Source organism: Arthrobacter echini, from assembly GCF_004803505.1.
GTDB classification, from domain to species: Bacteria; Actinomycetota; Actinomycetes; order Actinomycetales; family Micrococcaceae; genus Arthrobacter_D; species Arthrobacter_D echini.
Genome location: NZ_SSWH01000004.1, coordinates 114437 through 229779 on the forward strand (window position 1 = coordinate 114437; position 115343 = coordinate 229779).

A 115343-nucleotide genomic window follows, 5' to 3' on the forward strand; every position below is an offset into this window, starting at 1 on the left:
CGCGATCCTTCAGACCCTCGAGGGTGCGGCCGAACTCGATCAGGGTGGTGGGCCCGAGCGTGGTCGGCCTGCTCTGGTCCAGATCGTTGTCCAGGGTGATCAGGGCGAGCACGCCGGCGTCGTCGGGCAGATCGATGTCCTGGACGTAGGAGTGGGTGACGATCTCCGCGGGGAAGAGTGCGGCCAGTTCGTCGTAACGTTCGAAGCTCATGCTGCATCCTGTCCGTAGCGTTCGTGGTGCGGGTTCTCCCAGATGACCGTGCCGCCCATGCCGAGTCCGATGCACATGGTGGTCATGCCGTAGCGCACGTCAGGGTCCTCCTCGAACTGGCGCGCGAGCTGGTTCATCAGCCGGACACCGGAGGACGCCAGCGGGTGGCCCACCGCGATCGCCCCGCCGTAGCGATTGACGCGCGGGTCCTCGTCGTCGATGCCGAAGTGGTCGAGGAAGCTCAGGACCTGGACGGCGAAGGCCTCGTTGATCTCGAAGAGGCCGATGTCGTCGATCTCCAGCCCGGCCTGCCGGAGCGCCTTCTCCGTGGCTGGAACGGGGCCGATGCCCATGACCTCCGGTTCCACGCCCGCGAAGGCATAGGCGACCAGGCGCATGCGGACCGGCAGACCGAGTTCGGCAGCAGCATCCGCCGAGGCGAGCAGGGCCGCCGTGGCGCCGTCGTTCAAGCCCGCCGCGTTGCCCGCCGTCACCCTGCCGTGGGCTCGGAACGGAGTGCGGAGGCTTGCGAGGTCCTCCATCGTGGTACCGGGGCGAGGTGGCTCGTCGGCGGTGTTGAGCGTCCAACCGGAACCGGCCTTCTTGCCCGCGACCGGTACGAGATCGGGCTGGATCTGTCCGGCGTCGTAGGCCCCGGCGAGTTTCTGCTGGCTACGGACGGCGTAGGCATCCGTGCGTTCCCTGGTGATGCCGGGGAAGCGATCGTGCAGATTCTCCGCCGTGTTGCCCATGTTCAGCGCCGCAGGATCCACGATCCGCTCCGCCACGAAGCGCGGGTTCGGGTCGGCGCCGGAGCCCATCGGGTGGTTGCCCATGTGCTCCACGCCGCCTGCGATCACGACGTCGTAGGCACCGAACGCGATGCCGGACGCCGTCGTGGTGACAGCTGTCATGGCGCCGGCGCACATCCGGTCGATCGCGAAGCCGGGAACCGTGCGCGGCAGTCCCGCCAGGAGGGCGGCCGTGCGGCCGATCGTCAGGCCCTGGTCGCCCGTCTGCGTGGTGGCCGCGATGGCCACGTCGTCGATGCGCTCCGCCGGCAGGGACGGATTGCGGCGCAGCAGCTCCCTGATGCTCTTGACCACGAGGTCGTCGGCACGCATTCCGGCATAGATGCCCTTCTCGCCTGCTCGTCCGAAGGGGGTTCGTACTCCGTCGACGAAGACGACGTCGCGCACCGTTCTCGACGTGCTCCGCGTGGACGTGGTGCCGGTTTCTGCGCTCACCTGTGCTCCTCCTTGAGATCTCGATCCGCGACTATGTTACTGATCAGTAACATAGCGTGCAAGCAGGCACGCCGGTCGAGCCCCGCTCAGACCACGGGAGCCTCGGAGCTGCCCTCCTGCGGCTTGTCCGAGTGCGTCCTGTCGGCCGACGTCTTGTCCGTCAACGGTTCGGGATCGAGAAAGGCCACGGTGATGATCGCGGCGACCTGCTGGATCTGCCACGGGCGGGCACCGAGCTCGGCCAGTGCCGCGGAGACGGAATCGAGCGTTATCTCAGCGGGGGGACGCCAGGCGATCCGGCGCAGGTGGTCCGGGGTCAACAGATTCTCCAGCGGCATACCGAGCGTCCGGGCGCGCTCGGCCACACGCGGGCGGGCGGTCTGGAGCCTGGCTGCGGCCTCCGGGTCCCTCTCGGGCCACATGCGTGGCGGCGGTGGCGCATTCGTCGGGACGTGGAGCGGCGGCAGCTCGGTCAGCTTCCTCGCCTCGTTGATGGACCGGAGCCACCGCGGGGCTTCCCGCTGGGCGGCCCGGCCGTGGAACCCTCTGGTGGCGAGCAGCTGCGGCACGGTGCCGGGCATCGCCTTCGCCGCGGCGATGATCGCGGCATCCGGGATGAGGCGCCCGGGGGCGACGTCCCGGCGTTGGGCCAGGTCCTCGCGTTCGCACCACATCAGGCGCACGGCAGCGAGTTGGCGTCTGTCCCTCAGCTTGTGCAGACCCGAGGTCCGACGCCAGGGATCGACCCGCGGTTCTGCCGGGGGAGTCGACCGGATGTGCTCGAACTCTTCCTCCGCGATGGCGAGCTTGCCGTCCCGGAAGAGCAGTTCGGCCAGCTTGTCGCGCAGTTCCACCAGGACCTCGACGTCGAGCGCTGCGTAGCGGAGCCAGGGTTCGGGCAAGGGCCGCGTGGACCAGTCGGCGGCGGAGTGCTCCTTCGCCAGGGTGAAGCCGAGCTGGGATTCGACGACCGCGGCGAGACCAACGCGTGGCAGGCCGGCGAGTCGGGCCGCGAGTTCGGTGTCGAACAGTCTGCTCGGATGCATCCCGAGTTCCGCCAGGCCGGGAAGGTCCTGGTTGGCGGCGTGCAGAACCCATTCGACACCGTCGAGTGCCTCGCCGATGATGCGCAGGTCCTCGAAGGGTTCGGGATCGATCAGCCAGGTGCCGGCGCCCTCACGCCGGATCTGGACGAGGAAGGCGCGCTGGCCGTAGCGGAAGCCCGAGGCTCGTTCCGCGTCGACGCCGGCTGCGCCCGTGCCTGCGGCGAGGGCAACTGCCGCCCGTTCCAGACCGGCCCGGGTGTCGATCACGAACGGCACGCCATCCCGGGGTTCGGCCAGCAGGGGAAGAGCGGGGGTGATGTCGGAATCGACGGCGGCGCCAGTGGGATCGGCGTTGTCCGACTGTTCGGAGGTGTGGGCACTCATGGTCGTTGCAGTCTATCCCCGTCGCTCCGGAGCCGGTCCGGCGGCGCAGGACGCTCGCACCGGCCCCCCGGGTACTACTGCCGCGTGGATCCCGAAGCGACCGGTGGGGGTGGATTCACCTCGGACGTGGCGCCCAGGGCGGGGTGTGCCTCTCCGGCGTTCGTGGGTACGACGGGTGCATCGGGCGCCGGCTCCGTGGGAGCAGTCACGGCTGAACGGCGCTTCTTCCGGCCGCGCCTGCTTCCGCGCCCGTAGACGAGGTACATGGTCAGGCCCATCACGATCATGAGCAGCACGGTGTACACGAAGGTGTTGGCGACGGCATTGACGTCCGCGCCGCCCTCGGTGTTGGCCTTGATCTGCAGGCCGAGGGGTTGGTAGAGCGGGTGGGCGAGGAAGACCGCGGTGTCGTAGTCGTCGAGCTGGCTGTTGAAGTTCAGCGCGGCGATCGCCGCAGCCGTCGGCAGGACCGCCGGCAGCAGGATCCGGCGGAACGTGTACAGGGCTCCCGCTCCCATGATCGTCGCCGCCTCCTCCATGGACTCGTTGACCGAGGAGAACGCGGCCTTGAGCATGCGCAGGGTGAACGGGATCTTCACGACGACGAAGGCGACGAGGAGGATCACCGTCGTCCCGCTGAGCACGGCTCCCCCAAGGAGCGGACTGGGTTCGTCGTACGTCATGACGAGTCCCAGGGCGATCATGGCGGCGGGAAGGATCCAGGGGATGTGCAGCAGGTACTCGAACGTGGTCGTGAGCCCCGTGCGGTACTTCTGGATGATCCGGGTGACGAACAGGAGACCGCCGACCGTGATGATCGCGGACAGGCCGCTGTAGACGATGCTCACGATGAACGGTCGCAGGACCGATCCCTGCGAGAGGACGCGCGTGTAGTTCTCGAGGGTGAAGCGGTCCGGGGAGAGCACGCCGGCACTGATCGACGCACTGTCCATGAAGGAGTACAGGAAGATCAAGACCAGGGGCGAGATGTAGATGACGAAGAGGACGTAGGCCACCACGTGGACGACGACGTTCACCACCGGGTTGGAGATGCGCTGCTTCTGCAGGGGGGCTGCGACCCTGGCGACTGTGTGGTAGGTTCCGCCGCGCTCGAGCCTGGACATGATGGCGAGCATGATGATGGTCGCCGCGCCGAGGACGAGAGCCAGCAGGGCAGCGATGTCGCGTGAGGACGAGCTGTTGGCGAAGGTCAGGATGATGGGCGTGATGGTCTGGAAGTCCTCTCCGCCCAGCACCTGCGGCGCACTCAGGGCACCGAGCCCGACGAGGAAGGAAAGGATGGTGACCGCGAACAGGGTCGGTTTGAGGACGGGGAGCACCACTCTGCGCAGGATCGTCCAGTCCGACGCGCCCATGTTCCGCGCGGCCTCGATGGTCTGGAAGTCCACGTCGCGGATCGCGTTCCCGAGGAAGAGGAGGTGGTTGGTGGTCGAGGCCAGGGTCATGACGAAGAGGACCGCGAAGAAACCGCTGAACCAGTCCCTGTCCAGACCGGGGAAGTAGGGCGCGATCAGCTCCGTGACGATGCCGTCCGACCCGTAGATGAACTTGTAGCCCGCGGCCAGGACGATCCCGCCGAACAGGAAAGTGGTCGCGTAGCCGAGCCAGAGGATCCGCGAGCCCCGGATCCGGAAGTACTGGGTCACCAGGACGACGAAGATCCCCACGACGTTCACGGTGATCGAGAGCACCACTGCGAGGAGGAAGCTGTTGGCCAGCGACCTCATGGCCCGGTCCGAGGACAGGAGGCGCTCCACGGCGCGCCCGGTGAACTCCCCGCCGGGGAAGAAGGTCTCGGCGAGCAGATTCAGATTCGGCCAGAGCAGGAATGCGGCACTGAACCAGGTGAGGATGATCAGGGTGACCACCACGAGCGGAGACCTCAACATCCGCGAGGCTGAGCGGGTCCTCATGCGGTGGCCTGATACTGCAGGACATGCGCGGGATCGACGCGCAGGTGCACCGGGTGGCCGATGTCCAGTGTGGACGCCCCGATCTCCTTCACCAGGACCTTCACGTCGGAGTCGTGGCTCCGCACGGTGTACCGGCTGTGCTGCCCGTGGTAGCTCCGCGCGACGATCCGGCCCTCGAGCGAGACCGTGCTTCCGGCCGGATCCCGCTGCTGGGCACCTGTCGGTGCGCCGGCGCGGTCCTCGAGGAGAACTTTCTCCACCCGCAGATACGAGAGCCGGGATGGGTCCAGCCGCGAAGGGGAGTGGTCCGTGAGACGGGAGACGAGCTCGGGACCGAGTTTGGTGCTGTCCCCGATGAACGTGCAGACGAACTCGGTGGCGGACTTCTCGTAGATCTCCTGCGGCGTGCCGATCTGTTCCACCCGGCCCCTGTTGAAGACCGCGATGCGGTCGCTCATGGTCAGCGCCTCGTCCTGATCGTGTGTGACGTAGACTGTGGTGATCCCCGACTGCACCTGGAGGTCCTTGAGTTCCACGCGGAGCTGCTGCCTGAGCTTCGCGTCCAGGTTGGACAGCGGCTCGTCCAGCAGGAGGATCTTGGGCTTGAGGACCAGCGCCCGCGCGATGGCGACCCTCTGCTGCTGCCCGCCCGAGAGGTCGGCGACGTTCTTGTCCAGCTGGTCGTCGGAAAGGTCCACGCGCCGGGCGATGTCGGTCACGAGCGTGCGCCGCTCGTCCGCGCTCGTCCTGCGCACTTTCAGCCCGAAGGCGATGTTCTCCCTGACGCTCATCGAGGGGAAGAGCGCATAGTTCTGGAAGACCATGCCCACACCGCGCTTGTCGCTCGGCAATGTCGTGACGGCCCTGCCGTCGATGTAGATATCGCCCGAGGTCGGGCTCACCAGGCCCGAGAGGGTTCGCAGGGCTGTCGTCTTGCCACAGCCCGACGGACCGAGCAGCGTGAAGAACTCGCCCTCCGACACGTCCAGATCCAGCTCGCTGATGGCGGTGACGTCGTCGAAGACGACCTTGATGTTGTCGAAGCGGATCATGGTGCGGTCCTTCCGAAGCAGCGTGTGACGGGCCGCTACGGCATGTACTCGAGTTCGATCTTCTCGACCCATGAGTCGAGATTCTCCTGGACGAAGCCGTAGTCGATGTCCTGCCGGGTGAACTGCTCGTTGAACTCGATCACCTCCGGTGGCGCCTGCTCGAGGGCCACCTCGTTGACCGGAAGAGCATCGAACTCCGCAGCCCAGCGGCCCTGGACGTCGCCGCTGCCGAACCAGTCGATGAACTCCTTCGCGGTGTCCTGGTTGTCGGATCCCCTCACCACGGCCACCTGCTCGACGGCGTAGGGGACGCCGACCTCGGGACTGACCACTCCTGCTGTCACATCGTAGGCCTCCTCCCGTCCGGGAATGGAGGAGGAGGGCATCTGGCCGAGGTCCACGTCACCCTCGGCGAACCGCGCGAAGAGATCCACGTCCTTCTCGGCCGGAACACCGTTCTGGAAGTACTGCTCGATCTGCTGCCAGCCCTCGTCGCTCACACCGAGATCGCCGTTCTCGTCCTGATAGCGGCTGAGGATGCCGGCCATCACGAGCTGCGTCGTCGCACCGGCCATGCTGCTGGCCCGCTCGTACCGGTCGCTGTACCGATCGTCGGTCCACAGATCGGGCCAGTCCTCGGGGGCCTCGGAGACCGCGTCCTCGTTGTACGTCAGGACGATGGCCTGCTGGACCAATGGCCAGTACGCCTTGTCGTCGTCCGGATCGGCGAGGGTCTCGTCCACCTCACCGGACCATGCGGGTGTGTAGGGCTCGAGCACGTCCTCGCTCTTGAGCTGTTCGTAGTACACGTTGTTCAATCCGAAGACCACGTCCGCGATCGGATTGTTCCGCTCCGCGATCAGCTTGTTCGTCGCATCCGCACCACCGGCGCCGACGATCTCGATGTCGAAGCCCTCCGCCTCCGCTTCGGCCTGGAGCCATTCGCCCCGGCCCTCGGAATCCGAGTTCGTGTAGACGATGAGCGGTTCACCGGCTTCGTCGTTGGCACCGGCCCCGTCGGAGGATCCGCCGCAGGCGGTGAAGAGGAAGGCTGCGGATGTCGCGAGCGCGATACTCATGAATTTTCTGGACAACGCGGGGCTCGATTCCCTAGTAGCAACACTGCTTGCACCAACATCGCACACAATCGGCTTCTGCGCCCGCTTTTTCTGCCATGAATCCGCGTCGGTCCTGTCGCCCGGCAGCAGCGCCGCCTGCCCGCCCGAGGACGCGGGCAGGTGTCAGGCCGCGGCTTCCCTGCGGATCGCCTCGACGAACCTGTCGACGTCGTCCTCCGTGGTGTCGAACGAGCACATCCAGCGCACCTCTCCCGCGGCCTGGTCCCAGTCGTAGAACCGGAAACTCTCGCGGATGCGCTCTGCCGCGCCCGGTGGGAGGATCGCGAAGACGGCGTTCGCCGTCGTCTCCTGGGTCAGCGTCACACCCTTGATCCCGCGGACCCCCTCGGTCAACCGGGCGGCCATGGCATTGGCGTGCGACGCCGAGCGCAGCCACAGATCGCCCTCGAGGAGGGCGATCAGCTGGGCGGAGAGGAAACGCATCTTCGAGGCGAGCTGCATGTTGAGCTTGCGCAGGTAGTCCAGCCCGGTCGAAGCCTCCGGGTTGAGCACGACGACGCACTCGCCGAACATGAGGCCGTTCTTCGTACCGCCGAAGGAGAGGATGTCCACCCCGGCGTCCCGGGTGAAGGCCCGCAGCGGCTCACCGAGGGCGGCAGCGGCATTGGCGAGGCGTGCGCCGTCCATGTGGACTGTCATGCCCCTGGCATGGCAGTGGTCGGCGATGGCTTTGATCTCGGCCACCGAGTACAGCGTGCCGAGCTCGGTGGTCTGGGTGATGGACACCGCCAAGGGCTGGGCGCGGTGTTGATCTCCCCAGCCCCACGCTTCCCGGTCGATGAGTGCCGGGGTCAGCTTCCCGTCCGGCGTCGGGACGGTGAGCAGTTTGATACCGCCCACGCGCTCGGGTGCGGCGTTCTCGTCCACATTGATGTGGGCGGACTGCGGGCAGATGACAGCACCCCAGCGCGGCAGGAGCGACTGCAGGGAGAGCACGTTGGCGCCGGTGCCGTTGAAGACGGGGAAGATGGAGATGCCCTCGCCGAAGTGGTGCTCCATCACCTCCAGCAGCCGGGCCGTGTACTGGTCCTCGCCGTAGGCCACCTGGTGCCCCTCGTTCGCAGCAGCCAGCGCCGTGAGTATCTCGGGATGCACACCCGAGTAGTTGTCGGATGCGAAGCTGCGCAGGGTGCGGTCATGCAGGGCAGCAGGGGCCTGGTTCGCAGCGGAAGCATCCGCAGCGGATAGATCTAGAGTGTCGGTCACGGGATCATTATCCCCGATCTAACCCTGCGCGGCGTCGATGCGGGCGCCGTTGACCTCGTCGGCCGGAGAATCCAGAAGGGAGGTGAGAGTCTCCGCGAGGTCATCGACGTGCGTGAACCCGGGGAAGGACCGCTCCGGATGCTCGGCCCGCATGGCGTCGTCCACCAGCGCCTTCACCACGATCGCGGTGGACGCTGCGTCGACGCCGTCCTTCGTGAAGCCCTGCGCCACGGCCTGCAGCCACGCGTCGACCGATGCCTTGACCGCCGCGTAGGAGGCGGCCGCCGCCGTCGGCGCAGCGACCGCCGTCGCGGAGACCGCGGCGAGCCTGCCGCCTCGTTCTGCAAGCTGGTCGTAGAACGCCCGGCTGGTGTTGAACAGGGTGACGAACACCGAGCTGTGGAGGAACCCGTAGTCCTCCGCGGTCTGGGTGGTGATGCCCTTGCTGCCGCGCCATCCGCCCACGAGGTGGAAGAGCCCGTCGGCACCCCCGTGCTCCTCGCGCACCTGGTCGGCGAGTGCGATGACGGCGGCCTCGTCCGTCAGATCGCACACGCGGCGGTGCACGTCATCGAGCCCCGCGTAGGCCGCAGCCAGACGACCGGCGTCCGAGCCGATGGCGACCACCGTCACGCCGTCGCGTAGCAGGCGGCGGCTGAGTGCGGTCCCCGAGGCGCTCGTGGCCCCGGCGACGACCACCGTCCGGCCTTCCTCCGAGGCACTCATGCGGACTCCGCCGTGATGCCCGCGGTGGACTCGATGACCGGCTTCATCTTGCGATCCAGCGCCTCGAAGAACATGGAGAGCGGGAACTCGTCGTCGAGCACGGCGTCCGTGAGTGCCCGCGGCGGGCCGGTGAGATCGAGTGCGTCCGCGCCCTTCGCCCAGACCGAGGCCGGGTGTGGCGTGACGGTGGCCGAGACGAGATCGTACGCCGCGAGCCAGTGGGCGATTTTCGGCCGGTCGATGGAGCGCCAGTACAGCTGCTCGATCTGCTCGCCGAGGGCGACGACGACGTCGGCCGCCTCGTCCCAGTCGATGGTCAGTTTGGTGTCGGTCCAGTGCAGTACGCGGTGCTGGTGCATCCAGGCGAACAGGAGCTGACCTCCCAGACCGTCGTAGTTGCGGACGCGGCTGCCCGTGATGCTGAAGCGGAAGATGCGGTCGAAGATGACCGCGTACTGCACGAGCTTCGCGTGCCGGCGCGCCTCGGGGGAGGCGTCGTCGTCCTTCTCGATCTTCACCGATTCGCGGAACGCCGTGAGATCGCAGCGCAGTTCCTCGAGGGAGTAGAGGAAGAACGGCATGCGCTGCTTGATCATGAAGGGGTCGAAGGGCAGGTCTCCGCGCATGTGGGTGCGGTCGTGGATGAGGTCCCACATCACGAAGGTCTCCTCGGTGAGCTGCTGGTCCGCGAGGAGTTCCAGGGCGTCGGCGGGCAGGTCCAGCCGGGTGATGTCGGCCGCAGCCCTGACCACGCGGCGGAACCGTGCGGCTTCGCGGTCGGCGAAGATGGCGCCCCAAGTGAACGTCGGCGTGGAGCTGACGGCGACGGTCTCGGGGAACAGGACCGCCGAGTTGGTGTCGTAGCCCTCGGTGAAGTCGAGGAAGCGGATGGGGACGAACAGGGCATTGGAGTAGTCGCCGGCCTCGAGCTCGGCGATGAACTCCGGCCACAGCACCTCGATGAGCACGGCTTCGACGAATCTGTCGGTGCTGCCGTTCTGCGTGTACATGGGGAAGATGACGAGGTGCTGGAGTCCGTCGGTGCGGTGCTGCTGTGGTTGGAAGGCCAGCAGCGGCTCCAGGAAGTCTGGCACCGCGAACGCGCTGGTACGCCAAGCCTCGAAAGCGGTCACGGTGCGCTCGAGGTATTCGGCATCGTGGGGGAAGAGGGGTGCCAGATCCTGTACTGCCGCGGTGATGGCGCTTGTCAGCTCAGCCGCCCTGGCGTGGTGTTCCGGTTCGGGGATGGAGCCGTCCTTGACCTGCAGCTGACGCAGTTCGTGCACTGTCGTCTTCAGCGTCAGCCAGGCCTGCGTGGTCTGGGGGTCGTTCTGAACCTGGTCCAGCGTGGTGACAGTCATGGGTTCTGCTTCCTCCGGGATGCCGTCGTCGATCGTTGAACCGAGCGTAGCAACCCAGTAGATCTACTTATACTCGGATGCTCCTCCTTAAAGCATTGCTTATCCTCGATGAGCCAGACCAGCGTCAGTGGATCAGCGTCTCTGGCGCAGCACAGGAAAGGGCCGACCTGCAGGCCGGCCCTTTCCTTCGGTCCTCTCGAGGCTCCTGGCGCTACTTCGCCTCGACGAGCTTCATCGAGATGGAGTTGATGCAGAAACGCTGGTCCGTCGGGGTGTCGAAGCCCTCGCCCTTGAAGAGGTGCCCGAGGTGGGAGTCGCAGCGTGCGCAGCGCACCTCGATACGCTCCATGCCGAGCGAACGGTCGTGGAGGTAGCGGACCTTGTCCTCCGCCAGCGGGGCCCAGAAGGAAGGCCAGCCGCAGTGCGAGTCGAACTTCTCGTTGCTGGTGAACAGCTCAGCACCGCACGCGCGGCACTCGTAGGTCCCGGCGGTCTTCTCGTCGTAGTACTCGCCCGTGTAGGGGCGTTCTGTCCCGGCCTTGCGCAGCACCTGGAACTCCTGCGGCGATAGCTCCTCACGCCACTCGTCGTCGGACTTCTGGATCTGCGGCCGGTAGGTTTCTGATTCTGTAGTCATACCTTCTACAACGCCTACGAGTCCCCGATAAATCCCGTTCCCGAGTAGACGTGGAGCACTGCTATGCCGAGCTTGTCCTGGGCCTGGTTCGCCCAGTCCGTGTGGAACGTGTCGGCGAGGGCATGGGGGCGGGTGATGACCATGGCCTGCACCGGCGACCTGCCGTTCGCCTCGTCGACGAGGGCATCGACAGGGTCACCGGTCGTCGTGCGGCCTGTCGCCGAGAAGCCCTCGGTGGAGAGCAGGTGCAGGGATTCCTCGAGGGCCGTGCGTGCATCCACTCTGTCCTGACGGCGATCGTCCGCTGAGAACGACCGGAACGCCTCACCGACCTCGAGCAGGCCGAGGTGGCGGAAGAACTGCCCGAGGACCGACTCGTCGCGCTCCTCGGGGATCAGGACCATCACCTCGGCAGGGTCGTCTCCCTGCAGGGTCTGCAGGTTGAGGAGATCGGGGTGTGTCAAGGCTTCCTCGGTGAGTACAAGGATCGTTTGGGTCATGGCGCCACTGTACTGCGGGAATGTTGCGTGAATCGACGGCGCTGGGCGGGCAGGGTAGAAAGGGAGCTATGGCATCGAAGACGTCCGCGGCGGTAACGCCGAGCGGCACCGCTCCCTGGCTGAAGTGGACTGCGGTGGGGGTGGGCGCCGGGGCTGCACTCGCGTCGTCCATGGCCGGGGTCGTCTCCGGCATGGCCCTGTATTTCGCGCGTCAGATCGTCACTCCCGCGCGGAACCGCGACGAGAACCTCGACATCCTCGCCGTCGTCGGCTCCGCCGGTCAGCAGAGCGTGATCCTGCCCGCCACCGAGGACACGACGGTCGAGGGCACCTACAGTCTGTACTTCCAGCGTGGAGCGGGACACGCTCGCATCGGCGACATCCGCTCCTATGTTCCGCGCGAGGGAACCGTCGAACGCGACGTCGAGAAGATCTATGCAGGGAACCTGGGTGCCGCGACGCGCGGCTGGTGGGGAGGTGCCGTGTACCCGTCGCCGGGCGCCATGGGCCTGGCGGAGGAGGAGGTACGTATTCCCGTCGAGGGAGGGACTGCTCCGGCCTGGCTGGTGCGCGCCGATGCTCCCGCGCAGACCTGGGCGATCATGGTGCACGGCCGCGGGGCGACCCGGGCGGAGGCTCTGCGTGCGCTCTGGCCGGCGCGCCGGCTCGGACTGACGAGCCTGGTCATCTCCTACCGCAATGACGGTGAGGCGCCGTCCGCGCCGGACGGCCGGTACGGGCTGGGGATGACCGAGTGGCACGACGTCGACGCCGCCATCGATTTCGCGGTCTCCCACGGAGCGCGCGACGTCGTGCTCTTCGGCTGGTCCATGGGCGGTGCCATCGCCCTGCAGACAGCTGACCTCTCACGCCACCGGCGTCGGATCAGTGCCCTGGTGCTCGATGGACCGGTGATCAACTGGATCGAGGTCCTTGCGCATCACGCAGCGCTGAACCGGATCCCGGCGCCCGTCGGCCGGTTGGGACAGTACCTGCTCGCGAGCCGACGGGCGCGGAAGATCACCGGGCTCGCCGCACCGCTGGATCTGCGCAGCATGGACTGGATCGCCCGGGCGGAGCAGCTCACTCTGCCCACGCTCATCCTGCACAGCGAGGACGACGAGTTCGTGCCCATCGGTCCCTCGGCTGCGCTCGCCGCGAAGAACCCGGCCTTCGTCACGCTCGAACGCTTCCACCGGGCACGCCATACCAAGGAGTGGAACGTCGATCCGCAGCACTGGGAGTCCGTCGTCGAGCGGTGGCTCCACGCCCACCTGTACGGACGGGCGCTGCCGGGCGGCAAGGTGCCCGGGCAGAGCAGCGCTACCGGGCGTCCCTGATCTTCCGCTTGATCCGGCCGAGCATCGCGCTCATGCCACGCATGCGCAGGGGAGTTATGGCCCGGGTCAGGCCGAGCCGGTCGGGCACGTCGTCGGGTACCGCGAGGAGATCTGCAGCCGGAAGACCGTCCAGTCCTTCGAGCAGGACGCCGGCGAAACCACGCGTGGTGGGAGCCTCCGGCGGGGCGGAGAAGAACAGGTGCACGAGGCGTTCGGGCGCCTCTCCGATCTCCATGGTCAGGAAGAGCGGACTCTGGCATTCCACGACCCGCTCCAGCAGTTCGGGATGATCGTTGTAGCGCTCCGGCAGATCGGGGAGTTCCCGCGAGAAGTCCAACAGTAGCTGGAGCCGGTCCTGCTCCGTCAGTTCCTGGAACTCGTCGATGATCTCGGCGAGCTTGGACGGGATGGCCTCGGTGGTCATCGGGTGGTCCTGGGGGGCAGTGCCGGTGCTTCGCCGGGTTCGGTACCCTTCACGATCGGTACGCGGACGGCGTTGCCCCATTCGGTCCAGGATCCGTCGTAGTTACGGACATTCTCGAAGCCGAGCAGATAGGTGAGGACGAACCAGGTATGGCTGGAACGCTCGCCGATACGGCAGTAGGCGACGACGTCGTCCCCGTCCTTCAGGCCGGCCTCGTCGCGGTAGATCGCATCGAGTTCGGCGCGACTACGGAAGGTGCCGTCCTCGGCCGCGGCGCGGGCCCAGGGGACGGACTGCGCTGTGGGGATGTGGCCGCCGCGCAGCGCGCCCTCCTCCGGGTACGCGGGCATGGTGGTGCGCGCACCGGTGTACTCGTCACCGGAGCGGACATCGATCAGCGGCTTGCCGAAGTGCTCTAGCACGTCGTCGAGATAGGCGCGGATGGGAGCGTCCTGGCGCTCCACGACCGGGTACTCGCTGGCCGCGATCTCCGGACGGTCCGTGGTGATCGGCCTGCCCTCGGCGATCCACTTGTCGCGTCCGCCGTCGAGCAGCCGGACGTCCTCGTGACCGAAGAGTGTGAAGACCCAGAGCGCGTAGGCTGCCCACCAGTTGCTCTTGTCGCCGTAGATGACCACGGTGGAGTCGCGGGAGATGCCCTTGGACGCCATGAGGCGGGAGAAGCCCTCGCCGTCGATGTAGTCGCGGGTCACCTCGTCGTTGAGTTCGGTGTGCCAGTCGATCTTGACGGCCCCGGGGACATGTCCCGTTTCGTACAGCAGGACGTCCTCATCGGATTCGACGACGACGAGGCCGTCCGCCCCGAGATTGGCGGCGAGCCACTCGGTGGAGACGAGCCGTTCCGGATGGGCGTACTCGACGAACTTGTCCTGCGTGTCTGGAGCCAGGGTCATGGGGGCCTCTCGCGTAGCTGTCGGTATGGTGCTGCCTTCTCTGTCCAGCGTAACGACGCGGTAGCGCGATTGCTTCCGTGGACGTCTCGTTCGTGGCGGCACTGCAGGCTGCCCGAGCCGCCGAGATCAGGGAACAGCCGGCTCCGTTCGGTCGGACGAGACAGAGATGCACGAGCGGATTCTCAGGGCGCGCAGTCGACAGCGATCGCAAGAGCCGCGCCGATCTCGCGCATCCGGACGTCGGCCACGCGACCCAGGCGTTCGACGAGGACTGCAACCGAAACGCTCTCGATCGAGTCGAGATTCACGACCGACCGCAGCGGTATCGGGTCGGCGCCGGGCTCGAGAAGAACTTCGCTCGGTAGGTTCCGAATGGTGGTGGTGCACGGAGCGACGAGCGCGCGGCGATGGCGGGGGATGACGGCGTCGCGGGACAGGATGACGACCGGCCGGCGCCCGATTTCCGCCATCTCGCACCACCACACCTCCCCCCGAGCGGGGAGGTCGGTCACGAGCGCGCAACTGCTCGTCCGAACGAGGCCAGGTCCCCCCACTCGTCGGGTTCGTCGAGTGGATGCGTGTCGTACGCGCCGTAACTGGCGTCCACTTCGGCGGCACGATGGCGAGCCAGCAACGCACCCAAGGCCTCGTCCATGAGGGCGGAATCCGGCTTTTTCGATGCTTTACGTGCGTCATCGAGGAGACGAGCGTCGACGGTGGTACTCAGACGTGTGCGATTCATGCCACGATCATGCCATGCATCGGAGGCCAGGAAGGGCTGAGATCGATACCAAGCGTGTGCGCGATCCTGCGGATGCAGAGCCAGGATTACGCTCCCGAGTCCTGATTCGAACGATTCTGCCCGTGCCCGAACCGCGGTACTGAAGCGATCGACCCCACATCGAGCGCGTCTGCGACGCCGGCGGATTCGTCGCGGATCATGAAGCGCCGGTTCGTCGGACAACCTCAGAAGGTATACAGTTTCGGCACCTGTAGGCCGACTCACGGCAGCAGGTGTCGGAGGGGTGAGAACCCCCACTATTCGAGGAACGAGGACAGAGCCATGGCAGGAACAATACTGATCACCGGAGCCGGTACAGGCTTCGGCAAAGAGGCGGCATTGCGGCTGGCGGCACAGGGGGAGCAGGTCATCGCAGGGGTCGAGATCATCGCCCAGGTGACCGAACTACGCAACGAAGCACGGCAGCGAGGTGTGGACCTCCGGGTCGAGAAGCTGGACGTGACCGATGCCGCCGATAGGACCAAGGCCTGGGCCTGGGACGTGGAGGTGCTGCTCAACAACGCCGCGGTCGCCGAGGGGGGAGCGGTCGTCGATCTTCCCGAGGAGCAGTTGCGCCGGCAGTTCGAGGTCAACGTGTTCGGGACCATGCTGCTCACGCAGGGTTTCGCTCGAGCGATGGCCGCCAAGCGCAGCGGCAAGATCGTGTTCCTCTCGTCGACCGCAGGGCTGATCACCGACGCGTTCACCGGTGCGTACTCGGCGTCCAAGCATGCGCTCGAGGCCTTCGCCGACGCCCTGCACCAGGAACTCGCCGAATTCGGCGTTGCCGTCGCCACCATCAACCCGGGCCCGTACCTGACCGGGTTCAACGACACGGCGATGGAGCGGTGGAAGGAATGGCGTGATGATCCGTCGCGGCGCCTGTTCGACTATTCCAAGCTGGCCTTCCCGCGCGAGCAGTTCGACCCCGAACCGGTGTTCGAGGTCACGGTCGCCGTGCTGAACGGGGAGAACACCCGCTACCGGAACGTGGTTCCCGACGACATGGTGAGTGCGATCCGCGAGCAGCTGGATTCGAAGTGGGAGCGTGAGCAGAACGACGGCTCGACAGGCTCGCGCAGCGAACTGGTCGAGAAGGCGTACGACATCGCCCCAGCGACGCCGGCCGACTGATTCCTCCTTCATCTCTCGACCGACGAACACCTTTCCAGGAGGGGTGGCATGTTCAGCGGTCGAGAGACAAGGACTTCTGCAAGAATATTCTGCTGCGCCGCGCTGAGATGTTCCAGAAGCTCTCGTTCTGAATTCACATGGGCGGGAAGAACACGATCCACGGTTTCGCGGCCCTTCTCGGTGAGGTGGACCGGTTCCCACCGTCCGTCGACGCGGCTGGGTCTGCGTTCGATCAATCCATCGGCCTTGAGCTTGTTCAAGCGCTGCGCGATCGTCGCTCGTGGCTGAGTGAGAAGGCGCACGAGCGGCCAGGAAGATGCCCCGATTCCCCGCAGCGCCCGCCGGCTCGCCGCCTGATGGAGAACCCCATGGGCCGCCCTCCGTCGACCCAGTGATCTCACTGCACGGATGAGTCACCGTATCCCGTGGCGATGCTGAACGGATGGGCGGCGCGTAGTGTGAGTAGATGACTACCTATTCATTGACCAATCCTGCCACCGGCGAGACCGAGCAGGAATTCGCTCAGATCTCCGACGCCGAGGTTGCCGGAGTCATCGATCGCTCGGACCGTGCCGCGTCCGAATGGCGCAATGTTCCGGTGGAAGAACGCGCTCGACTGCTGTCGCGGGTCGCGGACGCCTACGACTCCCGCAAGGAGGAACTGGGTGAGCTGATCTCACGCGAGATGGGCAAGCCTCTTGCGGAAGCGGTTGGCGAAGCCGAACTGGCCGGCGCGATCTACCGCTGGTACGCCGAGAACGGGCCGAAGCTGCTCGAGCCGGAAGTGCTCGATCCCCAGGGCTCGGACGAATCCGTGACCCAGACCGAGGCGGTCGGCCCGCTGATCGGGGTGATGCCGTGGAATTTCCCCTACTACCAGGTGGCGCGATTCGCGGGACCCAATCTGATGGCGGGGAACACCATCATGCTGAAGCACGCTCCCATCTGCGCTGCGTCCTCAGAAGTGATGGCCGAGATCATGCACACCGCTGGCATTCCGGAGGATGTCTACATCAATATCTTCGCCGGCAACGACCAGATCGCCGACATGATCGCCGACCCCCGGGTCCACGGCATTTCCCTCACCGGCAGTGAGCGGGCCGGCGCTGCGGTTGCCGAGACGGCGGGAAAGAACCTCAAGAAGGTCGTGCTGGAACTGGGCGGATCCGATGCGCTGATCGTCCTCGACGACGGAGAAGTGCAGAAGACCGCAGAGATCGCAGCGCAGGCGCGGCTGTCCAACGCCGGACAGGCCTGCAACTCGCCCAAGCGGATGATCGTGCCCAACTCGGAGTTCGACGCGTTCCTCTCCACCGTCGTCTCGGTGTTCGAGAACGCCCGGGTCGGGGATCCAACGGAATCGGGCACGCAGGTCGGCCCGCTGTCGTCGGTGGAGGCCCGCGACAAGGTCGTGGCCCAGGTGCAGCGTGCCGTCGAACAGGGTGCCACCCTCCACGTCGGCGGCCAGGCCGGCGAGGGTGACGGAGCCTTCATGCAGCCTGCTGTACTCAGCGGTGTCACCAAGGACATGGACGCGTACTCGGAGGAGATCTTCGGCCCCGTCGCCGTCGTCTACGGCGTCGATTCGACGGACGAGGCCGTGAGCCTTGCCAATGACGTCGATTTCGGCCTGAGCGGTTCGGTGTGGAGCACCGATATCGCCCGGGCACAGGAGGTCGCCGATCAGCTCGACGTCGGCATGGCCTACGTCAACGAGCACGGCACCACGCTTCCCGGGCTGCCCTTCGGCGGTGTGAAGAGGTCCGGCTTCGGTCGGGAACTCGGTCGCTGGGGCATGGGCGAATTCGTCAACACCCGGCTGCGCCGGACCTCACACACCAAGAAGTAGAGGAACGGACCTCGGTCGGTCCAGGTACGCGACGACGCACCGACCTCGAGCGCCTCGGCACGCCGGTTCAACCGAATCGGTAGGCCGAGGCGCTCGCCGTGTCGGCCCGTGCGCCGGACGCCGTGTCATGGCTGGCTCCGGTCCAGGATCCCCTGGCGCTTCACAGGTCCCGCTTCAGGCGACTTTCCGGGCACGCGCATGCAGGTCCCGCATCACCTGCTCGTACTCCGGGAACGGGCCGTACGTCCGGACTCCGGGGGCGACGGCGGTGACCGGTAGCGGAGTGAAGGCCGGGAGCTCCTGCTTCCATTCCCGCAACCAGGTGAAAAGCTGATCGGTGCTGGACGCGAAGACGATCGGCCCGAGGCCCACGAGGGCGTGCGCTGCACTGCACATGGGACAGTGTTCACCGGAAGTGTAGACACTCGCGCTGGCCCGTTCCTCTGCGCTCAACGAGGCGACGGCCCACTGCGTGATGTCGAACTCGGGATGACGAGTCGAATTTCCTCCACCGACCCGGTTGCGGGACTCGTGGAGAATCTCCCCGGCGGAATTCACGATCACCGACCCGAACGGTTCGTCGCCGGCGTCGAGCGCCTCCGCAGCAAGCTCCACACAGCGTCGAAGAATCGGGGGATGGATCTGCACGGTGAGCTCCTGACGTCGAGGACCTCAATCTAGTGCACTGCACGGCAGGTGAAGAGGACGCCCTGTGGACGCGGGTGGGGTTGACTGGAGTCATGCCTACAGTCACCGGAATCAATCACCTCGCCCTGACCGTCAGCAATCTGGAGCTCAGCACCGACTTCTATCAGCGTGTCCTGGGCTTTCCGCCGTCGGGCGAACTGTCCGGAGAGAATCTCGAGCGGCGCCTGTTCACCCTGCCGGACGGAACGAATCTCGGCCTCACTCAGCACACGCGTCCCAGCGGGGCGTCCTTCTCGCCGTTCACGCCAGGACTGGATCATCTGGGCCTGGGCGTGGACACGCGGCAGGACCTCCAATCGTGGGCCGAGCACCTCAGCACGCTCGGCGTCGAGCACAGCGGTCTCGTGGACGCATCCTATGGAACAGCGCTGAGTTTCAAGGATCCCGACGGAACGGCCCTGGAGTTCTTCACGAGCAACTCCTCACCGCGAGCGTGACGCGCTTCACATAAGACCGTCGCAGCCGATTTCGCAGCTTTCGAACGGCTTTGGTGCCGTAGTCTTGCCTAGCGATGCGGCCGCCCCGGGCGCACACCGAACCCCTGCAGGCGAGAGAAAGCAGCAAGATCCGTGCCATCCATCGAACACCTGACAGAGCGCGCACCGAAGGTTTCCGTGGACGAACTGCTGAGGGGGTTCTACCCGTCACCGCGCTTCGGGGATGTCTCCTTCGACAGCTACCGCCCTGATCCTCAGCAGCCCTCACAGTCGGCGGCCGTGGTGAAGCTGCGAGAGTTCGCCACGTCCGTCGACGAGCCCAGGCCGTCGGGTCTGCGCAAGCTGTTCGGCGGCGGCAAACAGGATCCGACGAGGGCCGGCATCTACCTCGATGGTGGGTTCGGCGTGGGCAAGACCCACCTGCTCGCCTCCCTCTGGCACGCATCCTCGGGGCAGAAGGCCTTCGGAACCTTCGTCGAGTACACCAATCTGGTGGGCGCCCTCACCTTCCGCAAGACCGTCGATGCCCTGAGCACGTACAGCCTGGTCTGCATCGACGAGTTCGAGCTCGACGATCCCGGCGACACGGTGCTCATGTCACGTCTGATGCGTGAACTCGCCGACGCCGGTGTCAAACTCGCCGCCACCTCGAACACCCTGCCGGGCTCGCTCGGCGACGGCAGGTTCGCCGCCGAGGACTTCCAGCGCGAGATCCAGGTGCTCGCGGACCAGTTCGAGGTCGTCAGGATCGACGGCGAGGACTACCGTCATCGCGGACTGCCCGAGGCCCCCGAGCCGCTCGATGAAGCCTCCCTCCGGGAGCGCATCGCAACCTACCCGGCGGGTGTGGTCGCGGAGGACGACTTCGCCGAACTGGTGCAGCACCTTGCGAGCGTGCATCCGAGTCGGTACCGCCAGTTGCTCGACGGCGTCGACGCGGTCGCGTGGCACGACGTGAAGACCATCACGGAGCAGTCCGTCGCCCTGCGCTTCGTGGTTCTCGCCGATCGCCTCTACGATCGCGACGTGCCGATCATGGCCAGTGGTACCACCTTCGATCATCTGTTCACGGACGAGATGATGAGTGGGGGATATCTGAAGAAGTACTACAGGGCGGTGTCCCGCCTGACCGCGCTCGCACGCCAGGGGAGCGACGTCGCTCGCTAGTTCTCGCGGCGGTTTCTCGGTACCGATGGGGGAGCCGAACATAAGAAGAGCCGGTGCCGCCTCTCGGCGGGACCGGCGCTTCCTTATTGCCAGGCTGGGAATCACACGGCCGGCGGAGGAGGGCTTACGTCGCCCTTGCCGTTCTTCTTGTCGATCCTGTCGACCATCTCCGAAGCCTTGTTCTGTGCTCCGTCGATTCGGTGCGAGTACTTGCCGTCGGTCTTGCTGTCGACGAAGTCGCCAGCCTTACCGAGGCCGTCCTTCACCTTGTCGGAATTCTCGCCAACGAGATCGGTCGCCTTACCCGCGAGGGTGCCGGCCTTGTCCTTGAGCCCGTCCAATAAACCCACGGACACCTCCTTTCGGTGATGGAGACGCACATCCGTCTCCGTTGCCGCCATCCTAGGCCAGGAAGCGGAAAATGTCCTGTGAGCCGCAGTCGTGCCCTGATCCCGGCCAACGAAAAAGCGCCCCCGAAGGGGCGCCGTGGTGGGCGATACTGGGATCGAACCAGTGACCTCTTCCGTGTCAGGGAAGCGCGCTACCGCTGCGCCAATCGCCCATCTGCATGGTGCTCGTACCGTGCGAGGTGGGGACGGGATTCGAACCCGCGTATACGGCTTTGCAGGCCGCTGCCTCGCCTCTCGGCCACCCCACCATGACCGAATCGCTTCGGTGACCGGATACTTCCGACCCAACGGTGACTTGCGAGCGGACGACGGGATTCGAACCCGCGACATCCACCTTGGCAAGGTGGTGCTCTAGCCAGCTGAGCTACGTCCGCAGAAGGAAATCAGTACTCAAAGAGCCGCTCGACGCTGCGCATTCTGCGGTCTTTCTTCGCTTTCCAACGAGAGGAAACACTATAGGACGCCAGGAGGTTCGTCCAATCCTCCAGTGACGCCTGCAGCGGCTGGTCGAGCGCGAGCGCGGGTCCGGGCGAGGCACCTGTCAGAGGGATCTGGGACAGTGGAACCATGACAGCTCCCCTCCTCGCGCACGCGACGCCGCACGGCAGGATGTACGCCCGATCAACCTCGGCGCAGCCGTCGGTGCCTTCGATCACCACCGTGATATCGCAGCTGCCCAGCTCACTGGGCGGGTGGTTCGGCCACATGGCCGCCAGCGCGCTGTCGCGTGACCCACGCCTTCCCGGGGCGCTCGGCAAGCCGTCGGAACTGAGGGTGGCCGTGCGGGAGGCAGCAACAGCGGCCGAGCGCTATCGCGACGACGCTGCGCTGCGCGGCACCCGCGTGCACCACTACTGCGAGCAGGTGGCGCTGCGCGCCCTCGGGCGGCCGAACGAGCTCGACGCCGCCCGCCTCGCCCTCGAGGAGCACGACGAGGCGGGCTTCGCCCAGCGGTTCGACGAATGGTGGGAGCTCTACGACGTGAGGCCCGTGGAGGCCGAACTGACGGTCTGGAACACGGAGCTGGGTTACGCGGGCACACTCGATCTCGTGGCGACCATCGGCGGACGTACCTGTCTGATCGACTACAAGACCAAGAAGACGGATCGCGACGGTTTCGTGAAGGCGCTCGATGACAAGGTGGTCATGCAGCTCGTTGCCGGCATGAAGGCCGAGGAGTCCCTGGTGGACCCGGAGCAGGGCCAGTGGCGTCCGTGGGCTCACGGCGAGCAGCCCCTTCTCCTCGGTGTCGCCGTCGGCCAGACCGAGGTACGCGCCATGCGGGCCAACCCGGCAGTGCTGAAGCAGCACTGGATACGTTTCTGCGCACTGCGCCGTGCCTGGGAGGCAGGACTCCAGGCCGAGGAAGCCGGCCGTGCACTCCTGCCGATCGGCCCTCCGCCGCGAACCTCCCCCGGCGGGGACTCCGCGCCCTCGACGCTGTCCGCATAGGGGCCAGTCCACCGGTACGGCGAGGGCCGGGAGCACCGCCGCACTAGGATTGACGGGAACCTCGTAGCCCGAGCCTGCCGTGACCACATCCACCGTGCTGCGCTGCACATCCAGCAGCCAGCGTGACCGACGTGAGGAATGAAGAACCGATGTCCGTCCTGAGTATTCGCATGATCGGCGATCCGATCCTCCGCACACCGGCGGCCACGGTCACGGACTTCGGCCCGGAGCTGGCTCGGCTGGTCGAGGACATGACCGAGACGATGATCGATGTCCAGGGTGCTGGTCTTGCCGCGCCCCAGATCGGGGTGGGCCTGCAGGTCTTCACCTACCGGGTCGACGGCGCCGAAGGTCACGTGGTGAACCCCGTGCTGGAGACCGGGGGAGCATCGCAGGGCGAGTCCGACGTCGAAGGCTGTCTGTCCGTCCCGGGTGTCGGCAGCTATATCGACAGGACGGACTGGGCACGGGTGTCGGGGCTCGACATCTCGGGCAGCGAGATCGTGGTCGAGGGGACGGGCATGCTGGCACGTGCCCTGCAGCACGAGACCGATCACCTACGCGGGACGCTCTACATCGACCGGCTCGTGGGCGAGGACCGGAGGAACGCGATGCGCGCCATCCGGCGTTCCGACTACAACACGGTGACCTCCCGCACGGCGGCCGAACGCTCCCGCACACTCGGCTCGAGCTTCGTCCAGGGCGCGCCGCCGGTGCCGCCGGCACAGCGCGAGGAAACGACGAGATCCAGGGCGAGCCGATGAGGGTCCTTTTCGCGGGAACGCCGGAGGTCGCCGTGCCGTCCCTCCGCGCGCTCGTCGATGCGGGACTCGACGTCGCCGCCGTCCTGACGCGCGTCGATGCGCCGGTCGGGCGGCGCAGGGTCCTGACGCCGAGTGCCGTCGCCACGGCCGCCGACGAACTCGGGCTGCCCGTGCTGAAGGCGAATCGCTTTACGCCGGAACTCATCGCGGAGCTGGAGACCCTCGAACTCGACGCCGCGGCCATCGTCGCCTACGGCGGGATCGTCCCGCCGGCTGCGCTCGCCCTGCCCCGGCACGGCTGGGTGAACCTGCATTTCTCGCTGCTTCCCGCCTGGCGCGGCGCGGCGCCCGTACAGCACGCGGTGCTGGCAGGCGACGACGTGGTCGGCGCGACGACGTTCCTGCTCGAGAAGGGACTCGACACGGGGCCGGTCTTCGGCATGATGACCGAGCCCCTCGAGCCGTCCGCCACGAGCGGCGAGGTGCTCGAGAGCCTCTCGCGCAGCGGAGCCGTCCTGCTCGTGCAGACGCTGTCCGGGATCGAGGCAGGGCAACTCACACCCACGCCGCAGACGGGTGAGCCGACCGCGGCACCGAAGCTCACCATCGACGACGCCCGGATCGACTGGTCCCAACCTGCCGTCGGAGTGCGGCGGCGCATCAATGCCGTCACCCCCGAACCCGGTGCGTGGACGACCCTCGACGGTCAGCGCGTGAAGCTCGAGCCGGTGACGAGTGCCGGGACTGCGCAGGACGACGACGCCGTGCCTGCAGCGACGACCGACCAGGGCGGCGCACGCCGGGATGCACTGGCGCCGGGCACCGTGCGGGTCGACGGGACGCATGTGCTGGTGGGCACGGGCTCGGACCCGGTCGTCCTGGGACGCCTCCAGCCCGCGGGCAGGACGATGATGAACGCCCTGGACTGGGCACGAGGCGCAGCACTGCGCGGGGAGCTGGTGTTCGAATGACGGAAGGATCCGCCCGCGGATCGCGCGGCGACGGAGGACCGCGCGGGTCGGGGGAGCCGGGCAGGTCCACGGGCTCCGGAGGTCAGGGAGGTCAGGGAGGTCACCGACGTCGGGACGACCAGGGCCGCGAGCGCAATCGCGGCGGGCAGCGGAAGTTCTCCGGTGCCGCGCCGTCGCAGCGCACGCGCCGGGCGGACCCGGCGCGCCTCGTGGCCTTCGAGGTGCTGCGGGCGGTCGCGGCGGACGATGCCTACGCCAATCTCGTGCTGCCGGCCAGTATCCGCAAGCACCGCCTCGACCGCCGGGATGCGGCCTTCGCGACCGAACTGACCTACGGCGCACTGCGGGGGCAGGGAACGTACGACGCCGTTCTGGCCCGATGCGTCGACAGACCGCTCGACCAGCTGGACCCCGCAGTGCTGGACGCGCTGCGGATCGGGGTGCACCAGCTGCTCGGGATGCGCGTACCCGCGCACGCCGCTCTCGATCAGACCGTCGCTCTGGTGCGGGCCGTCATCGGCGCCGGTCCCTCGTCCCTCGTGAACGCCGTCCTCCGCAAGGTCAGCGCCCGCGACCTCCAGGGCTGGATCGACGTGCTCGTCGGGGGACTGACGGACCCGGTGCGGATCGCATCCCTGACCCACAGCCACCCCGAATGGATCGTCCGGGCTTTCCGCCAGGCCCTCGTGGCCCACGGACGCGACGTCTCCGAGCTCGAGGCCCTGCTGGCCGCCGACAACGCCGCGCCCATGGTGCACCTGGTGGCGCTTCCCGGTCTCGGGACGCTGGAGCAGGTGCTCGACGACGGCGCCGAGCCCGGGCGCGTTGCTCCTGATTCCGCCTACTACTCCGGCGGGGACATCAGCCGACTGCCCGGCATCGGCACGGGCACCATCCGTGTGCAGGACTCGGGCTCGCAACTGGTGGCGCGAGCCCTCGCCGCCGTCGAGCTGGGAACCGACGGACGGGACAGCGCTGACCGCCCGGAGCGCTGGCTCGATCTGTGCGCGGGACCGGGAGGGAAGAGCGCGCTGCTCTCGGCGCTCGGGCAGGATGCCGGGGTCCATCTCGTGGCGAACGAACCGGTTCCGCACCGCGCCCAGCTGGTGCGCCAGGCGCTTCGGCCCCTGCCGGAGGCTTCCTGGACGGTGCGGGTCGGTGACGGCCGAGAGGCGGGACGGAATGAACCGGAAGAATACGACCGCGTCCTCGTGGACGCACCGTGTACGGGTCTCGGTGCGCTGCGCCGTCGACCGGAAGCCCGCTGGCGCCGGCGGCCCGCGGATCTCGTGGAACTGGCACCCCTGCAGCGGGACCTGCTCACCGCAGCCCTCGACGCCGTTGCTCCGGGCGGCGTCGTCGCCTACGTCACGTGTTCCCCGCACCACGCCGAGACGGACGTGGTCGTGGACGACTGCCTGCGCGGGCGTCCGGAGTTCGAGCGCCTGGACGCGGGAGCGGCGCTCGACGCCGTGAGTATCGGCGGCGCACTGGACGCCGGCCATGGGGCCAGCGCACAGCTCTGGCCGCACATCCACGGCACCGACGCGATGTACCTCGCCCTGCTCCGGAAGACCGCCTGATGGTGCCGGGGAGACTGCCGGAGGATTTCGCGGCCCAACGGAAGGAACGATCATGACCCAGATCAACCCGAGCATCCTCTCGGCCGATTTCGCCAACCTGGAGGCGGAACTGCAGCGCATCGGCTCAGCAGACGCCGTGCACGTGGACGTCATGGACAATCACTTCGTACCGAATCTGACCCTCGGGCTTCCCGTGGTCCAGCGGATCCGCGAGGTCACCCCTCTGCCACTGGACATCCACCTCATGATCGAGGACCCGGACCGCTGGGCGCCGCAGTACGCCGAGGCCGGGGCGGCATCCGTGACCTTCCACGCGGAAGCGGCCACCGCACCGGTGAAGCTGGCCCGCGAACTGCGTGACGCCGGTGCCCGGGCCGCCATGGCACTGCGGCCCGCCACACCCGTGGAGCCCTATCTCGACATGCTGGCCGAGCTCGACATGCTGCTCGTGATGACCGTGGAACCCGGTTTCGGCGGACAGAGCTTCCTGGACCTCACCCTGCCGAAGATCCGCAGGGCTGCGGACGCCATCCGGGGAGGAGGTCTTCCCCTGGTCATCCAGGTGGACGGCGGCATCACCGCCGAGACCATCGAGCGTGCCGCGGATGCAGGCGCCACGGTGTTCGTCGCAGGCTCCTCCGTGTATGGGGCCGACGACGCCGCAGCCGCCATCGCGGCACTGCGCACGGCCGCCTCACGCTGATGCTTCCGCTGGAGGTTGTTCGGTCCGCCGCCTGGACGGCGAGGATCAGCTCTCGCCGGCGCAGAGATGCCGGCACAAGCAGAGATGCCGGAACACTCAGTCGGTGCGAGCTCGCCGGCGTGGATCAGCCGGCCTCTGGAGGGTCCGTCACGGTGATCCGGATCGAGAGCGCTGCTTTGGCGGCTTCCTCGAGCACGGCGAAGCGGGGATCGGGAACCGTCAGGAACGGTGTCTGCGGCAGGCCCGCCCACGGCTTCAGCACCGGTTCCGCCAGCGCCAGGGTGGTCAGCGTCCTGTCCCCGCCGAGCTGAAGGCAGGACGGCGGTTCCGCGACGAAGAGGGCGGCTGCACGGACCGCGGTCTCCTCCACCAGAGAAGCGGCCTGGTTGGCACGCCGACGGGCGAACCGCTGTTGGGACCATCCCCCGGCGGCGGTTCTGCCCTGGACGTAGCGCGTGCCGGTCTTGGAGGACACGACCCGTCCGTCCCGTGCGACGCCGACGGAGTAGCCACCGCGGCGGAGCAGGAGCAGGCCGACGGGGATTCTCGTGTCGACAGCACCGAGCATCGCCGCGATCGGCCCGGACCCGGCGTCGCCTGCGGCCGGCTGCCGGTCGGCACCAGGCGGTCCGGGAGGCGGTGTGGGTGCTGTGCAGGGACCACCTGAAGGTGGTTCGGGCGCTGCGTCCCGGCCGTCCGGAAGCGGGTCCGCGGGAACGACGTCGAGCCCGCGTGGAAGCGGCGGAGTCAGGACGGCCGTACACCCGTTCGACGCGACGATCCGCAGCGAGTCCGCGGACCCCCCGGTGTCCGGGCCCACCGTGTACATGCCGTTGCGGGCCCGGAACCGGCTGAGCCAGCCCTCGAGGCGGTGGGCTTCGACGAGGACCGATCTGGTCGGGGACATGGCGTGTCCTTCATGGTCGGGAATGGGGCGCGACGTGCAGTCGGTAAGGAAACCTAGCCCGCGACGGTGAGCCCGGACAGCTCGCGGACCCGCGCGAACCACGGCCACGCGCCTGCAGGACGCCGAGGGGTCAGGTGCCCACAGTAACGTGGAGTGCGTGGATGACCTGTTCAGCGCAGCAGCGGAGGACGACGCGCCCGCCCCTGGTGGAAGTTCCTCGGGGAGCGGCCCGCGCAGCCCCCTTGCCGTGCGGATGCGACCGCGCAGCCTGGACGAGGTGGTGGGGCAGCAGCACCTGCTCGGCCGGGGCTCACCTCTGCGTACTCTCGCCGGTGAGCAGGATCCCGGTGCACATGCTGCCCCCTCGTCGGTGATCCTCTGGGGTCCACCGGGGACCGGTAAGACGACGCTCGCCCACGTGATCGCACGCGGCCGGGGCCGCACGTTCGTGGAACTCTCGGCCGTCACGGCCGGGGTGAAGGACGTGCGGCGGGTGATGGACGAGGCACTGACCGCGCGCGATCTGTACCGACGGACCACGATCCTGTTCCTCGACGAGATCCACCGCTTCAACAAGGCCCAGCAGGACGCACTCCTGCCCGGCGTCGAGAACGGCTGGGTGGTGCTGATCGCCGCTACCACCGAGAACCCGTCCTTCTCCGTGGTCTCGCCCCTGCTGTCCCGCTCGCTGCTGCAGACACTGCGCCCACTCGACGAGGCCGACATCCGGGGCCTGCTCCAGCGCGCGGTCGAGGACGAGCGCGGTCTGGCCGGATCCGTCGAGGTCTCCCAGGAGGCGCTCGATCACCTCGTCCGCCTGGCGGCGGGCGACGCCCGGCGCGGGCTCACCGCTCTCGAGGCCGCGGCCGGCGTCGCCCGCTCCGAGCAGGCGACGCCGGTGGAGGGCTCAGCGGAGGGCTCGGTAGAGGGCTCAGTTGAGGGCGAGGAAGCCGAGGACGCGGACACGGAGGTGCTTCCTGCGCTCGTGACACTGGAGCACGCGGAGAAAGCCGTGGATGTAGCCGCCCTGCGGTACGACCGCGCGGGGGACCAGCACTACGACGTCGCAAGTGCCTTCATCAAGTCCCTCCGCGGATCCGACGTCGACGCCGCACTGCACTACCTCGCCAGGATGCTCGAGGCAGGGGAGGATCCGAGATTCGTCGCCCGGCGGCTGATGATCTCCGCAGCGGAGGATGTGGGGATGGCCGACCCCACTGCACTGCAGACCGCTGTCGCGGCAGCACAGGCGGTGCAGCTCGTCGGGATGCCCGAGGCCCGCCTCATCCTCGCCGAAGCCGTGGTGCACATCGCCACCGCGCCCAAGTCCAACGCCGCGTACAACGGCATCAATGCCGCCGTCGCCGACGTCAGGGCCGGCCGGGGCCAGGGCATTCCCGCGCACCTGCGGGACGCCCACTATCCGGGCGCCGCGCAGCTCGGCCACGGCAAGGGCTATACGTACTCGCACAACGAGCCACACGGGATCGCAGCCCAGCAGTACGCACCGGACGACCTCGCCGAACGCAATTACTACGAGCCGACCGACCGTGGCATGGAGCGGGACATCGCCTCGCGGCTGTCCCGGCTACGCCGCATCATCCGCGGGAAGTAGGGGCACAGGGGGTGGGTTGCGCCAGTAGCCGTCAGGGGCGCACCGGCCACATCCGTGCCGGCCGAATTCGGTTGCTCCCCACCGTGACTGCTAGCATTGGACGCTGACTGGCAAGTCGTCGTGTACCAGCCGTCTCCCCGTGGTCCGCAGCAGGATATCTGCTGTGTGCAGCGGTGGCGGCCGGGGTGGCGGACTGTAGTACCGGGAAGCGGCCAATCCCGGCTCTCCGCAAGTGGAGGCCAGCGACACCAGGAAGTGCGGATGCCCTCGCGGTCGAGTCCGTTTCTTCGCCGCAAAAACATCGAAAGGTAGACGTGGCCAACAACACACGTGCCCGTCGGAAGGTTCGCATCTCGCGGGCCCTCGGCATCGCTTTGACCCCGAAGGCAGAGAAGTACCTCGAGCGCCGGCCCTATGCGCCGGGCCAGCACGGACGTGCGCGTCGCAAGCAGGACAGCGACTACGCCGTACGGTTGCGCGAGAAGCAGCGTCTGCGCGCCCAGTACAACATCCGCGAGGCCCAGATGGCCCGTGTCTTCGAAGAGGCCCGCCGCACCGCAGGTCTGACCGGTGAGAATCTGATCGAGCTGCTCGAGATGCGCCTCGACGCCCTCGTGCTGCGTGCCGGATTCGCCCGCACCAGCGCCCAGGCCCGCCAGCTGATCGTCCACCGCCACATCATGGTCGACGGCGCCCGGGTCGATCGTCCGTCCTTCCGCGTGGCCGAGGGGCAGCTCATCCACGTCCACAGCCGCAGTGAGACCATGGTTCCGCTGCAGGTTGCCGCCGCAGGTGCGCACCGTGACGTCCTTCCCGCGGTTCCCGGCTATCTCGACGTGCAGCTCGACAAGCTCCAGGCTCGCCTCGTGCGCCGACCGAAGCGCTCCGAGGTCCCCGTGACCTGCGAAGAGCAGCTCGTCGTCGAGTACTACGCTCGCTGATCCACCGCATCCCGGTCGGCGCCTGATCAGGATCGGGGCGCCGACGACGGCATGCCGAGGAAGAGCCCGTGGCGATGCCACGGGCTCTTCCTTCTGTAAGGTACTAAGAGCAAGAATCCCCATGCCCGGCCTCGATACGAGGCCACCCCTGCGTAAAGGAGACCGCCCATGTCAGGTGGAGACATTGCGGGCCTGATAGCTGCTGGCGTGTTCGCCGTCCTGGTGCTGCTGCTCGCCGTGCCGATCTGGAAGCTCGGCCGAGTGTTCGACGAGCTGCGCAAGACCATCCGCACGGTCACGGATGAGACGACCCCGCTGATCGAGGAGGTCACGAGCACCGTGAGCACCACGCACCAGCAGCTCAAGACGGTCGACGGCATCACCACGAACGTCTCGGACGCCTCGGCCAACATCTCCGCGCTGTCATCGCTGGTCGCGGCGACGATCGGTGCGCCGCTCATCAAGGTGTCGGCGTTCTCCTACGCGGTGCGCTCCGCGTTCGCCGCCAGGACTGTTCCCACGCGTCGGCGCCGCAGCCGTTAGCCCCACTGAAACGGAGAGAACGATGATCAGAAGAGCTTTCTGGCTGGCTGCCGGGATCACCATCGGTGTCGTCGCCGTACGGAAGGTTTCCCAGGCCAAGGCCACTCTCGGTCCCCAGGGAGTGAATCGCGCCGTCGGGCAGATCAGCGACAGCATCGCCGACTTCGCCGACGCACTGCGTACAGCCATGACGCAGCGGGAGAACGACCTGCGCTCGGCCCTCGGCGTCGAGGTGCCTACCCCTGAAGCCCCTGATACCGCGGTGGTCGCAGCCGAGGCGACTGCTCCTCACCCCACCCGGCGGTCCCTGCGCTGATCACCCGCATCAACGATCGCGGTACGTCCGTCACCTCCTGCCGGAGCCTCACGGACGCGGCGCGGCAGGAGGCGCGGTCACCGCTGCCGGAACGGTCCGTCGGAAGGCCCCGGCTCGTGTGGTCCGGACCGCCGCGCCACTGTGCACCGCCCACCTCACCGAAGGATCTGCCCCATGAAGTCCCATGAGATCGCCAGTCGCTGGCTGAGCTACTTCGAGAAGAACGGGCACACCGTGGTGCCCTCCGCGTCGCTGGTGTCCTCCGACCCTTCCCTCCTGTTCACGGTCGCCGGGATGGTGCCCTTCATCCCGTATCTGACGGCGCGCGAGGAAGCTCCGTACGACAGGGCGACGAGCGTCCAGAAGTGCATCCGCACGGGAGATATCGAGGAAGTCGGCAAGACGGCACGGCACGGTACCTTCTTCCAGATGTGCGGCAATTTCTCCTTCGGCGACTACTTCAAGGCCGACGCGATCCGCATGGCCTGGGAACTGCTCACCAGCAGTCCGGCCGAGGGTGGCTTCGGTCTGCCCGCCGAGCGGCTCTGGATCACGGTCTACCACGAGGACGAGGAAGCGCTGGCCATCTGGCGTGACGGCGTCGGCGTTCCGGCGGAGCGCATCCAGAAGATGGGCAAGAAGGACAACTACTGGTCCACCGGCCAGCCAGGCCCCGCCGGACCCTGCTCCGAGATCTTCTACGACCGCGGACCCGCCTACGGAGTCGACGGTGGCCCCGAGGCCGACGACGCGCGCTACGTGGAGATCTGGAATCTCGTCTTCATGCAGTACCAGCGCGGCGAGGGCATCGGCAAGGACGACTTCGAGATCCTCGGCGAACTGCCGAAGAAGAACATCGACACGGGCCTGGGCCTGGAGCGCCTCGCGATGGTCCTGCAGGGCGTGGAGAACATGTACGAGACGGACCAGGTCCGCCCCGTGCTCGATCGCGCCGCCGCCCTCAGTGGGAAGACCTACACGAGCGCCGAGTCGGCGGAGGATCCCCACCACGCCGACGACGTACGCCTGCGGGTGGTCGCCGATCACATCAGATCCTCCCTGATGCTCATCTCCGACGGGGTGAGCCCCTCCAACGAGGGCCGCGGCTACGTGCTGCGCCGCCTCATCCGGCGGGCAGTGCGCGCGATGCGGTTGCTCGGGGTGGAGAAGGCATGCCTGCCCGAGCTGCTCCCGGCCTCGCGGGACGCGATGAAGGGGTCCTATCCGGAGGTCGAGGCGGATTTCGAGCGCATCAGCCGGATCGCCTACGCAGAGGAGAAGGCGTTCCTGCGGACCATCGCCTCCGGCACCGCACGGCTCGAGGAGGCCGTCCGCGAGTCGCTCGCCGAGAAACGCCCGCTGTCCGGTGAGGATGCGTTCAGCCTCCACGACACCTACGGTTTCCCGATCGACCTGACGCTCGAGATGGCAGAGGAAGCCGGACTCGACGTGGACGCCGAGGGTTTCCGCTCGCTGATGCTCGAACAGCGCCAGCGGGCCCAGGCCGACGCGCGCGGGAAGAAGGCCGGTCACGCCGATCTGTCCGTGTTCACCGAGCTGCTCGGACGCGGCCGGACGATCTTCACCGGATATGACGAGCTCACCTCGGAGGCGGTCGTCGTCGCCCTCCTGGACAAGGGACAGTCCATCCCGAGTGCGCTGCAGGGCGACGAGATCGAGGTGGTCCTGGACCAGACACCGTTCTACGCCGAGGCCGGTGGCCAGGCGGCCGACGTCGGACTCATCTCCGGCGACGGTTTCGTCCTCGAGGTGCTCGATGTCCAGAGTCCCCTCAAGGGGCTGAGCGTCCACCGCGCGGTCGTCCGTGAGGGCGAAGCGGTTGCCGGCGCCCGCGTCACTGCTGCCGTGGACCGTCAGCGGCGGCACGCGGGGGAGCAGGCGCACTCGGGGACGCATATCGTCCACGCCGCCCTGCACGAGATCCTCGGGCCGGAGGCGCTGCAGCGCGGCTCGTTCAACAAGGCCGGGTACCTGCGCTTCGACTTCTCCTGGGGAGAGGGCATCAGCGCCGCTGCGCGCTCGGAGATCGAGGAGGTCTCCAATATCGCCATCCGCAACAACTACGAGGTGGAGACGAAGATCATGTCGCTCGCCGAGGCAAAGGAGCTCGGCGCGACGGCGCTGTTCGGGGAGGCCTACGGCGACACCGTGCGCGTCGTCGAGATGAACGCGGACTTCTCCCGGGAGCTGTGCGGTGGCACGCATGTGGCCTCGACGTCGCTCATCGGCAGCCTGACGCTGCTCGGCGAGCAATCGGTCGGGTCGGGCAACCGGCGCGTGGAAGCCCTGGTGGGTCTCGACGCGTTCCGTCACCTGGCGGCCGAGCGTGCCCTGGTCTCGGAGCTCTCGGACATGCTCAAGGTGCCGTCCGTCCAGCTGCCCGAGCGTCTGAGCGCAACTCTGAGCAGACTCAAGAATGCCGAGAAGGAACTCGACCGGCTGCGCAAGGAACAGCTCGTCGCCGCTGCCGGGGCCCTCGTGGACACCGCGATCGACGTCGACGGGGTGCGCGTGATCGCCCACGACGCCGGCGAGATCGCAGGTGCCGACGAGCTGCGGACGCTGGTGCTGGATCTGCGCGGGCGCCTGGGGTCCGAACCCGCCGTGGTGGCAGCCACCGGCGTCTCGCAGGACCGCCCACTGGTCCTCGTGGCGACCAACGAGGGTGCCCGCAGTACCGGCATCAGGGCCGGTGCGCTGGTGCGGACGGCCGCGACGATCCTCGGCGGTGGTGGTGGCGGGAAGGACGACGTCGCCCAGGGCGGCGGCGCCGACGCCTCGCGCATCCCCGACGCCCTGGCGGCAATCCGCACGGCGGTTGCGGAACGCTGAGGTCTGCGATGACGGGACGGCCACCGACGACGGGCGACGAGAGTGCGGCTGCCTACCCCTACGGTCCGAAGCTCGGTGTCGACGTGGGGCAGGCCAGAGTGGGTGTGGCAGCCAGCGACAGGGATGCTCTGCTCGCGACTCCGGTCCGCACGCTGAAACGCGATCAGCGGCGGAACCACGACGTGCGACTGCTGGTGCGGGAGGCCGTCGAGCGTGATGCGGTGCAGATCGTCATCGGGCTGCCGAAGAATCTCAGCGGTCGCGAAGGAGCGTCCGCCGACATGGCGAGGACGTACGCCGGACTCGTCGCCGAGGAGCTCGCACGCCAGTCCCGGTCCATCCCGGTTCGCCTGGTCGACGAGCGCCTGAGCACGGTCTCGGCCCATCGCTCCCTTCACGCGGCTGGCCTCAGCAGCCGTGAGCATCGTAAGGTGGTCGATCAGGTGGCGGCCGTCGAAATACTCCAGCACGCCATCGACATGCAACGATCACGTGGTCGTGACGTGGGGGATCCGGTCCATGCACCCGAGGTCGCGGGCGTCGAGCGCCCACCGCAGAACCCGACGGAGGAGCCAGCCATGAAGAACATGTCATCGAGCAGAGAGGAAGCGGGATCGTGAGTCGCGAGACCGACGCCGCTTCCTCCACCGAGGGCGCCGACGAGGCCGGTGGCGCCACCGTGTACAGCGGCACCGACGACCAGGACGGCTGGAACGACCACCCCGAGCCGGTCGAGGAGTTCTTCACGGAGCAGGACGAGGACGGGTCCTACACGGAGGCACCGAAGGTGAAGGCCCGGCAGCGGCGCCGCCGTCGTCGCACCGTGATCGTCCTCGTGGTGTTGCTGGTCTTCGCCGGGACCGTCTACGGCGCCGCTCTGCTTCTCCGCGACCTGATCGGCTTCAACGAGGTCACCGACTACGCCGGTCCCGGCGGGGAGGAGACGGTGTTCACCGTCGAGCAGGGCGCGGGAGCGCTGGCCATCGGCAACGCGCTGGAGAGTGAGGACATCGTCGCCGACTCGGGTGTCTTCGTGACAGCCCTCAGCGAGATCTCCGAGGGCCGGGAGGTACAGCCCGGCGAGTACGAGCTGCGGGAGCAGATGTCGTCCGCGGAGGCAGCCGAGGCACTGCTCGGCGATGATCCCACGCTCGTCTCCTATGCCGCCATCGCCCGCGACCTGCGCCAGAACGAGGTCCTCGACATCCTCGCCGAGGCCACGGCCATACCGGTCGAGGAGTTCACGGCCCTGGCCGACGATCCGGCGCAGTTCGGGCTTCCCCCACAGGCCCTGTCGCTCGAGGGCTATCTCCATCCGGGGGAGTACCGCTTCGACATCGACGCGACCGCCACGGACATCCTCACCGAGATGATCACCGCCACCACCGATCGTCTGGTCGAGGACGGGGTGACGGACCCGGACGAGCAGTACCGGATCCTGACCATCGCCAGCATCGTGCAGGCCGAGGCGCAGGAGGGCGACTACGCCACCGTCGCCGGGTCGATCACCAACCGGCTGACCCCGGGGAACACCGAGACCAACGGCTACCTGCAGTCCGACGCGACGGTCGCCTATGGACTGGGTGAGCGGACCTATCAGCTCACCCCGGAGGAGAAGGCGGACAAATCCAATCCGTACAACACCTTCGCCAACCCCGGTCTCCCCGAGGGACCCATCGGCTCACCGAGTGACGAGGCCATCGACGCCGCCGTGAACCCGGCGGATGTGCCGTTCTACTTCTGGGTCACGGTGAATCTCGAGACCGGTGAGACGAAGTTCTCCGAGACGTACGCCGAGCATCTCGGGTACGTCCAGGAATACGAACAGTGGTGCTCGGAGAACGAAGGGCAGTGCGAGTAGCCCGTGCCGCCTGAGCTCGGCGCCGGGCGGTTCCGGGCCACCGTGATCGGGTCACCGATCGGGCACTCGAAATCCCCGAGACTCCACGCGGCTGCGTACCAGGCCCTTGGCATCGACTGCGCCTACAGCGCCCTCGACGTCGACGAACATCGTCTGCCCGGTTTCGTCGACGAGGTGCGTCGCAGCCCCGGATGGCGCGGGGTCTCCGTGACCATGCCGGTGAAGGCGGCCATGGCGCGGCTCGTCGACGACATCACCGATCCCGCACGCGTCCTCGAGGTGGTCAACACCGTCGTCGTCACCGGCACCGGTTCGGACCGGGTCCTCACGGGGCACAACACCGACGTCTCCGGGGTGGCCGGCGCGCTCGTCGCTGCCGGCGTACAGCGCGTGGAGCAGGCCACCGTCCTCGGCGGCGGGGCGACGGCGGCGGCAGCGATCGCGGCCCTCGCGCGGCTCGGAGCAGCGGAGTGCAGTGTGCTCGTCCGCCGCCCGGCCGCCGTGGCCGGGGAGTTGCACCGCCTCGGCGGTGAGCTCGGTGTGGAGATCGGAATCGTCCCCTGGGACGAGGGCGTCCGGTCGGTGCGTGCGGCCGACGTCCTCGTCTCGACCCTCCCGCCACGCGGGGCCGACGGACTCGCCGACCGGCTCCGGGCCGATGCGCACTTCGCCACGACCGGGAGACTGCTCGACGTCGCCTATGATCCCTGGCCCAGTGCCCTGGCCTCCCTCTGGCAGCAGCGCGGCGGCACGATGATCCCCGGACTCGACATGCTGATCCAGCAGGCGGCGGAACAGGTCCGTCTCTTCTTCCCCGAGGTCCGGCAGGATCGCGCCCAGGTCCTGGACGCGATGTATGACGCAGTGGGCGCTGCCCGGCACTGATCCGTCCGGCGCCGCATGGCAGTATGGAAGCCATGGTGCGTTGGCTGACAGCAGGAGAATCCCACGGTCCGGCCGTGGTCGGGATCATCGAGGGGATACCCGCAGGGATCGGTGTCACCAGCTCCGACATCCAGGATGCCCTGGCGCGACGCCGGCTCGGCTACGGCCGCGGCGCCCGCATGAAGTTCGAACGCGACGAGGTCCGGATCACCGGTGGTGTGCGGCACGGACTCACGCAGGGCGGCCCCGTGGCCATCGAGGTCGCGAACACCGAGTGGCCGAAATGGGACAGGATCATGTCCGCGGATCCGCTGGGGGAGGAGGACGCCGCGGACCTCGCCGCGTCCGCGCGCAATGCACCGCTGACCCGGCCGAGGCCGGGCCATGCAGATTTCACCGGGATGCAGAAGTACGGCTTCGACGAGGCGCGTCCGGTCCTGGAGCGCGCCAGTGCCCGTGAGACCGCCACCCGGGTTGCCCTCGGTACCGTCGCCGCACAGTTCCTGGCGGGACTGGGCATCCGGCTGGTCAGTCACACCGTGTCCATCGCGACCGTCTCCGTCCCCGATGACGCGACACTGCCCGGACCGGAGAATCTCATCGCGCTCGACGCCGATCCCCTGCGCTGTTTCCACCGCGACACCTCGGACGCCATGGTCGCGGAGGTCGACGCCGCGCGGAAGGACGGCGAGACACTCGGCGGCGTCGTCGAGGTCCTTGCCTACGGTCTGCCACCCGGGCTCGGCAGCTATGTCCACTGGGACAGGCGCCTGGACTCGCGTCTCGCAGCTGCCCTCATGGGAATCCAGGCCATCAAGGGCGTGGAGATCGGTGACGGCTTCGTCACAGCCGCGCGGCGGGGCACGGCGGCCCACGACGAGATCGTGCGCGACGACGACGGCAGGATCGCACGAGCCAGCAATCGGGCCGGGGGGATCGAGGGCGGCATGAGCATCGGGGAGGTCCTGCGCGTGCGCGCCGCGATGAAGCCGATCGCCACCGTCCCGAGGGCCTTGCGCACGGTGGACGTCAGGACCGGGGAAGCAGCACGGGCACACCACCAGCGGTCGGACGTCTGTGCGGTTCCGGCGGCCGGCGTGGTGGCCGAGGCGATGGTCGCCCTCGTCCTCGCGGACGCCGTCACCGAGAAGTTCGGCGGGGACAGTCTTCAGGAGACCGCCCGCAACCTGCGCACGTACCTCGAGAGCATCCCGGAGTTCCTGGGCTCCGCCGGATCCTGACGATACCGATGACCCCGTCCGACACACTCGTGCTCGTGGGACCGATGGCGGTGGGCAAGACCGCGGTCGGCAGGATGATCGCGCGGCGCACGGGCCTGGCCTTCGTCGACACCGATCGTATGATCGTCGGCCGGTACGGACCCATCGCGGGCATCTTCGAGCGGCACGGGGAGAACCACTTCCGGGAGGTGGAGTCCGACGTCGTCGAGGAGGCCGTGGCCGGAACGGGCGTCGTCTCCCTGGGCGGAGGCGCCGTCCTGCACCCGAGGACACAGGAGTTGCTGGCGCGCACCAGTGTGGTCTTCCTCGACACCGACGCGGCCACGGTGCGCCCGCGCATCAGCAGGGATACCGGCCGCCCCCTCCTGGCCGGAGACCCTGTGGCTCGGTGGCAGGAACTCTACGATCAGCGGCGGCCCCTGTATGCGCAGCTTGCCACCGTCGTCGTCGATTCCCGCGGCCTGAGCGTGCGCGGAACGGCCGATGCCGTCCTCAGGTCGTTCCCGGATCTCCCGCGCGTCCCGACACCCGAGCGGTCGCAGGCGCAGCACAGGCGTCCGCGCCCCACCCACAAGAGCAGGAAGACCTCTCATGCCGACTGATTCAGCGACGACCATCCCCGTCACGGGCGCGACCGCCGGGACCACGTACGACGTCGTGATCGGGCACGGCCTCCTCGATCGGCTCCCGGGGATTCTCGGTGAGCGGGTGCGCCGCGTCCTCGTGATCCACCCGCGCGCCCTCAGGGCCACCGGGGATGCCGTCCGCGACGAGCTCGCCGACGCCGGTTTCACGGCCGTGACGGCGGAGATCCCCGACGCCGAGGAGGCCAAACACCTCCAGGTGGCGGGCTTCTGCTGGCAGGTCCTGGGGCAGAACGACTTCACCCGGTCCGATGCCGTGGTGACGGTGGGCGGTGGCGCGGTCACCGATCTCGGCGGGTTCGTCGCCGCGACCTGGTTGCGCGGCGTGCGCGTGGTGCACCTGCCCACGAGCCTGCTCGGCATGGTCGACGCCGCGGTGGGCGGCAAGACCGGGATCAACACCGCCGAGGGCAAGAATCTCGTGGGGGCTTTCCACCCGCCGGCTGCGGTACTCGTGGATCTCGATGCGCTGGCGACGCTGCCGCAGAACGAGCTGGTGACCGGGCTGGCGGAGGTGGTCAAGTGCGGCTTCATCGCCGATCCGGTCATCCTCGATTTGATCGAGCAGGACACCGAGGCTGCGACCGACGCGACCTCACCGGTGCTGCGGGAGCTCGTGGAACGCTCCATCGCCGTGAAGGCCGACATCGTGTCCGAGGACCTGCGCGAAGCAGGGCGCCGCGAGTACCTGAACTACGGCCACACCCTGGCGCATGCCATCGAGCTGGCCGAACGGTACTCCTGGCGGCACGGCGCGGCCGTCTCCGTGGGGCTCGTCTTCGCCGCCGAGCTCTCCCGCATGGTCGGACGGCTCGGCGATGCCGAGGCGGACCGCCATCGGGGCATCCTCGACTCGCTCGGACTGCCCGTGACGTACCGGCGGGACCGCTGGGCCGCGCTGCTGGACGGCATGCGGCGCGACAAGAAGTCCCGCGGCGATCTGCTCCGGTTCGTGGTCCTGGACGGCATCGGCAGACCCGGAATGCTCGAGGTGCCCGATACCTCGCTGCTGTTCGCGGCGTATCAGGAGATCGCCTCCTGACCGTACGTCGCTCCCGTAGCGGAGTGAGCCGACGGCGCGCAGTGATTCGCGCAGGGTAGACTGATCTACGGACTTCTGGCGCGACTCCGCGTGCCCGCCGCGCCTCGGCCGGCCCATCTCCCCTGACACCGAACTCCGATGACACCGACTCTCCCCTGACACCGACGAAAGCGAAGTTGTGGCGACCACGAACGACATCAAGAACGGCACCGTGCTCAAACTCGAGGGCAACCTCTGGAACGTCCTGGAATTCCAGCACGTCAAGCCGGGCAAGGGCGGAGCCTTCGTGCGTACCAAGCTGCGCAACATCCGCTCGGGCAAGGTGGTCGACAAGACCTTCAACGCGGGGCTGAAGATCGAGACCGCCACCGTGGACCGCAGGGACTACCAGTACCTGTACAAGGACGGCGAGGACTTCGTCTTCATGGACACGACGGACTACGACCAGATCACCGTCCCGGGGACGATCGTGGGCAACGCCGAGAACTTCATGCTCGAGGGCCAGATGGCCACCGTCGCCATGCACGAGGGGTCGGCGCTCTACGTGGAGCTGCCGGCATCGGTGGTCCTGGAGATCACCTACACCGAGCCGGGGCTCCAGGGTGACCGCTCCACGGGCGGTACCAAGCCCGCCACGGTGGAGACCGGTCACGACATCCAGGTTCCGCTGTTCCTGGGCACGGGCACCAAGGTCAAGATCGACACCCGGACCGGTGAGTACCTGGGACGCGTCAACGAGTGAGTGCACGGAGCAAGGCACGACGTCGGGCCCTGGACATCCTCTTCGAGTCCACGCAGCGCGGCGCCCCGGTCTTCGAGGTCATTCGAGCCCGCCGTGAGAAGACCGACATGATCATCGCCGACTACACAGTCGACGTCGTCGAGGGTGTCCTGGAGCGCCAGGAGGAGATCGACGAGTTCCTCAGCACGTACTCCCAGGGCTGGACCCTGGACCGGATGCCGGTGGTGGATCTGATGATCCTGCGGATCGGGAGCTGGGAACTGCTCTACAACGACGACGTGCCCGACGGCGTCGCGGTGAGCGAGGCGGTGGAACTCGCGAAACTGCTCTCCACCGACGAGTCGCCGAAGTTCGTCAACGGACTCCTCGGCAGATTGCAGCAGCTCAAGCCGACGCTGCTCGCCTAGGGAGTGTCAGGCTTGATGCGGCTGTAACTTGCGGCTGCCTTTAGGTCATTGTGCTCCACGGGGTCAGAACGTCTCTTCCCACCGGGCGAGGAACAGTCCTCAAGTGTCACCTTCCGAGTAGTACTGCGGTAGCATTGCGGTATGAAGCTTAGTGTCAGTCTGCCGGACGAGGATGTTGCCCTACTCGACGAGTTCGTCCGCACCACTGGCCTCCCTTCGAGGTCCTCCGGAGTGCAGCACGCTGTGCGGATGTTGCGACTGCGCGATCTGGAGCGGGATTACGAAACCGCTTGGCAAGAATGGGAGAGTTCGGGGGATCAGGCGGCGTGGAGTATTACGGACGCCGATGGGATCGCCGATGCTGCGCGGTGAGATCCGGCTTGTCGATCTGGATCCCGTGCGAGGAAGCGAAGCCAGAAAGCGGCGTCCTGCAGTCATCGTCAGCAACGACCGAGCGAACTCGATCGCGCAGCGGCTCGGTCGCGGTGTCGTCACCGTCGTCCCCGTGACCAACAACGTCGATCGGGTCTTCCTGTTCCAGGCACTGCTACCCGCGGCCGAGACAGGCCTTCGGCAGGATTCGAAAGCGCAGGCCGAGCAGGTTCGCTCCGTCGCGGTCGAACGGCTCGGAGCGCTTGTTGGTCGCGCTTCTGCCGTCGTCATGGGTCACATCGACGACGCCCTGCGCCTTCATCTGCAGCTGTAGCGATACGCCGCGCTGACACCGCACATCCGCGGCGACCCACTGACACGGTCAGCGGTCCGCAAGAGCGAGAGCCACCACCTGGTCGGCGACGCCGAAGAACCATCGTGCATCCGGGGCTGCGCCCTGCCGGGAGGCCACCTGCATCACGAGGACGTACCGGGTGCCGTCGGAGGTCCCGATGTGCCATGATCCGGCGATCTCGCCGGTGGCGCTGCCGCCCTTGAAGGCGACCTGCTCGATCCCCTCCGAGGTGCTCAGACCAGGGTTCATGCCCAGGATGTCCGTGACCGGGGCTCCGGCGTCCGTGTCGGCGATTCGCTGCAGGTACAGGTGGGCGGCGCACAGATCCTGGGTCGTCGCGAACCAGTCGAGCCCGGCGGTCCACGACACACTCGCGGCACGCTCCGGGTCGATGCCGAGGTCCCATTCCGGGAGGCTCTCGACGAGCTCACGCTGAGCTGCGCTCACCTCCGGATCAGCATTGACCGGGTCCTCTCCGGTGACGGACTGCCACTCCTCGAACAGGTCAGGGTCGTAGGACAGCTGGAACATCTCCCGGGTGGTCAGGAAGGGCATGGTGACCTCCGGCGCGCCGTGCCCCATCGCCTCGACAGCACGTTCCACAGCAGCACGTCCCACGGCGTCGATGAGCAGGTCGGTCGCGGTGTTGTCACTGATGGCGATCATCGCCTCTGCAGCTTCACGAACGGTGACCTGGGTGCCGGCCGGCTCGTTCTGCAGCGTTCCGCTGGGGAGCGACTTCAGGTCCTCGGTCAGCGTCAGCTCCTCGTCCCAGGTGAGATCGCCGTCGTCGATGGCCTGCACGAGGGCTCCGAGGACGTAGAGCTTGAAGATCGAGCCGATCGGCAGCAATTGGTCTGCACCGTCCTCGACCACGGGCCGGCAGGTGGATCCGTCCTCGCTGACCTCCGCGAGGAGGAACGCGGAGCGTCCGCCGGCCTCTGACAGCGCGCCTGGGGCATCCTCGATGGAGGAGAGCTCGGGAATCGGCGTCAGCCCACTGATGAGGAGTGCCGCGATGCGCTCCTCCCCGTCGAGGGAAATCGAGAGCAGATACTCCTGGCCGGCGGCACCCGTCAGGTCGCCCTGTGCGCCGGGACCGTGCTCCTGGTAGGTCTCGAGCACGAACGGCCCGAGGGCGCGCAGCTGATCGAAGGTCGCGGCCAGCTCATCGGCGGGAACCTCGGCCAGGAACTCGGGGGCGAAGCGCTCGGTGGCTTCCTCCTCATCGGGGCCGTCATCGGCAGCGAGCTGATCGAGCACCCAACGCACCTGCATACCGACCGGAGAATCAGGGATTGTCGGTGGGTCGGTATCCGTGGACGCACTCGGGGCGCCGGAAGCGGATCCCACTGGTTCTGCCGACGGCGTCGTCGTCGATTCCCCGGAGTCCGTCTCGCTGCTGCAGGCGCTGAGCAGGAGCGAGGCGGTGATGATGAGAGCCATGGGGTACCTGTGGTGGCGCATGGAGGGTCCTTCGTCGATCAGCTCGGAGATTCATCCGTTCCCAGCAATCTACGGCGTGATCAGGGAGGAGACAGCTAGCTGCCCCGAAGTCCCACTCGTGTCGGTGCAGTATTCGCCCGATCCGAAAAGAGCAATACTGTACGTCCGAGCAATAACTTTCCTCAGCCGCCTACGATGTTGCTACGACGCGGGTGACGCCAGGAGCTGAGTGCGTCGCGATGAAGGGATGGTGGGTGTCGGTGTCAGAGGTGGAGCGGGATTCGCCGGCGGTGTCGGAGACCGACGCGGAAATGTATGTGGCGTCGGTGTGCTTCAAGACCGGTCCTCCGGGGGCGGTGGGCGTCGAGATCGAGCGGATCGTGCATGATGTCTCGGACGTCCGGCGCCCCGTGCCGGCTGCCGAGGTGCGTATCGTTGCCGCGGAGCTGGGCAGCGAGCTGCCCGGTGGAGGTGCTGTCACGTTCGAGCCGGGCGGACAGTTCGAAGTGAGTTCGGCCTGCGGAGCCGACCTTTCCTCGGTCATCGACGCAGTGAGGGCTGACCTGCGAGTCACTGATCAGTATTTCGATGACGCGGGGCTTTCCTTCAGCAGCCTGGCCCTGGATCCCGTTCGACCGCCGGTGCGGACCCTGGATCATCCCCGGTATACAGCGATGGAAGCCCACTTCGACCGTGCGGGGCAGGCAGGTAGGACGATGATGTGCTCCACGGCTTCCTTGCAGGTGTGCCTGGAGGCGGGTCTTCCCGGGAATGGTCCGGGCAGTGCGGTACAGCGCTGGCAGCGCCTTCACCGGCTCGCTCCGGTGCTCGTCGCCCTCTTCGCCAATTCCCCTTTCCACCAGGGGGCGCCCAGCGGGTGGCAGAGCACCCGGCAGGCAGTCTGGCTCGGAATAGACCCATCCCGCGCTTCCCCGGTGCAGGATTCCGCTGATCCACCTGCCGCATGGGCCCGCTACGCCCTGGACGCCTCGGTGTTGTGCATACCGTCGTCGCGCGGTTCCTGGGAAGCACCGCATGGTCTGACCATGCGGGCATGGGTGCGCGGGCACGGCCCCCGCCCGGCCACGTACGAGGACCTGCACTATCACCTCAGCACACTCTTCCCGTTCATCCGCCCCCGTGGTTTCCTCGAAATCAGGGTCATCGACGCCCAGGCAGGCTCCGACTGGGAGGCCGCTGCCGCCATCACGACCGCTCTGGTGGATGACGAACAGGCAGCCGACATCGCGGCCGACGCCTGCTCGCCGGTGGCTGCGCTACCCGATGCGATGATGATCGCGGCCCGGGACGGGCTGGCGAATCCTGTGCTCGGCTCGGCAGGGCTCTCATGCGCAGACGCAGCTCTGGCAGCTATGGACCGGATGAAAGCCGATGCCGGTACGAAGGCCACGGTGGAAGCCTTCGTCGAGCAGTACGCAGCACGCAACCGATCTCCCGCAGACCAGCGGATCGACGACTGGCGCCGCACCGGCAGCTTCTCGGATCCCGCGCAGCGAAAGGAAAATGTCGGATGACGAAGAACGAGGCTCCCACGGGTACGGCGCCGAACGACCTGCGCGCCTTCATCGCCGAGGGTCTGGAGCGTGCGCGCCGTCGTACCCACGCCCTCACCGCATGTGATGAGGAGGAACTGCTCAAACAGCATTCACCCCTGATGTCCCCCCTGGTCTGGGATCTTGCCCATGTCGGCAGTCAGGAGGAACAATGGTTGGTTCGCGATGTCGGCAGGATGCAGCCGCTCCGCCCGGAGATCGACAAACTCTACGACGCGTTCGAGCACTCGCGCAGCAGTCGCCCCTCATTGCCGCTCCTGGCTCCCTCGGATTCCCGGAGCTATCTTGCTGAAACCCGGTCCAAGACGCTGCAGATCCTGGAACGGGTTCCGCTCGAGGGTTCCCCGCTGCTCCAGGGTGGCTTCGCGTTCGGCATGATGATCCAGCACGAACAGCAGCATGCAGAGACCATGCTGGCCACACACCAGCTCCGGGTAGGGGACCCTGTGCTGCATCCCGTGGCCCCGGAATCCGGGGTGCTGGCCGATACTGCCGGCGCGCTTCCTGCGGAAGTGCACGTTCCGGCGGGGTGCTTCACCATGGGAACGTCGGTGGAGCCCTGGGCGCTGGACAACGAACGGCCAGCCCATGAGGTGTACGTTCCCGGCTACTGGATCGACACCGTACCGGTCAGCAATGGTGACTTCCTGGCGTTCATGGACGACGGCGGCTATTCGAACCCTGACTGGTGGACCGCCGAGGGCTGGGCCCACCGCAACGACGACGGGCTGACGGCGCCGAAGTTCTGGAGGCGGGAGGGTGGCCAGTGGTGGCGGACCCGCTTCGGCGTCGTCGAACCGGTTCCGGTGGACGAGCCCGTGCAGCACGTGTCCTTCTTCGAGGCCGAGGCCTATGCCCGCTGGGCAGGCAGGCGTCTGCCGACCGAAGCCGAGTGGGAGAAGACGGCGCGATACGACCCGGTCAGCGGCCGCTCACGGCGGTACCCCTGGGGTGATGAGGACCCGACATCCCGTCATGCGAACCTGGGCGGTGGATCGCTGCGGCCGTCCCCGGTCGGATCCTACCCGGCCGGGGCATCGGCCCTGGGAGTCCGTCAGCTGATCGGCGATGTGTGGGAGTGGACCTCCAGTAACTTCGGCCCCTATCCGGGATTCCGGGTGTTTCCCTACCGCGAGTACAGCGAGGTCTTCTTCGGCGGAGACTACAAGGTGCTGCGGGGCGGCTCCTGGGCGGCCGACCGGGCAGCGGTGCGGGGAACCTTCCGGAACTGGGACTACCCTATTCGCCGGCAGATCTTCACGGGCTTCAGGACTGCCAGGGATGCCGCGCCGGCCGGAGACAGCTGACCATGTGCAGGCACCTTGCTTTCCTCGGACCGCCCACACCGCTGGCCACGCTCATCTCGGCACCCGACCACGGTCTGCTCCGCCAGTCCTGGTCACCTCGCCTCCAACGCAACGGCACCATGAACGCCGACGGGTTCGGCGTGGGCTGGTACGCCGCCGACGATCCATTACCGGCCCGCTACCGGCGCGCCGTCCCGATGTGGACGGACCAGTCGTTCGCCGACGTCGCCCGCGTCACCAGCAGCGGCGCCGTGCTGGCCGCAGTCCGTTCGGCGACGACCGGGACGACGCCGGATGAGGCAGCCGCAGCTCCCTACACCTCCGGGAAATGGCTGTTCAGCCACAACGGCAGGATCGACGACTGGCCCCGATCGGCGGAGGATCTGGCCGCCACGTTGCCCCCGGCACGGCTGCTTGCCCTCGAGGCCCGGGTTGACTCCGCGCTGCTCTGGGCTCTCGTCCTCCACCGTCTCGATTCTCTGGATTCCGCAGCGGATGCTTTGGCACACGTCGTGACCGCTGCGACTGCCGCCAGCACCGGCAGGTACAACTTCCTCCTCACCGATGGAGATACCATCGCTGCGACGACGGCCGGTGACACCCTGTTCTGGCGCTCCGACGCCAGAGGCACTGTCGTCGCCAGTGAACCCTCCGACGACGACGCCGACTGGCACGAGGTGCCGGACCGGTCCCTGCTGGTAGCGACGCCGCACGCCGTCGACATCAGCCCGATCCACCCCGCAGAGACGGAGGCCCCACCCGGATGAACCCTTCCCAGACTTCACCCGAGATAGTGCATCACCTGCCACCGCACTACCTGGAACGCACCCTCCGCGAGGACGTGCGTGCAGGACTGACCAAAGCAGCGAAGACACTGCCGCCCAAGTGGTTCTACGACCAGCGCGGCAGTTACCTGTTCGAGAAGATCACGCAGCTCCCCGAATATTTCCCCACACGCACCGAACGGCGGATTCTGGAGGACCATGCCGGGGAGATCGCGACGGCGAGCCCTACCGAGATGCTCATCGAACTCGGCTCCGGTTCCTCACGGAAGACACCTCTCCTGCTCGACGCCCTCAAGGCCGCCGGTGACCTCCGAAGCTATGTCGCCGTCGACGTCAGCGACACTGCCTTGATCGAGGCCAACACCGAACTGTCCAAAATCTATCCCGACCTTGACCTGCGGGCAGTCGCGGCCGATTTCGAGTCACAGCTGCACCTCCTCCCGAAGGACGGACACCGGATGGTGGCATTCCTCGGCGGGACCATCGGGAACCTCGAGCCCGATGCCCGGGAACAGTTTTTCCTGCAGGTGCGGGAACTGTTGCGACAGGGCGGCGGATCGTTGCTGCTGGGCACCGGGCTGGTACAGCCGCCGGAGATCCTGATTCCCGCGTACGACGACGCGAGCGGCGTCACCGCCGACTTCAACCGGAACGTGCTGCGCGTCCTCAACGCCGAGTTGGGCGCCGACTTCGACGTCGAAGCGTTCGAGCACGTGGCGGTGTGGAACGAGGGCGAGGAATGGATCGAGATGCGCCTCCGCGCCACGCGGGCCATGCGGGTGCGACTGCCCGGCGCCGAACTCGACGTCAGCTTCGATCAGGGTGAGGAGCTGCGAACCGAGGTGTCCGCCAAATTCCGTCCGGAAAGGATCGCTGCGGAACTCGAGGCGGCAAATCTTCGTGTGGCGGGGCAGTGGACGGACCCTGAGGGACGCTACGCGATGACCCTCGCGGAGCCCGCCTGATCCCTCCTGCTGCTGTTTTCCCGCGGCCGACGACGTCGCTGCGACCTGACCGTTCGCATGGGGTCGCCGCGCGGGTTCCGGGGGTCGGGAGCTGCCGCGCGCGACGTCGTCGGGCCGTTGCACATGGAAGGAGCCGGGAGATCACTCCCGGCTCCTTCCATGTCTTCCTACGCTGATGTCCTATCGGACGTGCAGCGTCAGCATGCCCGTCGAGTTGGACTGCTTGACTTCGATCCTCGTCCCGGTGCCGGCAACGATCACGGATCCCTGGGGATTGGCGGTGTCGTAGTAGGCGTTGGGGTTGGTGTCGTCGAAGACGGCGACGCCGGGCTGCGAGCGTACCGTGAGGGTGGTGAGGCCGGCAGCGGTCTCGCGGTTGAGCCTGAGCGCGTCGGTGGCCTGCTTGCCGAAGGTGGCGTCGAAGCTCTGGATCCGGTTGCGGACCACGGTTCCGTCGGACCAGGTGAGGGCCTTGGGGTGTGCGTCGACGGGTAGCGCGAGGCCGGCTCCGGGGTGCTGACGCGTGTTGTTGTTGCGCTGCGCGGTGTTCCAGTACGTGATGCTCAGGCCGTCCTGGTAGGCATAGTGCTCAACGGTGTCGGGTGCTGTGAGACCCCAGCCGAAGTTGTACGGGCCGACGGCGAGCGTGGCGTCATAGCCCGCGTACACCCGGTTCTCGGCGATGTAGAAGCGGTTGTTGCCGGCTGTGTCCTTGGGAAGGTTCACGACCACGGCCTGCGGCGCCTTCGTAGCGTGGAACGACGGGCCGATCTTGTGGGTGGACTTGGTTCCCGCTGTGGCTGTCTCGTAGTCCAGCCAGCCGAGCTGCAGCTTCTCCCACGCACCCATGTGGTTCGGGGTCGTACCGATCGCACCGTCACCGTGGCTGAGCCAGGAGCCTGAGCTCATGAGGGTCCAGAAGCCCGTGCCGTTCTCTCCACCACTCGTGTCGTAGAGGTCGGGCAGGCCGAGGTCGTGTCCGAACTCGTGGGCGAACACCCCGAGGCCGCCGTTCTCCGGCTCCGTGGTGTAGTCGCGGATCCAGACGTTCGAGTTGCCGATCTTGACGCCACCGAACGGATTGGCGGCGGGACCGGAGGTGCCGCCGCCGGCCTGGCCGACGGACCAGCGGTGCGACCAGATGGCCGAGGAGGCCGCTCCGGCCTCTTCACCCTCTCCGGCGTGGATCGCCTGGAAGTGATCGATGTACCCGTCGGGCTCGTCGAAGTCACCGTCCTTGTCGAAGTCGTAACGATCCCACTGATCGAAGGTCGCGAGGTAGGTGTCGATCTCGGCGGGCGTCTTGCCGGCGGCGATCTGCGAGTCGTACCAGGCGTTGGCGGTGTCCTGCACGAAGCGGGTCATGTCCGCCTGGCTCTCGGTCTCGCCGTAGCTGGCCGAGTTGTAGGGAACGGACACCCACTCACTGACGTCACCATCGACGGTGTACCGGCCACTGGACATCTCCTCGTAGACGCCCTTGAGGGATTCGCCGTCCTTGCTGAAGAACATGTCGAGGTAGTGCCCGCGGTCGAACGTGCCGGACCAGTAGGTGGAATTGTCCACCGCTCGGTTCGGCTCCGGGATGGCGCCGTGGGCGGGGCCGGGTGCCGATGAGGGGAACCGTGGGTCTACCTGGGTCCCGAAGTCGACGAGGAAGGACAGGATGCGGTCGCTGTCCTGCAGTCCGTACTGGGCCCACTGGCCGGGAGCGATCTTCACCGCCTTGGAACCATTACGGTTCTCGACCTTCGCCTCGCCGGCGATGACCTTCTCGACCGCCTGCCGGTTGAGTTCGCGCCGTTCCTCAGCGGCGGGATCGGCGCGGTCGTCGAGCTTCTTCGCAGTGCCGTCGGCGCTGGGGGAGGACGAGAACGAGGTGCTCGCGGTCGATGCGTCCGTGGTCGTGTCGCTGGTGGCCTGTGCGCTCACGGGAGCGAGCACGACGGCGCTGGTCACGGCGAGCGCCATCGCGCACCGCAGCCTGCGGGTATGAGTGGTGAGATTCAAGGGTTCTCCTTAGTGAAATGTCCCAGTCGGAGCAGAAGCATCCTCAGACCGCTGCCGAAGGATACGAATATGTTGCCTAGGTCACACATCCTGGAGGAGACAGTAGCACCAGTTGCGGACACAGGAGTGATTGGCGGGGGAGCGATTCTCCTTCTCCCCGGTCTGGAGCACACAGGGTGAAGGGGTCCTCTACAGCGGACCTGCAGCGGTCCCGAAAAGCCGGTGGAAAGAGAGGCGGTGCCGTCCATCCGGCGTGTTCTCCCGATGTGAGTCCGACGGATGCACACGTGGCCTGCAGTGGCGTTCGTCCCTGTGGTGACAGGACGGGAAGTGCCTATCCGGCGCCGACGACGAACAGGGTCCCGGCGAGACGAGGCCGGAGAGTATCAGCGTGATCATCGTGTAGCCGAGGATGTCGCGCATGTTCAGGCTGGCGATCGCGAGGAGCGGAAGTGCCCAGAACGGCTGGATCATGTTCGTCCACTGGTCTCCGTAGGAGATCGCCATCATCACCAGATATGCGACCAGCGCCGAGCCGACCAGCGTGATGAGGACCCTGCTGGCGTCGAGTTCGTCAGTGGGTGTGACGACGTCGTCGTCCGGCGCGACGTCGTCGGTGTGTCGGGCGTCGATCTGCAGTTCGATGATCCGCTCGCCGGCCTTCGGTGCCACCAGCGCCAGGGCGCCGGGAACCAGGACCACCGTGGCGATGGTGGCGGTGATGTTCCACCAGGAAAACGTCGTCTCCGCAACAGGGATGGTGCGCCCGAGTTGTTCGGCGCTGAACGAGCCCTCCGTGGCGGCGGTCAGCGGGCCCGAGCCGGAGTAGCCCATGTGCCAGACCACAAAGCCGGAGAACCCTGCCGCGACCAGCATGGGAAAGTGCAGGGGTATCCCTTTGGCCCGGGCCTGTGCGGCGACCTCCTTCGCGAGCAGTCCGCCGATGACCAGGCCGAGGCCCCAGGTGATGAGGACCGGGCATCGCCGTAATGGTTTTCTGCTGCGGCCAATCTGTTCTGCGAGGCGGGACAGAGGTTGAGCCACAAGGAGAGATGTGTAGAAAGAATCGGGGTGATGTCTCAGGACATCACATGAACCCCGCGCTCACACCCTGGATTGCGATGAGCCGGAAATGCCACCACCAAGTGATACGCCTTCGCGCTCTATCGATTCCACCTGAATCATCCTGTAAGAAGGCTTGTTGGATCTGCGTTCGCTGGAAGTGACCTCGGCGTCGGATCTTCACCTCTTTCACAAGCCGCCCCTGGTAGTTCCAGTAGGGTGATGTGAGGGTCTTGGCGCCGTTGCCGGGACCGTCCGGCAACCGTATGGAGGCTCGAGTGTCCAGAAACGAAGACCATACTCGTCACAACCCGTCCGATGTCGATGTGCCCATTCCGGGCGCACCGTCGGTCGAGGCTCCCTCCCTCGTGGAGCCGATCGAGCCCCGTGAGCCGCTTCCTCCGAAGCCTGACCAGGATTCGCCGGAGACGGTGTCGCCGACCGGTGTTCCCACGGGTGCTGCGAAGACAGCAGTGTCGCAGAGCGGGCGTTTCCTGACCACGGCGCAGGGCACGCGGATGCGTGAGACGGACCATTCCCTGAAGGCGGGTCCGCGCGGTCCGATCCTGTTGCAGGATCATCACCTGCGGGAGAAGATCACCCACTTCGATCATGAGCGCATTCCCGAGCGCGTGGTCCACGCGCGAGGCGCTGCAGCGCACGGGGTTTTCGTCGCCAATGGGGCCGGCGTCGGGGTCAGCAAGGCCGGCTTCCTCGCCGCGGGAACCGAAACGCCGGTCTTCGTCCGTTTCTCCACGGTCCTTGGTTCACGTGGTTCCGCGGACACGGTCCGGGACACCCGCGGGTTTGCGACGAAGTTCTACAGCGACGAGGGTACCTATGACCTCGTGGGCAACAACATTCCGGTGTTCTTCATCCAGGACGGCATCAAATTCCCCGACGTCGTCCACGCCGCCAAACCACACCCGGACCGGGAGATCCCGCAGGCCCAAAGCGCGCACGACACGTTCTGGGACTTCGTGTCCCTCCATACGGAGGCGCAGGCCCACACGATGTGGAACATGTCAGACCGGGGCATCCCACGGTCCTTCCGGACCATGGAGGGATTCGGGGTCCATACTTTCCGGCTCGTCAACGAGGCCGGTGAGACCACATTGGTGAAGTTCCACTGGAAGCCACGGCAGGGCGTGCATTCCCTGGTATGGGAAGAGGCTCAGATCATCAACGGCATGGATCCGGACTTCCACCGTCGCGACCTCGCCGACACCATCGAGGCCGGCGCTTACCCTCAATGGGATCTCGGGATCCAGACTTTTCCGGACACTCCCGAGGAGATGTTCGAAGGGATCGACCTTCTCGACCCCACGAAGTTCGTGCCCGAGGAACTCGCTCCGGTACAGATCATCGGCACCATGACACTCAACGCGAACCCGACCAACTATTTCGCGGAGACCGAGCAGGTCGCCTTCCACCCGGGACACCTCGTTCCCGGCATCGATGTCACGAACGACCCGTTGCTGCAGGCACGTCTCTTCTCCTACATCGACACCCAGATCTCGAGGCTCGGCGGGCCGAACTTCAGCCAGCTCCCCATCAACCGGCCGCTCACACCAGTGAACGACATGCTGCGTGACGGAATGCATCAGACAGCTGTCCACGGGGGTGTGGCACCCTACAAGCCCAACTCGCTCGACGGCGGGTGCCCTTTCCTGGCCGGGGAGGACATGAACGCCTACATCGAGGTGCCGCAGGAGCTTCCTTCCTCCCGGAAGGTCCGTGAGTCCCCGGCCACCTTCGACGATCACTTCAGCCAGGTCGGCATGTTCTTCCGGTCCTTGACCCCGGTGGAGCAGGACCACGTCATCCAGGCGTACACCTTCGAACTGGGCAAATGCTACGAGGAGAACATCCGGATCCGGCAACTGCAGAGCCTGGCCAACATCGACGAGCGGCTCTGCGCTGAAGTCGCCCAGGGCCTGGGACTGCCCGCCCCTGCTCCAACGGTGACGATGGAGGAATCCGCGACGAGTCCCGCGCTCTCCCAGATCGGTGAGACGTGGCCGGTCGACGGGCGGATCATCGGCATCATCGCCGACGAGTCCAGCGACCTGGACGCGGTCGACAGTGTCCGGCAGGACCTTCATGCTGCGGGGATGGTGCCCCTGGTGATTGCGCCGAAGGGCGGGAAGCTCGGCACCTCGATCGTCGTGCAGCGCACCTGGCTCACCGCGCGTTCCACCGAATTCGACGCGATCCTCCTTGCCGGTTCCAGCACCCCCGGCAGCGACGCGACGGACAGCCGTGATGCCAAGGCAGGAGATCCCAGCGGGCACGCGTCGGCAGACCCCCGGGCCAGCCTCATGATCGCTGAAGCATACCGCCACGCCAAGGCATTGGGCGGGTGGGGAAACGCCGAGAACGCCCTTGCAGCGGCAGGAGTGCCCTCGACCGCTCCCGGAGTAGTGGTCGGCGACGACACGTCAGCAGTCGTGGAGCAGCTGAAGGTACTACTTGCGCAGCACCGCGTCTGGGAACGATTCCCCGCCGCTTGACCGGCAGCGACACCGATGCGTTCGGACGGACTCCTTCCTGCAGGAGTCCGTCCGAACTTGGAACGAGTACCAACTCACCCGTCATCCAGGCACTGGGGGGCTGACAGCCGAAGAGCAGTGTTGTTGGGGCCGCGGATTCGAGGACGTCGCCCACGCCGATGCCCTTGACCTCGCCGTGCATCAGGGAGCGTCTGGTGCATCTCGGAATCCGATCGACACGCTGTCAGGTTCCTCCCGTCGGCCAAGGTCCCGCGCTCGTCCTGCCGAGTCCCGCCCAGCCGGCGACCCGAGGACGCAACCGTCCCTGTGCTAGCTTTGATCCCGCAACCACCCTTTAAGTTCCGTCCTGTGAGGCGGGGAAGGAGGAAGCGTGTCATGACCATGCCTGCCCCCGGATCCGGCATCACCAAGCGCGTTGTTCTCGCAGCAGCAGACATGGACCGCGCCCTCACGCGCATCGCCCACGAGATCCTCGAGGCGAACAAGGGCAGCGCAGATCTGATCCTCCTCGGCATCCCCCGCAGGGGTTTCCCGCTGGCCCAGCGCCTCGCCCGGAAGATCGCCGCCGTCGACGACGCCGTCGATCCCGACCTGATCACCGGCCAGCTCGACGTCACCATGTACCGGGACGATCTCCGCCGCAACCCCACCCGCTCACCGCAGGCCACCCAACTGCCGCCGTCGGGCATCGACGACAAGGTCGTGGTGCTGGTCGACGACGTCCTGTACTCCGGACGCACCATCCGTGCAGCCCTCGACGCCCTCGCCGATCTCGGCAGGCCCCGCATCGTGCGCCTGGCCGTCCTCGTGGACCGCGGCCACCGCGAACTGCCCATCCGCGCCGACCACGTGGGCAAGAACCTCCCGACGTCGTCCCGTGAACGCGTCCGCGTGCACCTGGGCGAGGTCGACGGGCTCGAGGGCGTCGCCGCCGACGAGGTCGTCATCGAGGACCGCACGTGAAGCATCTCCTGAGCACCCGCGACCTCTCTGCGGCGAGCGCCCTACGTCTGTTGGACGTGGCCGAGGAGATGTCCGCGGTGGGGGAGCGCGAGATCAAGAAGCTCCCGGCCCTGCGCGGACGCACCGTGGTCAATCTGTTCTTCGAGGACTCCACCCGCACCCGGATCTCGTTCGAGGCCGCGGCGAAACGGCTCTCCGCCGATGTCATCAATTTCGTCGCCAAAGGCTCTTCGGTCTCCAAGGGCGAGTCGCTGAAGGACACCGCGCAGACCCTGGAAGCCATGAGCGCCGACGCCGTGGTGATCCGCCACCCGGCCTCGGGCGCCCCCGCACGACTCGCGGCCTCCGACTGGATCGACGCGGCCGTGATCAACGCCGGTGACGGCACCCACGAACACCCCACCCAGGCCCTGCTCGACGCCTTCACCCTGCGCCGGCACTGGGCACGTATCGGCGGCAATGCCTCCCCGGGGACCACGCTCGCCGGGATGAAGGTCCTGATCGTCGGAGATGTCCTCCACTCACGCGTGGCACGCTCCAACGTGTGGCTGCTGACGACGCTCGGAGCCGAGGTGCTGCTCGCGGGCCCACCCACGCTGATGCCCGTCGGCGTCGGAGCCTGGCCCTGCACGGTGTTCTACGATCTCGACGTGGCCATCGCCCAGCGCCCCGACGCCGTCATGATGCTGCGCCTCCAGGCCGAACGCATGAACGCCGCGTTCTTCCCCTCCACCCGTGAGTACTCACGGCGCTGGGGGTTCGACGACGGCAGGCTCGCACTCCTGGACATCATGGGACTGGACGACACCGTGATCATGCACCCCGGCCCCATGAACCGCGGGCTCGAGATCTCCGCCGCAGCCGCCGACTCGCCGCGCTCCACCATCCTCGCGCAGGTGCGGAACGGTGTCTCGGTGCGCATGGCGGCGCTCTACCTGCTGCTGTCCGGCGACACGCACGACGACGACCAGCACGACGACGAGCCGCAGGACGACGCACAGCGGGACGAGCCGGACGACAACGAGCCCCACGAGCCGCTGCACCCCTTGCCCATCCCGGAAGGCCGCACGCGATGACCGACATGAACCATGCCGCCAACCCGGACCCGAGCACCGAGTACCTCATCACGGGTGCTTCGATCCTGGGGAAGACGACCGCGGACCTCCTGCTCCGCGACGGCCGCATTGCCGCCGTCGGAGACTCGGCCGCAGCGCAGGCCTCGCCGTCGGCCGTGACCATCGACGCCGCCGGGCTCGTGGCCCTGCCCGGCATGGTGGATCTGCACACGCATCTGCGCGAACCGGGCCGGGAGGACGCCGAGACGGTGGAGACCGGCTCGCGGGCAGCAGCACTGGGCGGCTTCACTGCCATCCACGCAATGGCGAACAGCTCACCCGTGGCCGACACCGCCGGCGTCGTCGAGCAGGTCCACAGTCTCGGCCTGGCCTCCGGCTGGGTGGACGTACGGCCCGTCGGCGCCGTGACGGTCGGACTCGGGGGAGAGCGCCTCGCCGAGCTCGGTGCCATGGCCGAATCCCGGGCGAATGTCCGCGTCTTCTCCGACGACGGCATCTGCGTCCACGACCCGGTCCTGATGCGCCGCGCCCTGGAGTACGTCAAGGCGTTCGACGGCGTGATCGCCCAGCACGCCCAGGAACCCCGACTCACCGAGGGCGCCCAGATGAACGAGGGCGACGTCTCCGCCGTCCTCGGCCTCGCCGGCTGGCCCGCCGTCGCCGAGGAGAGCATCATCGCCCGCGACGTCCTGCTCGCCCAGCACGTCGGCTCGCGGCTCCACGTCTGCCACGTGTCCACGGCCGGGTCGGTGGAGATCATCCGCTGGGCCAAGGCACGCGGCATCGACGTCACGGCCGAGGTCACCCCGCACCATCTGCTCCTGACCGAGGACCTGGTCCGCAGCTACGACCCCGTGTACAAGGTGAACCCGCCGCTACGCACCTCAGGCGACGTCCAGGCGCTGCGTGAGGCCCTCGCCGACGGGACCATCGACGTCGTCGGCACCGATCATGCTCCGCACCCGTCCGAGCACAAGGACTGCGAGTGGGCGCAGGCCGCCATGGGCATGACCGGGCTGGAGACCGCCCTGTCCGTGGTGCAGCACGCCATGGTGGAGACGGGCCTGCTCGACTGGGAGGGCTTCGCGCGCGTCACGTCCGTGACCCCCGCACGTATCGGCCGGCTCCACGACCAGGGCCGGGAGCTGGCTGCAGGCGAACCCGCCAATCTGATCCTCGTCGATCCCGCCGCGCGCTGGACCGTGGATCCGGCCGCGATGGCCACGAAGGGCCGCAACAGTCCGTTCCGCGATCTGGAACTGCCCGGCAGCGTCCGGGCCACGTTCTACGCCGGCCACGCCACGGTCCTCGACGGGGCGCTCGCGACGCCGCGACAGAACGCCCCGGTACAGGAGGTCCTCGCATGGAAGAAGTAGAGTGGGTCCTCCTGCCGCTGGGCATCATCCTGGTGGTCGTCGCACTCATGGCGCTCGGCTGGCGCAACCGGCTCCGCCGCCAGGCGGACGTCCCTGCGCCGCCCGACGTACCGGCCGATCTCGGGCCGGTCCTCTACGAGGCCGAGGGCCAGTACGTGGCGACGACGACGGCGGGGGACTGGCTCGATCGCATCGCCGTCCACGGCCTGGGCTTCCGCGGCAATGCCGTCGTCACCGTGCACGCCGACGGCGTCCTGATGACCCGGACCGGCGCCCCCTCCGTCTTCATCCCGCGCGCAGAGCTGGTCTCGGTACAGCTGGCGAGCGGCATGACCGGCAAGTTCGTCGAGAAGGAGGGTCTCGTCGTCGTGACCTGGAACCTCGGACCCGCCCGCACCGACCGGGAGCACCGCGTGGACACCGGATTCCGGACTCGCCACGCGGCCCACAAGGCCCAGCTCGTCGCGGCCATCGCCGCGCTCCTCCCCACAGACGCATCACCCACTCCCGACGACAGGAATCACCCGTGAGCACAGTTCCACCGACAGTACCCGCGGTGCTCGTCCTCGAGGACGGCCGGATCTTCCGCGGCACCTCCTACGGCGCCGAGGGCACGGCACTCGGTGAGGCCGTCTTCGCCACCGGCATGACCGGGTACCAGGAGACCATCACCGACCCCTCCTACGCCCGCCAGCTGGTGGTGCAGACCGCACCGCACATCGGCAACACGGGCGTGAACGCCGCCGACGCCGAGTCCCGGCGCATCTGGGTGGCCGGGTACATCGTCCGCGACGCCGCCCGACGCCCGTCGAACTGGCGCTCCGAGCAGAGTCTCGACGAGGAGCTGCGCGACCAGGGCGTCGTCGGTATCGAGGGCGTCGACACGCGCGCCATCACCCGGCACCTGCGCGAGCGCGGCGCCATGCGCGCCGGGATCTTCTCCGGCGCGGGCGCGCTGTCCGACGACGCCCGGCTCATCGAGCAGGTCCTCGAGCAGCCCGCCATGACCGGCTCCCGCCTCGCCGAGGAGGTCAGCATCGACCAGGCGTACGTCGTCGAGCCCGCCGAGCACGGCTGGACCGGGGAGCCGGTGGCCACCGTCGCGGCGCTGGATCTCGGCATCAAGGCCATGACGCCCACGCACTTCGCCCGGCGCGGGGTGCGCTGCGTCGTCCTGCCCGCCACCGCGACGTTCGACGACATCACTGCAGCCGGACCGGACGGCGTCTTCATGTCCAACGGACCGGGCGACCCCGCTACTGCGGAACCCCAGGTCGAGGTCCTGCGCCGTGTCCTCGACGCGCGGATCCCGTTCTTCGGCATCTGCTTCGGGAACCAGATCCTCGGGCGGGCGCTGGGCTTCGGCACCTACAAGCTCCCGTACGGCCACCGCGGTATCAACCAGCCCGTACTGGACCGCCGCACCGGCACGGTGGAGATCACCTCCCAGAACCACGGGTTCGCCGTCGACGCCCCGCTCGACGGTCCGGTGCAGGCGCCCGCCGGATCCTACGGGCGGGTGGAGGTCAGCCACATCAGCCTCAACGACGACGTCGTCGAAGGCCTGGCCTGCCTGGACCTCCCCGCCTTCTCGGTCCAGTACCACCCGGAGGCAGCCGCCGGTCCCCATGATTCGGCGTACCTCTTCGACCGCTTCATCGAGCTCATGCTGACCGAGAAGCGGACCGGGACCACCACCCCCGGCACCACAGCGCAGGAAGAGAACTGATGCCCCGCAGAACCGACCTCACCAGTGTCATGGTCATCGGCTCCGGCCCGATCGTCATCGGGCAGGCCGCCGAATTCGACTACTCGGGCACCCAGGCGCTGCGCGTGCTGCGCGAGGAGGGCCTGCGGGTCATCCTCGTGAACTCCAATCCGGCCACCATCATGACCGACCCCGAGTTCGCCGACGCCACCTACGTGGAGCCGATCACCCCCGAGGTCGTGGCGAAGATCATCGAGAAGGAACGCCCCGACGCGCTCCTGCCCACCCTCGGCGGCCAGACGGCGCTCAACACGGCGATCGCCCTCGACAAGAACGGCGTCCTGGAGAAGTTCGGGGTCGAGCTGATCGGCGCGAACATCGCCGCGATCGAACTCGGTGAGGACCGCGAGAAGTTCAAGGGCGTCGTGGCCCGCGCCGGCGCCGAGTCCGCGCGCTCCTCCATCATCCACACCCTCGACGAAGCGCTCGCTGCCGCCGAGGACCTCGGGTATCCCATGGTGGTCCGCCCCTCCTTCACCATGGGCGGCCTGGGCTCCGGCCTCGCGTACACCGAGCAGGACCTGCGCCGGATCGTCGGTCAGGGCCTGCAGTACAGCCCCACGAGCGAGGTGCTGCTCGAGGAGAGCATCCTCGGGTGGAAGGAGTACGAGCTCGAGATGATGCGCGACAGGAACGACAACGTCGTAGTGGTCTGCTCCATCGAGAACCTCGACCCCGTAGGCGTGCACACCGGAGACTCCATTACCGTCGCACCCGCCCTGACCCTCACCGACCGCGAGTACCAGCGCCTGCGCGACATCTCGATCGCCGTCATCCGTGAGGTCGGCGTGGACACCGGTGGCTGCAACATCCAGTTCGCCATCGAGCCCGACACCGGCCGCGTCGTCGTCATCGAGATGAACCCGCGGGTCTCACGGTCCTCGGCGCTGGCCTCGAAGGCCACCGGCTTCGCGATCGCGAAGATCGCCACGAAGCTCTCGCTCGGGTACACGCTCGACGAGATCCCGAACGACATCACGCTGAAGACCCCGGCCTCCTTCGAGCCGACCCTCGACTACGTGGTGGTCAAGGTTCCGCGGTTCGCGTTCGAGAAGTTCCCGGCCGCCGATCCCACCCTCACCACCACCATGAAGTCCGTCGGTGAGGCCATGGCGATGGGCCGCAACTTCACCGAGGCTCTCCAGAAGGCGCTCCGGTCGCTCGAGCAGCGTGACTCGCAACTGTCCTTCGCACCCGTACCGGCCGAGGAGGTCGATCGGCTCGTCGAGGCCGCGAAGCGACCCACCACCGAGCGCCTCTCGCAGGTGCACCGCGCCCTGCTCGGCGGCGCGAGCCTCGAGCGCCTGTACGAGGCCACCGGCATCGATCCCTGGTTTCTCGACCAGCTCCAGCTGCTCAACGAGGTCGCCGAGCAGGTGCGCTCAGCCGGGAATCTCACCGAGGACGTCCTCCGCCTCGCCAAGCGCCACGGCTTCTCCGACGAGCAAATCGGCGCGCTCACGTCCACGCCCGACGCCGTCGTCCGCGGTGTCCGGCACGCCCTGGGGATCCGCCCGGTGTTCAAGACCGTGGACACGTGCGCCGCCGAATTCGCGGCCTACACGCCGTACCACTACTCCTCCTACGACGAGGAGGACGAGGTGGCCCGGCACGAGGAGCCCTCGGTCATCATCCTCGGCTCCGGGCCCAACCGGATCGGGCAGGGCATCGAGTTCGACTACTCGTGTGTCCATGCGACCATGGCGCTGCGCGAGGCCGGCCACGAGACCGTGATGATCAACTGCAATCCCGAGACCGTGTCCACGGACTACGACATCTCCACCCGCCTCTACTTCGAGCCGCTGACCCTCGAGGACGTCCTGGAGGTCATCGCCGCCGAGCAGCGCACCGGCGGGGTACTCGGGGTGTTCGTGCAGCTCGGCGGTCAGACGCCGCTGAAGCTCGCGCAGGAACTGGCCGACGCCGGGATCCCGATCCTCGGCACCTCACCCGAGGCCATCGATCTCGCGGAGCACCGCGGCGCGTTCAGTCGGGTGCTCGACGCCGGTGGTCTCCTCGCCCCGAAGAACGGGACGGCGGTCTCGTTCGACGACGCGAAGCGGATCGCCGACGAGATCGGCTACCCCGTGCTGGTCCGGCCGTCCTACGTGCTCGGCGGCCGCGGCATGGAGATCGTCTACGACGAGGCGAATCTGGCCCGCTACATCGCCAACGCCACCGAGATCACCGAGGCCCACCCGGTCCTGATCGACCGGTTCCTCGAGGACGCCATCGAGATCGACGTCGACGCCCTCTACGACGGCACGGACCTGTACCTCGGGGGCATCATGGAGCACATCGAGGAGGCCGGCATCCACTCCGGCGACTCCGCGTGCGTGCTGCCGCCCATCTCGCTCGGTGCGGACATCCAGCAACGCGTCCGCGTGGCAACCCTGGCCATCGCCGAGGGCGTCGGGGTGCGCGGACTCGTCAACATCCAGTTCGCACTCGCCTCCGACGTGCTCTACGTGCTCGAGGCGAATCCGAGGGCCTCCCGCACCGTCCCGTTCGTCTCGAAGGCCACGGGCGTCCAGCTCGCCAAGGGCGCCGCGCTTATCGGCACCGGAGTCAGTATCGCGGAGCTCCGCGAGCGGGGTCTGCTGCCGGCGACGGGCGACGGCGGCACCCTGCCGCTGGACGCTCCGGTCTCGGTCAAGGAAGCCGTCCTGCCGTTCAACCGCTTCCGCACCACGGAGGGGAGGGTCGTCGACTCGCTCCTCGGTCCCGAGATGCGCTCCACGGGTGAGGTCATGGGCATCGACAAGTACTTCGACACGGCCTTCGCCAAGAGCCAGGCCGCAGCCAATGCGGCGCTGCCGGTGCAGGGCACGGTCTTCGTGTCGGTGGCGAACCGGGACAAGCGTGCCATCATCATGCCGGTCAAGCGACTCGTGGACCTGGGCTTCGAGATCGTCTCCACGGGCGGTACGGCCGACGTCCTGCGCCGGAACGGCATCCCCGCGACGACCGTGCGCAAGGTCGCGGAGGGCGTCAGCGCCGAGGGGGAGGGGACCATCGTGGATCTCATCACCGAGGGCAGGATCGACATGATCATCAACACGCCCTCCGGCGGTCAGGCGCGTGGGGACGGCTACGAGATCCGCGCTGCCGCCACCTCCTACGGGCTGCCCGTCATCACGACCATTCCCGAGGTAGGCGCCGCGGTGCAGGCGATCGAGGCCATGCGCTCCTACGAGTGGTCGGTAACGAGTCTCCAGGAGCATGCGGCGAATCTGCAGGCGTCAACGCTGCACACGGAGACCCGGCACACCGCGAGCGGGGTCGGCAGTGGCGCCTGAGACCTCGCCGACGCCCAGCGCGCGAGGCCGACGTCCAGCGTGCGGCGACCGGAGCGCGCAGTGACTGCTGAGGCGCCAGCTCCCGCACCCAGGGCACCGTTCGGGCAGCGGCTCGCCACAGCCCGCCGCGCCAGGGGCAGTCTGTGTGTCGGCATCGATCCCCATCCCGGGCTCCTCACAGCCTGGGGCCTCGAGGACACCCCAGCCGGTCTGGAGCGCTTCGCGCTCGCGGTGCTCGACGCCGTCGGGCCGGTGGTCGCTGCCGTCAAGCCGCAGGTGGCGCTCTTCGAACGGCACGGGGCGCAGGGTCTCGCGGTCCTCGAGACCCTGCTCACGCGAGGCGCTGAGGCGGGCGTCCTCACGATCGCCGACGCCAAGCGCGGGGACATCGGCTCCACGATGCAGGCCTATGCGGAGGCATGGCTGGGGGAGGGCAGACCTCTGGCGGCCGACGCCGTCACCCTTCATCCATATCTCGGCTTCGAGTCCCTGCGCCCTGCCCTGGATCTGGCGTGCGTCACGGGTCGCGGTGTGTTCGTCCTGGCCCTGACCTCGAATCCGGAGGGCAGACAGGTGCAGCATGCCGGTGGTGCCGAGTCGGTGGCCCGTGTGATCGCCCGCGCTGCGGCCGAGGAGAACAGCGGCACGGAGCCGGGGCACGTGGGCCTGGTGATCGGGGCGACCGTCGGGGACGCGGCTCACCGATTCGGACTGGACCTTCCCGCGCTCAACGGACCGATTCTCGCCCCCGGCGTGGGAGCCCAGGGTGCCGGCCGGCAGGAGCTGGTGGCCACCTTCCGGGACGCCCTGCCGCTCGTGCTGCCGACCTCGAGCCGCGCCATCCTCGCTGCCGGGCCCGACGTCGTCCGGCTGCGTGCGGCCGCCGAACGCACCCGCGACGAGCTCGGCTGAGCCTGCATTGATTTTCTCGTCCTTGCCCCGGTAGGTTCGGGAACACGGTGCTGCGAGCGTGATCCCCACCGACCGAGACCTGATCCATCCAGACAACGAGCGGTCGCCGCCTTCGTGGTGCCGCCCGGCCCAGGGAGGGCCAGTGAGCCTGAAGCCTTTGACGGATGCCGAACGAGCGGCTGCCCGCGAGAAGGCCGGGCAGGCGCGGCTGGTTCGGGCGGACATCAAGTCCCGACTGAAGACGGGTAGTCTTTCCGTGGCGGAGGTGATCGAGAACCCGGCGGGGGACGAGGCCATCGGTCGGCTGAAGGTCCTCGATCTGCTCAAGGCACTGCCCCGCGTGGGCGACGTCCGTGCGGGCATCATCATGGCGGATGTCGGTATAGCTACCTCGCGCCGGGTGCGTGGTCTCGGCATCCACCAGCGCAAGGCCCTCGTCGAGTACCTCGAACAGCAGCAGTCCGGCTCGGCCGGCAAGTGAGGAAGCATCTGTGTCCCAGCCCCGGTTGACAGTCCTGGCAGGTCCGACGGCGGTCGGCAAAGGGACCGTCTCGACCTATATCCGTGACCACTACCCGGAGGTATGGCTCTCCGTCTCGGCGACCACCCGTCCGCCGCGCCCCGGGGAGACGGACGGCGTGCACTACTTCTTCGTCTCACCGGCCGAGTTCGACCGGTTGACCGAGGACGGTCAGTTGCTGGAGTGGGCCGTGGTCCACGGTCGCAACCGGTACGGGACCCTGCGGCGCACGGTCCAGCAGGCCATGGACGAGGGGCGCAGGGTGCTTCTCGAGATCGACCTCCAGGGTGCCCGCCAGGTCCGGCAGACCATGCCGGAGGCGAACTTCGTCTTCCTGGCGCCACCCAGCTGGGACGAAATGGTGCGCCGGCTCGTGGGGCGTGGCACTGAATCTGCGGAGGAACAGCAGCAACGGCTGGAAACCGCTAAACTGGAACTTGCCGCCGAGCCGGAATTCAACCACACCGTCGTCAACGACTCCGTGGAGCATGCGGCAGATGAGCTCGTTTCACTGATGGGACTGCACCCACTGCAGCGCTGAGAACGTCCTGCAGGCGCCGTCCCGCCCAATATTTGGAGTATTTGTGTCAACTCAGCCCGAAGGCATCATCAATCCGCCGATCGACTCACTGCTGGAGGTCTCGGACTCGAAGTACGCCCTCGTGATCTTCGGAGCCAAGCGTGCCCGTCAGATCAACGCCTACTACTCGCAGTTGCACGAGGGGTTGTTCGAGTACGTCGGCCCCCTGGTCGACACGAAGCTCAACGAGAAGGCACTGTCGATCGCACTGCGTGAGATCGACGAGCGCATGCTCGTCTCCACACCCTCCGAGTCGTCCGAGTAGCGGGACCGTCAACAGGTCGGCGTCGGAAGGCAGAGAACCGGTGCGCATAGTACTTGGTGTCGGAGGAGGGATCGCAGCCTACAAGGCAGCATCCCTCCTCCGTCTTTTCACGGAAGCTGGGCACCACGTCACAGTGATTCCCACCGACGCCGCGACCCGCTTCGTCGGCACAGCGACGTGGGAGGCGCTCTCCGGCAATCCGGTGACCAACAGTGTCTGGGACGCGGTCGACAGGGTCAACCATGTACGGCTCGGTCACGAGGCCGACCTCATCGTGATCGCCCCCGCCACTGCTGACGTCCTGGCGCGTGCGGCCGCTGGTCTCGCCGACGATCTCCTGACCGGGACCCTGCTGATGGCCCACGGACCGGTGGTCATGGCACCGGCCATGCACACGGAGATGTGGCAGCACGCCGCTACCCGCGCCAATGTGGAGACCCTGCGCGGGCGTGGCATCATCATCGTCGAGCCGGCCTCCGGGCGGCTGACCGGTGCCGACTCGGGGCCGGGCCGGCTTCCGGAGCCAGCGGACATCTTCACAGCGGCGATGACTGCTGTCGGGCGGAGCGAGGGAACCGGTTCCCTCCGGGGCAGACGGGTCACCATCTCGGTCGGCGGTACGCGTGAAGCGCTCGATCCCGTCCGCTTCCTCGGCAACCGCTCCTCCGGCAAGCAGGGCATGGCACTGGCCGAGGCCGCCCTCGCCGAGGGGGCGCAGGTGACGCTCGTCCTGGCGCATGCCGAGGTTCCGGCGCCACCGGGGTGCGACGTCGTCCCGGTCGAGTCGGCGCTCGAGCTGCGCGACGCCGTCCTCGCGGCTCTGCCGACCACTGATGTGCTCGTGATGGCAGCCGCCGTCGCGGACTATCGTCCGGCCGAGGTCATGACCACCAAGATCAAGAAGGGCGACGGCGAGGATCCCGTGATCACGCTCGTGCGCAACCCGGACGTCCTCCGGGAGGCGGTCCTGGCCCGGGCAGGAAGGACCGAACCCCTGGTGATCGCCGGGTTCGCGGCGGAGACCGGGGATGCCACGGCTGATCCGCTCGCGCATGCCCGGGCCAAGCTCGCCCGCAAGGGGTGTGACTTCCTGGTGCTCAACGTGGTCGGTTCGTCCCTGGTGTTCGGGCAGGATTCGAGCGAGATCACCATCCTCGACGCGCGGGGTGCCGAATCCGCGGTGATCAGCGGCAGCAAGCGCGTCGTCGCGGATGCGGTGATCGCGCACGCTGCCGAGTTGCTGCCGGACTGAGGTGGTCGCAGTCAGAGTTGCTGACCGTTTGGTGTTTCGATGGGTAGAGTTACCGGCCGCCCGGGCCGCAGACAGGCCTGCTCGCTGATTGACGTGACGATGGTCAGAGTTCCTGACCGGCCGGTTGCTGACCGATGGAGGTGCTGCCCTGCCGCGCTTCTGGTCGGCCGAGGTGCGTCAGCCCGGAGGTCTCGTGTGGGCGCTTCGGGTCTGCCCAGGACGGCGGCGTCGTGTCCTGTCACATCAGGGTCGAACCGTCGCAGGAAGCCAGTAGAGTGGGCAGGTGAATTCACCCAGTACTGATTCTCCGCTGCGCCTTTTCACCTCGGAATCGGTGACGGAGGGCCATCCGGACAAGATCTGCGACCAGATCAGCGATGCCATTCTCGACGGTCTCCTCGCTCAGGATCCCGAATCGCGTGTCGCCGTTGAGACGCTGGTGACCACCGGCCTGGTTCATGTGGCGGGAGAGGTCACCACCGAGGCCTACGTCGAGATCCCCGATATCGTCCGCAGGACCATCCTGGGCATCGGCTACGACTCCTCCGCCAACGGCTTCGACGGGGCCCGCTGCGGTGTCTCGGTCTCGATCGGGCAGCAGAGTCCGGAGATCGCCTCGGGGGTCTTCACCTCGCTCGAGACCCGCGAGGGCACCGGCGTCGACCCGTACGACGCGCAGGGGGCCGGTGACCAGGGCATCATGTTCGGGTACGCGAGCGACGAGACCTCCGTGATGATGCCGACGCCCGTCTGGCTGGCACACCGCCTCTCGGAGCGGTTGACCACGGTCCGCAGGGACGGGACCCTGCCGTATCTGCGCCCTGACGGCAAGACGCAGGTCACCATCGGGTACGACGACGACCGGCCGGTCTCGATCGATTCCGTGGTGATCTCCTCGCAGCACGACGCCGAGGTGTCGCTCGGCGAACTCCGCGCCGCGCTCGTGGAGCACGTCATCACGCCGGTGCTGAGTGAATCCGAGCTCGATACCTCCTCGGTCCGCCACATCCTGAATCCGGGTGGCGCCTTCGTGATCGGCGGCCCCGTCGGGGATGCCGGGCTCACCGGACGCAAGATCATCGTCGACACCTACGGCGGGATGGCTCGCCACGGTGGAGGGGCGTTCAGCGGCAAGGACCCCTCCAAGGTGGATCGATCGGCCGCCTACGCGATGCGCTGGGTGGCGAAGAACGTCGTTGCAGCCGGTCTGGCGCGCCGCGCGGAGATCCAGATCGCCTATGCCATCGGTATGGCGCAGCCCGTGGGCATCTATGTGGAGACCTTCGGCACCGAGACCGTCGACCCGCAGGCCATCGGGAAGGCCATCCGGGAGGTCTTCGATCTGCGGCCGCTCGGCATCATCAATGCACTGGAGCTCAAGCGGCCGATCTACCAGCGCACGGCGGCCCACGGCCACTTCGGGCGCGAGGAGGAGGGTTTCACCTGGGAACGGACCGACATGGTCGACAAGCTCCGCAGCTGTTTCGACGCCTGAGCGGGAGAGGAGCCGGACGGCATCCCGGCGTCGGGATGCCGGCAGGGGCACCATGACGCACACCACAGGTCATGCCGACGGGGACGGGCAGCTCAGCCTGCTGCACGGATTCGGTCCTGCGAAACTGCCGTCGGCCGAGCCGGAGCGTGCTGCTTCCCTGCCCATCGCCCGCATTGTGCTCGAAGCCCAGCTGCCGCACCTCGACCGGCTCTTCGACTACACCGTGCCCGCTGCGATGGACGCCGAGGCACAGCCCGGCGTCAGGGTCAGAGTGCGGTTCGCCGGGCGCGAGCAGACGGGGTTCCTTGCCGAACGGGTCGCCGAAGCACGTACGACGGCGAGGCTGCTGCCCCTGGTGAGAGTCCTTTCACCTCTTCGGGTCCTGACGCCACAGATCCTCGATCTCGCGACACGGGTGGCCGAGCGGAGCGTCGGTCTGGTCAGCGATGTGCTGCGCTCCGCCGTCCCGCCGAGAATGGCACGGGTCGATGCCGAGTTCGCGCAGCCGGCGGCGGGACCGGGAGGCCCGTCGGGCGCAATGCCGGCCGACACTCCGGGGGCGGCTCCGTCAGCGCCTCGGTCAGAGCCTCCGGGCGAGATATCGGGAGTACCTTCCTCGGACAATCCAGGCGCACCGTCGTCGCTCGCCTCAGGTGTGGCCCTGCTGGGGATCGGAGGCATCGGGGAGCAGGTCATCCCGGGGACCATGCCCGGGAGCTTCGGGCGGTACGGGGCTGGTCCCTCCTACCTGCAGCACCTGGAAATGGGGGAATCCCCCCGTGCTGTCCTGACGAGTCTGGGCGGCTACGGGAGGGCAGCATGGACCGCAGAGATCACAGACGCCGTGGCCGCGGCCGCAACGAGTGGGCGGGGCTCCGTCGTCGTGGTGCCGAACCAGCGTGATCTCGCCCGGGTGGAGGCCGCCCTCGTCGAGCGTCTCGGAGCCACGGCGGTGGCCCGGCTGACCGCCGAGGACGGGGCTACGCCGCGCTACCGGAACTTCCTGCGGATCCTGCTGGGTGAGGCGAGCGTCGCGGTCGGTACCCGCTCGGCGGCCTACGCGCCGGTGCGGAATCTGGGCCTTGTGTGCCTGTGGGACGACGGCGACGACCAGCACGTGGAGCAGCGGGCACCGTATCAGCACAGCCGCGACGTCCTGCTGTTGCGGGCCGAGCAGGAGAACGCGGCCATGCTGTTGGCCTCGTTCGACCGATCGACGCAGGCTCAGCGGCTCATCGACTCGGGGTGGGCTCATGCGATCGAAGCGGATCGCCGTGAGGTGCGCCGGTCCACCCCGCGTGTTGTACATGCCACCGACGCCTATCAGCTCGAACGTGACCCATTGGCTGGCCAGGCCCGTATCCCGCATGTGGCGTGGGCTGCGGCACAGGCCGGCCTGAAGGACGGGCCTGTCCTGCTGCAGGTGGCACGGACGGGTTTCTCTCCGGCGCTGGCCTGTGATCGATGCCGGCATCCGGCGCGCTGCAGGGTCTGTGCGGGGCCGTTGGCCCAGGCAGGTCGGCATGCGGTCCTGGTGTGCCGCTGGTGCGGTCGTCCCGAGAATCACTGGTCGTGCTCGGAGTGCGGCGGTACGCGTATCCGCGCCACGGTGACGGGTGCCACCCGGACCGCCGAGGAGCTCGGCAGGGCGTTTCCCGGCGTCCCGGTCATTTCGTCGGCGGGTGAGCACATCGTGGACGACGTCAAGGATACACCTGCCGTCGTCGTCGCGACGCCGGGAGCTGAGCCGACTGCCACGAACGGGTACGCCGCCGTGATCCTGCTCGACGGTAATGCGCTTCTGGGCAGGGAGTCGTTGCGGGCGGGGGAGGACGCCCGCCGGCGCTGGTTCTCGGCCGCAGTCCTCGCCCGCTCTGCCGCAGAGGGTGGAACGGTGGTCATCACCGGCGACGACGACGTCGCCGTGGGACACCTGGTGCGCTGGGATCCGGCAGGCGCTGCGTCGCGTGAACTGGCCGAGCGTCAGGAACTGGGCCTGCCGCCCGCCGTCAGGTACGCGGTGCTCACCGGGACAAGGGAGGGGATCCTGCACTTCCTCGAGGGCGTCCAGCTCGACGGTGCAACGCGCATGGTCGGTCCCTCTGCCGTTCCCCCCGACCTGCGGCGCCAGGCACAGGCGGCGGCGCGCGCCGCCGCCGCATCGACTGCCTCATCGAGGGGTTCGGCCCGGGCAGGACTGGTACCGCCCGAGTCCCTGGCGGGTCAGGGCAGTCATCGGGTTCTCCTGTTCTTCCCGTATCGTGCAGCAGCGGTCGTGACCCGAGAGCTACGTGCACGGCGTTCGGCTCTGTCAGCGCGGAGAACGGGCGAGCCTGTACATATTCGGCTCGACGCGCTCGATGTGCTCTAGGGGTAGGACACAAGTGGCTCTCCCTCCATGGAGGTGGTTGACGATCGTGGTTGACGAGGTCGGCCCGCGGTAGTCGATGGTCAACATGGTGCCGGACGGTCACCGGTCACCGGCCACCGGTCACCGGCCACCGGTCCGCGGTCACGGAGTCTTCGGTGCCCGGTCGGGCAGGTGGGGTTGGATGTTCCAGTACCTGTTGCGTCTGCTCGTGGTTCCGTGACGCCGGAGCTGTGGCGGTGGAGTGAACCAGGGAACTCCGTCGTGGGCCGCTACCCCCCAGTGGCCCCTGTGGATCACGTGATGATGATGGGCACAGAGCAGTACCCCGTTGTCGACGCTGGTGACTCCACCGCGGGACCAGGGGGTGATGTGGTGGGCTTCGCACCAGCCGGCAGGGATGGTGCAGTCGGGGAACGCGCAGCCTTTGTCGCGGGCGACCATCGCCCGGCGGAGGTGTGGAGGGAAGAGCCGACCAGCGCGGCCGATGTCGAGGATCTGTCCGTCACCGCCCAAAACCAGCGGGATGATGTCGGCGTCACACGCGATCTGCCGGATACTTCGGGCATCGAGGTGGTCAACGAATACACCACGTCCGGATCTGACAAGGTGCGTGGCGACAGCACCGACGTCGGCGGTACCGGGCGCGGTTGTGCAGGCTTCGGGTGTGCCGGTCACTGTTGTGGCGGATTCGACGGTATCTGACCCGGTGGTGGTGCCGAACGCTGCTCTGTCGGAGGCCGTCGTGCCGGACGCGGGGCGTCGAATATCGGTGAGGAGGTCTTTGTAGCCGATGGTGACCATCACCTGGGGTCGGTGTCCGCCTGTGGCCGGCAGCTCGGCGGTCGAGAGGGCGATCCGGCAGGCACCGACAAGGCCGGCGAGCAGGCTCTGCGCCCGGGTAGGCATATCGGGTGATTGCAGGAGCGACGACGCCCCCTGTGCCGAGGCCTGGTCAGCAGCTCCACCTGTGTGCGCTGCACCGCCAGGGTCTGGTGAGCCGTCCGGTCTGGTGGGACTCGTGGGGGTGCGGGGGTTGGTAGCGGTATTCATGACGGTGGTTAGATGCTCGAACTGTTCGTCGGTGGCGCCGATCTCGAACAGGTTCAACCCGTGGCGGCGACCTTTGAAGAACACACCCTGCCGAGCGCGGAGAATCTTCTCGGTGGGTTCCTGTCCGTCCTGGTCGAGCACTGTCTCCCATCGGCGGGCGAGGACCCGCAGCACGTCCTCGTCGGACTCGCCGGCCTGCAGGGTGAGGTGGTGTTCCATCGACGCGATCTGCTCGGGGTCCGCGATGCAACGGATGCGCTCCACAGCGGAACAGATGATCGTCGCTGCCCGCCCACTCACAGCGCCAGCACCCACCGCTGCAGCCAGACTTTCCAGTGCCGGACCGAGCACGGCCCCCGACTCGCTGAGCGCCGGCAGTACACGATGTGCCAGGACGAGGCGACGTTTGGCTTCGGCCCGACCGATCCCGAGTCTGGCCCGAAGATACAGTGCACAACGGTTCGTCCGATCACCGGTTGCACCAGCACCGGCGGTTGCACGTGCTGCAACAGCGGTACCGCCTGCAGCAGCACGATCCCCTGTACTGGCTGTAATGACACCAGCACCCTCGGCATCGACGGTGTGCGGGTCCACCAGGGCTTGTTCCGCCCGCGCTGTGAGAGAGCCCGGGCCGTGACCTTCTTCCATACCGGCGAGGTCCAGGTCTTCGACCTGGCCCGCAGCGAGAACCTGGAGATGATCGATGACTCGGGAGATGTCCTCGATCCCGACGAGGGTACGCCCAGCTTCTTCCGCCGACATGATTCGCCCATGATCGATCAGACGATCAGTGACCCGTCCCAGGACGGCCCGCACGGACTCGAAGTCGCGCACGGACTCGAAGTGATGGTCGGTCCCGAGTGCATCGTCGAGTCTGCCGGGCTCATCCGGCCCGGAAGGCTTGCACTCTTCCGGCCCGGAAGGCTTGCACTCTTCAGGCCCGGAATTTTCAGGCTGGAAGAACTGGGCGGTTCGGAAACGTTCCTGAGATCCAGAGGAAATCTCACCGTCGTGAGCTCCGTCTGAATCTGCAATGCACTCTATTGCTGCCGTAGCCATATCTCATTTTATCGAACGTGCGTACTAGTCGTCCGGCGGGATCCCTTATGTGGATAACTTGCTGGTTGGACACCCGGACCACGGTCGACGCTCCCGGCTCTCGGCCCACCAGCGAGTTCAGCAGCGCCTACGGATCGCGGTCCGCCAGCAACATCAGCACGCCGAACCGCAGCCGCCCGTCCCCGGATCCAGCAGTGATCGCGGTACAGCCGGCAGCGGTCCGGTTGGGATCAGGGAACGAGGATGCTCCAGCCGTCCGCATCGACCCCGATGGCGACGGGTGGTTCGTGCCGGATGCCGTGCAGTCCCAGCGCTTCGGCCAGGGATGCGGTAGCAGCGACGACTACGAAGTCCTCACCCCGGAACTCATCCGCGGTGGCATCGACGAACGCAGCGACGTCCTCGTCCGCGGACAGCTCGAAGCGGGCCGCGATCCTCAGCCGGTCCATCCAGGACGGTGTCACGGCATCGATGGCGAGAAGAACAGCTCTGGCGGGGCACTGCAGGTCTGTCATCGCGGATCGGTCCCGCCTCCGCCGTCCAGCGCGGAGGGCAGCACGTCCGACTCGCGCCCAGCATCGTCCGCTTCGAAGGGCAGCGCGTCCGGCTCACGCCCGGAGCGGTCCGGTCCGGAAGGCGGCGCGTCCCGCTCTCGCCCGGAGCCCTCTGGCCCGGCATCACTCAGCGCGTCCCGCTCACGCCCGGCATCACTCATCGCGCCCCCGCTCATCGTGCCCCCGCTCGTCGCGTCGATCGCTCCACGGACGTCGCACCGGAAAGGGACGACGGTCCCGTCGCCGTCCGAACTCCGCGATGGCACGGCGGCAGGCCCCCCGGAGCTGCTCGGCCGAGGCCTCCCACGAGTAGGCAGCCGCGCGCTCGAGACCGGCGCGCGAGGCCGAGTCCCAGGTGGCGGCGTCACCGAGCGAACGGACGGCCGCAGCAACGGCGTGGGGTGAATCCGGATCCACGAGAAGCGCCGCAGCACCACCGACCTCACGGAAGATGGGGATGTCACTGGCGATCACGGGCGTGCCGGCAGCCATCGCCTCGACGACCGGCAGGCCGTACCCTTCCGCACGGGAGAGCGTCACGAGGGCAGTGGAAGCGAACAGCAGGTCCTCGTACTCGGCGTCGCTGACACCGCCGTGGAAGACCAGGCGATCCGTCGGCGCGAGGGCTTCCAGTTCCGCGCGCCTGGCCGGTGTGATGCGGCTCAGCAGATGCAGGGTGTGTCCGGGCAGCAGGCGCATGGCCCGTACGAGCGTCTCGACGTTCTTGTACGGCATGAACGAGCCCATGTAGAGCAGCGAGGGCGAACGTGGTGCGTCCGGGTCGCGGTGGCGCGCCGAGGGTTGCGGCGCATTACCGACGAGCATCACGGGTCTGCGGGTGAGCCGGTGCGCGCGCATCAACGCCGCCGTGGTCGAGGAGATGGTGAGGACGACGTCGGCACGGTTCAGGAGCAGTCGCTGCGGCCAGTACGCCAGGTGGTACAGCCGCCAGAGCAGCCGGATGGGCAGTGGCAGGAACGTCGGCGGCGTTCGGTTCTGGTAGTAGATCAGATCGTGCAGGGTGAGGATCAGGGGATAGCGCCTGCCCCAGGAGCCCATGGTCTGCAGGGGGGAGACGACGACGTCGGGCCGCAGGCGGTTGATGCGCAGGGCGACGAACAGCTCGGCGGGGGAGAGCGGACTGGGGAACAGGACATGAGGGACGTCCGGCAGCAGCGCGACCTGCCGTGGATCGCTGATGAGTACCACGACGTCGTCAGTCCGGCTCAGGGCCTCGACCAGGCCGGCGCCGTAGCGGCTGATGCCGTCGTGGTGATCGGTCCGCGTGAAGCGGGCGTCGAAGAGGACCCTCATGCCGGGACCGTCTCCAGGAACCGCTCGATCAGCACTGCGGCTTCGTTCGGCTTCTCGTAGTGCACGAGATGTCCCACGTCCGGGATGATCTCGAGGGTCGCGTCGGGGATGAGCCGTGCGAGCTCCCGTTGGCTCCGGATGGATCCGATCGGGTCCTGCTCCGCCGCGACGAGCAGCACGGGCATCCCAAGATCCCTCGCCCTCTCCCGGACCGTGCCGGAGATGGAGGCACGGAAGGCCTCGAGGACCACGCGGCGGCTGGCGAACGAGCTGAAATACGCGCTGTGCTGCCCGTGGATCCAGCGCCGCAGCGACGGGTCCGCCGTCGTCGCCATGAACCCGCTCATCACGCGCACTATCGCGGGGTTCGAGAGCAGTGCCAGGCCGGCGCGCTCCGGCAGGCGGGCGGCGGCGAGATAATAGGCCTCGGCAGCCCTGGTGGCGATCCGGCTCGGTCCCGTCAGGGCCGGGGCACTGATGGGATTGACCAGCACCAGCGCGTCCACGGGCGTCGATCCTGCGGCTGCGGTCTCGGCGGCGACGATCGAGCCGAAGGAGTGCCCGAGCAGCACCACGCGCTCATCCGGGTCGTCGACGAGCCGCAGGACGCACTCGGCGATGAAACGTACGTAGGCGGCGACGTCGTGCGTTCCCGGCAGTTCCTCGCCCTGTCCGAAGCCGGGAAGATCCGGCACGAGGACGCGGTGCGCCGGCAGTTCCCCGACGAGGCGTTCCAGGCCGTGGTGATCGCCGCGGAACCCGTGCACCATCACGATCGTCGGCGCGGAATCGACGGAAGCGACAGAATCCGGGGAAGTCCCGACAGCAGGGTGGTCCCACACCTGCTGCACGGTGCCCTCCCACCGTACGGTGTGGACGAGCGAGGGTCGCATCAGTCGCGGTTCGCAGAGCCGGAGTGCTGGTCCCGGTCCAGCGCGTCGAGGGCAGCCAGCTGACCGTCGTCGAGCGAGAAGTCGAAGATGTCCAGATTGGAGCTGATGCGTTCCGGCGAACTGGACTTCGGGATGGTCAGGATGTCGTGCTGCAGATGCCACCGGAGCACGACCTGCGCCGGTGTCCGACCGAGCTGGGCCGCGATGTCGCCGACGACGGGATCGGTCAGGGCCGTCCCCCGTCCGAGCGGACTCCACGCCTGGGTGAGGATCCCGTTCTCGGCGTGGAAGTCACGCAATGCACGCTGCTGGAGGTACGGGTGCAGTTCGATCTGGTTGAGCACCGGACGCACTCCGGTCTCGTCCTGCAGGCGCCGGAGGTGGTCCTCCTGGAAGTTCGAGACGCCCACGGAGCGGACGCGCCCGTCTGCTCGCAGCTGATTCAGGGCGCGCCAGGACTCCACGTACAGACCCTTCGACGGGACCGGCCAGTGGATCAGGTAGAGATCGAGCTGGTCGAGCCCGATGCGATCCATGGTGGCGTCGAAGGCGCGCAGCGTCGCGTCGTACCCGTGATCGTCGTTCCACACCTTCGAGGTGATGAACAGGTCATCGCGCTCGCCCGAGGAGAGATACGACCGGACCGCAGCGCCCACACCGGCCTCGTTGCCGTAGAGGGCAGCGGTGTCGATCAGGCGGTAGCCGGCCCCGAGCGCCGTCGAGCACAGCTGCTCCGTCTCCTCGGGAGGGATCTTGTAGACGCCGTAACCGATCACGTCCAGCGAGGATCCGTCGGCGAGCAGGGCACGTGGTACGGAGGGATTCATGCTGCCACTCTAGCGAGACGGGGCGCCGATGGCAGCGGAGAAGGGGCCGCCGGTAGCGCAGTCCTCAGGCCTGGACCAGGCGCCGGGCCGAGCCCTCGTCGAGGATGAGATCCGTTGCCAGATTCGCCGCGAGCGCTCCGCGCAGACCGTGGATCTTGGACTCGCCGGACACCACGCAGATGCGCCGGCCCACCCGTCGGAGCTCGTCCAGGTCCGGGCCGGTGCTGCGCTGGTTCAGCAGGATGTCCCGGTGACTGCCGTCGGAGCGGAAGAACATGGTCGCGACGTCGCCGACCACCTCGTCGGCCTCCAGTGTCTCCAGGTCCTCGTGATCGAGGTACCCGCCGCTGTACACATGACTCGGGATACCGGCACCGATGGAACCGACGCCGAAGATGGCCATGGTCATCCGCTCCTGCAGATCGAGGATGCGCCGCACGCTGCGTTCGCGCCACATGGCCTTCTTGGTCTCGGCGTGGTCGAAGAACGCCGGGACGGGGAACTGCTCCACGCGCGAGCCATAGGCCTGTCCGAAGCGGCGCAGGATCTCGCTCGCGTAGGAGATTCCCGTGGTCTGTGTGTTCCCCGCGCCGTTGAGCTGCACGAATGTGCTGTCGTGGGTCTGCTTACGTGTCAGCCGGTGGCTCACCGCACTGAGGGTGGAGCCCCAGGCGACACCGATGATGGCGTTGGAGTCGACGAGTGGACCGATCGTGCGGGCGGCCTGCAGGGCCACACGGTTGAGGACCTCCGAATCGTTGACGGAGTCAGCGATGGGGACCACGTGGGCCTGGACGCCGAAGCGACGGCTGATCTGCTGCTCGAGCGCAGGGGTACGATCCGTCGGGTTGTTCACCTGGATCTGCACCAGGCCCGTCTCCCGCGCCATCGACAGCAGTCGCGACACCGTGGACCGTGACGTGTTCAGCTCCCGCGCGATGGCGTTCATGGTCAGGTCCTGCAGGTAGTACATCTGCGCCGCCCGCAGTGCGTCCCGCGACCTGCCGCCGGAGAACGGGGCACCAGGCATTGCCTCGGCGTCGGAGGTCGGTGCCATCTCCCGATCCTCCACCAGAGTGCACATATGTGCAAGGCGGTTGACTGCTATGTCCAGTCCTCGGAGACTGAAGATACAAGAACCGATCCAGACATCGACGTTATGGAGTACTACCGTGAGCATTGCAGCCGGTCGGACAGAAGGCACAGCAGGATCCACCCGCGCGGAGGTTCGGGAACTCCGGGACAACCCCCGCGCCTCCGTGCTCATCATCGGCGGCGGGATCAACGGTGTGGGAACATTCCGTGATCTGGCGCTGCAGGGAGTCGACGTCGCCCTCGTGGAGCGCGGCGACTACTGCCAGGGAGCATCGGGGGCATCCTCGCACATGATCCACGGCGGAATCCGTTACCTCGAGAACGGCGAGTTCCGCCTCGTGCACGAGTCCGTGGTCGAGCGCAACGCGCTCATGAAGATCGCGCCGCACTACGTCAAGCCACTGAAGACCACCATCCCCATCTTCACCACGTTCTCGGGGATCCTCTCGGCTCCGCTGCGCTTCCTGACGCACAAGCAGGGCAAGCAGGTGGAGCGCGGCGCCGTGCTCATCAAGGCGGGCCTGACCATGTACGACTTCTTCTCCCGCGACGGCGGCAACGTACCCCGCCACTCCTTCGTGGGGCGCAGGAAGGCGCTGGAGACCATGCCGGACCTGCCCAAGAATGTCAGGTACGCGGCAACCTACTTCGACGCCTCGGTCCACAATCCCGAGCGGCTCACGCTGGATGTCCTGCGCGACGGCCAGATCGCCAACCCGTCGGCGCGGGCGGTCAACTACGTCAGCGCGATCGGGAACGACGACGATGGCGTGAGACTGCGCGACGAACTCACGGGTGAGACCTTCAGCTTCCAGGCCGACGTCGTCGTCAATGCTTCGGGTGCCTGGACCGATATCACCAATACTGCACTGGGCTCGGAGAGCCGGTTCATGGGTGGCACCAAGGGATCACACATCGTGCTGGACCACCCCGAACTGCTCCAGGCATGCAACGGTACGGAGATCTTCTTCGAGCACACCGACGGCAGGATCGTGCTCATCTACCCGATGGGCGACAGGGTACTCGTCGGCACCACCGACATCGACGTCGACGTCACCGAGCAGGCCGTGTGCACCGACGAGGAGATCGAGTACTTCTTCGAACTCATCGGGCACGTCTTCCCGGACATCGAGGTCACCACGAAGGACATCGTCTACAGCTTTTCCGGCGTCCGCCCGCTGCCGCGCCACGACGAGACCCAGCCGGGCTTCGTCTCGCGCGACTACCGGATCGAGAAGCGCGAGGAGAAGCTCGGGGGCCGCGATGTGACGACCCTGAGCCTTGTCGGTGGAAAGTGGACCACCTTCCGCGCTCTGTCCGAGCATCTCGCCGACGACACGCTCGCGGCACTCGGAAGCTCACGGAAGACCTCGACCGCGGGCCTGGCCATCGGCGGAGGGCAGGGTTTCCCCACGGACGAGGCAGCGGAGCGTGCGTGGATCAGGGCGGCCGTACGGCCGGGCTTCGACGAGGACCGCGTGAGGGTGCTGCTGACCCGCTACGGGACACGCGCAAGCGATGTCATCGAATATCTCACTGACGGCCCCGACACGGTGTTCAATACGACGAGGGAACTGAGCACGCGAGAACTCGCCTACATGGTCGAGCACGAGCAGATCGGCCACCTGATCGATGTACTGATCCGACGGACCTCGCTGGCCTTCCGCGGACTCGTCACCGAGGAACTGCTCGCAGAGCTGTCCGAGACCCTGGCACCCCTGCTGGGCTGGGACGCCGAGCAGGCAGCGGCGGAGATCGAGCTCGCCGAGAAGGTCCTCGCCGAGGCCCACCGGGTGCAGGTCAAAAGCCTGACGGCGTAGCGGCACCCGCCGCTACGCCGTCGAACCGCTGTCACTCACAGCGGCGTGATGCCAACGGCAGCGGTTGCCGGAGGATTCCGATGGGTGCCGTCGAGGCGGCGGCACCCATCAATAAGTTAATGGACAAAGGAGTCAAGGATGTCCCTGGAAGTATTCGTCGCCGAATGTCTCGGCACCATGCTGCTTCTGTTGCTCGGTAACGGCGTGGTCGCGAATGTCGCGCTCGCCAGGACCAAGGGCAACAACGGCGGCTTTCTCATGGTCAACTTCGGCTGGGGTCTCGGTGTTTTCGCCGGCGTCTACGTGGCGGCCCTCTCGGGAGCCCACCTGAACTTCGCCGTCACCATCGGTCTACTCTTCAGCGATGCCGCTGAATACGCTCCCGGTGTCGACAAGACGTTCGCCACGACACTGGCGTATCTCGCGGCCCAGATGCTCGGGTCGGTCATCGGAGCCGTCCTGGCCTGGCTGTCCTACAAGCAGCACTTCGACGACGAACCCGATCCGGCCAACAAGCTCGGTGTCTTCGCCACCGGTCCGGCCATCCGATCGTACGGCTGGAATCTGGTCACCGAGATCATCGCGACCTTCGTCCTCGTCCTGGTCATCCTCTCGTTCGCCGGCACCCCCACCGAGATCGGCCCGCTGGCCGTCGCGCTCCTCGTGGTCGGCATCGGTGCTTCGCTCGGCGGGCCCACGGGCTACGCCATCAACCCGAACCGTGACCTCGGCCCGCGTATCGCCCACGCGTTCCTGCCCATCAAGGGCAAGGGGTCCAGCGACTGGGCCTACGCATGGGTCCCCGTGGTGGGCCCCATCATCGGCGGCGCGCTCGCCGGTCTCATCGTCCAGCTCATCTCGTTCCCCGTCATCGCAGCCTGAGAGCAGGCACAATCGGCTGATTCAAGCCACTGAGCAACCCGCCATCCACTGAAGGAGTACGACATGTCGCAGCAGTACGTCATGGCCATCGACCAGGGCACCACCTCCAGCAGAGCCATCGTGTTCGATCACCAGGGCGATATCGTCTCGTCCGGGCAGAAGGAACACGAGCAGATCTTCCCGAGGGCCGGCTGGGTGGAGCACGACCCCGCCGAGATCTGGAACAACACCCGCGAGGTGATCGGCCAGGCGCTGTCCACGGCCAACCTCACGCGCCACGACATCGCCGCCGTGGGTATCACCAACCAGCGCGAGACAGCCGTCGTCTGGGACAGGACCACAGGAAAGGCCGTCTACAACGCGATCGTCTGGCAGGACACCCGCACCCAGTCCATCGTCGACGAGCTGGCCGAGGACGGCGGGGTGGAGCGCTACAAGTCCAAGGTCGGCCTGCCGCTGGCCACGTACTTCTCGGGGACCAAGATCAAGTGGATCCTCGACAATGTGGACGGTGCCAGGGAGAAGGCGGAGGCCGGCGACCTCATCTTCGGCAACACCGACTCCTGGGTGACCTGGAACCTCACGGGCGGCACAGACGGCGGTGTGCACATCACCGACGTGACGAATGCGTCCCGCACGCTGTTCATGGATCTCGACACGCTGTCCTGGGACGAGTCGATCCTCGCCGATTTCGGCGTCCCGGTGTCGATGATGCCCGAGATCAGGTCCTCCTCAGAGGTCTACGGCACGGTGCACACCTCCCAGTTGCTGCGCGAGACCCCCGTGGCCGGCATCCTCGGTGACCAGCAGGCTGCCACCTTCGGTCAGGCCGCCTTCGACAAGGGCGGCGCGAAGAACACCTACGGCACCGGTAACTTCCTGATCGTGAACACCGGCGAGGAGATCGTCCACTCGAAGAACGGTCTGCTCACCACCGTCTGCTACAAGCTCGGTGATGCCAAGCCGGTCTACGCGCTCGAGGGTTCCATTGCCGTCACCGGCTCACTCATCCAGTGGCTCAGGGACAATCTGGGCTTCATCAGGAGTGCGCCCGAGGTCGAACAGCTGGCGACGACGGTGGAGGACAACGGCGGGGTCTACGTGGTCCCGGCGTTCTCGGGGCTCTTCGCGCCGTACTGGCGCTCGGATGCGCGCGGCGCGATAGTCGGCCTGACCCGCTTCGTGAACAAGGGCCATATCGCCCGCGCTGCCCTGGAGGCCACGGCCTTCCAGACCCGCGAGGTGCTCGACGCCGCCAACGCCGATGCCGGCGTCGACATGGAGGACCTGCGGGTGGACGGGGGGATGGTCGCGAACGACGCCCTCATGCAGTTCCAGGCGGACATCCTCGGGATCCCGGTCATCCGGCCGAAGGTCACGGAGACCACCGCTCTCGGGGCCGCCTACGCCGCAGGCCTCGCCGTCGGTTTCTGGAAGGACACCGACGAACTCGCGACCAACTGGTCCGAGGACAAGCGTTGGAACCCGTCCATGGAGGACAGTGAGCGCGAGCGCCAGCTGCGGCTGTGGAAGAAGGCCGTCACGAAGACCTTCGACTGGGTCGACGAGGACGTCCACTAGCAGGTCATCGGAGCAGGTACCCGGTGCGTCCGATGATGCACCGGGTACCCGCGAGGCTCTCGTGCACGCACTGCTAAAGTAGTGCCATGCGCTTCATCCTTCTGCTTTCCTAGCCGCACAGCATCTCCTGTGCGGCGGCCCCTCCTGTGTGAGGGGCTTTTGTGTGTTCGGCAGCAGGCGCCCGCTTCCGCAGGAACAGCACAGCACCCGCGCGCCGAGGGTTCTCCGGGACCCGCGGGGCTCGAGACATCCAGCACCACGATCCACCGACAGGACAGGTCATACAGTGAGTACCACCCCAGGGGACGACCAGCCGGACGAGACCACGTACGACGTCGCGGCCATCGAGGCCCGATGGCCGGCGGTCTGGGAGCGGCTGAAGCCCTTCGCGCCGTCCGACGACGGCGAGCGTGAGCGGCGCTACGTGCTCGACATGTTCCCCTACCCGTCCGGGGATCTGCACATGGGCCACGCCGAGGCGTTCGCGATGGGCGATGTGGTGGCGCGGTACTACCGGCAGCGTGGATTCGACGTCCTGCATCCCATCGGCTGGGACTCCTTCGGCCTGCCCGCCGAGAACGCCGCCATCAAGCGCAACGCCCACCCGGCGGACTGGACCTACGCGAACATCGAGACCCAGGCGACCTCCTTCAGGCGCTACGCCATCAGCGCGGACTGGAGCAGGCGGATCCACACGTCCGATCCCGAGTACTACCGCTGGACCCAGTGGCTGTTCGTCCGGTTCTTCCAGCAGCGCCTGGCGTACCGCAGGAACTCCCCGGTGAACTGGTGCCCGAAGGACCTGACCGTGCTCGCCAACGAGCAGGTCGTCAACGGGGTCTGTGATCGCTGCGGGACCCCGGTGACCAAGAAGAACCTGAACCAGTGGTACTTCCGGATCACCGACTACGCCGACCGGCTGCTGGACGACATGGAGCAGCTGAAGGGCCACTGGCCCGAGCGCGTGCTCGCCATGCAGCGCAACTGGATCGGACGCTCCGAGGGCGCACACGTGCACTTCCGCATCGAGGCTCAGGGCGATCAGCCGGAGAACGACATCGCCGTGTTCACCACACGCCCCGACACCCTGTACGGGGCGACCTTCTTCGTCGTCGCCGCGGACGCCGAGCTGGCGCTGGAACTCGTCATGCCCGATCGACGCGCCGAGCTGGAGACCTACCGCGAGCAGGTGAAGAACCTGTCGGAGATCGAACGGCAGGCCACGGAGCGTGAGAAGACCGGCGTCTTCACCGGGCGCTACGCGATCAATCCGCTCACCGGCGAGAAGCTGCCCGTCTGGGCCGCGGACTACGTGCTCGCCGACTACGGTACAGGTGCCATCATGGCGGTCCCGGCCCACGATCAGCGCGACCTCGATTTCGCGCGCGCCTTCGACCTGAGCGTGCGCACCGTCGTGGACACCGGTGCCGAGGACGCCGCAGCGACCGGCATCGCGACCACCGGCGAGGGCACCTTGGTCAACTCGGGAGAGCTCAGCGGACTGGACCGCGACTCCGCCATCCGTCGTGCCATCGAGCTCATCGAGCAACAGGGCACCGGTGAGCACACCGTCAACTACCGGTTGCGCGACTGGCTGCTGTCGCGGCAACGGTTCTGGGGTACTCCCATCCCGATCATCCACTGCCCCTCCTGCGGCGAGGTGCCGGTTCCGGACGATCAGCTCCCGGTGACACTGCCCGAGGGTCTGCGCGGCGAGGCCCTGGCGCCCAAGGGCGCATCCCCGCTGGCCGCGGTCGAGGAGTGGGTGAATGTCCCGTGCCCCTCGTGCGGAGGTGCGGCCAGGCGTGATACCGACACGATGGACACGTTCGTGGACTCGTCCTGGTACTACCTGCGCTTCGTGGATCCGCACCTGGAGACCGCTCCGTTCGACACCGACGCCGTGAACCGCTGGCTGCCCGTGGGGCAGTACGTGGGGGGCGTGGAGCACGCCATCCTGCACCTGCTCTACAGCCGGTTCTTCACGAAGGTCCTGTTCGATCTCGGCATGGTCGACTTCACCGAACCCTTCGGCGCACTGCTGAACCAGGGGCAGGTGCTCAACGGCGGCAAGGCCATGAGCAAGTCCCTCGGCAACGGTGTGGATCTCGGTGAGCAGCTGGACCGCTACGGGGTGGATGCCGTCCGCCTCACCATGGTGTTCGCCTCCCCGCCGGAGGACGACGTCGACTGGGCCGATGTCTCGCCGTCGGGCTCCGCGAAGTTCCTCGCGCGGGCCTGGCGCCTGGGCGCGGACGTGACGAGCGCCGTCGGCGCAGATCCCTCGACCGGGGACAGGGCCCTGCGCTCGGTGACGCACCGGACCCTGGCCGATGCCGCCGAGCTGCTGGAGGGCAACAAGTTCAACGTGGCCATCGCCAGACTCATGGAACTGGTCAACGTCACCCGCAAGGCGATCGACTCCGGCGTCGGCGGCGCCGACCCTGCCGTGCGCGAGGCCACCGAGGCGGTGGCGATCATGCTGAGCCTCTTCGCCCCCTACACGGCCGAGGACCTCTGGAGCCGCCTCGGTCATGAGCCGACTGTCGCGACCGCGGGCTGGCCCGCCGTCGATCCGGGCCTGCTGCGACAGGAGAGCGTGGTCGCGGTGGTGCAGGTGCAGGGAAAGGTGCGCGAGCGCCTGACGGTGTCGCCGGACATCGCCGAGGAGGAGCTGCGCGAGCTCGCCCTGGCCAGCGAGCAGGTGCAGCGTGTCCTGGACGGGCGTGACATCCGCACCGTCATCGTGCGCACCCCCAAGCTGGTCAACATCGTTCCTGCCTGATGGACGGGAAGGACTCCCCGATGCGAACGGGCGCATCGGCACGCATCGCCGTCGTCACCGACTCGGCGGCCGGGTTCCCGCCGGCATGGCGGGAGACGGGCGGAGCCGCGGAGGCGGTGCGAGTGGTCGCGCTGCCGGTGCTGGTCGGCAACGACATCCTCACCGGTGAGCACGACGACGTCACAGCGCCCCTGATGCTGGCACTCGCCGCCGGCTCCGATGTGCGCACCTCGCGGCCCTCGCCCGGCCAGTTCGATCGCGCCTACGGACACCTCGCCGAGCAGGGGTACGACGGCGTGGTCTCCGTCCACCTCTCCGGCTTGCTCTCCGGCACGGTGGAGGCTGCGCGAATGGCCGCAGCCAGGGCTGCGCTACCCGTGGAGGTCATCGACACACGCACCGCCGGAATGGCGCAGGGACGAGCCGCACTCGCAGCGCTCGATGCAGCGCGCGGAGGTGCCGATCTGCAGTCGGCCGCTGCCGCCGCCGCGATGACGGCCCGGGACTCCTCGCTCTATTTCTACGTCCCGAGCCTCGAGCAGCTCCGGCGCGGGGGGCGCATCACGGCGGCGGCCGGGTGGCTCGGGACGCTCCTGTCCGTCCGGGTGATTCTGCACGTCCGCAGTGGTGCGCTCGTGCCCCTGGAACGCATGCGCTCGGCGGAGCGCGGGCTGCAGCGGCTCGAGGAGCTCGTCGTCGCCGACGCCGGGGCCAGGGCCGGTCAGGTGCATCTGACGGTGCATCACTTCGGCAACGAGGACGAGGCCCTGTCCCTCGCCGAGCGCCTGGGGGCTGCCACGGACGCGACGTCCGTCTCGTGCGCGCCGTGTCCCGCCGTCCTCGCCGCGCATGCGGGCCTCGGTGTCGTGGCCGTCACCATCAGCGGAGTGCGGTCCCGGGCAGAGTGAGGCGCACGCTCCGCGGTTCCATGCACGGGAGATGTCCACATAGCCGTGCCTCCGATCCTGCTGCTGCAGTGCATCCGCCTAGCGTGTCGGTATGGCAAAGCACCGATGGCCGACCGCGGACGGTGGTCGGCACCCGAGTTCCGCTGGAGGAGCCGTCCGGCCGGAGGTGCACGTGCAGACAGCCTGGGACCCGTACCAGGCCGAAGCGCCTTCGTCCACGAAGCTGCGGATGGGTCCGGATGCCGACCTGCGCACCGACACCGAGGTCTCGCTGCCGGTCGTAGCGGGGTCGAGCGCCGGTTCCCCGGCCCCTCGGATCCGCTCTGCCGTACCGCCCGGCTACGTACCCGACGAGGAGGATACGGACAGGGGCACTGGCTGGGAGGACCCTCGTGCTACCCGCGGCCTCCACTGGCGCGTCTACCGGTCTGCCGCCCTGATCTTCCTCGGGGTGGCACTGGCCGTCGGAGCCGCACTGTTCCTCGTGCGCAGCTCGGAGCCCTCGGCCGCTGCCATCTCGGTCGAGCTCGACGCCGACCGCCCCGGAGGAAGCGACACCGGCGCGTCCGGGACGGCCCCGGACACTTCCGCAACCACCCCCTCGCCCACTGCAGGGGTACCGGTCACAGCCTCCGGTGCCGCCGGTTCCAGCCCGGGGCACGGCAGTGCGGATTCCCCGATCGATGCACCCCTGCCCGGACCGGACGGGGACGGAACGATCGTCGTCTACGTCACGGGTGCCGTCGCAACACCGGGCGTGGTCACGATCCGGGCCGGCACGCGTCTGGCAGAAGTCCTCGAGGATGCAGGGGGCGCTCTACCCGAGGCCGATCTCGAGAGTATCAATCTGGCCTCACCGCCCTTCGACGGCCAGCACATCCACGTGCTCGCCGTGGGTGAGGAGCCACGAGCAGACCTGACGGAGCAGGGGATCACTGCGTCGTCACCGACGGTGGCCGGAGCGCAGGGATCAGGAGGGGTGACCGCGTCAGGAGGTCCAACGTCAGGAGGAGCGCCAGGGGCCGGTACTGCCGGCGCGGACGGTGCAGCAGCGGCACTCATCGACATCAACACCGCAACGCTCGCCGAGCTCGAGACCCTGCCGCGCGTCGGCCCGGTGCTCGGACAGCGGCTCATCAATTGGCGGGAGGACAACGGGCCCTTCCTCCAGGCTGCGGACATCGACGCCGTGCCCGGCATCGGCCCGGCGATGCTCGAGGGCATCCTTCCCCTCATCGTGGCCCGGTGAACCAGCGCTCCTCGCTGCGCCGGTCACCGCTCCGTGGAGCTCGACGGGATGAAGCAGGGAGCTTCGCAGCACTTGGGCCCGTAGCTGTGTCCGGATCTGCGGCTGCAGCTGGGTCTCCGTCCGGCGCCGTACCTGGGGATGCGCCGAGGAGAGCGAACGGATCTACCCTGCTGTCGCGGTGGGGCGGTGACGTCAGGCTGGTACCGGCGGCTTCGGCGGCCTGGGTCGGAGCCGCACTCGCCATCCGCGGCGGAGCGACAGCCGCGACGGCCGCCGGTCTGCTTGTCGCGGTCGGGGCGGTCCTGCTGGGATGCCTGGCCCTTCCGGCGGCAGCGGACGACAGACGCCGGCGAATCGTGCTGCCGGTGCAGGGGATCGCGCCCGCAGCTGCCCTGGCCCTGGTTCTGCTGGCAGCCGGTGGCAGCCTTGCCCGGGCCGAGAGCGGGCCGGTGTCCGAAGCGGTTGCCGGTTCCACCCCGTTCACCGCGCTGCTGCGCATCTCGGGTGAACCCGTGGCACTCGGGGTCGGGTCCTTCGGAGGGGAGCGGTTCATGGTCGACGCCGAGGTGACCGGCGGCGTCCTGCGGGGCAGGGTCTTTGCTGCAGCAACCCCGGTGGTGGTCCTCGGCTCGGAGCAGTGGGGGCACCTCGGGCGTGGGGACACCGTCCGGGTACCCGGAACGGCTTCGCCTCCGGATCGACTCGGACGGGCCACCGCGGTCTTCGTGCCCGCGAGCGCGCCGACGATCGAGGAGGCCGGGGGCCGGCTCGGCTACACAGGTGACCTCCGCGGACGGTTCCGCGACCTGTCTCTGCGCGACGCCCGCGACGGAGGGCTCCTTCCGGGTATGGCGCTCGGTGATCGGACCGGCATGGACCCGGCACTCGCCGAGGCCATGAGGACGACCGGTCTGACGCATCTGACCGCCGTCAGCGGTGCGAACTGCTCCTACGTGGTCGGCTTCGCCTACCTCGGTCTGCGGACCATCCGGGTGCCGCGCCTGGTTGCCGCCCTGGGCGCCGTCGTCGCGCTCGTCTGCTTCGTCATGCTGGTGGGACCCGAGCCGAGCGTGCTGCGCGCTGCCGTCATGGGAAGCATCGGGGTGGCAGCGGTGCTCTCCGGCAGGGGCAAGGTGTCCCTGACCGTCCTGCTGGTCTCCGTCATCGCCCTCCTGGCGGCCGACCCGTGGCTCTGCGTGTCGTTCGCCTTCATCCTGTCCGTGCTGGCGACACTGGGACTGATCACCGCCGGGCCGATGGTGGTCAGGGTACTCGAGCGGATCATGCCGAGGTTCATCGCGCAGTTGCTCGCCATCCCGCTGACGGCCCAGATGTTCTGCACACCGGTCCTCGTACTGCTGCAGCCCACTCTGCCGCTGTACTCCCTCCCGGCCAATGTCCTGGCCTCGCCGGTGGTCCCGGGGATCACGCTGCTCGGCATGCTCGCCGTCCTGGCACTGGTTGCGGCGCCGGCTCTGGCGCATCCGTTGATCACCGCAGCGCACTGGGGCACACGCTGGGTCGCAGGCGTATCGGACGTGCTGTCCACCGCCCCCGCAGCCTCGCTCCCGTGGCCGACCGGCGCCGCGGGAACTGTCGCGGCTGTCCTCGGAGCGGTGCTCCTGCTGCTTCTCCTCGCCAGGTACGAGACAGCTGCCCGGCGGGGGAGCCCTGCCGGGAGCACGGAGGAGGAGGATCCGCGCCTGCGTCCTCCCTCAGCGAGTTCGCTGCGCCTGCGCGGTGGCCGTCGCCCGACGGGACGGGCGGGGCCGCCCCGTCGGGTCGGACCGGGCGCGCGGCCTTTCGCCCGTTCCCTCGTGCGTCCGGTCGCGATCGCCGTGGCGGTGTGCATCGCCGGAGGCCTCGTCCTCGTGGGGCGGAGCGCGCCGCCGGAGGCACGCTGGATCCTCACGATGTGCGACGTCGGGCAGGGCGACGGGATCGTCGTCAGGACGACCGAGGGACACGCGCTGGTGGTCGATGTCGGCCCCGATCCCGAGGCGATCGACCACTGTCTGGACACTTTGGGCATCCAGGTGATCGACGCGCTCGTCATCTCCCACCTGCACGAGGACCACTACGGCGGAATCGAGGGAGCGGTGCGCGACAGGACCGTCTCGGCCCTGTACTACTCCACAGGAGAATCGAGCCTACCCGGGGTCCTGGCCGATGCCGCTGGCAGCGCCGGGGTCGCCGTCACGAGGCTCACCGACACCACCGAGCTCGATCTACCACCCCTGGCGGTGGATGTCCTCTGGGCGGGAGGCCACACGGCCGGGACCGAGGAGAACGATTCCAGCGCCGTCCTCGAGATCCTCGTTCCCACCTCCGAGCGGCCGATCTCGGTCCTTCTGCTGGGGGACCTCGAGGAACAGGCGGCGGCCACCTTGCTGGCGGAGCAGCCGGACCTCGCCGGCAGTACGGTGGATGTGCTGAAGATCGCCCATCACGGTGCGCGGAACGGCGGTACGGCCCTGATCGAAGCGCTCCGGCCGAGGCTCGCTCTCATCTCGGTCGGCAGCGACAACGGCTATGGTCACCCCCATGCCGCCACTCTGGAGGCACTGGATTCGGTCGGGACAGCCACCGCGCGGACGGACCAGCTCGGCTCCTTCACGCTCGATGTCGTCGATTCACTGCTCGAGATACACCGCATCAGGTGAGACACGGCACGTCCCACACCCCCTCGGGCACATCGCCCGACACCGGCTTTCGGGCCACGGCGACGCCGTGCGAGAGTAGGAGCTGATCCGACAGAAGGGACCCACCGCGTGGCATCACCCAGGGCAGGGAGCGCAGGAGAATCGACGTCCTGGCGCGAGGTACGCCCATCGGCCGTCGTGCTCCTGTCCGGTCCGGAGGAGTACCTGGCCTCGAAGGCTGCGGAGTCGATCCGCCACCAGGTCCGGGCAGTCCATCCCGAGGCCGAACTCGTGAGCATCGACGCCGGATCGTACGAGGCGGGAGCGCTCGCGCTGCAGACCAGTCCGTCGCTGTTCGGCGACTGGAAGATCGTCGAGGCCACGGGCCTGGCACAGATGAACGACGACTTCCTCGTCGACTCCCTCGCCTATCTCGCCGATCCGGCGCCCGATGTCGTTCTCGTGCTCGGCCACTCGGGAGGCAACCGCGGCAGGAAACTGCTCGACACCGTCAAGGCGATGAAGGCCACGATCGTCGACTGCCAGCCGCTGAAGAAGGATGCCGAGCGGGCCGACTTCGTCAGCACGGAGTTCCGCACCGCGCATCGGCGCATAGCACCCGACGCCGTCCGCGCCCTGGTCGCCGCCGTCGGCTCGAAACTACCCGAGCTCGCGGCAGCCTGTCAGCAGCTCATGGCGGACACCGGCGGCGAGGTCACCGTGGAACTCGTCGAGAAGTACTACGGCGGCCGGATCGAGGCCACGGGTTTCAAGGTGGCCGATGCCGCGCTGGCAGGACGAACAGCGCAGGCACTGTCGATGCTCCGTCACGCTCTTGCAACCGGCGCTGATCCGGTGCCGATCGTCGCGGCCCTCGCGCTGAAGGTACGCGCCGTGGCGAAGGTACACGGCGCCAGGGGCTCCTCCGGGCAGCTCGCCAGGGAACTGGGCATGGCGCCGTGGCAGGTGGACCAGGCTCGCAAGGAGGCCCGGCGCTTCAGCTCTGCGGCCCTTGCGCGCTGTATCCGTGCACTGGCCGAGGCTGATGCGCAGGTCAAGGGCGAGGCGCGGGATCCCGTGTACGCCGTTGAACGCGCCGTGACCGTCATAGCACTGGCAGAGGACTGAGTCCGGCCGGCGCAGCGGCATCAGAGCCGCCGTCCGGGTACCCCGACCATCGGTAGAGGCCACCCGACCCCCGCGGGTCGTGGTGCGCCGTTCGGTCGGCCGTTGGACCCACACGGACATGAGGGGCCCGTTCCGTACCGGAACGGGCCCCTCATGGTCGAACGCCGGTGGCGTGCTCGAGCGCAGCTCTAGAGCGCGTTGACCTTCTTCGAGATCGCCGACTTGCGGTTCGCAGCGTTGTTGCGGTGCAGCACACCCTTGCTGACAGCCTTGTCCAGCTTGCGGCTGGCAGTGCGCAGGGCCGTGGTGGCGGCGTCCTTGTCCGACCCGGCCACCGCGGTGTTCACGGCACGGATGGCCGTCTTGAGCTCGGAATTGATCGAGCTGTTGCGCTGCCTCGCCTTCTCGTTGGTGAGGATGCGCTTCTTCTGGGACTTGATGTTTGCCACGTATGAGAACTTTCTTCGTAGTGCGGACTGGTCATGAGGGTTGTCCGGCCGATCGGGGACCGAGCGGCGTGGGGACACCGTGTGGAGATCGGCCGAAGTGCCCGAAGACCTTCGCGGACACACAGCGCACTACTTTAGCAGAACGGCATCCGCCCTGCCCAACGGAAGGCTCCTCCCGGACGGTGTGCGCAAGCCGAGAGCCCGGTGCGGAGCCTGAGGCCGGGGCGCCTGCCGCAGCGCGGGACACGGCATGGGACACTGGGAGGTGAACCTGCAGGAGCCGGCCCGGCCGTTCGCGACGAACGAACCGGCAGGTCCCTGCCCAGCCCGCATCCGCCAACGTGAGGAACCTACGTGTCACCCATGGCCCGCACCGCGCCGGTGCCTGCCGCCACCGATCCGGCGATCATCAGGAACTTCTGCATCATCGCGCACATCGATCACGGGAAGTCCACGCTGGCCGACCGCATGCTCCAGCTCACCGGCGCCGTCGAGCAGCGCGACATGAAGGCGCAGTACCTGGACCGCATGGACATCGAGCGGGAGCGGGGCATCACCATCAAGTCGCAGGCCGTCCGGCTGCCCTGGGAGCTCGACGGCACGTCCTACGCGCTGAACATGATCGACACACCGGGCCACGTCGACTTCACCTACGAGGTCTCGCGCTCGCTGGCCGCCTGCGAGGGGGCCATCCTGCTCGTCGACGCGGCACAGGGGATCGAGGCGCAGACCCTGGCCAACCTGTACCTGGCGATGGAGAACAACCTCACGATCATCCCGGTGCTCAACAAGATCGATCTGCCCGCCGCACAGCCCGAGAAGTACGCGGCGGAGCTCGCCGGTCTGATCGGCGGCGATCCCGAGGACGTACTGCAGGTCTCCGGCAAGACCGGCGTCGGCGTCGAGGCGCTGCTCGACAAGATCGTGCGCGACCTCCCGCCTCCCACGGGAGACCCCGACGCGCCGGCTCGCGCCATGATCTTCGATTCCGTCTACGACACCTACCGGGGTGTGGTCACCTACGTCCGCGTCGTCGACGGGAACCTGCGGCCGCGCGAGCGGATCCAGATGATGTCCACGCGGGCCAGTCACGAACTGCTCGAGATCGGCGTCAGTTCACCCGAGCCCAAGCCCTCCAAGGGGCTGGGCGTCGGTGAGGTGGGCTACCTCATCACCGGCGTCAAGGACGTACGCCAGTCGAAGGTCGGTGACACCGTGACCACACTGGCCAAGCCGGCCGCGGAGTCGCTCGGCGGCTACGAGGATCCCAAGCCCATGGTGTTCTCCGGTCTCTACCCCCTCGACGGCACGGACTACCCGGTGCTGCGGGACGCCCTGGCGAAGTTCACCCTGAACGACGCCGCCCTGGTCTACGAGCCGGAGACCTCCGCTGCACTGGGCTTCGGGTTCCGTGTCGGCTTCCTCGGCCTGCTGCACCTGGAGATCACCCGCGAGCGGCTCGAGCGGGAGTACAACCTCGATCTGATCTCCACCGCACCCAACGTCGAGTACCAGGTCACTCTCGAGGACAGGACGGTCCTGCTGGTCACCAACCCGAGTGAGTATCCGAGCGGGAAGATCGCCGAGGTCCGCGAACCCATGGTGTCCGCGACGATCCTCGCGCCCTCCGAGTTCGTCGGCGCCATCATGGAACTCTGCCAGCAGCGCCGCGGAGTCCTCGGAGGGATGGACTACCTGTCGGAGGACAGGGTCGAGATCAGGTACAGATTGCCGCTGGCCGAGATCGTCTTCGACTTCTTCGATCTGCTGAAGTCCAGGACGCGCGGCTACGGATCCCTGGACTGGAAGGCCGACGGTGATCAGGTCTCCGACCTGGTGAAGGTCGACATACTCCTGCAGGGTGACCAGGTGGACGCGTTCAGCGCCATCACACACCGCGACAAGGCCTACGCCTACGGCGTGATGATGACCGGCAAGCTGCGCGAGCTCATTCCACGGCAGCAGTTCGAGGTACCGATCCAGGCAGCGATCGGGGCCCGCATCATCGCGCGTGAGAGCATCAGGGCCATCCGCAAGGACGTGCTGGCCAAGTGCTACGGCGGCGACATCACGCGTAAGCGCAAGCTGCTGGAGAAGCAGAAGGAGGGCAAGAAGCGGATGAAGATGGTAGGACGGGTAGAGGTGCCCCAGGAAGCGTTCATCGCCGCCCTGTCCTCCGACGAGGCCAAGGACAAAGCCAGGAAGTGACCGAGGACGTGGATCGATCCGCATCGCCCGGCGCCGAGGATGCCGATGGCGCCTAGCACCCTGCCACTCGGCCTGCCCGCGCCGGAGGACGGTTCGGTGCCTCCGGCCGCCGTCGAGGGAGCCGGCACGAGGAGCTTCGGTCTCTACGTGCACATCCCGTTCTGTGCCGTCCGGTGCGGCTATTGCGATTTCAACACCTATACGGCCACCGAGCTCGGGGGCGGGGCGTCGCAGGACGCCTACGCCGGGTCCGTGCTGGCCGAGCTCGATCTCGGGGCCCGCGTCCTGACCTCCTCGGGCTTCCCCGACAGGGAGCTGTCCACCGTGTTCTTCGGCGGAGGGACACCGACCCTGCTCCCCGCGTCGGATCTTGCGACGATCCTGCGTGCCTCGACTGCACTGTGGGGACTGGCTCCGGACGCGGAGGTCACCACGGAGGCCAATCCTGATTCCGTGACTCCGGAATCACTGCGGATCCTCCGGGAGGCGGGCTTCACGCGCGTCTCCTTCGGGATGCAGTCGGCGGTGCCCCATGTCCTCGCCGTCCTCGATCGCACGCATGCCCCGGAGCGGGTGCCGCAGGCGGTGGCGTGGGCCAGGGAAGCGGGTCTGAAGGTCAGCCTCGACCTGATCTACGGAACACCGGGGGAGTCCCTCGAGGACTGGCGGACCTCGCTGTCCACAGCCCTGTCCTACGAGCCCGATCACATCTCCGCCTACGCCCTGATCATCGAGGAGGGCACGCGACTCGCCTCGCGCATCCGCCGCGGTCAGGTTGCGCCCATCGACGACGACGATCACGCCGACAAGTACCTGCTCGCGGACGAGATGCTCGCCCAGGCCGGCTTCCAGTGGTACGAGGTGAGCAATTGGGCGCGGACACCGCTCGACGAGTGCAGGCACAATCTGGCGTACTGGCGCGGAGACGACTGGTGGGGGGCAGGGCCCGGCGCGCATTCGCATCTCGGAGGCACCCGCTGGTGGAACGTGAAGCATCCCAGGGCCTATGCGCAGGCCCTGGATGCAGGACGCTCACCGGCGGCCGGACGGGAGATCCTCTCCGCCGGCGACCGCTCCGTCGAGGAGGTCATGCTGAGAGCCCGACTGAGTGAGGGACTGCCGACCGACCGCTTGACGCCGGCGGGCAGGAGGGCCATTGCCGGGCTCATCGCCGACGAACTCATCCAACCTGCTGCCGCATTCGCCGGCACAGTGGTGCTGTCGTTCCGGGGCAGGTTGCTCGCGGACGCCGTCGTCCGGCGCCTGCTGCCCGACTGAACGGCTGGACCGTCAGCGGATCAGGCGCAGATTCAGGGCATACCGGTGAGGTCTGCCCCTGTTCACCTGAATGCCCGCGTGCACGGACGTCAGGGTGAGTGCGAGCCAGATCAGCGCGTTGATCACCGCGAACGCCGCTCCGACTCCAGGAAGGAGTGAGAGGATCAAGGCCATCAGGGCGAGGATCGTCGGCGGCAGGGTGAAGTTCAGCGCCTCCTTCGCTTCCTGCGCGGTGAACGGTCCCCTGTCCCTGAAGATCAGGAAGATCAGCAGGGACGGGACGAATCCGAGGATGCCGCCGAAGTGCGCGAGTGTGGCGAACTGCCGATCCTGGGACGCGGTCAGCACCGGAGCCTGCGCCGGTGACCCTTCGAACGCGGGCGTCTGCCCGCCCTGGCTGTGCGGCCGGTGATCGGCGGTGTCGGACAACGGTGTTCCCCTGGTCTCTCTCTGGATGTTTGGTGGATGCTCGATTGCCGATGGGCAAGTCCTGGCCCTCTCTGCCGATCCGGGACCAGCCTCTGCCGATCCGGGACCGGGTCCTGGCCGACCATCGGACTCAGTCGGCACCCGGATGCGCCGTGAGGAAGTCGATGACCTCCTCGATGCGGCCCAGCAGTGAGGGTTCGAGGTCGGCATAGGTCGTGACGGAGCCCAGGATCCGCTGCCATCCCCGGGCGACAGCGGCCTGGTCGTCGTGGGGCCAGCCCAGACCGGCGAGGATCCCGGTCTTCCAGTCCTGGCCGCGCGGGACCACCGGCCAGTCCGCCAGACCGAGCACCTGCGGTTTCACCGCCTGCCAGATGTCCACGTAGGGATGCCCGACGATCAGGACGTGGTGCCGCGCCCCCGGAACGGTCAGGGCCTGCTGGGCGATCCGGAACTCCTTGGTGCCGGGCAACAGATGGTCGACGACGACGCCCAGCCTGCGCTCGGGACCGGGGCCGAAGGCCCGTATCGCACTCTCCAGGTCGTCGACACCGTGCAGCGGCTCGACGACGATCCCTTCAAGGCGCAGATCGTCACCCCAGACCTTCTCGACGAGTTCGGCGTCGTGCTTTCCCTCCACCCAGATCCTGCTCGCGCGAGCCGTCCGCGCCCGCGATCCTTCGACCCGTACGGAGCCCGAGGCCGTGCGCGCAGGGGCGGCCGGTGCGCGAGGGACCAGGGGTGCGACGACGCGGACGGGGTTGCCCTCGAGCAGGAATCCATGGCCCAGCGCGAAGGTGCGGTGCCTCCCGCGCCGGTCCTCGAGGACCATCACGTGCAGACCACCCGACTTCTCGACCCGCACGACGGCTCCCACGAAGCCGCTTTGGGCGTCCTCGAGGACGAGGTGCCGCTCGACCGGCACCTCGGGAAGAGTCGCCCGCTTCGGAGCCGTGAGGTCCTGTGCTCCCCAGCCGTAGTCCATTCCCGACCTGTCCTCCCGACGACGGAGCGGCCGGATGCCGGCACCGATGCCCAATGCTAACAATCGTCCGGAACGTACTAGACTTGGCACTTGGACGTGTCGAGTGCTAATCGACGGAGTGCTCGTCGACCATGACCGTCGTGGGCCCGCGATCGGGAGTGAGCCACTGACGCAGGACAGATCCGGAGGTGACTGAGGATGAGTGAACCACGCCGCCTGGAGGTACTCCGGGCGATCGTCGAGGACTACGTCCACTCGAGGGAACCGGTAGGTTCCAAGGCGCTCGTGGACCGCCACCGGCTCGGGGTCTCCTCGGCCACCATCCGCAACGACATGGCGGTCCTGGAGGAAGAAGGCCTGATCGCCGCACCGCACACGAGCTCGGGACGGATACCCACGGACAAGGGGTACCGCCTCTTCGTGGACCGTATCTCCGAGGTGAAGCCGCTGTCGGCGCCGGAGAAGAAGGCCATCCGGTCGCTCCTCGAAGGAGCCGAGGATCTCGACGACGTCATGGCCCGGACGGTCCGGCTGCTCGCTCAGTTGACCAACCAGGTGGCCGTCGTCCAGTTCCCGCGTACGCAGCGGGCGTCCGTCCGGCACATGGAGTGCGTACTGGTGGCCCCTGCCCAGGTCCTGGTCGTCCTCATCAGTACCGACGGCAGTGTGCAGCAGCGGATCGTGTGGCTGCCCACGGAGATCACCGAAGCAGAGCTGTCCGATCTCAAGCAGCGCATCCAGTCCGCGGTGTCGGGCGTGAAGCTCTCCTCGCTGCCGGCAGTGCTGGAGGCGGTGCTGTCTCAGCTGCCGCCGCCCGCGAAGTCGCACGGGGGTACCATCGTCAAGGCGCTCGAGCAGCTGGCGGACCTCGGGCGGGACGACAGGATCGTGCTGGCCGGTACAGCGAACCTCGCCCGTTTCACCGGGGACTTCCCCCTGAGCATCGGACCTGTTCTCGAGGCACTCGAGGAGCAGGTGGTGATGCTGCGGCTGCTGTCCGAGATGGAGTTCGACGCCCGCGGCATCTCCGTGCGGATCGGTAGCGAGAATCCCTATGGCGGGCTCTCGGAAGCATCCGTGGTCGCAACGGGTTATGGACCTGATGCGGGCGCGAGACTGGGTGTGCTCGGGCCGACCCGGATGGATTACCCGACGACGATGGCCGCGGTGCGCGCCGTCGCACGCTACGTCTCGAGGGTTCTCGAGGAGTAGGGCCCGCGCGGGTCCGTCATGTCGTGCCCAGGCTCTACCGCAAGTGGACATGCAGCAGAAATTCAGTGGTTTTCAACAGGAAGTGATGTGCACGAGTGAGTAATCACTATGAGGTTCTCGGTGTAGCGCAGGATTCGACCGGGGAGGAGATCAAGAGGGCGTACCGCAAACTGGCCCGGAAGCTTCATCCGGATGTGAACACGGGCGACACCGCGGCCGAGGAATTCAAGCTCGTGACCCGGGCGTACGAGGTTCTGTCGGACCCCCAGAAGCGGCGGGTGTACGACACGACGGGCAACGAGAACGGGACCGATACCGGATACGGCGCCGGCTACTCCGGGTCGGGCTTCGCCTTCCAGGACATCTTCGAGACGTTCTTCGGTGGCGGCGGGGGCCAGCAGACCCGCCCACCCTCGAGGACACGTCGCGGCCAGGATGCGCTCATCAACGTGCGGATCGATCTCAAGGACGCCGTCTTCGGCGCCAACAAGAAGATCGAGGTGGACACGGCGGAAGTGTGTCCCACGTGCGACGGCACCTGCTGCGAGCCGGGTACCACGCTGCGCACCTGCGACATCTGCGGCGGCTCCGGCCAGGTCCAGCGCGCGGTGCGGTCGATCCTCGGCCAGGTCATGACGAGCGCGCCCTGCGGAACCTGCCAGGGATACGGCACCGTCATCCCCCACCCGTGCCACGAATGCAGCGGTGAGGGCCGCATCCGTGCGCGCCGGACGCTGACCATCAAGATCCCGGCCGGAGTCGCCACGGGTACGCGCATCCAGCTCGCCGGTCAGGGCGAGGCCGGCGTGGCCGGTGGTCCCCAGGCGGATCTGTACGTGGAGATCCGCGTGAACACCGACTCGACCTTCCTGCGCGACGGCGACGACCTGCACGTGACGCTCAGCGTACCGATGACCGCTGCGGCACTCGGCACGACCGTGCGTCTGGACACCTTCGACGGAGATCAGGAGCTGGACATCAAGCCCGGTACGCAGTCGGGGGAGATCCTCACACTGCGCAACCTCGGCGTGACCCACCTGCGCAACCAGGGCAGGGGAGATCTCCGGGTCCACCTCAACGTGGAGACACCCCGCAACGTCGATCCACAGCAGGAGGAACTGCTGCGCCAGCTCGCCGGACTCCGTCAGGAGGAGTACACGGACGGCCAGCTCGCGAGCAGCGGCTCGGGAGTGTTCGCCCGCCTGCGGGAGCGGCTCGGGAATCGCTGATCGATGACACGGCCCCTCTTCTTCGCTCCGCCGCAGGCTGTCCGCTCGGCGCTGCCGGGCGACAGCTTCGTGCTCGACGGCGAGGAGGGCCGTCATGCGGCGACGGTGCGCAGACTGGGCCCGGGAGAGCAGATCGAGGTCTCCGACGGCGCCGGACACCGGATCAGCGGTAGCGTCGCGACGGTCGGAGCGGGCACGCTGGAGCTCGTGGTCGAGACCGCGGACCTGGACCCGGCGCCGAGACACCGCCTCGTCCTCGTCCAGGCTCTCGCCAAGGGCGGCCGCGACGAACAGGCCGTCGAGGCCGCGACGGAGCTCGGGGTGGACTGCATCGTCCCCTGGCACGCCGAGCGCAGCATCGTGCGCTGGCGGGACGAGCGCGCCGAGAAGGGGCGCCGGAAGTGGCAGTCGCTCGTGGAGGCGGCGTCGAAGCAGTCCCGCCGATCCTTCGTCCCCGGGGTGCATCCCGTCCTCGACACGCGGGGGCTGATCCGCCAAGCCGCGTCGCTCGATCGGGTGATCGTCCTCCACGAGGAGGCCACCGAGCCGCTGGCACAGGTCTGGTCGGCGTTCGAGGACTCGGTTCAGCTCGACCACACGTCGACCGCGGTGATCGTGGGGCCGGAGGGAGGGATCGGTGCAGCGGAGCTCGACGTACTGCTCGCCGCCGGTGCCCGCCCGGCCTGCCTGGGCCGGAACGTCCTGCGCTCCTCGTCGGCCGGTCCGGCCGCCCTCGTCCTGCTGAATCATCTGCTCGGGCGCTGGTAGGCACACGGACCGCGTCCGGAGTGGCCCCTCCGGGCGAGGACGGACTACCTGATGAGGACGGACTTCGAGTCCGCCGCCATGCCGCCGTCGGAGGGCACCGACACGATGATCTCGTAGCGGCCGGGTGGGAGGTCGACGAAGAAGGAATAGGCGCCATCGTCCGTCCCGATCTCCGTGGTGCCGTCCCGGAAGTACGCGCTGCTGCCGTCCTGACCTCCGTCCGGGGTCTCGGGCACGCGCGCTATCCGCCACTGAGCCTCGCCCTGGTCCGCCGGAGCCAGGCCATGGACGATCAGACCGTCAGTGCCCGCTTCGACCTGCTCCTGAGGGTCGATGATCCACACCGGAGCGAGCACCGAGGTGTCCCGCGTCCACTCCCCGTGGAGCTCGACGGCACCGAAAGCACTGTAGTCCGCGGCGCCGTCCACGAGTACGACCACCGAACTGGACTCACCGCCCTGGATGAGCCCGGCGTTGGCGGCCGCGGCCGTGGCGGTGAAGACGAGTTGCTGCACGGCCAGACGCGCCTCGTCGTCGGCGAGTCCCTCCGAGAAGGCGTCCGAGGACAGATCCAGGGTGATGACGTTCTTCGTCGAGATCGACGACGTCACGCTCGCCGCCGGGTTCCAGGGTGAGCTGTAGTCCGGATCCAAAGGGCTTCCCGAGGTCATGAGGTGCACCGCGTCGGCGATCGGATCCCCTGAGACCTCGGCGGGCGCGGGATGGAACTCCCTGAACAGGACCTGCCGTCCGGCTGCCTCGCCCAGCCAGTACACCGGCGTCAGCGATGGTGCTCCCCGAGCGGGAGCGGAGGGCCCGGGCCCCTCGGCCGGTGCGGCGGGACCGGCGGAAAGCCGGGTCGTCGGCGCCGTCGTGGCCGCGGTGAGGTCGGTTGTCGCATCCCCACCGAGCACTTCCATGGCAGGAGCAACGAAGACACTGCCGATCACCAGCACACCGCCGGAGACGAGCAGGATCCGGCCGAGTCCCAGCCGCTTCCGCCGCAAGGGATCGGATTCGTTCATACCAACCCCTTCCGTAGGTCGCAGTGGTCACGGGTGAATGTCATGGAGGGCCCGGAACAGCTTGCCACAGGGCAGGCAGGCCACCTGTCCGGATCGCGCCCGTACGCCGGACCGAGACCTGATCGATACGAAGACGTAGCCCGATCGCGACCATCCGGCCACGAGCGTCCCGCCGATCACGCCGCCGGCGCAGGACGCTCGTGACCCGCGCACTCCGGGGACGGACCCTCGATGGCGTACCATTGGCCTGTCTGCGCCAGGCTTCTGCCCGCCCATCACAGGGCGTGGAACGAGCCGCGCAGCAGGTATCAGCGGGACTACTCGGACGAGGGGCGATCAGAGGCCGGATGGCCGAACTATGAGCGAATCTTCAGCAGGCATCAATGCGGCAGGGCTGGACACCAGGATCTTCGTCTTCGACTCCACGGAACAGATGGTCCAGGCGCTCGGTTCCAACGACGAGGCGCTCCGGTTGATCGAGGAGTCGTTCCCCGGCGTCGGGCTGCAGGCCAGGGGGAACGAGCTGACCATCACCGGTCCTTCGGCGGATGTGCTGCGTACCGAACGCCTCGTGGGAGAGATCCGGACCATGGCGATGAACAACGCGACCGTCTCGGCGCAGGTGCTCGGGCAGCTGGTCACCATGCTCAGGACCCAGAGCGCAGCCCGGCCCTCGGACGTCCTGTCGGTGAACATCCTGTCCTCGCGCGGCAGGACGATTCGTCCGAAGACCCAGAACCAGGGCACCTATGTCGATGCCATCGACCGCAACACGATCGTCTTCGGGATCGGTCCGGCGGGCACCGGTAAGACCTATCTGGCGATGGCCAAGGCCGTCCAGGCGCTGCAGCACAAGGAGGTGAACCGGATCATCCTCACCCGACCGGCCGTCGAGGCGGGGGAGCGGCTCGGATTCCTCCCCGGGACACTCAGCGACAAGATCGATCCGTATCTGCGACCGCTCTACGATGCCCTCCACGACATGATGGATCCGGACACCATCCCGCGTCTCATGGCTGCCGGGACCATCGAGGTGGCGCCGCTGGCCTACATGCGCGGCAGGACGCTCAACGATGCGTTCATCATCCTCGACGAGGCCCAGAACACCACGCCGGAGCAGATGAAGATGTTCCTCACACGCCTGGGCTTCGGCTCGAAGATGGTCGTCACCGGCGATGTCACGCAGGTCGACCTGCCCAGCGGTTCCAGTTCCGGCCTGCGGATCGTCAGGGAGATCCTCGACGGGATCGACGACGTCCACTTCAGCGAACTCGATTCGTCCGACGTCGTACGCCATCGACTGGTGGGGGACATCGTGAGCGCCTACGGGCGGTGGGACGAGGAGCAGCACGCCGGGCAGCACCGGATCATCCGGTCGGCGGCCTCCCGATGAGCGTCGAGGTGAACAACGAGACGGACTACGACGTCGACGGCGCACTGCTGGTCCGGCTCACGAACTTCCTCTTCGAGTCGCTCTTCATCCATCCCGAGGCTGAGCTGTCGATCGTGCTGGTCGACGTACCGGCCATGGAGAAGCTGCACGTCGAGTGGATGGACGAGCCAGGGCCCACCGATGTCCTGTCCTTCCCCATGGACGAACTCCGCCCGGGAACGCCCGGCCAGGTGAGCTCCGCGGGTCTGCTGGGGGATATCGTGCTGTGTCCGGAGGTCGCCGAGACCCAGGGCACCGCTGCGGGTCACGGTACGGACGGGGAGCTGCTCCTGCTCACCACCCACGGCGTGCTCCACCTGCTCGGGTACGATCATGCCGAACCAGATGAGGAGAAGGAGATGTTCGATCTCCAGGGTCGCCTCCTCGCCGAGTTCCTCGAGGGCCGGGCATCGAGGGAGACGCGCGCTTGACCATCTGGCTCCTCGCACTCCTGGGCCTGCTCTTCACCCTCACGGCGGCGCTCGTCACTGCCGCAGAAGCGGCCTTCGTCTATCTGCCGCGCCAGGAGGGTGAAGCCCTCGTCGAGGAATCGGGCAGATCCTCCCTCCGGCGCATCCTCGACGCGCCGGTCGCCCACATGCACGCATTGCGTTTCTGGCGCGTCTGGTTCGAGATGGCAGGGGCCGTCGCCGTCGCCATCCTGTTCCACGACCTGCTCGACAACGTCTGGCTCGCCGGTCTCCTCGCGACGGCGGTGATGGCCCTGATCGGCTTCGCGGTCGTCGGCGTCTCACCGCGACAGCTCGGGCGGGCCCACGCATCCGCCGTCGTCCGCCTGACCGGTGGCCCGGTGGCCGTCCTCCGGGCGGTCCTCGGACCCGTTCCACGCTGGCTCGTACGTATCGGCAGTTCGATCACCCCGGGCGCACCACAGGACGAAGCGGCCTTCTTCACGGAGGAGGAGTTCCGCGAGCTCCTCTCGCGCGCCTCGGATGCCGAGATGATCGAGGACAACGAGGCGGAGCTGATCCATTCCGTGTTCGAACTCGGCGACACCAAGGTCCGCTCGGTCATGGTCCCGCGCACCGACATGCTCACGATCGACTCGGGTTCGACACTGAGCGAGGCCATGCCGCTCTTCCTGCGCTCGGGGTATTCCAGGATTCCCGTGATCGGCGAGAGTTCCGACGACATCAAGGGTCTGCTGTACCTCAAGGACGTCGTCGCCCAGCTCCACGGCGGCCCGGAGTCGAACCGGTCCCGTGCGGTCGACGCCGAGACCCGCCCTGCCCGCTACGTCCCGGAGTCGAAGCCGGTGGGCGATCTGCTGCGGGAACTGCAGCGCGAATCCACCCACGTCGCGATCGTGATCGACGAGTACGGTGGCACCGCCGGCCTGGTGACCCTGGAGGATCTCATCGAGGAGATCGTGGGCGAGATCGTCGACGAGTACGACTCGGAGGTGCCGGAGCAGGAGCAGCTCGAGGATGTCGGCTACCGGGTGAGCGCCCGGATGGGCATCGACGATCTCGGTGAACTGTTCGGCCTCGACCTGGACGACGAAGAGGTGGATACCGTGGGAGGATTGCTGGCCAAGACCCTCGGCAGGGTGCCGATCGTGGGGTCGGAGGTCGCCATCGACGGTATCGGTCTGCGCGCCGAGCGCGTGGAGGGCCGGCGGAACCGCATATCCCATGTGATCGCGTACCGGCTGCCACCAGGGGAGACCGAGCAGGCGGACCACGAGACGATGGAGGCAGACAATGAGCGACGCTGAGCACAGGGCCGGGTTCGTCTCGCTCGTGGGGCGACCCAACGCGGGCAAGTCGACACTGACCAATGCCCTGGTGGGACAGAAGGTGGCCATCACCTCCGCCAAACCGCAGACGACCCGGCACACGATCCGCGGCATCGTCAATCGTGAGGACTCCCAGCTGATCCTCGTAGACACGCCCGGCCTGCACCGTCCACGCACCCTGCTGGGGCAGCGGCTCAACGACCTGGTGGCGGACACGCTCGCCGAGGTCGACGCCGTCGGATTCTGCCTGCCCGCCAACGAGAAGGTCGGACCGGGCGACCGCTTCATCGCCGAGCAGCTGGCACGACTGCACCGGAAGCCCGTGATCGCCGTCGTGACGAAGACGGACCTCGTGGACCGCGCTGCGCTCACGCAGCAGCTCCTCGCCGTCCAGAAGCTGGGAACCGACGTCGCGGGAGCCGACGGCTGGGCGGACATCGTCCCGGTCTCGGCCTCGGCAGGGATCCAGGTGGACACCGTGGCCGAGGTGTTCAGCTCCCACATGCCCGTCTCGCCGGTGCTCTACCCGGACGGTGAACTGACCGACGAGCCCGAGGCGGTCATGGTGGCCGAACTCGTGCGGGAGGCCGCCCTCGAGGGAGTACGCGACGAACTGCCGCACTCCCTGGCCGTGGTCGTCGAGGAGATGAATCCGCGAGAGGGCCGCAGCGAGGACGATCCGCTGCTGGATGTCCACGTCAACCTCTACGTCGAGCGGCCGTCCCAGAAGGCGATCATCATCGGCAAGGGTGGAGCGCGGCTCAGGGACGTGGGCACCACGGCGCGCCGCAGCATCGAGGCACTGCTCGGAACCCGGATCTACCTGGATCTGCACGTGAAGGTCGCCAAGGACTGGCAGCGGGACCCGAAGCAGCTCGTGAAGCTCGGCTTCTAGGGGGCCCAGCCCGGCAGCCCCTACCCGTGTCCTTGCCGTCCGTACTGCCCGCCGGCGGTAACGTTCACACGGTCTGCACCAGAGATCACCAGCCACTGAAGGAGCACCGGCATGACCGGCCAATCGCCGCGCGAGGGTACGGACGGCGTCGTCGGCGCTTCCAGCGGACCAGCACGAGGAGAATCCGGCGGAGCACATGGAGGGCGCCACCTGCGTCGGACGCGTGGTCGGCGTGGCCTGAAGCTGACCGCCATCGTGCTCGCATCCGTTCTGGTGGCCGCCGTGGCGTTCGTCGCCGTGGTGGTCCTCCGGCTGCAGTCGAACGTGCTGACCCTCCCATTGAATCTGGGCCAGACGCAGGAGAGTTCCCTTCCCGTCGACTCCAGCACCGATCCCCTCCAGCTCCTCGTCCTCGGCACGGACACGCGCACAGGCAATGACGGACGGTTCTTCGGCGGGGAGGATCTCTCCTCGGGACAGGGCAACTCCGATGTGATGATGCTCGTGACGCTGTCCGCGGACCGCGAGAACGTCACCGTGGTGTCCTTTCCCCGTGACCTGCTCGTCCCGTTGCCCCGGTGCGTGGATCCGATGACCGGCGACGTCTCCCGCGCGGTCGAGCTGGGGCAGCTCAACGGCGCTCTGAAGGAGGGCGGTCCCGGATGTACCGTGGCCGCGATCAACGACCTGACGGGACTCTCGATCGACCACTTCATGATGGCCGACTTCAATGCCGTGAAGGAACTGTCCTCCACGCTCGGCGGCGTCGAGGTCTGCGTCGAGGAGGCAGTCGACGACGAGTACTCGGGTCTGACGCTCCCGGCCGGTACCAGCGAGGTGGAGGGGGAGCAGGCGCTCGCCTTCCTGCGCACCCGGTACAGCTTCGGCGACGGCGGGGACGCCGGGCGCATTGCCGCCCAGCAGTCGTTCCTGGCGTCCATGGCGCGCAAGGTACGCGCCGAGGGAACGCTCACGAATCTGCCCAGGCTCTATTCCATCGCCGACGTGGTCACCCGCAATCTCACGGTCAACGAGGAACTGTCCAGGCCCTCCGAGCTGCTGAAGATCGCGGACCGGCTGAAGGACGTCGACCTCGGCAACATCGCTTTCGTGACCGTCCCCACCCGTCCCTGGGTGGAAGACCCGAACCGGCTGGTCCTCGACGAGGCGCCGGCGGAACGACTGTTCGAAGCACTGCGCCAGGACCGGGGACTGTCGGAGCCGACGCCGTCGCCGACGTCGGGCACCGACTCCGCCTCTGCTGCTCCCTCATCGACCTCATCGACCGGCTCGGCAGCGCCGACCGGGTCCGCGCAGGCACCATCGATCGATCCCTCGGTCATCCAGGTGCTGGTCCTGAACGCGACCGACGATGCCGATCGCGGCAGGGAAGTGCAGGAGCTGTTGATCGAGGCCGGGTACACCGGGGCCGTCCCACTACAGGCGCAGCCCCAGGAGGAGACGCAGATCCTCTTCGGCACCGGGTTCGACGACGCAGCAGCGCTCCTGGCGGAGCGCTTCGGGGTCCCGGCCTCGCAGGTCCTCTACAGCCCGACGGCCAACGGCCTCGAACTCGTCGTCGGCACCGATCTCGCGACCGGCACCAGCGTCGACCAGCCGCCGCTCGAGAGCGTGCTGGACGGCCAGACCGCCGAGCAGGAGACCTGCCAGGCGACCTCGGGGTTCTAGTCGCCGGAGCACCGGCGCCGCTGCTCCGGGATCACCGGGATCACCGGGCAACCGGAGCAGCAGCCCGCACGGGTCCTCCCGCTACCAGATTCTGACGCGTTCGGCGGGATCGAGCCACAGGTCGTCGTCGGGCGCGACGTCGAAGGCCTCGTGGAACTCGTCGAGATTGCGCACCACCTGATTGCAGCGGAACTCGTTCGGTGAGTGGGGGTCGACGGTCAGGCGCCGCCTGGCCTCTTCGGGACGGATCTTCTGCTGCCAGCAGGTGGCCCAGGAGAGGAAGAACCGCTCGGTTCCGGTCATGCCGTCGATGATCGGCGCTTCCTCGCCCCCGAGGCTGAGGAGATAGGCGCGGTAGCTGATGCCGAGCCCGCCCAGGTCGCCGATGTTCTCGCCGAGGGTCAGTTCCCCGTTCACCTTCTCACCGGGTACCTCGGCCGCCTCGAGAGCCGCGTACTGGCTCACGAGGCGGCCGGTGAGGGCGTCGAAGGCCTGTCGGTCGTCCTCGCTCCACCAGTTCAGCAGTCGCCCGGACCCGTCGAACTGGGACCCCTTGTCGTCGAAGCCGTGACCTATCTCGTGGCCGATCACCGCACCGATCGCGCCGTAGTTGACGGCGTCGTCGGCATTGATGTCGAAGAACGGTGGTTGGAGGATCGCGGCAGGGAAGACGATCTCGTTCATCGTCGGCATGTAGTAGGCGTTGACGGTCTGCGGTGTCATGAGCCAGGCACCGCGGTCGATCGGCCCGCCCAGTTTGTCGAGCTGCCGGCCGTGCTCGAACTCCGCGGCGCGCAGGACGTTGCCGTACAGGTCGCCCGCACGGATCTGAAGAGAGCCGTAGTCGATCCACTCCTCCGGGTAGCCGATCTTCGTGGTGAACTGCGAGAGCTTCTCCAGCGCCCGGGCGCGTGTTGCATCGGTCATCCATGTCAGTGCCGTGATGGACGTCCGATAGGCGTCGATGAGGTTCCCGACCAGGTCGAGCATCGCGGCCTTGTGCGTCGCGGGGAAGTGCCGCTGGACGTAGCGCTGCCCGATCGCCTCGCCCATCGCACCCTCGACGAGAGCGACCCCGCGCTTCCAGCGCTCCTTCAGCCGCGGGGTCCCCGCGAGATGGGTGCCGTAGAAGGCGAAGACCGCGTCGACGAATCGTTCGTCGAGATAGTCGGCGGCATGCAGCAGGACCCGGCTCACCAGCCACTGTTTCCAGTCCGCCAGGTCCTGCTCGCCCAGAGCGCCGTCGAGACCACGCAGGAAGTCCGGCTGGTTCAGCACCACCTCGGCGACCTGCGAGGGCGAATCGGAGACGATGCGCAGCCACGGTGCAAGCAGGGCGGACATCGCGACGAGGTCGTCGTGCTGCAGCAGGTTGTAGGTCTTCTGCGGATCCCGCCGCTCCACGCTCCCCATGGAGGAGGACGCGAGGCGGGTCTCGAGGGCCAGGACGCGTGCTGCGGCGTCCGCGGGATCGGACAGCTCCGCCAGCCCGAAGAGGGTCGAGAGCAGTTCCTCGTACTTCTCGCGCGTCGCTGCGAACCCCTCCTCCCGGTAGTACGACTCGTCCGGGAGCCCGAGGCCCGACTGGTGGAGATGGAGCAGATAGCGATCGGGATCGCCGGCGTCGTTGCTGACGTACGGGGCGAGGATCCCCTGGACGCCCGAGCGCGTGAGACCGGCGCTCAGCGCCACCAGTTCCCCGATCGACGTCACGGCCTGGATCCGCTCCAGGAGGCCGGAGACCGGAGTCGACCGCTCCGCCTCGACCCGGGCGGTGTCCATGAAATCCGCGTACAGGGTCCCCAGCTTCGCATCGATGCCCCCGGCACGTTCGTCGGCCGCTGCGTCGGTTCCGTCAGCTCCGGCGGCCGAAGCCGCCGACGCAGCGTCCTCGATGATGGTCCTGACGGCGAGTTCGGACGCATCGCGTAGCGCGGTGAAGGAACCCGCCAGCGGTCGGTCGTCCGGGATGACCGCCTCGCTCAGCCACACGCCGTTCGCATGCCTGAACAGGTCGTCCTGCGGCCGGACTGTCGCGTCCAGCTGGTTCGGGTCGAGTGTGCTGATCGTCATGGGCGCTTCCCGTTTCCTCGGTGGTGCTGCTGCTTGCTGGTCTGGATACTCATCCGGTCCCTGATCCGTGTCCGGTCTGTTGTGTCGACGGCTCGTCGTCAGGACCTCCGAGCCATCCTATGTGCCGTGCTACTGTGACGATGTGCGTGGACTGATGGCCCTTCTTCGGTGCCGCGGCGAGGCCAGCTAGGACACTTCAGCTGAAGGCCGTTCCTCGCCGCGGTGCGTGACATGCCCGGCCGCCAGCACCCCAGCTACGCCAGAAGAGAAGGCCACCGTGCAGAAGACACAGCAGAGTTCCGGAATGCCGTTCACCAAGTACCGTCCGTTCCAGGACCAGATCACCGTCGAGCTCCCGGATCGCTCGTGGCCGGACCGCCTGATCACCAGGGCGCCGCGCTGGTGCGCCGTCGACCTGCGTGACGGGAACCAGGCGCTCATCGATCCGATGAATCCCGAGCGCAAGCACAGGATGTTCGATCTGCTGGTGCGCATGGGGTACAAGGAGATCGAGGTCGGTTTCCCGTCGGCGTCGCAGACGGACTTCGACTTCGTCCGGCAACTGATCGAGGGCGACCGCATTCCCGACGACGTGACCATCCAGGTGCTCACCCAGTCCCGGGAGCACCTGATCGAGCGTACCTACGCCTCGCTCGAAGGCGCCGACCGGGCGATCGTCCACCTGTACAACTCGACGTCCGTCCTGCAGCGACGCGTCGTGTTCGGCCAGGACCAGGACGGCATCATCGACATCGCACTCCAGGGGGCGCGCCTGTGCCGGAAGTTCGAGGAGAACATGGGTGAGACCGCCATCACCTACGAGTACTCGCCGGAATCCTTCACAGGTACCGAGCTCGAGTTCGCGGCCAGGATCAGCAACGAGGTCTCGCACGTCTTCGAGGCGTCGCCCCAGAGGCAGATGATCCTGAACCTGCCGGCCACCGTGGAAATGGCCACGCCGAACGTCTACGCGGATTCGATCGAATGGATGAGCCGCAACCTCCAGGACCGCGACAGCATCATCCTCTCGCTGCACCCCCACAACGACCGCGGCACGGGCGTCGCGGCGGCCGAGCTGGGGTACCTGGCCGGCGCGGACCGGATCGAGGGGTGCCTCTTCGGGAACGGCGAGCGGACCGGCAACGTCGATCTCGTGACGCTCGGCATGAATCTGTTCAGCCAGGGCATCGATCCGGAGATCGACTTCTCGGACATGGACGAGATCCGCCGCACGGCCGAGTACTGCAACCAGCTCACGGTGCCGGAGCGATCGCCCTACGGCGGGGATCTGGTCTTCACTGCCTTCTCCGGCTCGCACCAGGATGCGATCAAGAAGGGCTTCGACCGGATGGAGCAGGACGCCGCCGACGCCGGTGTGGGCGTGGCGGAACTGCCCTGGGCCGTTCCCTATCTGCCCATCGACCCGAAGGACATCGGCCGCTCCTACGAGGCCGTCATCCGCGTCAACTCGCAGTCCGGGAAGGGCGGTGTGGCGTACCTGCTCAAGAGCGAGCACAGCCTGGACCTGCCCCGCCGCGCCCAGATCGAGTTCTCCGGCGTCATCCAGCGCCGCACGGAGACCCAGGGCGGCGAGGTCAGCGGTGCCCAGCTGTGGTCCGTGTTCCAGGACGAGTACCTGCCGAGCCGCGGGGACGCTTCAGGTGACAATTCAGTGGGTGCCTGGGGCCATTACCAGCTGACGTCCGTGAACACCGACACGGCGGAGGACGGGTCCTTCAAGCTCACCACCACGCTGCTGGTCGACGGCCTCCCGCAGCGCCGGTCGGCGCAGGGCAACGGTCCCATCGACGCGCTGCTGGTGATCCTCCGTCAGGACGGCGTGGACCTGCGCGTTCTGGACTACACGGAGCACGCACTGTCCTCGGGCGGGAACGCCCGGGCGGCCGCCTACGTGGAGTGCGCCGTCTCGGATCGCGTGCTGTGGGGGGCCGGCATCGACGCGAACACCACGATGGCCGCGCTGAAGGCTGTGATCTCGGCAGCCAACCGCGCCATCCGCGACGGCGTCTGACACGTACGCTCCCTGCTCGAACGTCGGACGCCGTGTACGGGGGTGACGGATGGGACAATGAAGAGTGCCCTCGTCCTCAGCATCACGAACCTACCGCGCCCAGGGTGTCGTCCTGCGTACCTACAAACTCGGCGAAGCGGATCGCATCATCGTCCTGCTCACCCGGGAGCACGGCCAGGTGCGCGCCGTGGCGAAGGGTGTACGCAGGACCAGCAGCAAGTTCGGCTCGCGACTGGAACCCTTCATGGCGGTGGACCTGCTCCTCGCCCACGGCCGGAATCTCGACATCGTCACGCAGGTCGAGATCAGAGGCGCCTACGGCTACGACATCGCCTCCGATTACGGTCGCTACACCGCCGCAACGGCGATCGCCGAGACGGCCGAGCGGCTGACCGACATCTCCGAGGCCGGGGGAGCGCAGTACGCCCTTGCCGTCGGGGCCTTCTCCGCGCTGGGCCGGGACCTGCACCCGGCAGGGCTCATCCTCGACTCCTATCTCCTGCGCGCGCTGGCGACGTCCGGATGGGCCCCCAGCTTCACCGACTGCGCCCGCTGCGGGACGCCCGGACCGCACAGTGCCTTCTCCGCTCCTCTCGGCGGTGCCGTCTGTTCCTCCTGCCGCCCGCCGGGGGCCGCATCGCCGTCGATCGCCACGATGGACCTGCTCGGAGCCCTGCTGACGGGTGACTGGCACACCGCGGACGCCTCCGGGGACGGGGCGCGCCGTGAAGGTGCGGCTCTCGTGGCCGCCTATGTGCACTGGCACCTCGAGCGTGCACTACCATCCCTCAAGCACGTGGAGCGGGTATGAGAAGAACCGAACGGCCTCCGGTGGCACCCTGGGCCCACCCCAGTGGGGAGAAAGCCCCCTCGGTACCACGGGCATTCGTGCCGAACCATGTGGCGATCATCATGGACGGCAACGGACGGTGGGCCAACGAGCGGGGACTGCCGCGCACCGAGGGACACCGGGCTGGAGAAGCGGCGCTGCTCGACGTCGTGGCCGGAGCCATCGAGATCGGCGTCAGGCACGTGTCCGTCTACGCCTTCAGCACGGAGAACTGGAAGCGCTCCCCCGAGGAGGTGCGGTTCCTCATGGGGTTCAACAGGGAGGTACTCCGGCGCCAGCGGGACCAACTCGATGCCTGGGGAGTGCGTATCCGCTGGTCGGGGAGACGACCGAAACTGTGGCAGTCCGTGATCCGTGAACTCGAGTCCGCACAGCAGCAGACGCTCCACAACACGGTCTGCACCCTGACCATGTGTGTGAACTACGGCGGACGTGCGGAGATCGCGGATGCCGCCAGGGCCATCGCCGAGGACGTCGCCGCCGGCACGCTGAAGGCCTCCTCGGTGAGTGAGCGGACCATCCAGCGGTACCTCGACGAACCGGACCTGCCCGACGTCGATCTCTTCCTGCGGACCTCCGGCGAACAGCGCCTCTCGAACTTCATGCTCTGGCAGTCGGCCTACGCCGAGATGGTCTTCATGAACACGCTCTGGCCCGATGTGGACCGCAGGACGCTCTGGCGGGCCATCGAGGAGTACGCCGCACGCGACCGCCGGTACGGGGGAGCCGTGGATCGGGCCGCCTCGGGCGGCTAGCCACCGGTCGCGAGTCCGCTGCTCTCCCCGGCGTCGCGCACCCGCGGGCTGCGCTGCAGGACCTCACCGGGCACCTGCACCTCCAGCCAGCGGAGCACCGCGTCGGTGGCCTCCCGCCGCACCTCAACCCTGGACAGGAAGACGTCGTGCAGCGCGCCCGGCAGTCGGCGGATGGTGATGCTGTTGCCGAGCTCTGCCGCACGGTGCACCATCGGGGTCACATCGAGAATGCTGTCCGTGTGCCGCATCGCCTCGTCCCAGGTGGCGCTGATGGTGGACGAGGCGGAGCAGACCACGAGGATCGGCACGTCGATGCTCACGCCGTGGGCGAGGTCGGCGTGTCCCGCAAGGACGGCCCGCAGCCAGCCGACGCGGATGGGGAAGCCTGCTTCCGGACGCCACGCCGGGTCGATCGGCCACTCGCCGTCGCGGGTGTCGCTGATGTTCCTGAAGTAGAACCCCAGTTCCGGCAGGGGAATGCGCGCCTTGGGCCGACGACGCGAGACCGTCGCGAGGATGCCCTGGGCTGCTGGGCGCAGCAGGGCACTGCCCTGCATGTCCAGCCACGGGCTGTTCAGGACCAGCGCGGAGACCCGGCCGGGATTCCGCGCGGCCCAGAGGGCGGCGGTCAATCCGCCCATGGAGTGCGCCATCAGGACGAGATCGAGGACGACGGGCGCCCCGGCACGCTCCCGGAGCCTGCGCTCGAGTGCGGCGAGTGCGGCTTCGAGATCGGCGTCGTAGTCCTGCAGCGACGTGACGAAGCCCGGAGTCTGCCCCGGCAGCAGGCTGCGTCCGTACTTGTGCAGATCGAGGGCGAAGAACGCCCACCCACGTTCATGCAGCGCTTGCGCGAGCTCCGCGTGGAGGAAATAGTCGCTGAACCCGTGAAGATAGAGCACCGCACGCACCCGTTCGGCTTCCGTGGCGGGGTCGGTGCGCATCGACTGCCCGGCCGGGGCACCGTCGGGTTCATACGCCACGAGGGTTGCTACGCGGCGTCCTTCGTCGTCGGGCTCGAGTGGCAGGGTCAGTGAGCGGAACGAGGCTCCGAGGATGTCCTCCGACCAGGGCTCGTGCATGCCTCGACCCTACCGCTGCCGGGTCGGTGCGGACCGTCCGTAGTTGGACGCTGCGGCCGGTCGTGGGATTCTGGGACGATGCGCATCTACCCGACGTTCTTCCGGATCGTCTTCTCCGGGATGGACGCCGAGAAGGCACACAGGCTCGGTTTCGCCCTCATCAGGACGGCGGACCGCACCCCGCTGGGCCGGGTGCTGCGTCGGATCTGTGCGCCGCACCCATCTCTGGCGACGACGGCGTTCGGCGTCCGGTTCCCCTCGCCGTTCGGTCTCGCCGCGGGCTTCGACAAGGCAGGCACGGGTGTCCTGTCATTGACCGCACTCGGCTTCGGCCACGTGGAGGTCGGAACGATCACCGGTCAGGCACAGCCCGGCAATCCCAGGCCACGCCTGTTCCGGCTGGTCGAGGACCGGGCAGTCATCAATCGCATGGGCTTCAACAACGACGGCGCGGCAACGGTCGCTCCGCGTCTGCGGTCGGCCCGGCTCGGGCTGCGGCGTCGCTACGCGCCGGGCCGCCGTCCTGTCGTGGGGGCCAACATCGGCAAGACCAAGGCCGTGGATCTCACGGACGCCGTCGCGGACTACCTTGTGAGCGCGCGGGAACTGGCCCCTGTCGCGGACTACCTCGTGGTCAACGTCTCGTCACCGAATACTCCCGGCCTGCGGCTCCTGCAGGGCGTCGATCACCTCAGGCCGCTCCTGGAAGCGGTGCGCCGCACGGCCGATGACGCAGCGGGCAGGCATGTCCCGCTCCTGGTGAAGATCGCGCCGGATCTGCTGGACAGCGACATCGACGACGTCGGATCGCTGGCGCTCGAGCTGGGCCTCGACGGCATCGTGGCGACCAACACGACGATCACGCGGGAGAATCTGAGCTCCAGCGCTGATCCTGCGGTCACCGGCGGGGTGGGCGGGCTCAGTGGTGCACCCCTGAAGGCGCGGTCCCTCGAGGTCCTCGGACGCCTGCGCTCGATCGTGGGGACCGAGCTGACCCTCGTCTCGGTCGGCGGCGTCGAGACGGCGGGCGACGTCCTCGAACGGCTCGCCGCCGGAGCGACCCTGGTCCAGGGTTACACGGGGTTCCTCTACGAGGGACCGTTCTGGGCCCGGAGCATCAACCGCAAGCTGGTGGGCCGGGTACCCCGGTTGAGCTGATCAGCTCACGCGGGGTACTGACCCCGGCGCACCTGCGGTTTGGGCAGTCTCAACCGACGGATCTGCATGGCCCGGGTCGTCGCGTACCAGAGATCGCCCTGGTTCGGCGCGCCGAACTTCTCGGTCAGCTTCTTCCGCAGCTTCCTGCGCATCAGGAGGACGTCGAGGACCACGGCGATGATCAGCACCCAGAACGCCGTGAGGATGGCGCCCTGGACCGCCAGTGACTGGAAGAAGCTGAGCACCACGAACACCAGCGCGGCGATCATGAGGAACTCACCGAGGTTGAAGCGCGCATCGACGAACTGGCGCACATACCGGCGCTGCGGTCCCTTGTCGCGCAGTGGCAGATAGCGCTCGTCGTCGGTATCGAGTGCCAGGCGGGTGCGGGCCCGCTCGTCACGCGCAGTACTGCGGCTCTGTTCCCGGGCGGCCTTGCGGTCGTCCGGCACGAGAGGCCGCCTGCGCGCGGCTTCCTGCACACTGCGCTTGGGAGTCGGCGCGCCCTTTCCCTGCGAACGCTGCGCCTGAGGCGCGGGCGAGGCGCTGTCGATGACGTCCTGGGCGGTGGGAGCTTCTCTGTTTCGTCCGAACACCCTCTCAGGATACCGGCTGGGCGTGCGGACCCGGCCCGGCTGTGTAGGGTGCTGGCATGACTCATACTCCCACCGACCAGCCGATCGACCCGGACCGCACCCCGGATCTCCTGCGGAGCAGTATCGATGCCGCCTTCCCCCGCATCGTCGGGCAGCTCTCGGAGCTCGTCGCCATCCGCGGCATCGCCTGGGAGGCGTTCGACGCGCAGGAGCTCGAGGCGAGCGCCGCCGCTGTCGCCGATCTCGTCCGCGGGGTGGGCATCGAGGATGTCCGCATACTGCGTGTCGACAACGAGGGAACGCCGGGCGGCCCCGCCGTCGTCGCGCGCCGTCCCGCCGCCGCAGGTAGACCGACGGTACTGCTGTACGCGCACCACGACGTCCAGCCGCCGGGCGACGAAAGCCTGTGGGAGAGCCCTCCCTTCGAGGCGACCGAGCGCGACGGCAGGCTGTACGGTCGCGGTGCTGCCGATGACAAGGCGGGCATCATGGCGCACATCGGGGCGTTCGGGGCGCTCAGTGAGGTCCTCGGCGATTCCTTCGGGGTCGGCGTGACGCTGTTCATCGAGGGGGAGGAGGAGGCAGGGTCTCCGACCTTCCGCACATTCCTCGACACCTACCGTGACGATCTCGAGGCGGACGTGATCGTCGTCGCGGACTCCAGCAACTGGCGCGTCGGTGTACCGGCGCTGACCACGAGCCTCCGTGGTCTCGTGGACGGCACCATCGAGGTCCGGGTCCTGGAGCACGCCGTGCACTCGGGCATGTTCGGAGGCCCGGTCCTGGACGCTCCGACACTCCTGGCACGGCTCATCGCAACATTGCACGACGACGCCGGCGATGTGGCGATCGCCGGGCTGGCAGGTCGTGATGATGCCGCGGTCGACTACCCGGAGCAGGACTACCGATCCGACGCGTCGGTGCTCGACGGCGTCCAGCTCGCCGGTACCGGCTCCATCGCCTCCCGCCTCTGGCACAAGCCCGCACTGTCCATCATCGGGATGGACATCCCGAGTGTCGCGGTGTCCTCGAACACCCTGCTGCCGCGCGCTCGCGCCAAGTTCAGTCTCCGGCTCGCGCCCGGGCAGGATCCCGGCGCCGCCATGGCTGCTGTGCGTGCCCACGTCGAGGCGCAGGCCCCGTTCGGGGCGCAGGTTCTCTTCGAACCGGGGGAGACGGGAAGCCCCTTCCGGACCGACACGACCGAGCCGGCCTCCCGTCTGGCCCTGGAATCGCTGAAGGAGGCATGGGGCGTCGAGGCCGTCGAGGCCGGGATGGGCGGATCGATCCCGTTCATCGCAGATCTCACCGAGGTGTTCCCCTCGGCGCAGATCCTGATCACCGGTGTGGAGGACCCGGACTCCAGGGCCCACAGCGCCAACGAGTCGCTCCACCTCGAGGAGTTCAAGAAGGCGATCCTGGCAGAGGCGATCCTCCTCGCACGGATCGACGACGGGGGGCTGACGCGTCAGTAGCGCCTCGCGGGCCGATTCCCGGACGTGCCGGCCTCCTGGATCCGTTGTACCATCCGGTTATGCTCGGTACCGGCCGCAGCATAGAATTGAGCCACGCCGTGAGCTCCATCCCGCGGCACTCAGAACGGGCACCCGCAGAGTCCGAGCTAGGAGAAACACCATGAACACCTCGACCACCGACACCGCCTCCGCCGCCGAGTCCGCAGCTCTCGCCGCGCACGAGGTCGATCTCTCCGACGTTGCGGCCGGAAAAATACGCAGCCTGCTCGAGCAGGAGGGCAGAACAGATCTGCGCCTGCGCGTCGCCGTCCAGCCCGGCGGATGCTCAGGACTGATCTACCAGCTCTACTTCGACGAGCGGGTCCTCGAGGGGGACGCCGTTCGTGACTTCGACGGCGTCGAGGTGATCGTCGACAAGATGAGCGTTCCCTATCTCTCCGGTGCGTCCATCGACTTCGAGGACACCATCTCGAAGCAGGGTTTCACGATCGACAACCCCAACGCGGGCGGCTCCTGTGCCTGCGGGGATTCCTTCCACTAGCACGTTTCCGCGAAGGCCCGGAGGACGCCGAATAGGCGTGTTCCGGGCCTTTTGCATGTCACCGGATCGACGGTCTTACGGGTAAGCTCTACACCGAGTAGTAAAACTGGAGGTGCACCCCGGACAGCTTCCTGGGCGGGTGGCAACGCACGAAGAGAAGGAAGGTCCGTCTGTGATATCGCAGGACCGAACCAGTAGCAGGCGCGGCAGGATCGCAAAACTATCCGGCATCTCGCTGGTGGGTGCACTGGCGCTGACCGGATGCTCCGCAGAAGCCCAGCGGGGCTGGCTGCCCGGAGACCGGGACACCACCAACCACACGAGTCTGGTCACCGACCTGTGGGTCAACTCCTGGATCGCGGCCACCGTCGTGGGGCTCATCACCTGGGGTCTGATCATCTGGTGCATGGTTGCGTACCGTCGTCGCAAGAACGACACGGGCTACCCGCGACAGATCAGCTACAACCTTCCCCTGGAGGTCTTCTACCTGACGATCCCGGTGTTCATGGTGCTCGTCTTCTTCTACTTCACCGAGCGGGACATCGCGACGATCGATGCGCGGGTGGACGATCCCGACGTCGTCGTGGACGTTCGCGGCAAGCAGTGGTCATGGGACTTCAACTACGTCAATGAGAACAGGTACTCCGCCGGTGTCCAGGCCAATCTGACGGGGGAGGAGGGAGTGCCGGAGACCCTGCCGACACTGTATCTTCCGGTCAACCGGTCGGTGGAGCTCCAGCTCAATGCCCGAGACGTCCAGCACTCCTTCTTCGTGCCGGCCTTTTTGCAGAAGCGCGATCTGTACCCCGGTCGCACCAACTACATCAACGTGACCCCGACGCAGGAGGGCACCTTCGCAGGCAAGTGCGCCGAACTGTGCGGTCAGTACCACTCGGAGATGCTGTTCAACGTCGAAGTCGTCTCGCAGGCAGAGTTCGACGCACAGATGGAGCAACTCGAGATCGGTCAACTCGGCGACGAGTACGACCGCGACTCCTACCCGGATGATGATCCCGACCTCGATACACCCAGGAGCAGCTGATGTCCACCTTCGAATACACCCTCGAGGAGGCCGGCACCGTAGCCGCTCCCCGTGTTGTTCCGAGGTCCAAGGGACGCATCGTCGTCAACTGGATCACCTCGACCGATCACAAGACGATCGGCTACATGTACCTGATCGCCTCGTTCATCTTCTTCTGCTTCGCCGGCGTGATGGCACTGATCATCCGGGCCGAGCTTTTCGAACCGGGTATGCAGATCCTGCAGACCAAGGAGCAGTACAACCAGCTCTTC

The 115343-nt window shown here is 67.7% G+C and carries 106 protein-coding genes and 3 tRNA genes (2 of these 109 running past the window's edge); 70 read left to right on the top strand and 39 right to left on the bottom strand.

What is annotated here, in order from left to right:
- The 11 genes from E8P82_RS06115 to E8P82_RS06165 all read right to left on the bottom strand — a co-directional run.
- A protein-coding gene (locus E8P82_RS06115; RefSeq protein ID WP_136453610.1) for a 3-hydroxyacyl-CoA dehydrogenase NAD-binding domain-containing protein crosses the window boundary here: on the bottom strand, positions 1-211 show its 5' portion. Its footprint begins 1916 nt before the window's first position; only the first 211 of its 2127 coding nucleotides appear in the window; it begins with the start codon at positions 209-211; its stop codon lies off the left edge, out of view.
- Positions 208-1458 carry a thiolase family protein gene (locus E8P82_RS06120; protein WP_246021014.1) on the bottom strand — a complete coding sequence of 417 codons (1251 nt, stop codon included), beginning with the start codon at positions 1456-1458 and terminating at the stop codon, positions 208-210. Before E8P82_RS06120 ends, E8P82_RS06115 begins: the two co-directional genes overlap by 4 nt.
- Positions 1459-1544: 86 nt before the next feature.
- The gene (locus E8P82_RS06125) at positions 1545-2888 is read right to left on the bottom strand and encodes an HRDC domain-containing protein (RefSeq protein WP_136453611.1); all 1344 of its coding nucleotides are present in this window, start codon (positions 2886-2888) and stop codon (positions 1545-1547) included.
- A 74-nt stretch (positions 2889-2962) separates the two neighbouring features.
- Complete coding sequence (locus E8P82_RS06130; protein WP_136453612.1) at positions 2963-4822, bottom strand: ABC transporter permease; 1860 nt, start codon at positions 4820-4822, stop codon at positions 2963-2965.
- On the bottom strand, positions 4819-5874 hold the full coding sequence (locus E8P82_RS06135) for an ABC transporter ATP-binding protein (protein WP_136453613.1): 1056 nt from the start codon (positions 5872-5874) through the stop codon (positions 4819-4821). Before E8P82_RS06135 ends, E8P82_RS06130 begins: the two co-directional genes overlap by 4 nt.
- Positions 5875-5909: 35 nt before the next feature.
- The gene (locus E8P82_RS06140; RefSeq protein WP_136453614.1) at positions 5910-6953 is read right to left on the bottom strand and encodes an extracellular solute-binding protein; all 1044 of its coding nucleotides are present in this window, start codon (positions 6951-6953) and stop codon (positions 5910-5912) included.
- 162 nt (positions 6954-7115) lie between these two features.
- Positions 7116-8156 (bottom strand): threonine aldolase family protein, encoded by a 1041-nt coding sequence (locus tag E8P82_RS06145; protein WP_246021044.1) that lies wholly within the window; start codon positions 8154-8156, stop codon positions 7116-7118.
- An 81-nt stretch (positions 8157-8237) separates the two neighbouring features.
- The gene (locus tag E8P82_RS06150; RefSeq protein ID WP_136453616.1) at positions 8238-8945 is read right to left on the bottom strand and encodes an SDR family NAD(P)-dependent oxidoreductase; all 708 of its coding nucleotides are present in this window, start codon (positions 8943-8945) and stop codon (positions 8238-8240) included.
- On the bottom strand, positions 8942-10306 hold the full coding sequence (locus tag E8P82_RS06155) for a DUF6421 family protein (RefSeq protein ID WP_136453617.1): 1365 nt from the start codon (positions 10304-10306) through the stop codon (positions 8942-8944). The genes E8P82_RS06150 and E8P82_RS06155 overlap by 4 nt, the downstream gene beginning before the upstream one ends.
- Positions 10307-10517: 211 nt before the next feature.
- Entirely contained in the window at positions 10518-10943 is a 426-nt protein-coding gene (gene msrB, locus E8P82_RS06160) for a peptide-methionine (R)-S-oxide reductase MsrB (RefSeq protein ID WP_136453618.1), read from the bottom strand.
- Between the two features lie 14 nt (positions 10944-10957).
- Positions 10958-11443 carry a hypothetical protein gene (locus E8P82_RS06165; RefSeq protein WP_136453619.1) on the bottom strand — a complete coding sequence of 162 codons (486 nt, stop codon included), beginning with the start codon at positions 11441-11443 and terminating at the stop codon, positions 10958-10960.
- Positions 11444-11511: 68 nt separating this feature from the next.
- Between E8P82_RS06165 and E8P82_RS06170 the strand changes: the two genes are divergently transcribed.
- The gene (locus E8P82_RS06170) at positions 11512-12783 is read left to right on the top strand and encodes an alpha/beta hydrolase family protein (RefSeq protein WP_136453620.1); all 1272 of its coding nucleotides are present in this window, start codon (positions 11512-11514) and stop codon (positions 12781-12783) included.
- Here E8P82_RS06170 and E8P82_RS06175 read toward each other — a convergent pair.
- The 4 genes from E8P82_RS06175 to E8P82_RS06190 all read right to left on the bottom strand — a co-directional run bounded on the left by E8P82_RS06175 (position 12767) and on the right by E8P82_RS06190 (position 14863).
- On the bottom strand, positions 12767-13207 hold the full coding sequence (locus E8P82_RS06175; protein ID WP_136453621.1) for a SufE family protein: 441 nt from the start codon (positions 13205-13207) through the stop codon (positions 12767-12769). The genes E8P82_RS06170 and E8P82_RS06175 overlap by 17 nt on opposite strands.
- Entirely contained in the window at positions 13204-14121 is a 918-nt protein-coding gene (locus tag E8P82_RS06180; RefSeq protein ID WP_136453622.1) for a sulfurtransferase, read from the bottom strand. The genes E8P82_RS06175 and E8P82_RS06180 overlap by 4 nt, the downstream gene beginning before the upstream one ends.
- 182 nt (positions 14122-14303) lie before the next feature.
- Positions 14304-14675, bottom strand: coding sequence for a type II toxin-antitoxin system PemK/MazF family toxin (locus tag E8P82_RS06185; protein ID WP_342773230.1), 372 nt, complete (start codon positions 14673-14675; stop codon positions 14304-14306).
- Positions 14630-14863 (bottom strand): DUF2191 domain-containing protein, encoded by a 234-nt coding sequence (locus E8P82_RS06190; protein ID WP_136453624.1) that lies wholly within the window; start codon positions 14861-14863, stop codon positions 14630-14632. The genes E8P82_RS06185 and E8P82_RS06190 overlap by 46 nt, the downstream gene beginning before the upstream one ends.
- A 321-nt stretch (positions 14864-15184) precedes the next feature.
- Here E8P82_RS06190 and E8P82_RS06195 point away from each other — a divergent pair, with 321 nt between their 5' ends.
- Entirely contained in the window at positions 15185-16036 is an 852-nt protein-coding gene (locus tag E8P82_RS06195) for an SDR family oxidoreductase (RefSeq protein ID WP_136453625.1), read from the top strand.
- Between the two features lie 8 nt (positions 16037-16044).
- Here the strand turns inward: E8P82_RS06195 and E8P82_RS06200 are convergent, their stop codons facing one another.
- A complete protein-coding gene (locus E8P82_RS06200) occupies positions 16045-16296 on the bottom strand; it encodes a MarR family winged helix-turn-helix transcriptional regulator (RefSeq protein WP_136453626.1) in 252 nt (83 codons plus the stop codon).
- A 206-nt stretch (positions 16297-16502) separates the two neighbouring features.
- Here E8P82_RS06200 and E8P82_RS06205 point away from each other — a divergent pair, with 206 nt between their 5' ends.
- The gene (locus E8P82_RS06205; RefSeq protein WP_136453627.1) at positions 16503-17885 is read left to right on the top strand and encodes an NAD-dependent succinate-semialdehyde dehydrogenase; all 1383 of its coding nucleotides are present in this window, start codon (positions 16503-16505) and stop codon (positions 17883-17885) included.
- A 174-nt stretch (positions 17886-18059) separates the two neighbouring features.
- On the opposite strand, the gene E8P82_RS06210 is transcribed toward E8P82_RS06205, so the two are convergent.
- Complete coding sequence (locus E8P82_RS06210; protein ID WP_136453628.1) at positions 18060-18533, bottom strand: nucleoside deaminase; 474 nt, start codon at positions 18531-18533, stop codon at positions 18060-18062.
- Positions 18534-18625: 92 nt separating this feature from the next.
- Here E8P82_RS06210 and E8P82_RS06215 point away from each other — a divergent pair, with 92 nt between their 5' ends.
- Both E8P82_RS06215 and zapE read left to right on the top strand, forming a co-directional pair.
- Entirely contained in the window at positions 18626-19030 is a 405-nt protein-coding gene (locus tag E8P82_RS06215; protein ID WP_136453629.1) for a VOC family protein, read from the top strand.
- A gap of 132 nt (positions 19031-19162) precedes the next feature.
- On the top strand, positions 19163-20197 hold the full coding sequence (gene zapE, locus E8P82_RS06220) for a cell division protein ZapE (protein WP_136453630.1): 1035 nt from the start codon (positions 19163-19165) through the stop codon (positions 20195-20197).
- Between the two features lie 101 nt (positions 20198-20298).
- On the opposite strand, the gene E8P82_RS06225 is transcribed toward zapE, so the two are convergent.
- The 4 genes from E8P82_RS06225 to E8P82_RS06240 all read right to left on the bottom strand — a co-directional run bounded on the left by E8P82_RS06225 (position 20299) and on the right by E8P82_RS06240 (position 20981).
- The gene (locus E8P82_RS06225) at positions 20299-20547 is read right to left on the bottom strand and encodes an antitoxin (protein ID WP_136453631.1); all 249 of its coding nucleotides are present in this window, start codon (positions 20545-20547) and stop codon (positions 20299-20301) included.
- A gap of 137 nt (positions 20548-20684) precedes the next feature.
- Positions 20685-20759, bottom strand: a tRNA-Val gene (locus tag E8P82_RS06230).
- 25 nt (positions 20760-20784) lie between these two features.
- Positions 20785-20855, bottom strand: a tRNA-Cys gene (locus tag E8P82_RS06235).
- Between the two features lie 52 nt (positions 20856-20907).
- Positions 20908-20981 (bottom strand) — tRNA-Gly (locus E8P82_RS06240).
- Positions 20982-21174: 193 nt separating this feature from the next.
- On the opposite strand from E8P82_RS06240, the gene E8P82_RS06245 reads away from it, so the two are divergent.
- The 5 genes from E8P82_RS06245 (at position 21175) to rpe (ending at position 26080) form a co-directional block, all read left to right on the top strand.
- Entirely contained in the window at positions 21175-22059 is an 885-nt protein-coding gene (locus tag E8P82_RS06245; protein ID WP_136453632.1) for a cytochrome, read from the top strand.
- Positions 22060-22208: 149 nt separating this feature from the next.
- A complete protein-coding gene (gene def, locus E8P82_RS06250) occupies positions 22209-22823 on the top strand; it encodes a peptide deformylase (protein WP_136453633.1) in 615 nt (204 codons plus the stop codon).
- Positions 22820-23794, top strand: a complete 975-nt coding sequence (locus tag E8P82_RS06255) for a methionyl-tRNA formyltransferase (RefSeq protein ID WP_136453634.1) — start codon at positions 22820-22822, stop codon at positions 23792-23794. The genes def and E8P82_RS06255 overlap by 4 nt, the downstream gene beginning before the upstream one ends.
- The gene (locus E8P82_RS06260; protein WP_136453635.1) at positions 23791-25377 is read left to right on the top strand and encodes an RsmB/NOP family class I SAM-dependent RNA methyltransferase; all 1587 of its coding nucleotides are present in this window, start codon (positions 23791-23793) and stop codon (positions 25375-25377) included. Before E8P82_RS06255 ends, E8P82_RS06260 begins: the two co-directional genes overlap by 4 nt.
- A gap of 52 nt (positions 25378-25429) precedes the next feature.
- Positions 25430-26080 (top strand): ribulose-phosphate 3-epimerase, encoded by a 651-nt coding sequence (rpe, locus tag E8P82_RS06265; protein WP_136453636.1) that lies wholly within the window; start codon positions 25430-25432, stop codon positions 26078-26080.
- A 124-nt stretch (positions 26081-26204) separates the two neighbouring features.
- Here rpe and E8P82_RS15260 read toward each other — a convergent pair whose 3' ends face one another.
- Positions 26205-26987 (bottom strand): acVLRF1 family peptidyl-tRNA hydrolase, encoded by a 783-nt coding sequence (locus E8P82_RS15260; RefSeq protein WP_136453637.1) that lies wholly within the window; start codon positions 26985-26987, stop codon positions 26205-26207.
- Between the two features lie 157 nt (positions 26988-27144).
- On the opposite strand from E8P82_RS15260, the gene E8P82_RS06275 reads away from it, so the two are divergent.
- From E8P82_RS06275 to E8P82_RS06345, 15 genes are all read left to right on the top strand, one after another.
- Positions 27145-28602, top strand: coding sequence for a replication-associated recombination protein A (locus E8P82_RS06275; protein WP_246021017.1), 1458 nt, complete (start codon positions 27145-27147; stop codon positions 28600-28602).
- Between the two features lie 314 nt (positions 28603-28916).
- Positions 28917-29543: a 30S ribosomal protein S4 gene (gene rpsD / locus E8P82_RS06280; protein WP_104181758.1), complete on the top strand. Its 627-nt coding sequence runs from the start codon at positions 28917-28919 to the stop codon at positions 29541-29543.
- A 168-nt stretch (positions 29544-29711) separates the two neighbouring features.
- Positions 29712-30086: a DUF948 domain-containing protein gene (locus E8P82_RS06285; protein ID WP_136453638.1), complete on the top strand. Its 375-nt coding sequence runs from the start codon at positions 29712-29714 to the stop codon at positions 30084-30086.
- A gap of 22 nt (positions 30087-30108) precedes the next feature.
- Positions 30109-30402 carry a hypothetical protein gene (locus tag E8P82_RS06290; RefSeq protein WP_246021019.1) on the top strand — a complete coding sequence of 98 codons (294 nt, stop codon included), beginning with the start codon at positions 30109-30111 and terminating at the stop codon, positions 30400-30402.
- A 174-nt stretch (positions 30403-30576) separates the two neighbouring features.
- Positions 30577-33255 carry an alanine--tRNA ligase gene (gene alaS, locus E8P82_RS06295; RefSeq protein WP_136453639.1) on the top strand — a complete coding sequence of 893 codons (2679 nt, stop codon included), beginning with the start codon at positions 30577-30579 and terminating at the stop codon, positions 33253-33255.
- A gap of 8 nt (positions 33256-33263) precedes the next feature.
- On the top strand, positions 33264-33875 hold the full coding sequence (gene ruvX / locus E8P82_RS06300) for a Holliday junction resolvase RuvX (protein ID WP_136453640.1): 612 nt from the start codon (positions 33264-33266) through the stop codon (positions 33873-33875).
- Positions 33872-35116: an endolytic transglycosylase MltG gene (gene mltG / locus E8P82_RS06305; RefSeq protein WP_246021022.1), complete on the top strand. Its 1245-nt coding sequence runs from the start codon at positions 33872-33874 to the stop codon at positions 35114-35116. Before ruvX ends, mltG begins: the two co-directional genes overlap by 4 nt.
- A gap of 3 nt (positions 35117-35119) precedes the next feature.
- Positions 35120-36001 (top strand): shikimate dehydrogenase, encoded by an 882-nt coding sequence (locus E8P82_RS06310; RefSeq protein ID WP_136453641.1) that lies wholly within the window; start codon positions 35120-35122, stop codon positions 35999-36001.
- A gap of 32 nt (positions 36002-36033) precedes the next feature.
- Positions 36034-37242 (top strand): chorismate synthase, encoded by a 1209-nt coding sequence (gene aroC / locus E8P82_RS06315; protein ID WP_136453642.1) that lies wholly within the window; start codon positions 36034-36036, stop codon positions 37240-37242.
- A gap of 8 nt (positions 37243-37250) precedes the next feature.
- Positions 37251-37844: a shikimate kinase gene (locus tag E8P82_RS06320; protein ID WP_136453643.1), complete on the top strand. Its 594-nt coding sequence runs from the start codon at positions 37251-37253 to the stop codon at positions 37842-37844.
- On the top strand, positions 37834-38928 hold the full coding sequence (gene aroB / locus E8P82_RS06325; RefSeq protein WP_136453644.1) for a 3-dehydroquinate synthase: 1095 nt from the start codon (positions 37834-37836) through the stop codon (positions 38926-38928). Before E8P82_RS06320 ends, aroB begins: the two co-directional genes overlap by 11 nt.
- A gap of 178 nt (positions 38929-39106) precedes the next feature.
- Positions 39107-39670: an elongation factor P gene (gene efp, locus E8P82_RS06330; RefSeq protein WP_136453645.1), complete on the top strand. Its 564-nt coding sequence runs from the start codon at positions 39107-39109 to the stop codon at positions 39668-39670.
- Positions 39667-40077, top strand: coding sequence for a transcription antitermination factor NusB (gene nusB / locus E8P82_RS06335; protein WP_136453646.1), 411 nt, complete (start codon positions 39667-39669; stop codon positions 40075-40077). Before efp ends, nusB begins: the two co-directional genes overlap by 4 nt.
- A gap of 141 nt (positions 40078-40218) precedes the next feature.
- Positions 40219-40449, top strand: a complete 231-nt coding sequence (locus E8P82_RS06340; protein WP_136453647.1) for a ribbon-helix-helix domain-containing protein — start codon at positions 40219-40221, stop codon at positions 40447-40449.
- Positions 40424-40783, top strand: coding sequence for a type II toxin-antitoxin system PemK/MazF family toxin (locus tag E8P82_RS06345; RefSeq protein WP_281275776.1), 360 nt, complete (start codon positions 40424-40426; stop codon positions 40781-40783). The genes E8P82_RS06340 and E8P82_RS06345 overlap by 26 nt, the downstream gene beginning before the upstream one ends.
- Before the next feature lie 48 nt (positions 40784-40831).
- Here the strand turns inward: E8P82_RS06345 and E8P82_RS06350 are convergent, their stop codons facing one another.
- A complete protein-coding gene (locus E8P82_RS06350; RefSeq protein ID WP_136453649.1) occupies positions 40832-42271 on the bottom strand; it encodes a Cpe/LpqF family protein in 1440 nt (479 codons plus the stop codon).
- Between the two features lie 233 nt (positions 42272-42504).
- Between E8P82_RS06350 and egtA the strand changes: the two genes are divergently transcribed.
- The 4 genes from egtA to egtD are packed head-to-tail and all read left to right on the top strand — an operon-like array spanning position 42505 to position 46881.
- A complete protein-coding gene (gene egtA, locus E8P82_RS06355) occupies positions 42505-43785 on the top strand; it encodes an ergothioneine biosynthesis glutamate--cysteine ligase EgtA (protein WP_168796500.1) in 1281 nt (426 codons plus the stop codon).
- Complete coding sequence (egtB, locus tag E8P82_RS06360) at positions 43782-45131, top strand: ergothioneine biosynthesis protein EgtB (protein ID WP_136453651.1); 1350 nt, start codon at positions 43782-43784, stop codon at positions 45129-45131. Before egtA ends, egtB begins: the two co-directional genes overlap by 4 nt.
- A 2-nt stretch (positions 45132-45133) precedes the next feature.
- Positions 45134-45898: an ergothioneine biosynthesis protein EgtC gene (gene egtC, locus E8P82_RS06365; RefSeq protein ID WP_136453652.1), complete on the top strand. Its 765-nt coding sequence runs from the start codon at positions 45134-45136 to the stop codon at positions 45896-45898.
- Entirely contained in the window at positions 45895-46881 is a 987-nt protein-coding gene (egtD, locus tag E8P82_RS06370; RefSeq protein ID WP_136453653.1) for an L-histidine N(alpha)-methyltransferase, read from the top strand. Before egtC ends, egtD begins: the two co-directional genes overlap by 4 nt.
- Positions 46882-47061: 180 nt before the next feature.
- On the opposite strand, the gene E8P82_RS06375 is transcribed toward egtD, so the two are convergent.
- Together E8P82_RS06375 and E8P82_RS06380 are read right to left on the bottom strand one after the other, a co-directional pair.
- Entirely contained in the window at positions 47062-48891 is a 1830-nt protein-coding gene (locus tag E8P82_RS06375; RefSeq protein WP_246021023.1) for an immune inhibitor A domain-containing protein, read from the bottom strand.
- A 189-nt stretch (positions 48892-49080) separates the two neighbouring features.
- Positions 49081-49935, bottom strand: coding sequence for a TIGR00366 family protein (locus E8P82_RS06380; protein ID WP_425456003.1), 855 nt, complete (start codon positions 49933-49935; stop codon positions 49081-49083).
- A gap of 296 nt (positions 49936-50231) precedes the next feature.
- Between E8P82_RS06380 and E8P82_RS06385 the strand changes: the two genes are divergently transcribed.
- From E8P82_RS06385 to E8P82_RS06450, 14 genes are all read left to right on the top strand, one after another.
- Positions 50232-52466 (top strand): catalase, encoded by a 2235-nt coding sequence (locus E8P82_RS06385; RefSeq protein ID WP_246021024.1) that lies wholly within the window; start codon positions 50232-50234, stop codon positions 52464-52466.
- Positions 52467-52847: 381 nt separating this feature from the next.
- On the top strand, positions 52848-53429 hold the full coding sequence (gene pyrR, locus E8P82_RS06390) for a bifunctional pyr operon transcriptional regulator/uracil phosphoribosyltransferase PyrR (protein WP_136453756.1): 582 nt from the start codon (positions 52848-52850) through the stop codon (positions 53427-53429).
- Positions 53426-54505, top strand: a complete 1080-nt coding sequence (locus E8P82_RS06395) for an aspartate carbamoyltransferase catalytic subunit (protein ID WP_136453655.1) — start codon at positions 53426-53428, stop codon at positions 54503-54505. The genes pyrR and E8P82_RS06395 overlap by 4 nt, the downstream gene beginning before the upstream one ends.
- On the top strand, positions 54502-55881 hold the full coding sequence (locus E8P82_RS06400; protein ID WP_136453656.1) for a dihydroorotase: 1380 nt from the start codon (positions 54502-54504) through the stop codon (positions 55879-55881). The genes E8P82_RS06395 and E8P82_RS06400 overlap by 4 nt, the downstream gene beginning before the upstream one ends.
- The gene (locus tag E8P82_RS06405; RefSeq protein ID WP_136453657.1) at positions 55869-56411 is read left to right on the top strand and encodes a PH-like domain-containing protein; all 543 of its coding nucleotides are present in this window, start codon (positions 55869-55871) and stop codon (positions 56409-56411) included. The genes E8P82_RS06400 and E8P82_RS06405 overlap by 13 nt, the downstream gene beginning before the upstream one ends.
- Entirely contained in the window at positions 56408-57610 is a 1203-nt protein-coding gene (gene carA / locus E8P82_RS06410) for a glutamine-hydrolyzing carbamoyl-phosphate synthase small subunit (protein WP_211096810.1), read from the top strand. The genes E8P82_RS06405 and carA overlap by 4 nt, the downstream gene beginning before the upstream one ends.
- Complete coding sequence (gene carB, locus E8P82_RS06415) at positions 57610-60948, top strand: carbamoyl-phosphate synthase large subunit (RefSeq protein ID WP_136453658.1); 3339 nt, start codon at positions 57610-57612, stop codon at positions 60946-60948. The genes carA and carB overlap by 1 nt, the downstream gene beginning before the upstream one ends.
- A gap of 60 nt (positions 60949-61008) precedes the next feature.
- On the top strand, positions 61009-61860 hold the full coding sequence (gene pyrF, locus E8P82_RS06420; protein WP_136453659.1) for an orotidine-5'-phosphate decarboxylase: 852 nt from the start codon (positions 61009-61011) through the stop codon (positions 61858-61860).
- Between the two features lie 142 nt (positions 61861-62002).
- Positions 62003-62341: an integration host factor, actinobacterial type gene (gene mihF, locus E8P82_RS06425; protein WP_136453660.1), complete on the top strand. Its 339-nt coding sequence runs from the start codon at positions 62003-62005 to the stop codon at positions 62339-62341.
- A gap of 10 nt (positions 62342-62351) precedes the next feature.
- A complete protein-coding gene (gene gmk, locus E8P82_RS06430; RefSeq protein WP_136453661.1) occupies positions 62352-62921 on the top strand; it encodes a guanylate kinase in 570 nt (189 codons plus the stop codon).
- A gap of 43 nt (positions 62922-62964) precedes the next feature.
- The gene (gene rpoZ, locus E8P82_RS06435) at positions 62965-63225 is read left to right on the top strand and encodes a DNA-directed RNA polymerase subunit omega (protein WP_136453662.1); all 261 of its coding nucleotides are present in this window, start codon (positions 62965-62967) and stop codon (positions 63223-63225) included.
- A gap of 40 nt (positions 63226-63265) precedes the next feature.
- Positions 63266-64477 carry a bifunctional phosphopantothenoylcysteine decarboxylase/phosphopantothenate--cysteine ligase CoaBC gene (gene coaBC / locus E8P82_RS06440; protein ID WP_136453663.1) on the top strand — a complete coding sequence of 404 codons (1212 nt, stop codon included), beginning with the start codon at positions 63266-63268 and terminating at the stop codon, positions 64475-64477.
- 283 nt (positions 64478-64760) lie between these two features.
- Positions 64761-65972 carry a methionine adenosyltransferase gene (gene metK / locus E8P82_RS06445; protein WP_136453664.1) on the top strand — a complete coding sequence of 404 codons (1212 nt, stop codon included), beginning with the start codon at positions 64761-64763 and terminating at the stop codon, positions 65970-65972.
- Between the two features lie 52 nt (positions 65973-66024).
- A complete protein-coding gene (locus tag E8P82_RS06450; protein ID WP_136453665.1) occupies positions 66025-68343 on the top strand; it encodes a primosomal protein N' in 2319 nt (772 codons plus the stop codon).
- Between the two features lie 141 nt (positions 68344-68484).
- On the opposite strand, the gene E8P82_RS14995 is transcribed toward E8P82_RS06450, so the two are convergent.
- On the bottom strand, positions 68485-70155 hold the full coding sequence (locus E8P82_RS14995) for an HNH endonuclease signature motif containing protein (RefSeq protein ID WP_168796501.1): 1671 nt from the start codon (positions 70153-70155) through the stop codon (positions 68485-68487).
- Between the two features lie 9 nt (positions 70156-70164).
- Here E8P82_RS14995 and E8P82_RS15000 point away from each other — a divergent pair, with 9 nt between their 5' ends.
- Positions 70165-70419, top strand: coding sequence for a hypothetical protein (locus tag E8P82_RS15000; protein ID WP_168796502.1), 255 nt, complete (start codon positions 70165-70167; stop codon positions 70417-70419).
- A 263-nt stretch (positions 70420-70682) separates the two neighbouring features.
- Here the strand turns inward: E8P82_RS15000 and E8P82_RS06460 are convergent, their stop codons facing one another.
- The 6 genes from E8P82_RS06460 to E8P82_RS06485 form a co-directional block, all read right to left on the bottom strand.
- Positions 70683-70967 (bottom strand): hypothetical protein, encoded by a 285-nt coding sequence (locus E8P82_RS06460; protein WP_136453666.1) that lies wholly within the window; start codon positions 70965-70967, stop codon positions 70683-70685.
- On the bottom strand, positions 70964-71167 hold the full coding sequence (locus E8P82_RS06465; protein ID WP_136453667.1) for a hypothetical protein: 204 nt from the start codon (positions 71165-71167) through the stop codon (positions 70964-70966). The genes E8P82_RS06460 and E8P82_RS06465 overlap by 4 nt, the downstream gene beginning before the upstream one ends.
- Positions 71160-72320, bottom strand: coding sequence for a glycosyltransferase family 4 protein (locus E8P82_RS06470; protein ID WP_136453668.1), 1161 nt, complete (start codon positions 72318-72320; stop codon positions 71160-71162). Before E8P82_RS06470 ends, E8P82_RS06465 begins: the two co-directional genes overlap by 8 nt.
- A complete protein-coding gene (locus E8P82_RS06475; protein WP_246021026.1) occupies positions 72317-73090 on the bottom strand; it encodes an alpha/beta fold hydrolase in 774 nt (257 codons plus the stop codon). The genes E8P82_RS06470 and E8P82_RS06475 overlap by 4 nt, the downstream gene beginning before the upstream one ends.
- A 122-nt stretch (positions 73091-73212) precedes the next feature.
- A complete protein-coding gene (locus E8P82_RS06480) occupies positions 73213-74040 on the bottom strand; it encodes an aldo/keto reductase (RefSeq protein WP_136453670.1) in 828 nt (275 codons plus the stop codon).
- Positions 74041-74104: 64 nt separating this feature from the next.
- Entirely contained in the window at positions 74105-75097 is a 993-nt protein-coding gene (locus E8P82_RS06485; RefSeq protein WP_425456004.1) for a sugar-binding transcriptional regulator, read from the bottom strand.
- 121 nt (positions 75098-75218) lie between these two features.
- Here E8P82_RS06485 and E8P82_RS06490 point away from each other — a divergent pair, with 121 nt between their 5' ends.
- The 8 genes from E8P82_RS06490 to holA all read left to right on the top strand — a co-directional run bounded on the left by E8P82_RS06490 (position 75219) and on the right by holA (position 88130).
- On the top strand, positions 75219-76955 hold the full coding sequence (locus E8P82_RS06490) for a glycerol-3-phosphate dehydrogenase/oxidase (RefSeq protein ID WP_246021045.1): 1737 nt from the start codon (positions 75219-75221) through the stop codon (positions 76953-76955).
- Positions 76956-77093: 138 nt separating this feature from the next.
- Entirely contained in the window at positions 77094-77837 is a 744-nt protein-coding gene (locus E8P82_RS06495; protein WP_136453672.1) for an MIP/aquaporin family protein, read from the top strand.
- A 63-nt stretch (positions 77838-77900) separates the two neighbouring features.
- Complete coding sequence (gene glpK, locus E8P82_RS06500) at positions 77901-79418, top strand: glycerol kinase GlpK (protein WP_136453673.1); 1518 nt, start codon at positions 77901-77903, stop codon at positions 79416-79418.
- A gap of 286 nt (positions 79419-79704) precedes the next feature.
- On the top strand, positions 79705-82203 hold the full coding sequence (gene leuS, locus E8P82_RS06505; protein WP_136453674.1) for a leucine--tRNA ligase: 2499 nt from the start codon (positions 79705-79707) through the stop codon (positions 82201-82203).
- A 20-nt stretch (positions 82204-82223) separates the two neighbouring features.
- Positions 82224-83111, top strand: a complete 888-nt coding sequence (locus E8P82_RS06510) for a DegV family protein (RefSeq protein ID WP_168796503.1) — start codon at positions 82224-82226, stop codon at positions 83109-83111.
- 91 nt (positions 83112-83202) lie between these two features.
- The gene (locus E8P82_RS06515) at positions 83203-84360 is read left to right on the top strand and encodes a ComEA family DNA-binding protein (RefSeq protein WP_136453676.1); all 1158 of its coding nucleotides are present in this window, start codon (positions 83203-83205) and stop codon (positions 84358-84360) included.
- A 356-nt stretch (positions 84361-84716) separates the two neighbouring features.
- Entirely contained in the window at positions 84717-87023 is a 2307-nt protein-coding gene (locus tag E8P82_RS06525) for a ComEC/Rec2 family competence protein (protein ID WP_168796504.1), read from the top strand.
- Between the two features lie 108 nt (positions 87024-87131).
- Entirely contained in the window at positions 87132-88130 is a 999-nt protein-coding gene (gene holA / locus E8P82_RS06530; RefSeq protein ID WP_136453678.1) for a DNA polymerase III subunit delta, read from the top strand.
- Positions 88131-88318: 188 nt separating this feature from the next.
- On the opposite strand, the gene rpsT is transcribed toward holA, so the two are convergent.
- Positions 88319-88579 carry a 30S ribosomal protein S20 gene (gene rpsT / locus E8P82_RS06535; protein WP_136453679.1) on the bottom strand — a complete coding sequence of 87 codons (261 nt, stop codon included), beginning with the start codon at positions 88577-88579 and terminating at the stop codon, positions 88319-88321.
- Positions 88580-88933: 354 nt separating this feature from the next.
- Here rpsT and lepA point away from each other — a divergent pair, with 354 nt between their 5' ends.
- Together lepA and hemW are read left to right on the top strand one after the other, a co-directional pair.
- Entirely contained in the window at positions 88934-90787 is a 1854-nt protein-coding gene (gene lepA, locus E8P82_RS06540; RefSeq protein WP_211096811.1) for a translation elongation factor 4, read from the top strand.
- 45 nt (positions 90788-90832) lie between these two features.
- Entirely contained in the window at positions 90833-92065 is a 1233-nt protein-coding gene (gene hemW, locus E8P82_RS06545; RefSeq protein ID WP_136453680.1) for a radical SAM family heme chaperone HemW, read from the top strand.
- 12 nt (positions 92066-92077) lie between these two features.
- Here the strand turns inward: hemW and E8P82_RS06550 are convergent, their stop codons facing one another.
- Positions 92078-92494, bottom strand: a complete 417-nt coding sequence (locus E8P82_RS06550) for a DUF4870 domain-containing protein (protein ID WP_246021027.1) — start codon at positions 92492-92494, stop codon at positions 92078-92080.
- Positions 92495-92624: 130 nt separating this feature from the next.
- Complete coding sequence (locus tag E8P82_RS06555) at positions 92625-93479, bottom strand: DUF3097 family protein (RefSeq protein WP_136453682.1); 855 nt, start codon at positions 93477-93479, stop codon at positions 92625-92627.
- A gap of 198 nt (positions 93480-93677) precedes the next feature.
- Between E8P82_RS06555 and hrcA the strand changes: the two genes are divergently transcribed.
- The 3 genes from hrcA to E8P82_RS06570 all read left to right on the top strand — a co-directional run bounded on the left by hrcA (position 93678) and on the right by E8P82_RS06570 (position 96688).
- Entirely contained in the window at positions 93678-94691 is a 1014-nt protein-coding gene (gene hrcA, locus E8P82_RS06560) for a heat-inducible transcriptional repressor HrcA (RefSeq protein WP_136453683.1), read from the top strand.
- Positions 94692-94786: 95 nt separating this feature from the next.
- Complete coding sequence (gene dnaJ, locus E8P82_RS06565) at positions 94787-95920, top strand: molecular chaperone DnaJ (protein WP_136453684.1); 1134 nt, start codon at positions 94787-94789, stop codon at positions 95918-95920.
- Between the two features lie 3 nt (positions 95921-95923).
- A complete protein-coding gene (locus E8P82_RS06570) occupies positions 95924-96688 on the top strand; it encodes a 16S rRNA (uracil(1498)-N(3))-methyltransferase (RefSeq protein ID WP_136453685.1) in 765 nt (254 codons plus the stop codon).
- A 44-nt stretch (positions 96689-96732) separates the two neighbouring features.
- Here E8P82_RS06570 and E8P82_RS06575 read toward each other — a convergent pair whose 3' ends face one another.
- Entirely contained in the window at positions 96733-97713 is a 981-nt protein-coding gene (locus tag E8P82_RS06575; protein WP_136453686.1) for a GerMN domain-containing protein, read from the bottom strand.
- Positions 97714-98071: 358 nt separating this feature from the next.
- Here E8P82_RS06575 and E8P82_RS06580 point away from each other — a divergent pair, with 358 nt between their 5' ends.
- From E8P82_RS06580 to E8P82_RS06600, 5 genes are all read left to right on the top strand, one after another.
- Positions 98072-99106, top strand: a complete 1035-nt coding sequence (locus tag E8P82_RS06580) for a PhoH family protein (protein ID WP_136453687.1) — start codon at positions 98072-98074, stop codon at positions 99104-99106.
- Positions 99103-99576, top strand: a complete 474-nt coding sequence (ybeY, locus tag E8P82_RS06585) for an rRNA maturation RNase YbeY (RefSeq protein ID WP_136453688.1) — start codon at positions 99103-99105, stop codon at positions 99574-99576. Before E8P82_RS06580 ends, ybeY begins: the two co-directional genes overlap by 4 nt.
- Positions 99573-100883 carry a hemolysin family protein gene (locus E8P82_RS06590; protein WP_136453689.1) on the top strand — a complete coding sequence of 437 codons (1311 nt, stop codon included), beginning with the start codon at positions 99573-99575 and terminating at the stop codon, positions 100881-100883. Before ybeY ends, E8P82_RS06590 begins: the two co-directional genes overlap by 4 nt.
- Positions 100870-101799: a GTPase Era gene (era, locus tag E8P82_RS06595; RefSeq protein WP_136453690.1), complete on the top strand. Its 930-nt coding sequence runs from the start codon at positions 100870-100872 to the stop codon at positions 101797-101799. Before E8P82_RS06590 ends, era begins: the two co-directional genes overlap by 14 nt.
- A gap of 111 nt (positions 101800-101910) precedes the next feature.
- Positions 101911-103488 (top strand): LCP family protein, encoded by a 1578-nt coding sequence (locus tag E8P82_RS06600; protein ID WP_136453691.1) that lies wholly within the window; start codon positions 101911-101913, stop codon positions 103486-103488.
- An 81-nt stretch (positions 103489-103569) separates the two neighbouring features.
- On the opposite strand, the gene E8P82_RS06605 is transcribed toward E8P82_RS06600, so the two are convergent.
- The gene (locus tag E8P82_RS06605) at positions 103570-105561 is read right to left on the bottom strand and encodes a M13 family metallopeptidase (protein ID WP_136453692.1); all 1992 of its coding nucleotides are present in this window, start codon (positions 105559-105561) and stop codon (positions 103570-103572) included.
- A 277-nt stretch (positions 105562-105838) separates the two neighbouring features.
- Between E8P82_RS06605 and leuA the strand changes: the two genes are divergently transcribed.
- From leuA to E8P82_RS06620, 3 genes are all read left to right on the top strand, one after another.
- Positions 105839-107593 (top strand): 2-isopropylmalate synthase, encoded by a 1755-nt coding sequence (leuA, locus tag E8P82_RS06610; RefSeq protein WP_136453693.1) that lies wholly within the window; start codon positions 105839-105841, stop codon positions 107591-107593.
- 64 nt (positions 107594-107657) lie between these two features.
- Entirely contained in the window at positions 107658-108404 is a 747-nt protein-coding gene (gene recO / locus E8P82_RS06615; RefSeq protein WP_136453694.1) for a DNA repair protein RecO, read from the top strand.
- A complete protein-coding gene (locus tag E8P82_RS06620; RefSeq protein WP_136453695.1) occupies positions 108401-109198 on the top strand; it encodes an isoprenyl transferase in 798 nt (265 codons plus the stop codon). The genes recO and E8P82_RS06620 overlap by 4 nt, the downstream gene beginning before the upstream one ends.
- Here the strand turns inward: E8P82_RS06620 and E8P82_RS06625 are convergent.
- Complete coding sequence (locus tag E8P82_RS06625; protein WP_136453696.1) at positions 109195-110280, bottom strand: alpha/beta hydrolase; 1086 nt, start codon at positions 110278-110280, stop codon at positions 109195-109197. The two genes, E8P82_RS06620 and E8P82_RS06625, sit on opposite strands and share 4 nt — an antisense overlap.
- A 78-nt stretch (positions 110281-110358) precedes the next feature.
- On the opposite strand from E8P82_RS06625, the gene E8P82_RS06630 reads away from it, so the two are divergent.
- Complete coding sequence (locus tag E8P82_RS06630) at positions 110359-111438, top strand: quinone-dependent dihydroorotate dehydrogenase (protein WP_136453697.1); 1080 nt, start codon at positions 110359-110361, stop codon at positions 111436-111438.
- A 5-nt stretch (positions 111439-111443) separates the two neighbouring features.
- Here E8P82_RS06630 and E8P82_RS06635 read toward each other — a convergent pair whose 3' ends face one another.
- Positions 111444-112034, bottom strand: a complete 591-nt coding sequence (locus E8P82_RS06635; protein ID WP_136453698.1) for a DUF3043 domain-containing protein — start codon at positions 112032-112034, stop codon at positions 111444-111446.
- Positions 112035-112090: 56 nt separating this feature from the next.
- On the opposite strand from E8P82_RS06635, the gene E8P82_RS06640 reads away from it, so the two are divergent.
- The 4 genes from E8P82_RS06640 to ctaD form a co-directional block, all read left to right on the top strand.
- Positions 112091-113509, top strand: coding sequence for a dipeptidase (locus E8P82_RS06640; protein ID WP_136453699.1), 1419 nt, complete (start codon positions 112091-112093; stop codon positions 113507-113509).
- A 160-nt stretch (positions 113510-113669) separates the two neighbouring features.
- Positions 113670-114050 (top strand): HesB/IscA family protein, encoded by a 381-nt coding sequence (locus tag E8P82_RS06645; protein WP_136453700.1) that lies wholly within the window; start codon positions 113670-113672, stop codon positions 114048-114050.
- A gap of 172 nt (positions 114051-114222) precedes the next feature.
- Complete coding sequence (gene ctaC, locus E8P82_RS06650; protein WP_136453701.1) at positions 114223-115092, top strand: aa3-type cytochrome oxidase subunit II; 870 nt, start codon at positions 114223-114225, stop codon at positions 115090-115092.
- Positions 115092-115343 carry the start of an aa3-type cytochrome oxidase subunit I gene (gene ctaD / locus E8P82_RS06655; protein ID WP_136453702.1) on the top strand. 1476 nt of this gene lie beyond the right edge of the window, so 252 of the gene's 1728 nt are visible here — the first part of the coding sequence; its start codon is at positions 115092-115094; its stop codon lies off the right edge, out of view. The genes ctaC and ctaD overlap by 1 nt, the downstream gene beginning before the upstream one ends.

What these genes read in the sequence shown, in the direction of transcription:
- E8P82_RS06125 (WP_136453611.1), bottom strand. Translation starts at nt 2,888, where the DNA reads ATGAGTGCCCACACCTCCGAACAGTCGGACAACGCCGATCCCACTGGC.
- E8P82_RS06130 (WP_136453612.1), bottom strand. Translation starts at nt 4,822, where the DNA reads ATGAGGACCCGCTCAGCCTCGCGGATGTTGAGGTCTCCGCTCGTGGTG.
- E8P82_RS06135 (WP_136453613.1), bottom strand. Translation starts at nt 5,874, where the DNA reads ATGATCCGCTTCGACAACATCAAGGTCGTCTTCGACGACGTCACCGCC.
- E8P82_RS06140 (WP_136453614.1), bottom strand. Translation starts at nt 6,953, where the DNA reads ATGAGTATCGCGCTCGCGACATCCGCAGCCTTCCTCTTCACCGCCTGC.
- E8P82_RS06150 (WP_136453616.1), bottom strand. Translation starts at nt 8,945, where the DNA reads ATGAGTGCCTCGGAGGAAGGCCGGACGGTGGTCGTCGCCGGGGCCACG.
- E8P82_RS06155 (WP_136453617.1), bottom strand. Translation starts at nt 10,306, where the DNA reads ATGACTGTCACCACGCTGGACCAGGTTCAGAACGACCCCCAGACCACG.
- msrB (WP_136453618.1), bottom strand. Translation starts at nt 10,943, where the DNA reads ATGACTACAGAATCAGAAACCTACCGGCCGCAGATCCAGAAGTCCGAC.
- E8P82_RS06165 (WP_136453619.1), bottom strand. Translation starts at nt 11,443, where the DNA reads ATGACCCAAACGATCCTTGTACTCACCGAGGAAGCCTTGACACACCCC.
- E8P82_RS06170 (WP_136453620.1), top strand. Translation starts at nt 11,512, where the DNA reads ATGGCATCGAAGACGTCCGCGGCGGTAACGCCGAGCGGCACCGCTCCC.
- E8P82_RS06175 (WP_136453621.1), bottom strand. Translation starts at nt 13,207, where the DNA reads ATGACCACCGAGGCCATCCCGTCCAAGCTCGCCGAGATCATCGACGAG.
- E8P82_RS06180 (WP_136453622.1), bottom strand. Translation starts at nt 14,121, where the DNA reads ATGACCCTGGCTCCAGACACGCAGGACAAGTTCGTCGAGTACGCCCAT.
- E8P82_RS06190 (WP_136453624.1), bottom strand. Translation starts at nt 14,863, where the DNA reads ATGAATCGCACACGTCTGAGTACCACCGTCGACGCTCGTCTCCTCGAT.
- E8P82_RS06195 (WP_136453625.1), top strand. Translation starts at nt 15,185, where the DNA reads ATGGCAGGAACAATACTGATCACCGGAGCCGGTACAGGCTTCGGCAAA.
- E8P82_RS06205 (WP_136453627.1), top strand. Translation starts at nt 16,503, where the DNA reads ATGACTACCTATTCATTGACCAATCCTGCCACCGGCGAGACCGAGCAG.
- E8P82_RS06215 (WP_136453629.1), top strand. Translation starts at nt 18,626, where the DNA reads ATGCCTACAGTCACCGGAATCAATCACCTCGCCCTGACCGTCAGCAAT.
- E8P82_RS06245 (WP_136453632.1), top strand. Translation starts at nt 21,175, where the DNA reads ATGACAGCTCCCCTCCTCGCGCACGCGACGCCGCACGGCAGGATGTAC.
- def (WP_136453633.1), top strand. Translation starts at nt 22,209, where the DNA reads ATGTCCGTCCTGAGTATTCGCATGATCGGCGATCCGATCCTCCGCACA.
- E8P82_RS06255 (WP_136453634.1), top strand. Translation starts at nt 22,820, where the DNA reads ATGAGGGTCCTTTTCGCGGGAACGCCGGAGGTCGCCGTGCCGTCCCTC.
- E8P82_RS06260 (WP_136453635.1), top strand. Translation starts at nt 23,791, where the DNA reads ATGACGGAAGGATCCGCCCGCGGATCGCGCGGCGACGGAGGACCGCGC.
- rpe (WP_136453636.1), top strand. Translation starts at nt 25,430, where the DNA reads ATGACCCAGATCAACCCGAGCATCCTCTCGGCCGATTTCGCCAACCTG.
- E8P82_RS15260 (WP_136453637.1), bottom strand. Translation starts at nt 26,987, where the DNA reads ATGTCCCCGACCAGATCGGTCCTCGTCGAAGCCCACCGCCTCGAGGGC.
- E8P82_RS06285 (WP_136453638.1), top strand. Translation starts at nt 29,712, where the DNA reads ATGTCAGGTGGAGACATTGCGGGCCTGATAGCTGCTGGCGTGTTCGCC.
- E8P82_RS06290 (WP_246021019.1), top strand. Translation starts at nt 30,109, where the DNA reads ATGATCAGAAGAGCTTTCTGGCTGGCTGCCGGGATCACCATCGGTGTC.
- alaS (WP_136453639.1), top strand. Translation starts at nt 30,577, where the DNA reads ATGAAGTCCCATGAGATCGCCAGTCGCTGGCTGAGCTACTTCGAGAAG.
- ruvX (WP_136453640.1), top strand. Translation starts at nt 33,264, where the DNA reads ATGACGGGACGGCCACCGACGACGGGCGACGAGAGTGCGGCTGCCTAC.
- aroC (WP_136453642.1), top strand. Translation starts at nt 36,034, where the DNA reads ATGGTGCGTTGGCTGACAGCAGGAGAATCCCACGGTCCGGCCGTGGTC.
- E8P82_RS06320 (WP_136453643.1), top strand. Translation starts at nt 37,251, where the DNA reads ATGACCCCGTCCGACACACTCGTGCTCGTGGGACCGATGGCGGTGGGC.
- aroB (WP_136453644.1), top strand. Translation starts at nt 37,834, where the DNA reads ATGCCGACTGATTCAGCGACGACCATCCCCGTCACGGGCGCGACCGCC.
- E8P82_RS06340 (WP_136453647.1), top strand. Translation starts at nt 40,219, where the DNA reads ATGAAGCTTAGTGTCAGTCTGCCGGACGAGGATGTTGCCCTACTCGAC.
- E8P82_RS06345 (WP_281275776.1), top strand. Translation starts at nt 40,424, where the DNA reads ATGGGATCGCCGATGCTGCGCGGTGAGATCCGGCTTGTCGATCTGGAT.
- E8P82_RS06350 (WP_136453649.1), bottom strand. Translation starts at nt 42,271, where the DNA reads ATGCGCCACCACAGGTACCCCATGGCTCTCATCATCACCGCCTCGCTC.
- egtB (WP_136453651.1), top strand. Translation starts at nt 43,782, where the DNA reads ATGACGAAGAACGAGGCTCCCACGGGTACGGCGCCGAACGACCTGCGC.
- egtC (WP_136453652.1), top strand. Translation starts at nt 45,134, where the DNA reads ATGTGCAGGCACCTTGCTTTCCTCGGACCGCCCACACCGCTGGCCACG.
- egtD (WP_136453653.1), top strand. Translation starts at nt 45,895, where the DNA reads ATGAACCCTTCCCAGACTTCACCCGAGATAGTGCATCACCTGCCACCG.
- pyrR (WP_136453756.1), top strand. Translation starts at nt 52,848, where the DNA reads ATGCCTGCCCCCGGATCCGGCATCACCAAGCGCGTTGTTCTCGCAGCA.
- E8P82_RS06400 (WP_136453656.1), top strand. Translation starts at nt 54,502, where the DNA reads ATGACCGACATGAACCATGCCGCCAACCCGGACCCGAGCACCGAGTAC.
- E8P82_RS06405 (WP_136453657.1), top strand. Translation starts at nt 55,869, where the DNA reads ATGGAAGAAGTAGAGTGGGTCCTCCTGCCGCTGGGCATCATCCTGGTG.
- carB (WP_136453658.1), top strand. Translation starts at nt 57,610, where the DNA reads ATGCCCCGCAGAACCGACCTCACCAGTGTCATGGTCATCGGCTCCGGC.
- E8P82_RS06450 (WP_136453665.1), top strand. Translation starts at nt 66,025, where the DNA reads ATGACGCACACCACAGGTCATGCCGACGGGGACGGGCAGCTCAGCCTG.
- E8P82_RS14995 (WP_168796501.1), bottom strand. Translation starts at nt 70,155, where the DNA reads ATGTCGGCGGAAGAAGCTGGGCGTACCCTCGTCGGGATCGAGGACATC.
- E8P82_RS15000 (WP_168796502.1), top strand. Translation starts at nt 70,165, where the DNA reads ATGATCGATCAGACGATCAGTGACCCGTCCCAGGACGGCCCGCACGGA.
- E8P82_RS06460 (WP_136453666.1), bottom strand. Translation starts at nt 70,967, where the DNA reads ATGACAGACCTGCAGTGCCCCGCCAGAGCTGTTCTTCTCGCCATCGAT.
- E8P82_RS06465 (WP_136453667.1), bottom strand. Translation starts at nt 71,167, where the DNA reads ATGAGTGATGCCGGGCGTGAGCGGGACGCGCTGAGTGATGCCGGGCCA.
- E8P82_RS06470 (WP_136453668.1), bottom strand. Translation starts at nt 72,320, where the DNA reads ATGAGGGTCCTCTTCGACGCCCGCTTCACGCGGACCGATCACCACGAC.
- E8P82_RS06475 (WP_246021026.1), bottom strand. Translation starts at nt 73,090, where the DNA reads ATGGTGCACGGGTTCCGCGGCGATCACCACGGCCTGGAACGCCTCGTC.
- E8P82_RS06480 (WP_136453670.1), bottom strand. Translation starts at nt 74,040, where the DNA reads ATGAATCCCTCCGTACCACGTGCCCTGCTCGCCGACGGATCCTCGCTG.
- E8P82_RS06485 (WP_425456004.1), bottom strand. Translation starts at nt 75,097, where the DNA reads ATGGCACCGACCTCCGACGCCGAGGCAATGCCTGGTGCCCCGTTCTCC.
- E8P82_RS06495 (WP_136453672.1), top strand. Translation starts at nt 77,094, where the DNA reads ATGTCCCTGGAAGTATTCGTCGCCGAATGTCTCGGCACCATGCTGCTT.
- glpK (WP_136453673.1), top strand. Translation starts at nt 77,901, where the DNA reads ATGTCGCAGCAGTACGTCATGGCCATCGACCAGGGCACCACCTCCAGC.
- E8P82_RS06510 (WP_168796503.1), top strand. Translation starts at nt 82,224, where the DNA reads ATGCGAACGGGCGCATCGGCACGCATCGCCGTCGTCACCGACTCGGCG.
- E8P82_RS06515 (WP_136453676.1), top strand. Translation starts at nt 83,203, where the DNA reads ATGGCAAAGCACCGATGGCCGACCGCGGACGGTGGTCGGCACCCGAGT.
- hemW (WP_136453680.1), top strand. Translation starts at nt 90,833, where the DNA reads ATGGCGCCTAGCACCCTGCCACTCGGCCTGCCCGCGCCGGAGGACGGT.
- E8P82_RS06555 (WP_136453682.1), bottom strand. Translation starts at nt 93,479, where the DNA reads ATGGACTACGGCTGGGGAGCACAGGACCTCACGGCTCCGAAGCGGGCG.
- hrcA (WP_136453683.1), top strand. Translation starts at nt 93,678, where the DNA reads ATGAGTGAACCACGCCGCCTGGAGGTACTCCGGGCGATCGTCGAGGAC.
- E8P82_RS06570 (WP_136453685.1), top strand. Translation starts at nt 95,924, where the DNA reads ATGACACGGCCCCTCTTCTTCGCTCCGCCGCAGGCTGTCCGCTCGGCG.
- E8P82_RS06575 (WP_136453686.1), bottom strand. Translation starts at nt 97,713, where the DNA reads ATGAACGAATCCGATCCCTTGCGGCGGAAGCGGCTGGGACTCGGCCGG.
- E8P82_RS06580 (WP_136453687.1), top strand. Translation starts at nt 98,072, where the DNA reads ATGAGCGAATCTTCAGCAGGCATCAATGCGGCAGGGCTGGACACCAGG.
- ybeY (WP_136453688.1), top strand. Translation starts at nt 99,103, where the DNA reads ATGAGCGTCGAGGTGAACAACGAGACGGACTACGACGTCGACGGCGCA.
- era (WP_136453690.1), top strand. Translation starts at nt 100,870, where the DNA reads ATGAGCGACGCTGAGCACAGGGCCGGGTTCGTCTCGCTCGTGGGGCGA.
- E8P82_RS06600 (WP_136453691.1), top strand. Translation starts at nt 101,911, where the DNA reads ATGACCGGCCAATCGCCGCGCGAGGGTACGGACGGCGTCGTCGGCGCT.
- E8P82_RS06605 (WP_136453692.1), bottom strand. Translation starts at nt 105,561, where the DNA reads ATGACGATCAGCACACTCGACCCGAACCAGCTGGACGCGACAGTCCGG.
- E8P82_RS06620 (WP_136453695.1), top strand. Translation starts at nt 108,401, where the DNA reads ATGAGAAGAACCGAACGGCCTCCGGTGGCACCCTGGGCCCACCCCAGT.
- E8P82_RS06625 (WP_136453696.1), bottom strand. Translation starts at nt 110,280, where the DNA reads ATGCACGAGCCCTGGTCGGAGGACATCCTCGGAGCCTCGTTCCGCTCA.
- E8P82_RS06630 (WP_136453697.1), top strand. Translation starts at nt 110,359, where the DNA reads ATGCGCATCTACCCGACGTTCTTCCGGATCGTCTTCTCCGGGATGGAC.
- E8P82_RS06640 (WP_136453699.1), top strand. Translation starts at nt 112,091, where the DNA reads ATGACTCATACTCCCACCGACCAGCCGATCGACCCGGACCGCACCCCG.
- E8P82_RS06645 (WP_136453700.1), top strand. Translation starts at nt 113,670, where the DNA reads ATGAACACCTCGACCACCGACACCGCCTCCGCCGCCGAGTCCGCAGCT.